Origin of the sequence: Oceaniovalibus guishaninsula JLT2003, assembly GCF_000299575.1 — a bacterium.
Classification (GTDB): domain Bacteria; phylum Pseudomonadota; class Alphaproteobacteria; order Rhodobacterales; family Rhodobacteraceae; genus Palleronia; species Palleronia guishaninsula.
Window position 1 is genome coordinate 1 of record NZ_AMGO01000001.1, and the last position, 109,489, is coordinate 109,489.

Below are 109,489 nucleotides of genomic sequence, written 5' to 3' on the forward strand. Positions count from 1 at the left end.
CCGCGGGACTGCGGCGGGACGGTGCAGCCAGGTCTTCCAAGCGTTCTGACTGCCCCGTGAAAGGGCGTTCGCCATCGAAAGTCCGTTGTCACACGGAAAAGGTTTTCCAATTCCCGCCGGGAATGCAAGCAAAACCGGGGGCCTGCCGGAAATTGCCTGCCGACGCCCCCGCCGCGGCGATCAGGCGGCGGAAGGCCGCTGATCGGGGGCAAGCGCCTCGATCCGCAATTGCTTCAGGGCATCCGCCAGCGGCAGGCTCTCGGTCGCCCTGTCGCCCAGGCGGCGCAACGTGACGCTGCGCTCGTCCACCTCGCGCTGGCCGATCGCCAGAATCACCGGCACCTTGCCGACCGAATGCTCTCGGATCTTGTAGTTGATCTTTTCGTTCCGCGTATCGGCTTCGGCCCGCAGCCCCGCCGCTCGCAGGGCCGCCACCACCTCGGCCACATAGGCATCGGCCCCCGAAACGATGGACGCCACCACGACCTGACGCGGCGCCAGCCAGAACGGCAGCTTGCCTTCGTAATTCTCGATCAGGATGCCGATGAACCGCTCGAAGCTGCCCAGAATCGCGCGGTGCAGCATATAGGGTCGCCGCTTGGACCCGTCCGCCGCGACATAGGTGGCGCCCAGCCGCTCGGGCAGGTTCGGATCGACCTGGAACGTCCCCAATTGCCATTCGCGCCCGATGGCGTCGGTCAGCTTGAAGTCCAGCTTCGGCCCATAGAACGCGCCTTCCCCTAGATCCAGCTCGAACGGATGGCCCGTCGCGGCGATGGCCGATTCGAGCGCGTTCTCGACATAGTCCCAGCTTTCCTCGGTCCCGACACGCTTTTCCGGCCGGGTCGAGAACTTGATGTCGAACCTGTCGAAACCGAGATCGGCATAGACGCTGGCCAGCATGTCGATGAACCGCGCGCATTCGCCTTCGATCTGGTCCTCGGTGCAGAAGATATGCGCGTCGTCCTGGGTAAATCCGCGCACCCGCATGATGCCGTGCAGCGCGCCCGACGGCTCGTACCGATTGCACGATCCGAACTCGGCCATCCGCAGCGGCAGGTCGCGATAGGATTTCAGCCCCTGATTATAGACCTGCACATGGCACGGGCAGTTCATCGGTTTCAGTGCGTTGACGGCCTTTTCGCGCGCGTGCTCCTCGTCAACCTCGACGATGAACATATGCTCCTGATACTTGTCCCAATGGCCCGAGGCTTCCCAGAGGCGGCGATCCACGACCTGCGGGGTGTTCACCTCGACATAGCCGGCGGCGCGCTGCTTGCGGCGCATGTAATCCTGCAACGCGACATAGATGTTCCAGCCGTTCGGATGCCAGAAGACCTGGCCGGGCGCTTCCTCCTGCATGTGGAACAGATCCATCTCGCGGCCCAGCTTGCGATGGTCGCGCCGCGCGGCTTCCTCCAGCATCGTCAGATGCGCGTCCAGCGCCTTGCGGTCCTTGAAGGCCACGCCGTAGATGCGCTGCAACATCGGGCGGCTGCTGTCGCCGCGCCAATAGGCACCGGCCACCGACATCAGCCGGAACGCATCGGCCGGCACCTGTCCGGTATGGGCCAGATGCGGGCCGCGGCACAGATCCTGCCAGTCGCCGTGCCAGTACATCCGCACCGGCTCGTCGCCCGGAATGGCCTGGATCAGCTCGACCTTGAAGGGATTGCCGCGGTCCTCGTAATGGGCGACGGCCCGGTCGCGCAGCCAGATCTCGGTCCGCACGGGGTCGCGCGCGGCGATGATCTCGCGCATGCGCGCCTCGATCAGGCCCAGATCCTCGGGGGTGAACGGTTCGGCCCGGTCGAAATCGTAATACCACCCGTTCTCGATCACCGGGCCGATGGTCGCACGCACGTCGGGCCAGATCTCCTGCACGGCGCGCGCCATGATATGCGCCAGATCGTGCCGGATCAGCTCAAGCGCCGCGTCGTCGTCCTGCATCGTGTTGATCGCGATGGCGCCGTCGTGTTCGATGGGCCATTGCAGATCGACATGCCGCCCGTCCAGCATTGCCGAAATCGCCTTCTTCTCCAGCGATTTGGAAATCGACGCGGCAACGGCTGCGGGGGTGACGCCCGCGTCGTAATCGCGGGCGTTGCCATCGGGAAAAGTCAGGGTGACGCTGGCCATCGGGCGCTCCTCGTCGGTTCGGCGCCTACGGAACGCCCGGTTGCAGGATGCCGCCTAGGTGGCGTCGGGCGCGGGGGGTGTCAAGCGGGATTGCCCCCGCCGCAAGCCCGTTTAGGGTGCGCCGCATGAATTATCTCGACACGCCTTCGGGCCGCCGCATCGCCCATCACCTCAGCCCCGGCCGGGGGCCTTGCATCGTATTTCTGGGCGGCTTCCGATCCGACATGGAAGGCACCAAGGCGGTGCATCTCGACGACTGGGCGCGGGGGCAGGGCCGCGCCTTCCTGCGCCTCGACTATTCGGGGCACGGTCGATCCTCGGGCCGGTTCGAGGATGGCTGCATCGGCGACTGGGCCGACGACGCGACCGAGACCGTCGCGCGGCTGATCGACGGTCCGGTGGTCCTGGTCGGGTCCAGCATGGGCGGCTGGATTTCGATGCTGGTGGCACGGCGCCTGGGCCGGATGGCGGGCTTCGTCGGCATCGCCGCCGCGCCGGACTTCACCGAAGACGGGTTCTGGTCCTCGTTCGACGAAGGCCAGCGCGCCCGCCTGATGCGCGACGGGCAGATCGCCCTGCCGTCCGCCTATGGCGATCCCACCATCGTCACCCGCCGCCTGATCGAGGACGGGCGCCGCCACCTCGTCCTGCGGGATCCGGCCCCCGATATGGGGCGGGTGCGGCTGTTGCAGGGCACCGACGACGCCGACGTGCCCCGCGACACCGCGCTGCGCCTGCTGGACCATCTTCGCGGCGACGTGCGCCTGACGCTGGTCAAGGGCGCCGATCACCGCTTTTCCGATCCCCGCTGCCTGTCCCTGATCGAAGCCGCGTTGCGCGACGTGCTGGCGCCGGACAGTCAAGGCCCGGCGCCCGGTCCGTCCTAGACCGGCGTCGCGTGCCGTGCCCCGGACAGCGGGGTTTCCTTCATGTCCGCCTTCTCGACCGCGGGCGCGTTGACCGTCCGGCGCGGGCCGTCGATGCCCGAATTCTCGTCGATAAAGTTCAGCACCAGCGGGCGAATGTTGTTGCGCCAGCTGCGTCCCGCGAAGATGCCGTAATGCCCCGCGCCCGGCTCCAGATGGCTGGATTTCTTGGCATCGGGCAGGCCGGTCAGCAGGGGCAGGGCGGCAAGACACTGGCCGGGGGCCGATATGTCGTCTTCCTCGCCTTCGACCACAAAGACGGCGACATTCGTGATCGCGCCGATGTCGACGGGCGTGCCGTTGACCGTGAACCGGTTCAGCGCGATGTCGCGCTGCTTGAAGATCCGCTCGACGGTCGAAAGATAGAATTCCGCCGTCATGTCCATGACCGCCAGATATTCGTCATAGAACTTGTTGTGGCGGTCGTTGTCGCGCGCCTCGCCTTTCGCCTCGGCAATGATCTGGTTGGTGAACGCCGACAGATGCTTTTCAGCGTTCATCGAAATGAACGACGTCAGTTGCAGAAGCCCCGGATAGACCATCCGCCCGGCGCCCGCATACTTGAACCCGACCCGCTGGATGACGGATTTCTCAAGCTGGCCCATCGTCACGCGGCGGCCGAAATCGGTCACGTCCGACGGATTGGCGTCGGGGTCGACCGGTCCGCCGATCAGCGTCAGCGTCTTGGGCTGCGCCTTGGGATCCTCGGCCGCCAGATAGGCGGTCGCGGCCAGCGCCAGCGGAACCGGCTGGCAGACCGCGATCACATGCGTGTCCGGTCCCAGATGACGGATGAAATCGGCCAGATACAGGGTATAGTCGTCCACATCGAACTTGCCCTCGCTGACCGGAATGTCGCGGGCATTGTGCCAGTCCGTCACCCACACATCGGCATCCGCCAGCAGCGATTGCACCGTGGATCGCAGCAGCGTCGCGTAATGGCCCGACATCGGCGCCACCAGCAGGATGCGCCGCGTCCGGGCGGGACGGCCCTGCACCTTGAACTGCACCAGATCGCCGAAGGGTTTCTTCAGCACCGGCTCGACCGACACGACGTTGTCGCGCCCGTCGTAGTTCAGCACCGACTGGATGTCCCAGTCGGGCTTGATGACCATCCGGCTGAAGCTGCGCTGGGTCACGTCGCCCCAAGCGCGAATCACCTGAAACATCGGGTTGGGAAAAAGACCTGTCGCCGGATAGGATCCCATGGCTTCGGCCGTCGCGCCAAGCCATTGATTCGTCACGCGAATTGTCTCGGTCAGATCGTAGTTCATCATGTAACGCATCGGGTTCCTTCCACTCGGCGCCGGTTTCCATCCCTGCACGACACCGCTAGACTGTGCCGAAAGCCGGTAATGATACCGTTAATGCTGCTGTGCAGCAAATAGCAGGGGCCTCGGATATGACAACTGACGATTCCGGCAAAGTCACAACTTCCGAAGGCGATGCTGTTCCGGTGACACAGGAACTTGCGCGTAACCTTGCGCGGATGGAAGAACTGTCCGCGCGTCTTGTTGCCGCACTGTCGCAAAAGCGCGCCGTCCCCAAGGCGCTGCAAGGGCCGGGGCAGGAGCTCTACATGAAGGCCGCGACGGCCTGGATGGCCGAGGCGATGAACAATCCCGCCCGCCTGATGGAAAGCCAGATCGCCTATTGGGGCCGCACGCTGACCCACTACATCGAGGCGCAGCAGAAGCTGGCGCGCGGCGACTTCTCGCCCCCCGCGGACAAGGTCGAATCCGACCGCCGCTTCTCCGATCCGCTTTGGGAAACCCATCCCTGGTTCAACTTCGTGCGCCAGCAATACCTGATCAATTCCAGCGCCATCAGCGAGGCGGTGAAGAACCTCGAAGGGCTGGACGGACGCGACCGCAAGCGGGTGGAATACTTCACCCAGCAGATCGTCGACATGATGAGCCCCGCCAACTTCCTGTCCACGAATCCCCAGGCCCTGACCCGCGCGGTCGAGACCGAGGGCAAAAGCCTTGTCGACGGGCTGGAGAACCTCGTCCGCGACATCGAGGCGGGGCGCGGCGAATTGCTGGTCACGCTGTCGGATACATCCGCGTTCGAGCTTGGGCGCAACATCGCGACGACGCCCGGCAAGGTGGTGTTCCGCAACCGCCTGTTCGAGCTGATCCAGTATGCCCCCACGACCGACCAGGTGCATACGATCCCTCTGGTCATCTTCCCCCCCTGGATCAACAAGTTCTACATTCTCGACCTCAAGGAACAGAACAGCCTGATCCGCTGGATCGTCTCGCAGGGGTTCACCCTGTTCGTGGTCAGCTGGAAGAATCCCGATCCCAGCTATGCCGATGTCGGCATCGGCGACTATATCGAGGAAGGGTATCTCGAAGCGCTGCGCGAGGTGCGCGAAATCTGCGGCACCGACAAGGTCAACGCCATCGGCTACTGCATCGCCGGCACCACGCTGGCCCTGACGCTGTCGCTGCTGAGAAAGCGCGGCGACAATCCCGTCAACAGCGCCACCTTCTTCACCGCGCTGACCGACTTTTCCGACCAGGGCGAGGTGGGCGTTTTCCTCGACGACGATTTCATCGACGCGATCGAGGCCGAGGTGGATCGTCACGGCATCCTCGACAGGATGTATATGGCGCGCACCTTCAGCTATCTGCGTTCCAACGACCTGATCTACGGCCCCGCCATCCGCAGCTACATGATGGGCGAAACGCCGCCCGCCTTCGATCTGCTCTACTGGAACGGCGATGGCACCAATCTGCCCGCGCGCATGGCCAAGGAATATCTGCGCTGGCTGTGCCAGCAGGATCGGTTCGCCAAGGACGGCGTCGATCTTCTGGGCGAGCGTCTGACGCTTGCCGATGTCGATGTTCCGCTTTGCGCCGTCGCCTGCGAGACGGACCATATCGCCGGATGGAAGCAAAGCTATCGCGGCATTCAGGCGATGGGCAGCGCTTCCAAGACCTTCATCCTGTCCGAATCGGGCCATATCGCCGGCATCGTCAATCCGCCCAGCAAGAAGAAGTATGGCCACTGGACCAACGGCGACTGGTCCGGCTCGCCCGAGGATTGGCAGGCCGCAGCGACGTTCCACGAAGGATCGTGGTGGGGACGCTGGGGGCAATGGCTGGCCGAGCGGTCGGGCGACAAGATCCCTGCGCGCAAGATCGGCGGCGGCAAGCGCGAACCGCTGGCCGATGCGCCAGGGACATATGTGCGCGAAATTCCGGCCGCGTGACTTCCGCTGGGGAACTTTTTTGCCGATCGCCGTCCGCCGGGGGTTGCAATGCCGCGGTGCAGCATCTAGGTGGCGGTCATGACGAACCGGCGGGCGTTCCCCGCAAATGACTGGAGAGTGACCAATGGCTACGACCGATTACACCAAGCAGATGCAAGACATGATGCAGGCCTTCCCGATGGACATGTCGTCCTTCCAGGACGGCTTCAAGACCTATGCCGCGATGGGCGAAAAGCTGTCGCGCGTCGCCCTCGAGGCCGCCGAGAAGTCGACCGAGATTTCCTCGCGCTGGACGAAGGACACGCTGCACAAGATGGGCGACGTGACCACCGCCCGCGCCGAGCCCAGCGATTATTCCAAGGCCCTGACCGATTTCGCCTCCTCGCAGGCCGAGATGACCGCCGAGACGATGGCCGCCTTCGCCGAAGTCGCGAAGAAGGTGCAGATTGAAACCGTCGAGCTGATGATGGCCGCCGGCAAGAACGCGTCCGAGGACATGAACACCGCCGCCCGCAAGGCGACGAACGACATGTCCGCCGCGACCCGCAAGGCGACCGTCACCGCCAAGTAAGGTTTCTTGCACCGGTATTGCGAAGGGCGGGCCATCGGCTCGCCCTTTCTTTTTGCGCCGCAGCGGACTAGCATCGCACCGATTGCCGCCTCGAAGGAGATGTCCTTGGCCGACCCGTCGCGACCGCTGCTGATCAAGCGCTATGCCAGCCGCCGGCTCTACAACACCGAGACCAGCGATTACGTCACGCTGGAGGACATCGCGCGGTTCATCCGCGCCGGGCGCGACGTCAAGATCGTCGATTTGAAATCCGGCGACGACCTGACGCGGCAATATCTTCTGCAAATCATCGCTGAACACGAATCGCGCGGCGAATCCGTGCTGCCGATGGCGGTGCTGACCGATCTGGTGCGCAGCTACACGACGCAGGCGCAGTCCATCGTTCCGCAATTCTTGGCGATGAGCTTCGACATGCTGCGTGACGGCCAGTCGCGGATCATGGATGCGGCGATGCGGCCGATGACGGCGATGCCCGGCTTCGACGCGATGCAGACACAGCAGCGCGCCTTTCTCAAGGCCGTGACCGGCGGCATCAACCCCGACTGGCCGCCGAAAGCGCCCCAGGACGACACCAAGACCTCGCGCGACGAACTCGACGACATCCGCGCCCAGCTCGCCACGCTTCAGGCCGAACTCGCCAAGCTCGGCAAGTAGGCCCGCCGCGGAACCGCCCGCCGGGGGTGTTCTTTCCCGCCGGGATATGCGACAGGGGCGCGATCCCGCATATCGCCGACCGCGTGCCGCCCCTTTCGGGGGATGCCGCCCGCGTCGCGCCCCCCGTGAAGGCCCGCCATGAAGAAGACCCTTCTCGCCGCTCTCGGCGCGTCCATCGACACACGCGATTCGCGCCGCACGCTCGACGCCGCGCAATGGCGGACCGAGATCCTGTCGGGCCTCACCGTCGCGCTGGCGCTCGTCCCCGAAGCGGTCGCCTTTGCCTTCGTGGCGGGCGTGCATCCGCTGGTCGGTCTTTACGCCGCCTTCATCGTCGGGCTGATCACCGCGCTTTTCGGCGGTCGGCCCGGCATGATCTCGGGCGCGACGGGCGCCCTGGCGGTGGTGATGGTCAGCCTCGTCGCGCGCCACGGGGTCGAATACCTGTTCGCGACCGTCGTGCTGATGGGGCTGATCCAGATCGCCGTCGGCCTGTTGCGCTGGGGCAAGTTCATCCGCCTCGTGCCGCATCCGGTCATGCTGGGTTTCGTCAACGGCCTTGCCATCGTCATCTTCCTCGCGCAGCTCACGCAATTCCGCGTTCCCGGCTCGGCCGAGGTTTCGGGCCACGGCATGTCGGGCGGCGAATGGCTGTCGGGCCCGGTCCTCTGGGCGATGCTGGGGCTGACGGCGCTGACCATGGCGATCATCTGGGCGACGCCGAAACTCACCCGCGCGATCCCCGCGCCGCTGGCGGGCATCGGCATCGTCGCGTTGATCGTCATCGTCTTCGGCATCGACGTGCCGCGCGTCGGCGATCTGGCCTCGATCCAAGGCGGCCTGCCCAGTTTCCACATCCCGATGGTTCCGCTGAACCTGGAAACTCTGACGATCATCGCCCCTTACGCCGTCATCCTGGCCGCCATCGGACTGATCGAATCGCTGCTGACCCTGAACCTGGTGGGCGAGATCACGGGCCAGCGGGGCGGCGCGTCGCAGGAATGTCTGGCGCAGGGCGCCGCCAACACCGTCACCGGCTTTTTCGGCGGCATGGGCGGCTGCGCGATGATCGGCCAGTCGATGATCAACGTGAAGTCCGGTGGCCGCACCCGCATTTCGGGCGTCGCGGCAGCCCTGTTCCTGCTGGCCTTCATCATGGTCGCCGCCCCGCTGATCGAACTGATCCCCCTGGCCGCGCTGGTCGGCGTGATGTTCATGGTGGTGATCGGCACCTTCGCCTGGAACAGCCTCAAGATCCTGCGCAAGGTGCCGATGACCGATGCCGTGGTCATCGTTCTGGTGACGGGCGTAACCGTGGCCTACGATCTGGCCACCGCGGTCGTCGTCGGCGTCATCGTCAGCGCGCTGGCCTATTCTTGGAAGAACGCCACCCGCATCCACGCGCATACGCGGATCGACGATGACGGCGCCAAGGTCTATGCCGTGCAGGGGCCGCTCTTCTTCGGATCCGCCGACGGCTTCGCCGAGCTTTTCACGGTCGAGGACGATCCCGACCGCGTGATCGTGGACTTCGCCGGCAGCCGTGTCGCCGACCAGTCCGCCCTGACCGCGATCGAGGCCGTCGCCGCGCGCTACGAGGCCGCCGGCAAGCGGCTGGAATTGCGGCACCTCTCGCGCGATTGCCACTATCTGCTCAAGCGCGCGGGCCAGTTGATGACCGAAAGCGACGACGATCCGACCTATGCGCTCGCGGTCGATTACGGCGTGCGCACCGGGCAGCTCGGCGCGGGGCACTGATGCGGGCGGGCTATTCGCCCGGCCGTGCCAGGCTGAACAGCTCGGTCACGCGGGCGTAATCGCGATAGCCCAGCCGGGACACGGGCTGGAAGGCGGTCACGTCGAACCGCCCGTCCTTCAGGCAATCGTCCCGCAGGTGGATGCCCGTCACCTCGCCGAAGACGACGAAATTCGCCTCGCCCGGCAATTGGACGATCCGCGTCAGGCGGCATTCCAGATTGGCCGGCGCCGCGGCGACGCGGCTGCACGCCACCGTTTCGCATTCCGCCCGCGCGATTCCGGCCAAATCGAATTCGTCCACCTCCCGCTCCCACGGGCCGGACGTGCGGTTCATCGCGTCGCGCATCGCGTATTCCACGACGTTCACGCAGAAACACGCCGTCTCGCGGATATTGGCCACACTGTCCTTGGTGCCGTCGCGGTCGGGCTTGGCCGATGTGGATGCGAACATCACCTGCGGCGGGACATAGGCCACCGCGTTGAAGAACGAATAGGGCGCCAGGTTCTCCGACCCGTCCGCCCCGCGGGTCGATATCCAGCCGATGGGCCGGGGCGACACGATGGCGTTGAACGGATTGTGCGGCAGCCCGTGGCCGTCCTCGGGGCGGTAGAACATCGAACTCTCCTGGTGGTTTGGCATGCGCTTACCGCCATGCTAGGCGGCTGGCCAGTCATCAGGGGGCGGCGTTGGCGGTTCAGGTCGAAGGGGCAGGGGACTGGCGCGAGGTCGAGGCGCTGTTCGATCTGTGCTTTTCCCCGCTGCGCACGTCGCTGTCCTCCTACCGCCTGCGCGACGGCGTGCCGCCGGTGGCCGATCTCTGCCTCGTCTTCCGCACGGACGGCATGGTGGGCGGCGCGATCCGCTACTGGCCGGTGCGCGTCGGCGGGCGGCGGGCGCTGCTGCTGGGCCCCGTCGCCGTCCATCCCACCCACCAGGGCGAAGGTCTGGGTGCGCTGCTGATCCAGACCAGCCTCGACCGCGCCTGGGCCGCCGGGCATCCGCGCGTCATGCTGGTGGGCGACGCGCCCTATTACCGCCGCTTCGGGTTCGAGCGTCTGGACGGCGTGGTCATGCCGCCGCCCACCAATCCCGACCGGGTTCTGGGCCTGGCGCTTTTGGATGGCGGCTGGACCGGCGTGCGCGGCCATGTGCGGCGCGAACGCATCGCGCGCTGAGGGGGGATTGCGGCCCGTCGCATCGCGCCCCATCTTGGGCGCATGGAACACGCCGCCACCCGACCCGACGACACGCCCCAGAGCGTCGATCTGTCCCCCGAAACCCGCGCCGCTCTGGAAAAGATCGTCGTCCGCTTCCGCGCCGCCGACGGCATCGGCATGCAGGTGCTCAGCCTGATCGGCGGGCAGGCCGAAGATCTGATCGCCAAGCTGCCCGCCCCGGTGCGCGAGCGTCTGGATGCGGCCACGCGGCGGGCGCTGGAAACCGCCTTCGACGCCGCCGCGATGTCGCGCGGCCGCATCGCCGACCGGCCCGACTGGCTGAACGCCGCCTTCGCCACCGCGATGGGCGCCGCCGGCGGATCGGGCGGCCTGCCATCCGCGCTGGCCGAACTGCCCGTCACGACCACGGTGCTGCTGCGCGCGATCCAGGGCATCGCCGCCGATTACCGCTTCGATCCCGCCGATCCGGTGGTGCGCGCGCAATGCCTTCAGGTCTTCGCCGCCTCCGGCCCGCTGGAACGCGACGACGGCACCGACATGGCGTTCCTCTCGGCGCGCGTCACGCTGACCGGCACGACGATGCAGGCGATCATCGGCCGCATCGCCCCGCGCCTTGCGGGCGTGATGGGACAGAAACTGGCGACGCAGATGGTGCCGGTGCTGGGCGCCGTGGCCGGGGCCGCGACGAACTATGCCTTCACCAGCTATTATCAGGAAATGGCCCGCGTCTATTTCGGCCTGCGCGCGCTTGCCCGCGACAGCGGCGTCCCGGTCGAGGATCTGATGCGCGAATTCCGCATTCTTCTGGACCCGCCGCGCCTGATCGTCTGATCAGGCGACCTGTTCCGCGCGCAGCACATTGCCCAGCCAGTCCGTCACCGCGCGGCGCACCGACTGATCGCCGGCCGCGCGCGATGCGTCGATGGCCGCGCGCGCGTCTTCCAGGTTGACCCGCCGCAGCAGCGACTTGACCGGCCCGATGGATGCGGGCCGCATCGACAGCGCCCGGACCCCCATCGCCGCCAGGCACACCGCCTCGACCGGGCGGCCCGCATCCTCGCCGCAGAACGACAGCGGCGTCCCGGCCTCTCGGCACCGCGCGACGATCTGCTCCACGAAGGTCAGGAAGCTGACGTTCAGCGTGTCGTAACGCCGGCGCACGCGCTCGTTCTCGCGGTCAGCGGCGAAGAAGAACTGCTTGAGGTCATTCCCGCCGATCGAGATGAAATCCGCCAGCGCAAAGAACTGCTCGGGCGCGAAGGCCAGGCTGGGCGTCTCCAGCATGGCGCCGATCTCGACCTTCTCGGGCACCTTGTGGCCCAGCCGCCGCTCGCGCTCCACCTCGTCCAGCAGATGCGCGCGCGCCTCGCGGAACTCGTCGAATTGCGCGACGAAGGGAAACATCACCGACAGGGGCCGTCCGGCCGCCGCGCGGATCAGCGCCTGCAACTGCATCCGCATGATGCCAGGCTTGTCCAGCGTCAGCCGGATCGCGCGCCAGCCCAGCGCCGGGTTCGGCTCGTCCACCCGGCGCATATAGGGCAACACCTTGTCCGACCCTATATCGAGCGTTCGGAACACCACCCGCCGCCCGTTCGCGGCATCCATCACCCGCGCGTAAAGGGCGGCCAGATCGCCGCGCTTGGGCACGTTCGGCCGGGCCAGAAACTGCAACTCGGTCCGAAACAGCCCGACCCCCTCGGCGCCCGATCCTTCCAGACTGGGCAGGTCGGCCATCAGCCCCGCATTCATCGTCAGGCTGACCACCGCCCCGCAAAGCGACTGCGCCGGAAGCCCGCGCAGATCGGCATAGCGTTCCTGCGCCTTGGCCTGCATCGCCATCTTGTCGCGGAACGCCGTCGTCACGTTCTCGGACGGGCGCAGATGCACGATGCCCTGATCGCCGTCCACAAGGATGGGATCGCCGTTCAGCGCCTCGGTCGCCAGACCGTCCGCATGGATGACCAGCGGAATCGCCAGCGCCCGTGCCACGATCACCGCATGACTGCCCACCGATCCCTGTTCCAGCACGATCCCGCGCAGCTTGCGGCCGTATTCCAGCAATTCGCCCGGCCCGATATTGCGCGCCACAAGGATCGGACGGTCGGGCATCGCGGCGCCCGTATCGTTGCCCTGACCCGACAGGATCCGCAGCAGCCGGTTGGCCAGATCGTCCAGATCCTGCAACCGCTCGCGCATATAGGCGTCGGGCACCGATTCCATGCGGTTGCGCGCCGACGATTGTTCCTTCTCGACCGCCGCCTCGGCCGACAGCCCGCGGGCGATGTCGGCGCACATCCGCCGGATCCAGCCGCGCGAATGGGCGAACATGCGATAGGTCTCCAGCACCTCGCGCTGGTCCTTCTCGGCGAGCGCGATGCCGGTCATCTGGTCGTCGATGGATCCGCGCAGCGTCTCGATGGCGGCCATCAGGCGCTCGGTCTCGGCCTCGGGGTCGTCGGCGATGGGGTTCGTCACCACGACGCGCGGCTCGTGCAGCCAGACGCGCCCCTCGGCGATGCCCTCCTGCGCGACGGTGCCCTTGAACATCGCCGGGTTCTGGTGACGCGCCGACAGCGCCGCGCCCTCGCCGATGAAGGCGCCCAGCTCGGTCATCTCGGCCAGCACCATCGCCACGACTTCCAGGCCGTAAACCTCGTCGTCGGAATATTGCCGCGCCTCCTTCGACTGCACGACCAGAACGCCCAGCCTTTCGCCAAGCCGCTGGATCGGCACCCCGAGGAAGCTGGAATAGATCTCCTCGCCCGTCTCGGGCATGTAACGGAACCCGCGCGTGGACGGCGCATCGGCGGTGTTGATCGGCCTGTTCTTGCGCGCGACGCGCCCTACCAGTCCCTCGCCCAGACGCAGGCGGGTCTTGTGCACCGCTTCCGGCCGCAGCCCCTCGGTCGCGCAAAGCTCCAGCGTATCGGCATCGCGGAACAGATAGATCGAACACACCTCGGTATGCATCGACGTGGCGATGATCGTGGTGATCCGGTCCAGCCGCGCCTGTCCCGCGCTGCTTTCGGCCAAAGCCTCGCGCAGACGACCCAGCAACTTGCGGCTTTGGCTATCGGCCATGTTCCCGTCCGTTTCCCGGCCATCCCGCGCCGAGCGATCCGTATAGATCACTCCGCCCCGAAAGGGGAGAGTGCATCGTCGTCCCGGTTGAAACAACCGCCATCGACACGCCTGTCCGCACCAGCGGCCCCCCGTCCGGGGGGATTTACGGGTCGGCGGATACCGGCCTATCGTTCGTGCATTGCATGAAGTGATACTCCGGTGAAGGAGGCTTCGGCGGACAGGACGGCAGCGTCGCGACCCACCGCGTCGTCCCGTCCATCTGTCGAAGCCTCCGATTCCGTCCTTTGCCGTTGCGTCAAGTGCGGTTATCATGCGCCACCCGAACCCGGAGGCGGCATGCTTCTGCGCCTGGCGGCCCAGATCGAGACGCTGGACGACGCGCGGTCGATCTTCGACCGCTGCAAGGACGGTCTCGCCGCCATCGGACTGCCCCACGTCACCTACATGACCGTCGGTCCCGACCGCAGCGACCCGGTATTCTTCACCACCATGCCCGCGCTTTACCCCGACGGCCCGTGGGACGATCCGTTTCTCGATTATTGCTGCGCGCGTTACGCGATCACCGATATGGGTGTGGCCTTCGTCGCCGATCATCCCTATCTGCCCGACAGCGCCCGCGACCTCATCGCGCGGGCCGAAGGCATGGGGTTCGTGTCGGGCCTCGGCATCCCCGTCCGTCTGAAGGGATCGCCGCGTTTCGGCGGCTTCATCCTGGGCTGCGGCCTGCCGCGCGCCGAATATCGGGCCGCGTTCGACCCGCTGCGCGACGATCTGCGCAGCTTCTGCCTGCTGGTCCACCGCCGCCTGGACGAGGTGACGCGCCCCGCCGCCACGGACCCGCTGGCCGTCCTCAGCACGCGCGAGCGCGAGGTGATCACCCTGATCGCCCGCGGCATGACCCGCAAGGAATGCGCCAATGCCTGCGGCCTCTCGCCGCTGACCGTCGCGGACTACACCAAAAGCGCCTACCGCAAGCTCAACATCCGCGACCGCGTGGCGGCGGCAAGGCTGGTTCTGGGCGGCTAGGCGCGCACGCTGCGCTCGGCGCCCGGCTTGTCCAGGTCGAACGTGTCGTGCAGCGCTTGGACGGCCAGTTCCATGTATTTGCGGTCGATCAGCACGCTGATCTTGATCTCGGACGTGGTGATGACCTTGATGTTGATGCCCTCGTCGCGCAGCGCGCGGAACATCTGCGCCGCCACCCCCGCATGGGACCGCATCCCGATGCCCACGACGCTGACCTTGGCCGTGTCGGTGTCGGCCAGCAGTTCCGAATAGGCGAAACCGCCCGCCGCCTGCGCGTCCTCGATCGCCTTCTGCGCCCGGCCCACCTGATCGACGGGGCAGGAAAACGTCATGTCCGTGTGCCCCTGCTCGGAGATGTTCTGCACGATCATGTCCACGTTCACGCCCGCTTCGGCCAGGGGGCCGAAGATCGCGGCGGCGATGCCGGGGCGGTCCTCGACCCCCAGCAGGGTCATCTTGGCCTCGTCGCGCGCATAGGCCACGCCCGCCACCACGTTGCTTTCCATGATTTCCTCCTCGCCGCAGACCAGCGTGCCGGCATTCTCGTCGTATTCGTCGAAACTGCTCAGCACCCGCAGCTTGACCTTGTAGCGCATGGCCAGTTCCACCGACCGCGTCTGCAACACCTTGGCGCCCAGCGACGCCAGCTCCAGCATCTCCTCGAAGGCGATGCGGTCCAGTTTGCGGGCGCGGCGCACGATGCGCGGATCGGTGGTATAGACGCCGTCCACGTCGGTATAGATGTCGCAGCGCACCGCACCGAAGGCGGCGGCGAAGGCCACCGCCGTCGTGTCCGATCCGCCGCGCCCCAGCGTGGTGATGCGGCCTTCGGGGCTGACGCCCTGAAACCCCGCCACCACGGCCACCTTCATGCCGTCCGCGAACCGCGCCGCCATGGTCTCGGTCGGAATGCCGGTGATGCGCGCCGCCCCGTGCGACGAATTGGTCTGCACCGGCACCTGCCACCCCTGCCAGGACCGCGCCGGTATTTCCATTTCCTGCAAGGTCAGCGCCATCAGCCCGGCGGTCACGTTCTCGCCCGAACTGACCACGGCGTCGTATTCGCGCGCGTCGAAGAAGGGGCCAGTATCGTTGACCCAGCCGACCAGCTCGTTGGTCTTGCCGGCCATCGCGCTGACGATGACGATCACGTCGTGGCCGTTGGCCACCTCGCGTCCCACACGCTTGGCCGCGCGCCGGATCCGGTCGGGTGTGGCGACGGACGTGCCGCCGAACTTCATCACCAGCAGCGACATCGCGCCCCCAATCTGCATTGCGCGCCCGCTTTAGGGCCGGTGCGGGGCAGGGGCAAGGGCGGCGCATTCCGCGCGCCGCCCGCCGTGGCCTCACTTCATCAGTTGCGCACGCGACGTGTCGATCTCATGCGTCACCTGCTCGACCGTCCGCGTCAGCGCGTCATAGGCTTCCTCGCCGCCCTCGACGTTCTGCTTGAACCAGTCATAGACGGGCGCCGCCGCGTCCTTGAACGCCTGCTTTTCCTCGGCGCTGGGGGTATAGACGTCGCCCCCCGCCTCGGCGAACTCCCGATAGGCGTCGATGGACTTGCGCTTGGGGCTGGCGAAAGTCGCCTGCTGCAACTGATAGAACCCGTCCGACACCACCTGTTGCAGATCCTCGGGCATCGACCGGAACGCCTCGGCGTTCATGAACCACAGCGCGCCCATATAGGAATGGCCGTCCAGCGTGATGTATTTCAGCCCGGCATCGGGAAACTTCATCCCCATGATGTCGGTGATGCCGTTCTGCGTGCCCTCGACCACCCCCGTCTGGAACGAGGTGAAAAGCTCGGGCCACGGGATCGGCGTGGGCGAGGCACCCATCGCCTTGACCAGTTCCTGCGGCAGGTCGGCGACGACGGTGCGGATCTTCAGCCCCTCCAGGTCGGCGGGCGTCTGGATGCGGCGCTCGGTATTGGCGAAGTTGCGCCAGCCGCCGGTATTGCCGATGGTCATCAGCTTGATCTGATCGCCCGACGTTTCGCTCACCATGTCCTGCATGGTGGTGACGAAGGGGCTGCCGTTTTCCAGCACCCCTTCCGCCACGCGGTCGTTGTCCATCAGATAGGGCAGATCCAGCACCTGAATGAACGGAAATATCCCGCTCGCCCCGCCGGACGTGGCGATGAAGATGTCGATGGATCCGTCCGCCACGCCTTGCAGGCATTCCGCCCCGTTGGAACAAAGCTGCGTGCCGATGAACAGCTCGACCGCGATCTGGCCGTTGCTGGCGCGTTCGACATAATCCTTGAAGACGATCAGCCCGTCGTAATCCTCGTCCTGCTCGTTGGAATTGGCGGTCGCGCGCAGCGTGTATTCCTGCGCTGCGGCCGACAGGGCCGTTCCGGCGACAAGTGCGGCGGCAAGCGCCGTTCTGGCGATGGTCAGCATGGTTTTCCCTCCCTTTCTTTCGATGCTGGTCAGTCTGCGAACCCCGTCAGCCGGGGCACGGTCATGGATATGGCGGGAATATAGGTGATGAGGAAGATCATCAGGATCTCGACGGCCAGAAACGGCAGGATCGCGCGGCTGATCGTCTCGACCTTCTCGCCCGACACGGACGACGCGACAAACAGCACCAGCCCCATCGGCGGCGTCGCCAGCCCCACGGTCAGGTTCACTGACATGATGATGGCGAAATGAATGGGATCGACCCCCATGCCGACGAAGACCGGCCCCAGGATCGGCCCCAGAATGATGATCGCCGGCCCCGCATCCAGGAACATGCCCACCGCGAACAGCAGCAGGTTGATCAGGAACAGCAGGATCAGCGGATTGTCCGTCAGCGACAGGATGAAGGCGGCCATCATCTCGGGCGCGTGGGACAGCGACACCACCGTCTTGAACGCCATCGCCGCCCCCACCAGCAGCAGCACCACGGCCGAGGTGATCGCCGCGCGCGACAGCACCTCGGGGATCTCGGACAGTTTCAGCGTCCGCATCACGAACAGGCCGATGAACAGCGCATAGGCCACGGCGACGGCGGCGGCTTCGGTCGGCGTGAAGATACCCAGCAGGATGCCGCCCATGATGATCACCGGCGTCAGCAGCGGAAAGAACGCGCGCAGGCTGGCCCGGCCGCGCTCGCCCCATGTCTGCTTTCGGGTGGCGACCGGAAAATCGTAGCGGTCCGCCATCACCTTGACGACCGCCATCAGCCCCAGCCCCACCAGAACCCCCGGCACGATCCCCGCCAGAAACAGCGCCGCGACCGATTCGCCCATCACGTAGGCATAGATGATCATGATGCCCGAAGGCGGGATGATCGGCCCGATGACGGAGCTGGCCGCCGTGATCGCGGCGGCGAAGCGGCGGGTATAGCCCTGCTTCTCCATCGCCGGGATCAGCATGGATCCCAGCGCCGACGTATCGGCCACCGCCGACCCCGACAGCCCCGCGAACAGCATCGACGACAGCACGTTCACATGCGCCAGCCCGCCGCGGAAATGCCCCATCAGCGCCTGGCTGAACTCCACCAGCCGCAGCGTGATCCCGCCCTTGTTCATCAGCTCGCCCGCCAACATGAAGAACGGGATCGCCATCAGCGGAAAACTGTCCATCCCGTTATAGACGTTGCGGTAAAGCAGCACCAGGTCGCGCTCCTGTCCCGCCAGCCACAACAGGATGCCCGGCGCGAACAGCAGCCCGAAGAACACCGGCAGCCCCGCCAGCAGGAACACCAGAAAGACGGGCAGGAACCAGATCAGCATGTCATTCGGCCATGATCTCGTCGGGCGGGGCTTCCAGCGGCTTGAGGTCGCGCGCCCCGCCCAGGCTCAGCAGCGCGCGCAGGATCAGCTCGATATTGACGATCAGCAACAGCACCATGCCCAGCAGGAACGCCGCCATCATCCAGCTTCGCGGGATGCGGAACCAGCCGTCGGGCAGCGGCAGGTAAAGCGACGCGGTCGCGAACTGCCCGCCGAAGCCCGTCACCTCGGCCCAGCCGATCCGCACCGCGAAGGCCAGCACGACCCCCGCAATGGCCAGCAGCACCAGCGACAGTGCCGCTGCCGCGGCCGGGGGCAGGGCGCGCGGCAGCATGTCGATGGCCACGAACCCGCCGCGCCGATAGGCCACCGGCGCCATCAGCCCGGTCATCCACAGCATCATGAAGCGCGCCGCCTCGTCGGGCCAGGGCAGGGCGCTGTTGAGCACATAGCGCGCGAAGACCTGCACCAGCGTCACCGCCACCATCAGCGCGACGGCGACGATGGCGACCCACCGCCCCACGGGCAGCACGGCGTCGTTGAACGCCTGGAATGGCACAAGCAGGGCCCGCAGGATACCCATCCGCCGCTCCTCCCCCCCCGTGGCCCATGCCTCGCGCCGTCAATCCGCGCTTTGGAATATCCCATAGCGTCCGGCCGAGAATATCAATGGCGGCCCGTCGCGATAGTCCGCATTCAGCACCCGCCCCACGACGATGGCATGATCGCCCGCATCGTGCACCGCCTGCGTCGCGCAGTGAAACCGCGCCAGCGTGCCCTCGATCAGCGGGGTGCCGTCATCGGCCAGCCGCCAGTTCAGCCCGTCGAAGGCCTGCCCCTCGCGGACGAATCGCTGCGACAGCGCGCGCTGCTCGGCACCCATGACGTGAATGGCGAAATGGGCGGCCTCGACGAAGGGATCGTAGCGGCTCGACATCTTTGCGGGACACCACAGCACCAGCGGCGGGTCCAGCGACACGGATGCGAAACTGTTGGCGGTGATGCCCAGCGGTCCGCCCGGCACGGCACAGGTCACGACCGTGACGCCGGTGGCGAAGCGGCCCAGCGCGTCGCGCAGCGACCGCCCCGGATCGTCCGTCTCGGGGTAGCGCGATGGGCCGACGATATGGACGCTCATGCCACTTCGTGACCCAGCGCCAGCGTATAAAGGCGAAACCAGGTCTGCCGGTCCATCGTCACGCGCGCGGCTTGCCCGATGCGCGCGATCCGCTCGGGGCTGTTGGTGCCCATCACCGGCACGATGCCCGCCGGATGCGCCAGCAGCCAGGCCACCGCGACCGCCGCCCGGTCGGTGCCCTGTTCCTCGGCCACCGCGTCCAGCGCCGCCTGCAATGGCCCCGCATCCGTCATCAGCGCGCCGCCGCCCAGGGGCGACCACGCCATCGGGCGCAACCCGCGTTCCTGCACCGCCGCCAGATCGCCGTTCGTGAACGGATCGAGGCAGGCAAGGCTCAACTCGATTTGGTTCGTGACAAGCGGCGTTTCCATCGCGCCCTGCAACAGCGCGAAATCCCAGGGCCGGAAGTTCGACACGCCCACCGCGCGCACCTTGCCAGACCGCACCGCATCGTCCAGCGCGCCGCCGGTCTCGGCCCGGTCCATCATCGGATCGGGCCGGTGGATCAGCAGCAGGTCGATCGTGTCGATCCCCATCGCGCGCAGCGACGCGTCGATGCTGGCCTCGATATGGGCGCGCGACGTGTCGTAATGCTTCACCGTCACGGCCGAATGGCGGCCCATCGGCGCCACGATCCCGCATTTGGTGACGATCTCGACCCGGTCGCGCAGGGCAGGGGTCAGCGCCGCGCCCAGCAATTCCTCGGCCCTGTAGCCGCCATAGATGTCGGCCTGGTCCAGCGTGGTGATGCCCTGATCCAGACACGCCTCGATCTTGGCGCGGACATGGCCGGGCGACGTGTCGGCATCGTCGCCCAGCCGCCACATCCCGTAAACGATGCGGCTGACCGATATGTCGCCCAGCTGAATGCGCTCCATCAACGTCTCTCTCCGTTGCCCAGCGGCGTCGCGGGCATGTCCGCAGGCACCCTGCCATAGACCTGCGGCAGGGAACAGGTCTTCAACTGCGGCAATATGCGTTGCCCGATCGACCGGCATTCGTCCAGATGCGGATAGCCCGAGAAGATGAAGGCGCGGATGCCCATGCGGCGATACGCCTCGATTTCGGACAGGACCTGATCGGTGCTGCCCACCAGTGCCGCCCCGCATCCCGACCGCGCCCGCCCGATACCCGTCCACAGATGCCGCTCGACATAGCCGAAGCGGTCGGCCAGCTCGCGCGCCCGCGCCTGATGGCTGACGCCCAGGCTGGTCGCATCGTGCGCCCGGCCGCGGATCAGCGCGCCGTATTCGTCGTCCAGCGCGCTGACCAGATGCTCGGCATAGTCCCGCGCCTCGGCTTCGGTGTCGCGCACGATCACATGCACGCGCAGCCCGTAATCCAGCGTCCGCCCGTGACGCGCCGCCGCGGCATGCGCGTCCTTCATGCGCCGGGCGATCTGCTCTTTCGGTTCGGGCCACATCAGATAGACGTCGCAATGCTGCCCGCACAGATCCAGCGCGTCGGGACTGTAGCCGCCGAAATAGAGCAGCGGGCCGCCCCTTTGATAGGGCTTGGCGGGGTCCGTCGCGACGCCGTGAAAGCTGTAGATCTCCCCGTCGAAGTCGATGCTGTCCCGCGTCCAGGCTTGCTTGAGGATCTCGACCACCTCGCGCGACCGTCGATAGCGATAGGCGCTGTCGGCCGTCTCGCCCGGAAAGTCCGACGAGATGACGTTCAGCGTCAGCCGCCCCTTCAGCATGTGGTCCAGCGTCGCCACCGTCCGCGCCAGCATCACCGGCTGCATCTCGCCGCAGCGGATCGCGGCGAGGAAGGTCATCCGCTCGGTCAACGGCGCGCAGCCCGCGACGAAGCTCAGCGTGTCCTGTCCGACCTGATACGAGGACGGGCACAGGATGTTGCCGAAGCCCTGCCGCTCGGCCTCCAGCGCGATGGCGCTGCAATGCGCCCAGGACGATCGCAGCGCGCCGTCCGGCACCCCCAGCAGCGCGTAATCGTCCGAACACAGGGCCGCGAACCACGCGATTTCGGCCGCGTCCAGATCCTGCGACGTGACGGGAACGACGGTCATGCGGCCTCCTACGGAACTCTTACGCGAATATGACTTGCCTAACATCGCGGCTTCGGTGCATCAATCCTGCATCATTTCAGCGTGTGGTTCCTTGTCCGATATTTCCCCGCCCCCCGTCTGGCGTCAGATCGCCGATCTTGTCGTGCGTCAGATCGCCTCCGGCGAACTGCGCGAAGGCGACCGGCTGCCGCCCGAACGCCGCATGGCGCAGGACCACGACATCGCCGTCGGCACCCTGCGCCGCGCCTTGGCCGACCTTACCGATCGCGGCCTGATCGAACGGCGGCAGGGGTCTGGAAACTACGTGCGCCACGCCCGGCAAATCGGCGGAATGTATGAGTTTTTTCGGCTGGAACTGGTGCAGGGCGGCGGTCGCCCCGATGCCGAGATCCTGGATGTCGCGCGCCTGGCCAAGCCCCATGACGCCCCCGCGTTCGGCCCCGCCCCCGACGCCTACTGCATCCGCCGGCTGCGCCTTCTGGACGGCATCCGGGTCGCGGCCGAGGAAATCTGGCTCGACGCCACGCATGCGCTTGATCCGGCGTCGATCCAGCCCTCGCTCTACCAGACCTACCGCCGCCAACTCGGCCTCCGCATCATCCGAACAGAGGACCGCATCGGCATCGACACCATGCCGCAATGGTCTGATATTGCTATGAAATCGGCAACCTGCTGCCATGTCGCGCGCGTCTCCTGGGGGCAGGACGGACAGCCCGTCGAATATTCCCGCACCTGGTTCGACGCCGACCTCGCGCGCTACGTCTCGCGCATCGGCTGAGGGGCCCATGCCGCAACTCGTGACCTACGGCATCATCGGCTGCGGCATGATGGGGCAGGAACATCTGCGCAATATCGCGCTTCTCCCCGACGCCCGCGTCGGTGCCATCTTCGAACCGGACCCCACCATGCGCGCCGCCGCCCAGGCCATCGCTCCGAACGCCCTGATGGTCGGCGGGATCGGGGAATTGCTGGCCGTCCCCGCCCTGGATTGCGTGCTGATCGCCTCGCCGAACGACCTGCATGTGCAGCAGATTCAAGAGGTTGCGGCGCGACGTGCATTGCCGTTGATGGTCGAGAAGCCGGTATTCACCGACCCGAAGGATGCCGCCCGCGTCCGCTCGCTGGCCTATCCCGCGCCGCTTTGGGTGGCAATGGAATACCGCTATATGCCGCCGATCCGCGCGCTGATCGACAGCGTCGACGCGGCGACGGGCGGCCCCTTGATGCTGACCATCCGCGAACACCGCTTTCCGTTCCTGCCGAAGGTCGGCGATTGGAACCGCTTCTCTGCACGCTCGGGCGGCACGTTGGTGGAAAAGTGCTGTCATTTCTTCGACTTGATGCGCCTTCTTCTACGGGCCGAGCCGGTCCGCGTGATGGCGTCGGCGGGACAGGCGGTCAACCACAAGGACGAACGGATCGACGGCCGCGTGCCCGATGTCTGGGACCACGGCTATGTCATCGTCGATTTCGACACCGGCGCCCGCGCCATGCTGGAACTGTGCATGTTCGCGGAAGGCAGCCGTTATCAAGAGGATATCAGCGTCATCGGTCCCCGCGGCCGGATCGAGGCGTTCGTTCCCGGCCCGACCCGCTTCTGGCCCGGTCATCTTGGCGCGCCCCCGGTGCCCCGCGTCGTCGTCAGCCCCCGCGCACCCAAAGGGCCGCAGGATGTCGCCGTTCTGGTCGATCCAGTCCTGCTGGATGCCGGAGATCACAACGGATCCACCTACTATCAGCACGAACGCTTCGTCAGGGTCGTCCGCGGCGAAGGCAGGATCGAGGTCGGTCTGCTCGACGGCATCCGCGCGGTCGAGATGGGACAGGCCGCGCAGCGTTCCGCCGAAACGGGTCAGGCTGTCACGTTGTGACAAGAAGGCGCCGCAACCCTCTGAAATGATAGATGTCCGCGACCTGCGGCTGTTCCGCGAGGGCAAGATCGGGGCAGCGGTCGAACAGCACCCGCAAGGCGATCTGCATCTCCATCCGCGCCAGCGGGGCGCCCACGCAGAAATGCGGCCCCGCGCCGAAGGCCAGATGCGGCGCAGGCGCGTGACGCGCCCACCGACCCGGATCGAACCTGTCGGGATCTTCATAGACCGAAGGATCCCGGTTCGTCGCCCCCAGCAGCAGACCCACCCGGTCGCCGCGCGCGAAATCGTGCCCCATGAACGTCAGCGGCTCGTAGACCCAGCGCGTGAACAGGTGCAGCGGCGGATCAAAGCGCAGCGCCTCCTCGACCGTCGCGGCGGGATCGTCGGGCCGCATCCGCGTGCCCAGCAAGACGTTCACGGCATTGCCCAAGGCGTGCACCGTCGCTTCGTGCCCGGCATTCAGCAGCAGGATGGCGGTGGCGATCATCTCGGGCTCGGACAGGCGGTCGCCATCGGCATGGGCGGCGATCAGGTGCGACAGCAGATCGTCGCCCGGATCGCGTCGCCGCCGGTCGATATGATCGCGCAGGAAGTCCGAAAAATCTGCCGCAGCCCCGGCCGCCGCCACCTCGTCCGCCAGCGTCCGGCCCGCGCGATACATGCCCGTCATCGCCCCCGACCAGCGCAGCAGATCGGGGGCCGTAGCCTCGGGCACGCCCAGAAGACGCGCGATGACGATGACGGGAACATGCCGCGCGTAGCGATCCAGCAGGTCGAACGGGCCCGCCGGAAAGCCGTCGATCAGGGTGTGGCTGAGCGCCTCGATCTCGGGTGCCAGGGCGGCGATCCCGCGCGACGTGAAGGCCCGCAGGACCAGGCCGCGCAGCCGCGTATGGCGCGGGCGTTCCAGTTCCAGCATGGAATGATCCTCGACCGCATAGAAGGGTGCCAGATGTTGGGGCGGGGTCTGGCGCAACTCCTCCGGCGTTTCGCGGCCCAGCCGAGTGTCGCGGATCAGCGCGCCGACGGCCGCGTGGCTGGTGGCCACGGTCAGGTCGTAATCCTGCCACCGGACCAGATCGCCCATCGCGCGGATGCGGTGATAGAATGGATAGGGATCGGCGACAAAGGCCGGATCCTGGGGATTTTGGGTGACCATCTGCATCCTTTCGGCATGCCGCGCCCCACGCACCTTGGCAAGTCCGGTCGGTTCCGCGTCCTTCCGGCGAAAAGCCTTGGATTGCGCCGCGCGAACGGTCATCCTGCGAACCGGTCATGCCCCGAACGGGCAGACAAGCCATTACAACCGGGAGAACGAAATGAGATATCTTGCCACAACCGCGATCGTCATGACGCTTGCGGCCGGTGCTGCGACGGCGCAATCGGGCACGACGGGGTGCGACGACGGCGAAACGGTCATCAAGTTCAGCCACGTCACCAACAGCGACAAGCATCCCAAAGGGATCGCCGCGTCCTTGTTGCAGGAGCGCGTCAACGCCGAGATGGACGGCAGGGCCTGCATGGAGGTCTATCCGAACTCGACGCTTTACGACGACGATCAGGTGTTGCAGGCGATGTTGCAGGGCGACGTGCAGATGGCCGCCCCGTCGCTGTCGAAGTTCGAGACGTTCACCAAGCAGTTCCAAATCTTCGATCTGCCCTTCATGTTCGTGAACATCGACGCCGTGGACCAGTTCCAGGCCGGCGAGACGGGCCAGGCGATGAAGGATTCGATGGAGCGTCGTGGGCTGAAAGGTCTGGCCTATTGGCACAACGGGCTGAAGCAGATGTCGGCGAACAAGCCGCTGGTGACGCCCGAGGACGCGGCGGGTCTGAAGTTCCGCGTGCAGCCCAGCGACGTGATCGTGGCGCAGTTCGAGCAACTGGACGCCTCGCCGCAGCCGATGGCCTTCTCCGAGGTTTACGGCGCCCTGCAAACCGGCGTCGTTGACGGACAGGAGAACACCTGGTCCAACATCTATGGTCAGAAGTTCTTCGAAGTTCAGGACGGCGCGACCGAGACGAACCACGGTGTTCTCGATTATCTGGTCGTGACGGCGTCGGACTGGTGGGACGGACTCGACCCCGAGATGCGCGAGCAGCTCGACACCATCGTTCAGGAGGTGTCGAGCGAACGTAATGCCGCCGTCACCGAGGTGGACAACGAGGCCCGTCAGGCGATCCTCGATGCGGGGGGCACGATTCGCGAATTGACGCCCGAGCAGCGGCAGGCCTGGGTCGATGCGATGAAGCCCGTCTGGGAACAGTTCGAGGAAGGCGTCGGCGCCGACAACATCGCGGCCGCGCAGGCCATCAACGAATCGATGTAGGCCATACACGGGCGGTCCGGGTCTGTCCGGTCCGCCCGTCGGCCTAATCCGGTCGCTGGGACCATCAGGGGAGGGACGACGATGAGTGCGCATCGTCACGAGGCGACATCGGGCTTCGGCCATATCGTCACCGAAATCGAGGAAACCGCTATCGCGTTGCTGCTGGGACTGATGACGCTGGTCACGTTCGTCAACGTGGTGCTGCGCTATGGCTTCAACCACTCGCTGATCTGGGGGCTGGAGCTTGTGCTGATCCTGTTCGCCTGGCTTGTGATCTTCGGGGTCAGCTATGCGTTCAAGGTCACGGCGAATCTGGGGGTCGATGCCGTGACCGGGCTGCTGAAGCCCCGCGCGCGACGGGTCTGCGCGCTTTTGTCGGCGCTGGTGTGTCTGGCCTACGGCGTGCTGCTGCTGAAGGGCGCGTGGGATTTCTGGGCGCCGTTCGCGGGGCTGGACCGCACGGCCGGGCGCTGGTTTCCGCTGGGCTTCGAGGAGACGCGCAGCAATTCGTTCTATGTCACCGACCGCATCCCGATCCCGTTCGGCGCCGACTGGCTGAGCCGGACCTTCAATTCCTACATGGACGGCAACACCTTGGTCGTGGAAGCCTATGACAAGCTGCCCCGCTTCATCCCCTATCTGATCCTGCCGTTCGGTTGCGCGCTGATCCTTTTGCGGATGGCGCAGGCCACCTGGCGTATCGCACGCGGGCGGCAGGAAAGCCTGATCGTCAGCCACGAGGTCGAGGATGCGGTCAACGAAGCCTCGATCACGCTGAAGGACGCCTGACATGGAAGTCGCCCTTCTTTTCGTGATGATCATCGGCCTGCTGTTGCTGGGCGTACCCATCGCGGTGTCGCTCGGCTTCAGCTCGATGATGTTTTTGCTGTGGTTCTCGGACACGTCGCTGGCGGCCGTCTCCAAGCAGTTCTACGACGCGATGGCCGCGCATTATACGCTGTTGGCGATCCCGTTCTTCGTGCTGGCCTCGTCCTTCATGTCGACGGGCGGCGTGGCGCGGCGGATCATCCGGTTCTCTATCGCATTGGTCGGCCATCTTCCGGGCGGGCTGGCCATCGCGGGCGTCGTCGCGTGCATGATGTTCGCGGCCCTTTCGGGATCGTCGCCCGCGACTGTCGTGGCCATCGGCACCATCGTCATCGCCGGGATGCGGCAGGTCGGCTATTCCAAGGAATTCGCCGCCGGCGTCATCTGCAACGCGGGAACCCTGGGCATCCTGATTCCGCCCAGCATCGTCATGGTCGTCTATGCCAGCGCCACGGATGTCAGCGTCGGGCGGATGTTCCTGGCGGGCGTCATTCCCGGCCTTCTGGCGGGATTCATGCTGATGGGCACCATCTATGTCATCGCGCGGGTCAGAAACCTGCCCAAGGGTGAGTGGCAGGGCTGGGGCGAGGTCTGGGCCGCGGGCCGCGACGCGGGATGGGGCCTGTTCCTGATCGTCATCATCCTGGGCGGCATCTATGGCGGGATCTTCACCCCGACCGAGGCAGCCGCCGTCGCCGCCGTCTATGCGTTCCTGATCGCCTGCTTCATCTACCGCGACATGGGGCCGCTGGCGGCGCGGGGGCATCCGGCATCGTCGGACTATCTGGAACCCGGCAAGCGCAGCCTGTCGGCGGCAGCGGCCCCTGCGGCGCAGGCGACGCTGCTGCAAAAGCCCTGGGCGCTGTTGACGGCCTTCGTGCATCGGGATACGCGCGATACGCTGCTGGAGGCGGGCAAGCTGACCATCGTACTGATGTTCATCATCGCCAATGCGCTGATCCTCAAGCACGTTCTGACGGACGAGCAAATCCCGCAGCAAATCGCGGCGGCGATGCTGGATGCCGGGTTCGGTCCGGTGATGTTCCTGATCATCGTGAACGTCATCCTGCTGATCGGCGGTCAGTTCATGGAACCGTCCGGCCTGATCGTGATCGTGGCGCCGCTGGTCTTTCCGATCGCCGTGCAACTGGGGATCGACCCGATCCATCTGGGGATCATCATGGTCGTCAACATGGAGATCGGCATGATCACGCCGCCCGTCGGCCTGAACCTGTTCGTGACCAGCGGTGTGGCCAACATGCCGATGATGGCGGTCGTTCGGGCGGCGCTGCCGTTCCTGGGCGTGTTGTTCGTCTTCCTGATCCTGATCACCTATGTGCCGGTCATCAGCACCTGGCTTCCCACCACGTTCATGGGGCCCGAGATCATCGTGCGCTGAGACGGCGGAGCGGGGGTTTCACACCTTCGCACCCCCGTGGGGTATTTGCCGGAAAGATGAAGGGGCGATCAGTCCCCGCGCGTGAACCGCGTCAGCATGGCGCTGAAGTCCCGGCCCTTGCCGTCCTCCCGTTCGACAAACGCTTCGTAAAGGTCGCGCGCGGCGCGGCCGAGCGGCGTGTCGGCGCCCGAAGCGTCGGCGGCCTGCTGGGCGAGGCGCAGATCCTTGAGCATCAGATCGGCCGCGAAGCCGGGGCGGTAGTCGTTGTCGGCCGGCGTCTTCGGCCCGATACCGGGCGCGGGGCAATAGGTGGTCAGACTCCACGATTGCCCGGAGGAGGTCGAGGCGACATCGTAGAGCGCCTGGCGGTCCAGGCCCAAACGGTCGGCCAGAGCGAAGGCTTCGCAGGTCGCGATCATGGTGATGCCGAGGATCATGTTGTTGCAGATCTTGGCGGCCTGACCGCTGCCCGAAGGTCCGCAATGCACGGCTTTCGCCCCCATCACGTCGAAAAGCGGTTTGGCGGTCGCGAAGGCATCCTCGGGTCCGCCGACCATGAAGGTCAGCGTCCCGGCAGCGGCGCCGCCGGTGCCCCCCGAGACAGGCGCGTCGAGAACGGCGATGCCCCGATCCGCGCCCATTTCGGCAACGGCGCGGGCGCTTTCGACATCGACGGTCGAGCAATCGAGCAGGACGCTGCCGCGCCGCATTGCCGGCAAGACGGCCGAGGCGACATCGCGCAGGATCGCGCCGTTCGGCAGCATGGTGATGGCGACATCGGCCTCTTTGACGGCTGCGGTCGCATCCTGTGCGGCGGTCACGCCATCGGGCGTCGGCGCGGCGGGATCGAAGCCCTGCACGTCATGTCCGGCCGCAGCGAGGTTCGCCGCCATCGGGCCGCCCATGTTTCCCAAGCCTATGAAGGCAATCTTCATTCCGTCTTCTCCAGTGTCCAGCCTTGCGCATTTAGCGGCGCAGTCATCGCGGCGACCTCGGCATCGGGCACGTCCGCGGGCCCCGAATGCCGCCAGCGCGGTCTGCGGTCCTTGTCGATGACCTGCGCGCGTATGCCTTCCATCAACTCGCCGTCCGACAAGGCGCGATGGGTGAAGCGGTATTCCAGTTCCAGCGCCGCCTCGATGTCGTCGGCCGCCCGCGCCTTGCGGATCGTCACCAGCGCGCAGGCCGCCGACAGGGGCGAGACGCAACGCAACGCCGACAGCGTCTCGTTCGCAAAGTCGCTGCCGTCGCGCTCCAGCGCGCCTGCGATTTCGGCCAGCGTTTCGTGCCGGAAGATCGGGTCGATGGCGTCCTGCCGGCGTGCCAGAGCGCTGTCGCCCGGATCTGTGGCGGCGCTTTCGATGGCGGCCCAGTCGGCTCCGCGTTCGAGCCGCGCGATCAGGTCGGGCCAGGCGGCTTCCGGCAGGTAATAGTCGGCAAATCCCGCATGGATGGCGTCGGCGGGGTTCATCCGGTGGCCCGTTGTGCCGAGATATTCGCCCAGATGCCCCGGCGCGCGCGCCAGAAGCAAAGAACCGCCCACATCCGGGATCAGACCGATGCCGCATTCCGGCATGGCGATCCGGCTCGTCTCGCCGACGATGCGATGCGAGGCATGGCAGCCGACGCCGACGCCGCCGCCCATGGTGAAGCCGTGCAGGAAACTGGCGATCGGCTTGGGATAGGTGGCGATCCGGGCGTTCATCCGGTATTCGTCGCGCCAGAAGCCGCGCGGCCCGTCATGGTCGCGCGCAAGCCCCGCCTGATAGATCATCGCGATGTCGCCGCCGGCGCAGAAGGCCCGGCCGGGCGCCGCATCGACGATCACCATGCCGATATCGTCTTCGTCGGCCCATGCGTCCAGCGCCCGCGCGATCTCGGAGCACATCGCGGGCGTCAGCGCGTTCAGGGCGGCGGGACGGTTCAGGGTGATGCGGCCTGCGGCGCCCGCGCGGCGTATGACGATTTCGGTCATCGGGCCAGCATCGCCCGCGCGGTGATCAGGCGCATGATCTCGTTCGTGCCTTCCAGTATCTGGTGCACCCGCAGGTCACGCACCAGTTTCTCGATCCCGTAATCGGCCAGATAGCCGTATCCGCCGTGCAGTTGCAGGCATTGATCGACGATCCGGCTACCGGCTTCGGTGACGAACTTCTTGGCCATGGCGCAGTGCTTCGTCGCGGACGGATCGCCGCGATCCAGCAGCCAGGCCGCTTGCCGCAGGAAGACCCGTGCGGCCTGCAACTCAATCTCCATGTCGGCAACGCGGAATTGCAGCGCCTGGTGTTGCGCGATGGGTTTCCCGAAGGTCGTTCGTTCAGCCATATAGGCCAAAGTCGCATCCAGCGCCGACTGCGCGGCGCCCAAGCTGCACGCCGCGATGTTCAGCCGTCCGCCATCCAGCCCGGCCATCGCATAGGCAAAGCCGCGGCCTTCCTCGCCCAGCAGATTGGCGGCGGGAACCCGGCAATCGTCGAGCTGCACCTGCCGCGTGGGCTGCGACCGCCAGCCCATCTTCTCCTCGAGCCCGCCGAAGCTGAGCCCCGGCGACCCATCCTCGACCACGATGGCCGAGACGCCGCGCGGGCCTTCGTCGCCCGTCCGGCACATGACGACATAGGCGTCCGAATAGCCCGCGCCCGAAATGAACGCCTTGATCCCCGTCAACGCATAGCCGTCATTCGTGCGTTCCGCCTTGGTTCGCAGGGCCGCGGCGTCCGATCCGCTGCCGGGTTCGGTCAGGCAATAGCCGAGAAACGTCTCGGCCGTCAGGGCGGGGGTCAGATAGCGCGTCTTCAGATCGTCGCTGCCGTAACGGTCCAGCATCGCGGCGCACATGTTGTGAATGGACAGAAAGGCCGCGACGGAAGGACAGGCCATCGACAGCGCCTCGAAGACCAGCGTCGCGTCCAACCGGGTCAGGCCGACGCCGCCCGATTCCTCGCTGACGTAAAGTCCGGCGAACCCCAGCTCGGCCGCCTTGGGCCACAGATCGCGCGGGATGGTGCCCTGTTTTTCCCAATCGCGCGCATGGGGTGCGATGTGATCCTGCCCGAAGGCGCGGGCCATGTCGAAGATCGCCGTCTGCTCCTCGCTCAGCGCGAAATCCATTGCCGCCTCCTTGTCGTTGCGGCGATCATCGGACCGCGCTGCGGCGTTTGCAAGCAGATGGGCGATCAGAGGGCGGCGCGGATCATATCCTCGACCCGCGCCAGCAGCACGTCGTTGTCGAACCGCGATACCGCCGTGTCCCGTGCGGCGCGGGCCATGGCGGCCGTGTCCGCCGTCAGGCTGCGGCGGATCAGATCGGTCATGGCGGGCAGGTCGTGTTCGTCGCAAAGCCACCCGTTGACGCCATGTTCTACCGCTTCGGGGATGCCGGCATGGCGGGTGGAGATGACGACACATCCCGATGCCAGCGCCTCCTGGATGGATGTGGGCAATCCTTCGGTATTGCCGCCCTTGCCGACGACCGAATGCTGCACGAAGACCTGCGTTTCGGCCAAGGCGTCGCGCACGACGTCATGGGGCTGCGCGCCGTCGAAACGCACGCGGTCGGCGATGCCCAGTTCGGCCGCCAGGGCGCGTGTCGGTTCCAGTTCGGGCCCGTCGCCGATGAACCGCAGCGTCGCCATCGTGCCGCGCGTGGCGTCCGCGAACGCGCGCAGGCTGGTCTTCGGCGCCTTCTTCTGAACCATGCGACCCACGGCGAGATAGCTGCCAGGCGTCTTGTCCCCCGGCACGAAACGCCGGACATCCACCCCCGAAGGCACGACATGGGCGTTGGGATGGGCGATGCCATGCGCTGCCAGGTTGTCGAGCAAAAATCGGCTGACCGCGAACATGCCGGCCAGCCTTGGCATCATCCGCCGATAGCTTTCCGCGCGGGTCGGCTGGTTCAGCGAATGGCTGGCATCCGATCCGCGCCAATAGGTAAAACAGGGGATCCCCGCCTCGGCCGCGACACCCACCATGACCTGCGCCTCGGTGCCGAACTCGGCCAGGATCGCATCGACCTGCTGTTCCCGAAGGAAGGTCAGGAAACCGCGCCTTGCCGCACCGTGCGGCATGCGCGACGTGCGATGCACGCTGCGCGACCACGCCTTGACGAAAGGCCGCGCCAGCGCGTCCAGCGGGCCGCCGTGCCCTTGGCTTCGCACGAACACCGCCTTGTCATAAGGATCGGGTCCGGCGAAGCGATTGGCATAGACGCAGGTATTGCCGCCGAACATGTGCCGGATGTGGCGGTTCACGAAGGTCTGGCCGGGCTTGTGGTATGTCTCGACCGCGATGCAGATGCGGGGGGTCATATCCGTTCTTGCGCCGCCCAGACCGGACTCATTCCATCGCCTTGAAGTTGAACTCGCCGCCTTCCTTGATGCCGCTGGGCCAGCGCGAGGTGACGGTCTTGGTGCGCGTGTAGAAGCGGAAGGCGTCCGGCCCGTGCTGGTTCAGGTCGCCGAACCCCGATTTCTTCCAGCCGCCGAAGGTGTGATAGGCCAGCGGCACCGGGATCGGCACGTTAATGCCGATCATCCCGACATTGACGCGGGCGGCGAAATCGCGGGCGGCATCGCCGTCGCGGGTGAAGATCGCGGTGCCGTTGCCGTATTCGTGGTCCATCGCCAGCTTGAGCGCCTCGTCGTAGCTGCCCGCGCGGACAGTCGAGAGGACGGGCCCGAATATTTCCTTGCGGTAGATCTCCATGTCGGGCGTCACGTCGTCGAACAGATGCGGGCCGACCCAGAACCCCTGATCGTAGCCTTGCGGCGCCTTCATGTCGCGGCCGTCCACGACCAGTTTCGCGCCGGCGTCGATGCCAGACTGGACCAGACGCATGATGTTTTCGCGCGCGGCGGCCGTGACCACCGGGCCGTAATCCGAGCTTTCGTCGTTCCAGGGTCCGACGCGCAGGCGTTCGACCCGTGGCACAAGCGCCTCGATCAGGCGGTCGGCGGTTTCCTTCCCGACGGGCACGGCGACCGAGATCGCCATGCACCGTTCGCCCGCGGCCCCGTAACCGGCGCCGACCAGCGCGTCGGCGGCCTGGTCGATATCGGCGTCGGGCATGACGATCATGTGGTTCTTTGCGCCGCCGAAGCACTGCACCCGCTTGCCGTTGGAACAGCCGCGCCCGTAGATATACTGCGCGATCGGGGTCGAGCCGACGAAGCCGATGGCCTGGATCGTCTCGTTGTCGAGAATCGCATCCACCGCTTCCTTGTCGCCGTTGACGACCTGAAGCACGCCGTCGGGCAGTCCCGCCTCTTGCGCCAGTTCGGCCAGCATCAGCGGCACCGAGGGGTCGCGCTCGGACGGCTTGAGGATGAAGGCGTTGCCGCAGGCCAAGGCCGGTCCCATCTTCCACAGCGGAATCATCGCGGGAAAGTTGAAGGGCGTGATGCCCGCGGCGACACCCAGCGGCTGACGCATCGAATACATGTCGATGCCCGGTCCCGCGCCGTCGGTGAAATCCCCCTTCAGAAGTTGCGGGGCGCCGATGCAGAACTCGATGACCTCAAGCCCGCGCTGAACGTCGCCCTTGGCGTCCGGGAACGTCTTGCCGTGTTCCTTCGACAGCGCCTCGGCCAGCTTGTCCATGTCGCGGTTCAGCAGGCGGACGAATTCCATCATCACCCGCGCGCGACGCTGGGGATTGGTGGCCGCCCATGCGGGCTGGGCCGCGGCGGCCGATGCCACGGCCGCGTCCAGTTCGGCCTTGCTGGCCAGCGGGACGCGGGCCTGCACCTCGCCAGTGGCGGGGTTGAACACGTCGGCGAAACGCCCCGATTTGCCCTGCACATGCTTGCCGTCGATCCAGTGGGTCAGGTCCGCCATCGCATCCTCCAGAATGGTCCGCCCTTGGGTTAGCCCTATTCTCCGCTCCCCGCAAACAGGATGCGCCGCTTGACTGGCCGGGGTCGGCGCGCCACCCTCGACCCCACGTCAGGAGGGCCAGCCATGCAGATGCATCAGATACTCAAAGACAAGGGCGGCGACATCGTCACCGTCGCACCGGGTTCCAAGGTTTCGGAGGCGGCCAGGCTGCTGTCCGAAAAGCGGATCGGGGCCGTCATCGTCGCGGACGGCGACAAGCCGGCCGGCATCCTGTCCGAACGCGACATCGTGCGCGAACTGGGGCGGCGGGGGACGTCCTGCCTCGACGACCCAGTGGACGCGTTGATGACCCGCGATCCGGTCGCCTGCACGCCCCAGGATCGAACCGACGCCGTATTGGAGCGGATGACCGAAGGGCGGTTCCGGCACATGCCGGTGATTGAGGACGGCCGGATGGTCGGCCTGATCTCGATCGGGGACGTGGTGAAGGCCCGGCTGGCGCAGCTTGCCATGGAGAGGGACGCGTTGGAAGGCATGGTCATGGGGCATTGAGCGCCGCGGTTTCGGCAAACCGTCTTGCAAAATGGGACGCGATAGCGTTGCCTGCCCCCTGAACGGGACGGGAGGACAGGATGCGGACGGGACTATATCCAGGCACGTTCGATCCTGTGACGCTGGGCCATATCGACATATTCCGCCGCGCCGTGAAGCTGGTGGATCGTCTGGTGATCGGCATCGCCATCAATCGCGACAAGCATCCTCTTTTCACGCTCGAGGAACGTGTTGCGCTGGTCGAACATCAGGCCGCCGCCCTGACGGCCGATGGGGCCGAAATCGTCGTGCATCCTTTCGACAACCTGCTGATCGACTGCGCCCGCGACGTAGGCGCCAGCGTTATCGTGCGCGGCCTGCGGGCGGTGTCCGATTTCGAATACGAATACCAGATGGTCGGCATGAACCGCGTCCTTGACGACGGCATCGAGACGGTGTTCCTGATGGCCGACGGGCGCTATCAGGCCATCGCGTCCAAGCTGGTCAAGGAAATCGCCCGGCTGGGCGGCGATATCGACAGGTTCGTGCCGCCGAACGTGGCCAAGGCGTTGCGCGAAAAATTCGACTGACATCCGGCAGCGGTTTGCAGGGGAACGGCGCGGGCGGCGCGCCGTTGAACGGGCATTGCGTGTAATCCACGAGGACCGGATGCCCGACGAGAAGATGAAGATTGCGCTTGCCGGAATCGGCGAGATCGCGCGCCAGCAGCATATTCCCGCGCTTCGAAACAGTTCCGACTGGCAGCTTGCCGCCGCCATCAGCCGCAACGCGACCGTCGATGGCGCGTCCAATCACAAGGACATCGACGCGTTCCTGAACGACAGGGGCGACATCGAGGCGATTTCGCTGGCCCTGCCGCCCGGTCCGCGTTTCGACTATGCGGTGAAGGCGATCGAGGCCGGGCTTCATGTGATGATCGAGAAGCCGCCCGCCGTCACGCTGGCGCAGTGTCATCTGCTGCGCGATCTGGCGGACAGAACGGACGCCACATTCTTCGTGTCGTGGCATTCGCGCATGGGCAGGGCCATCGACGAGGCGCGTCGCCGGCTGAAGGGCGCACGGCTTGACCGATTGCGCATCGACTGGCGCGAGGACGTCAACCAGTTCCATCCTGGACAGGATTGGATCTTCGAGGCGGGCAATCTTGGGGTCTTCGATCCCGGCATCAACGCGATGAGCATTCTGACCGCCATCCTGGACCGGCCGGCCTTCGTGTCGTCTTCGGACCTGTATTTCCCGAAAGGACGCGAGGCGCCCATCGCCGCCGACCTGCGCTTCGACAACGGCACCGGCGCCGAGATGACCGCGAAATTCGACTGGCGCCATGACGGCGAAGCGCGTTGGGACATTGAGTTCGAGACGGATCGCGGCAATTTCCGGCTGGTTTGCAGCGGGTCCTATATCGAAGCGGACGGCCAGCGGATCGGCGACGGAATGACGGACGAATATCCGCTGCTCTACGCGCTATTTGCCGATCTGGTACGGCAGGGCCGCAGCGAGACAGATTTCAGTCCGATGATCCAGGTCGCCGACGCCTTTCTTCTGGGACGCCGGCACGAAGTGGCGGCGTTCGACTGGCGCAAGGACTGACGGCGCACTTGTCTGCACGCGGTCGCGTCGCTAGAGGGCGGGCGGGGGCGATTAGCTCAGTTGGTAGAGCGTCTCGTTTACACCGAGAATGTCGGCGGTTCGAGCCCGTCATCGCCCACCAAGCCCCGTCTGCCGGTCGGGTGTCACCCCCTCGAAAAGCGGCGTTTCCGCCCGATCCGCGCTTGACGGCACGTCTAGCCACCCCTAGAAGCCCAACACGTTCCGGGTCAGCCCGGTCCGGGCAATGGGCGGTTGTAGCTCAGTTGGTTAGAGTACCGGCCTGTCACGCCGGGGGTCGCGGGTTCGAGCCCCGTCAACCGCGCCACCATTGCCCCGGCCGAAACCGACCTGCGGATGCGATGCGCGGTTGTAGCTCAGTTGGTTAGAGTACCGGCCTGTCACGCCGGGGGTCGCGGGTTCGAGCCCCGTCAACCGCGCCATTCCAGCCTTTTCGCTTCGTTCCACAGCCCGTCCATTTCAGTCAGGTCGCTGTCCTGCGGGGTGCGGCCACGACCGTTCAGCGCAGCCTCCACATGGGCGAAGCGGCGTACGAACTTGGCGTTCGCGCGACGCAGCGCATCCTCGGCATCGACGCCGAGATGACGCGCCAGATTGACCGTCGCGAACAGCAGATCGCCCAACTCCTCGGCGATCCTGTCGGTTTCGCCGGCATCGCGCGCCTCGGCGAGTTCGCGCGCTTCCTCGACCACCTTTTCCAGAACCTGCGCCGCGTCGGGCCAGTCGAAGCCGACGCGCGCTGCCCGCTTTTGCAGCTTCTCGGCCCGCATCAGCGCGGGCAGGCCCTTGGCCACGCCATCCAGCACGCCGCCTGCGCCGCGCTCCTTCGCCTTGGTCGCTTCCCAGTCCCGTATCTGCTGCCTGGCGGTCTTCTCGCGGCTTTCGTCGCCGAAGACATGCGGGTGGCGCTTAATCATCTTGTCCGTCACCGTCGCGATCACATCGTCCAGCGTGAATTGTCCCGCTTCCGCGGCCATCTGCGCATGATAGACCGACTGGAACAGCAGATCGCCCAGTTCCGCCTTCAGATCGTCCATCGCATCGCGGTCGATGGCGTCGGCGACCTCGTAAGCCTCCTCAATCGTGTAGGGCGCGATGGTGGCGAAGGTCTGTTCCAGATCCCACGGGCACCCCCGGTCAGGATCGCGCAGGCGGGCCATCACGGCGCGCAGCCGGTCCAGGCCGTCGGGCATGTCAAGGATGGGATCGGGCATTGCGGGTCATCCGGTTCTGGGGCAGTGCTGCACCGTCCTCCATCGCCAGCCCGGTGTCCAGAATGCCCGTCCTGAACCGCATCGCCGCTTTCGCGGACGACATGACCGAATGGCGCCGGTGGATGCACCGGCATCCCGAATTGGGTTTCGACTGTCACCGGACGGCCGCCTTCGTGGCGGACAAGCTGCGTGCCTTCGGGGTGGACGAATTGCACGAGGGGATCGCCACGACGGGGGTTGTCGGCATCATCGAAGGAAGCCGGCCAGGCCCGACCATCGGTCTGCGGGCGGACATGGACGCGCTGCCGATGCCCGAACAGACGGGCGCCGCCCATGCCAGCGAGGTGCCCGGCGCGATGCATGCCTGCGGGCATGACGGACACACCGCGATGCTGCTGGGCGCCGCGCGCTATCTGGCCGAGACGCGCAATTTCGCCGGTCGCGTCGCCCTGATCTTCCAGCCGGCCGAAGAAGCGGGCGGCGGCGGGCGCGTCATGGTCGAGGAAGGCATCATGGACCGCTTCGCCATCGCCGAGGTTTATGCCCTGCACAATGCCCCCGACCTGCCCGAAGGGCATTTCGCCACGACGCCCGGCCCGATCATGGCCGCGGTGGACGAGTTCGCCATCACCGTTCGCGGCGTCGGCGGCCATGCGGCGTGGCCGCACGAATGCCGCGACCCGGTGCCGGTCGCCGTCCGGCTGGCGCACGCCTTCGACACCATCGTGTCGCGCGACGCCGACCCCATCGACCGGCTGGTGGTTTCGGTAACGCAGATCCATGCCGGAACGGCCTTTAACGTCATCCCCGACAGCGCGTTCGTGGGCGGCACGGTGCGGACGTTCACAACCGCGATGCGCGGTCTTGCCGAAAGGCGCATCGCCCAGATCTGCACAGGACTGGCGCAGGCATTCGGCGTGACAGTCGATCTGGAGTATCGGCGTGACTATCCGGCGACGGTCAACCACGCGCGCGAAGCGATGCTTGCCGCCGACATCGCCGCGTCCGTTGTGGGCGAGGATCGCGTCATCCGCGACACCCGTCCCAGCATGGGGGCCGAGGATTTCGCCTATATGCTTGAGGCGCGTCCGGGCGCCTATCTGAACCTGGGTCAGGGCGGGGGGCCGATGTGCCACCACCCGGCCTACGATTTCAACGATGCGATCGCCCCTGTCGGTGCGTCGTTCTTCGCCCGCATGGTCGAGATGCGTCAGCCGGCCTGAAAAGGCTTTCGGAAAGGTCGGGAACGGACATGGCTTTGGGCAGGATCGTGATTTCTACGGTGGCGGGAATTATCCTGCTGACGGGCGGCGTGGCCCTCTGGGCGCGGTCCGTTCCGGTGCCGGCGGCGACCTATCATGCAAAGCGCGACCTTGCCGGTCCGGGCGACTATCCCTCCGCCGGCGGGCTGGCCGTGATGCGCGATGTGGCCGATCCCAAGGCGGCGATGGGCGACCTCGACGCGCGCATCAGGGCGACGCGCCGCACCGTTCCGCTGGCCGGATCGGTGGCGGAGGGCCATGCCAGCTATGTCACCCGCAGCCGCATCTTCGGCTTTCCCGACGTGACCAACATGTGGGTGGAGGACGGGCGGCTGGCGCTTTCGGGGCATCTGGTCGTCGGCAAGTCCGACATGGGCGTCAACGCCGACCGGCTGCGCGGCTGGCTGGGCGAGCGGCCTTGACCGCGCCCGGCGGATTGGACAAGAGCGCAGGATGGTTCCCGTCGACAGATTGATGCAGATCGCCGCCCGTTTGGAGTATCTTGAAGCCGCGATGGCCAGGGGCGGCGGCGATCTGGCGGCGCAGGGCAGGGAATATTCCGAACTTCGCCCCATCGTTGCCGAAATCGAACGCTATCGTGGCCTTGGCGACCAGATCGCGCAGGCCGAAGCGTTGCTGTCCGATCCCGAGATGCGCGCGCTGGCCGAGGACGAGCTGACGCAATTGCGCACATTGCTGGCCGAGGCCGAAGAGACGCTGCGCCTGGCCTTGCTGCCCAAGGACGCGGCGGATGCACGTCCCGCGATCCTAGAGATCCGGCCGGGAACGGGCGGCGAGGAAGCGGCCCTTTTCGCCGCCGATCTGATGCGGATGTACATGCGCTTTGCCGATGCGCAGGGCTGGCGCTTCGACGTGATCGAGCAGCAGACGACCGAATTGGGCGGCCTCAAGGAACTGGTGGCCAATGTGCGTGGCGATGGGGTGTTCGCGCGGTTGAAATACGAATCGGGCGTTCACCGGGTTCAGCGGGTGCCCAGCACCGAATCGGGCGGTCGCATTCACACGTCGGCGGCGACCGTCGCCGTGCTGCCCGAGGCAGAGGATGTGGATGTGCAGATCGATCCCGCGGATATCCGCATCGACACGATGCGCGCCAGCGGGGCGGGCGGCCAGCATGTCAACACGACCGATTCGGCCGTCAGGATCACGCATGTGCCGTCCGGTATCGTGGTGACGAGCAGCGAGAAATCCCAGCACCGCAACCGCGAGATCGCTATGCAAGTGCTGCGGGCACGGCTTTTCGACATGGAACGCAGCCGGGTCGAGGGCGAGCGCAGCGCCGCCCGCAAGGGGCAGGTCGGCAGCGGCGACCGTTCCGAACGCATCCGCACCTATAACTTTCCTCAGGGACGGCTGACGGACCACCGGATCAATCTGACGCTCTACAAGCTCGATCAGGTCATGCAGGGCGATCTGGGCGAGGTGATCGACGCGCTGGTCGCCGACGACCGCGCCGCGCGACTGGCCGAGATGGACGCTTGAAGGCCGAGACGGCGTTTCGCGCCGGGACCGCGACGCTCAGGGCGGCCGGCATCGACGACCCGCTGCGCGACGCGCGGCGTCTGCTGGACTGGGCCATGCAGGGCCGGGCCGAAACGCTGGACAAGGCGCAGGCGGATCGTTTCGAGGCGGCGATCCGCGAGCGTGTTTCGGGACGGCCGGTTGCACGCATCGTCGGACGCCGCGCTTTCTGGAAGGACGTGTTCATCGTGACCGACGCGGTCCTCGATCCGCGCCCCGAAACCGAGACGCTGGTCGAACTGGCGCTGGCGGCTCCCTTCGACCGCGTTCTCGATCTGGGTACGGGATCGGGTTGCATCCTGCTATCGCTGCTGCGCGACCGGGCCGGGGCGACCGGCATCGGCACCGATATTTCCGAGGATGCCCTGAACGTCGCGCAAAGCAACGCCGCCGCGCTGGGGGTGAAAGACCGGGCCGAATTCCGCAAGGCGGACTGGTTCCGAGGCGTCGAAGGCCGGTTCGACCTGATCGTGTCGAACCCGCCCTACATCGCCGCATCGGAAATGGCGGATTTGGCGCCGGAGGTGCAGCACCACGATCCGCGCACCGCCCTGACAGACGGGGCTGACGGGCTGTCGGCCTATCGCGCCATCGCGCACGGCGCGCTTGCGCATCTGATGCCGGCCGGCCGGATTCTGGTCGAGATCGGCGCGGGGCAAGGTGCGTCCGTGACCGACATCTTCACGTCCGCGGGATGGACCGACGTGACCTTGCACCCCGATCTGGACGGTCGCGACCGGGTTGTGATGGCGCTAGCAACCTGAATTGATGCGTTTTCGGACGAGGGCCATCGTTTTGGGGGTTGTCAATCACCCGCTGCCGTGGTCTGAAAAACCTACAGAGCGCGGGGCGCGACGTGCGCTTCCCTCCTGAACAGCCTGAACATAGCCGATGGTCCCGACAGGTGCGCTGTGTACGCCTTTCGCGAAAACCGGGACCGGGCAGATGCCGCAACTAGGCCGGAAAACATACTCCTATGAGATCTTCGAAGTCACGCTCGCGGTCCAAGTCCAACCGCAACCGTCCGTCGGGCAACATCGTCAATCGGGTGTTCGACAGTTCCGGCCCCGAGGGGAAGGTTCGCGGCACCCCGCAGCAGATCATCGACAAATACAATCAACTGACCCGCGACGCCCAGCTTTCGGGTGATCGCGTCGCGGCCGAAAATTTCGCCCAGCATGCCGAGCATTACACGCGCATGCTGGCCGAAGCGCAGCGCGAACAGGACGCCCGGCAGGCTCAGAACCAGAACCAGAACCAGGGCGGCGGGCAGGGCCAGCATCAGGGGCAGGGACAGGGCGACCGTCCATCCGGGCAGGATCATAGCGACCAGCAGGACGACGACCGGCGCCTGCGCAACGACGACCGCGACCGCGACGCCGATCCGTCCGCATCCAACGACAGGGACGACCGGCCGGCCGCTGCCGAACACCGGGGCGGCGACGGCGCCGAAACATCGCCCGATGGCGGACGCAAGCCGCGGCGTCGGCGTGCCCCGCGCGACGAGACGCCCGCCGGCGAAGTCATCGACACCCGCAGCGGCGACGATGGCGGCGAAACGAACCTTGTCGAGACGCCCGAATCCCGGCCAGCCCGGCCGCGCCGGTCCCGCAAGCCGCGCGCGTCGCAGGACGGCGATGCCGGCGGCGAGGTCGCGGAAACCGAAGCGGATCGCGCCGCCGAATAGCCTCAGTCGTCCGCCACTTCGCGGGCGAGGGCGCAGAATTCGGCGATCGACAATTCCTCGGCGCGGCGGGTCGGCGCGATCCCGGCCCGGTCCAGCCTGGCCTCGATGTCCGGACGCAGGCCCCGCAGGGCGGCCCGCAGCATCTTGCGCCGCTGGTTGAAGGCCATCGCCGTCACCTGTTGAAGGACCGCCGGATCGGCAGGAAACCGGGGTTCGGTCGCGGCCAGATGCACGACTGCCGAATGCACCTTGGGTTGCGGGGTGAACGCTTCGGGCGGCAGATCCATCGCAATGCGCGGATCGCTGCGCCACTGGGCCAGAACGGCAAGTCGTCCGTAAGCCTTGCCGCCGGGACGGGCCACGATTCGCTGCGCGACCTCGCGCTGGAACATCAGCGTCAGCGATTGCCAGAAGGGCGGCCAGTCGGGCGGGGTGAGCCAGCGGACCAGCAGCTCGGTCCCGACATTGTAGGGCAGGTTCGAAACGATGCGGACGGGCGGTTCGAGATGCGCGGCGGGATCGACACTCAACGCATCGCCATGCAGCACCGTCAGCCGCCCCGGATAGGCGTCCGCGATCTGCGCCAGCGCGGGCAGGCAGCGCGCGTCCTTCTCGACCGCGACGACATGACGGGCGCCTTCAGCCAGCAATCCGCGGGTCAGCCCGCCCGGTCCCGGTCCGATTTCCAGCACGTCGCAGGCCGAAAGATCGCCCGCCTGGCGCGCGATCTTGGCGGTCAGATTGAGGTCCAGCAAGAAGTTCTGGCCCATCGACTTCTTCGCGACCAGCCCGTGATCAGCAATCACCGTTCGAAGCGGCGGCAGGTCGTCGATGGCGCTCATGCGGCGCGGGCGCGGGCCATCGCCATCGCCATCCGCATCGCCGCCAGCGTCGATGTCGGATCCGCCAACCCGCGCCCTGCGATGTCGAAGGCGGTGCCGTGATCGGGCGAGGTGCGGACGAACGGCAGCCCCAGCGTCACGTTGACGCCGCCGGCAAAGTCGATGGTCTTGATCGGGATGAGTGCCTGATCGTGATACATGCAAAGGGCTGCATCGTATCCGGCCCTGGCCCCCGCATGAAACATTGTGTCCGCCGACATCGGGCCGCGCAGGTCCATGCCTTCGGCCCGCAGGGTATCCAGCACCGGTGCTATCAGATCGCGTTCCTCGAACCCCATCGCGCCGCCTTCGCCGGCATGGGGGTTCAGCCCGGCAACGGCGATGACCGGCGCGGCGATCCCGAAATCCCGGATCAGGGCGGCATGAGTCACGCGCAGTGTCGCCGTCAGCCCCGCAGCAGTCAACATGTCGGGCACGTCCGCCAGCGGAACATGGATCGTCGCGGGCACGACACGCAGCGCGTCGCAGGCCAGCATCATCACCACGTCATCGACGCCCGCCAGATGGGCAAGGTATTCGGTATGACCGGGCCAGGCAAAGCCGGCCCCGTCCTTCAGCGCCTTCTTGTGGATGGGCAGGGTGCAGATCGCCCCGGCCCGCCCGTCGCGCGCCAGTCCGACCGCGCGGGCGATCACGTCGATGACGCCCTGGGCGTTTTCGGGACGGGGCGCGGCGGGCAAGGCGGGGCCGTCGAAATCGTGCGTCAGCACCGGCAATCCGTGGCGCAGCGCCGCGTCTGTTTCGGACGGGTCGTTGATGCGGCTGACGGCGCTGCCGGGCGGCAGGTGACGCGGATCGCCGATCCAGAAGAAGGGAAACGACCCTTCGAGCGCATGCCAGACCTTCATGGCAAGTTCCGGGCCGATGCCCGCGGGTTCGCCGCAGGTCAGCGCAAGCGGCCCGATGCTCATTCGCGCACGATATGCGCGTTCGCCCGCAATTCGGCCAGATAGTTACGCGCCAGGTCTGCCGCTCGGGCGTCGACCAGGCGGCTACGCAGACGGTCGCGGTCGATTTCGGTCGCCGGATCCGCATAGCTGCGGTCGCACAGCATCAGGAACAGCAGCGTCTGTCCGTTCGCCCGCGTCAGCGCCAGCGAGACTTCGTCTTCGTCCAGCTTGGCAAGTTCCAGGGCGATATCGTTCGGCACCTGCGACGGCGTCACCTTTTCGCGGCGAAGGCGATCGGGCTGGCCGCGGGCGACGGTATAGAGGTCGCCACAGGTATCGACCCGCGCGCGCAACGCCGCCGCTTCGGCCAAGGCCTCGGGCGAACGCCCGCCGGGAATGGCGTAGGTGGCGTAGTCAATCTGCGTCACCGCGCCCGAAGCCGGCACTTCGTCGATGCCGCGCACTAGGAAGAAGGCCAACGCATTGGGCAGCGGTAGCGGCCCGACGACCTGGCCCGGACTGGCCTCTGTCACCAGCGCGCGGAGGGCCGGCGGCAGGTTGGTCAGGGGGATCGGGTCGATCCGTCCGCCCCTTTCCCGCGACGGCGAGGCCGAGACCTGACGGGCGGCCGCGGCGAACGCGTCCTCCCCCGAAAGGGCCAGAACCTGCGGCGCGATCTCTTCGGTCCGCGCTGCGTTTTCGGGCGTGTTGGCCGGCAGGATGATCTCGCTCAGCGATGCGGCGAGGCTGGCGCGCGGTATCTGGCGGGCCGCGCGGTCCACCTCGGCCTCGGGGACCGACACGCGCCCGGCGAATTGGGCGCGCACGGCCTTGCGCCAGGCGATGCCGGCGGCGACGAAATCGCGGAACGTCTGCACATCGACACCGTCCCCGGCCAGGGCGGCGACGAAAGCGTCCGTGTCCAGATCGGCGCGGCCGGCGAATTCGGCCATGCCGTCCACAATTTCTCCTTCCGTGACGGCAATGCCCAGCCTTTTCGCCTCGGTCAGTTGCAGCCGTTCGTCGATCAGCGCGTCGAGGGCCTGCTGTCGCAGATCGCCCGGCGTGCGGAAGACACCCAGCATCCGCGCGCGCTGATCGACCTCATAGCCGGTGATGACCCGGTCGTTCACGGTGGCGACGGGGCTGAACGGCGATTGCGCGGCGGTGGGGCCTGCCGCGCACAGCATGGCCAGCAGAAGGGCGGTAGCGGTCTTCATTGCGTTCTTCCGTCTCATCCGTTGCAGGTGCGCCGATAGGATCGGTCGGCGGCGTTTCCGCCTACGCCCGCGAGGTTCAGTTCAAGGCCGAAGGCTGTCGTCGGCTCGACGTTATCCGACGAGGTGAAGCGCCGCGAGACCGAAAAGTCCACCGAGAGACACTCGGTCCGGTATTCCAGGCCGATCCCGGCCCGCGCCGCCCGGTCGGCATCGACATCGTAGCGGGTGTCGAGACGGCCGGTCCAGTGACGCGATATCCGATGCACCGCGTCGAGGGCGACTTCCTGCACATCGTCGGGCCGGTTCTCCAAGGCCGCGTCCTCGAGCCACAGATAGGCCGCCGAGATCGCTGTTCTCGTGTCCCGATAGGCCACCCGTGCCTCGGTCTTGGTGACGTTGAAGCGGTCGTCGAACAGTGACCTGCCGCTGACATGCAGCCGCTCGCCGATGCCCAGCCGGAACCCCGCCAGCCAGTCCGACCGCGTGTCGTCCAGACCGGTGCCCTGCGCGAAACCCGTCCGGTCGTCGTCGCCGCGCGGCGGGCCGTCGCTGTCATCGCTGCGCAGGATGCGGCCGAAGGTGGCGCCCACGGTCGCGCCCTGCGGCCCGACGCGTGTATAGGCAAGGCCGATCGCCATGCGGGCATCCTGCTCGATCCGGTCGGCGCCCGGAAAACGCGACAGCGACAGAAGATTGCCCTCGTCGAACTCGACCAGAACGCTGTCTTCGTTCGGGACCGGATCGCCGCTCGTATGCGACCAGGCCAATTGCGCAACGGGTTCGAGCAGATGGCGCACCCCGTCCTGCCCCGCCCGCTGCAAGGGCCAACGCAGCGTGACCTGCGCGCTTGGCGTGACGCGGCCGGGATTGGCGGAAAACCGGCTGTCGTCGCGCACGTGGTAGGTGGCGGCGGAAAGGCCGACTTCGGCGCGCCCGAGGATACCGGAAGCGAAAACCGCGCTGTCGCTGAAGCTGGCCGCGACGCCGAGGCGATCCACGTCGCGCCCCGGCCCGTCCAACGCGCTTTCCCGCCGCAGCACGGCCGCATCGAACCCCAATGTCAAATCCCCGCCCCCAAGGTCGAGACGGCGTTCGAAACGCGCCGTGCCATAGGTCTTGGGAAGCTGATCCTCGATCGGGATCTCCGATTCGCGCAGCGTGCGGAAATCCGAAATCGTGAGGATCATCAGTTCGTCCCGCCGGACGCGCCCGATCTCGGCATCGGTTTCCAGCCGGTCGCGTTCCGAATAGCCGTAGTCGAGCAGATACGCCTCGTCCGAAACCGACTGGATGTCGAAGTCGAGCTGGAAGCCACGCGGCAGAATGAAGTTTCCGGTGCCCAGAAGGTAATGGCGCGTCTTATCCGGGCGAAGATCGTCGCGGCTGGCGGCACCTTCGAAGGCGATCTGGCCCCGGCGGAAGACATGGCGATATTCGGCCTGAAGCGTGGTCGTCGATCCCGAAAGATAGGGCGTCAGCCGCAGATCCGCATGGTCGCCCAGCGTGATGAAATAGGGCAGCTTCAGCCCCGTTCCCAGCAACGATGTGGTGCGCAGGCGGGGGATCAGCAGGCCGGTGGTCCGCTCCAGCGTCGGATCGGGCAGGCGCAGACGCGGGAACCATGCGACAGGAACGCCCATCAGCCGAAAGCTGGCATCGGTGAAATAGAGCTGCCGCTCGACCCGGTCATGCACGACCTTGGCGGCCCGAATTTCCCACGTCGGCACCGGCCGCGCGGCACAGACCTCGCACGACGAAGCGACGGTGTTGGACAATTGCGTGTATCTGTCGCCGGCGCGGGCGATCTGGGTGGCGGCAAGCTGCAACTGGCGGTCGAGGACCAGCCGCGCCGATGTCAGGATGCCGATTTCTAGGTGGCGGTCCAGATCCGCCTGTTCGGCCAGTACGATGCGGTCCGGTCCGTCGCTCAGGACGATGGGGCCTTCGATCAGCAGACGGTCGGCCTCGCGGTCATAGACGATCCTGCGGGCGGTCAGCCGGGTGGCGCCATACAGCACCTCGACATTGCCTTCGGCGATCAGACGGGCATCCGCCTCGACCCGGACCGTATCCGCGACAAGCGATGCGGGGCTCTGGGGCCGCTCCTGCGCCCGGACGGCCAGCGACAGCGCGCCGACAAGGGCGAGGGCGATCAGCAACGCGCGCATCAGCCATCCTCCCAGTGCAATAGCAGCCCCAGCGGCAGCAACAGCGCCGCGACGGGCGGTCCCCATGCGGCCAGCGCGACGGGAAGCTGCCCATTCTCGCCCAATATCTGCGCGAAGTTTCGGACGAAGAACAGGCCGAACCCCATGCCGAGCGCCAGAAGCACCATCATGCCCGTCCGTCCCGCGCGAGCGGGACGCATGGTGAAGCCCGCCCCGACCAGCACCATCGCCGCCAGCAGCAGCGGCAGCGCCAGTTCCATCTGCAACCAGACCTGGTGGCGAAGGGCCGAAAAGCCCGCGCGGTCCAGTCTTTCGATGAAGGCGGGCAAGTCCCAGATCGGCACCTCGGCCGGGTCCGAGAAACCGTCCAGGATTTCTTCGGGCGTCAGGGTCGAGGGCAGGGCTAGAGCGGCGTGTCTTTGCGCGTCGCGTTCGGGATTGGCGCTGTCGAAGCGCCATTCCTTCGCATCCTCGACCTGCCAGTTGCCGCGTTGCAGATGGGCCGCCGCGGCCTCGATCCGAAAGCTGGGAACGCCCGCCGCGGAAAACCCCAGGAACGAGACGTTGTAAAGCGATGTGCCGTCGCCGCTGGCCCGCGCCGCGCGGATCACCGTCTGGCCGCCCGCATCGCCCTGCCGCAGCCAGACACCTTCGCGCGCCAGCGACAGCGCGCTTCCCCCCCGCCCGGTCAGCCGGTCGGACGCCGCGTCATAGGCGCGCGAGGTGGCCGCAACGATGGGATTGAGGACCGCGACCGATACGGCGCCGACGACAAGCGCCACCGCCACGGGTGCGAGCAGGCTGCGCAACGCCGACCGTCCGGCGGCGCGGGTGACGACAAGCTCGGACGTGCGGGCCAACGACAGGAACTGCGTCAGTGCGGCCAGAATGACGATCAGCGGCAGGATGGTATAGAAGGTCTGCGGAACGCTCAGCAGCGTCAGCCCCAGCACGCCGCGAAACGACACGCCTTCACCCTCGTACCGGCGGATCTGGTCCACGAAATCCAGCGCCACAAGGATGCCGAGAAAGATCGCGGCGACGGTCAGGAACGCCTTGGCGAAGCGTCGTGCGAAGTAGAGATGCAGGATCACGCCGGTGCCCCGCGCCGCCAGGGTCCATGCCGGAGCAGCCAGCCGGGATGCGCGGCGATCCAGGCCAGCACCAGCGTTGCGACAAGTCCGCCGGCGATAGGACCATAGATCAGCGACCAATGCGCCGCGCCGTTCAGGATCGCATCGGTGGCGATATTGCCGGTAAGGTTCAGCGCGATCAGGCTGGCGACGCCCAGGACGATCTGCCGCCACGCGCCGAAGCGCGAAAAGCGGCCCTGCAACATGCAGGCAAATCCCAGCAGCGGCGCGACCAGTGCCAGCAGTCCCTGCGAGACGCGTTCATGCGCCGAAAATACCAGCGCCGGGACCGAGCTGCGCGTCTCGTCCACCAGGGCGGGATCGGGGTTCAGCAGTTCCGCCGTCGCCACCTCGCGGATACGGCGGCGGCCGGCCGTGGGCATCTTCATCAGGCTACCGATGTCGAAAGCGAATTCGTCGAACCGCGTCACCGTCAGGCGGTCGTCGGCCTGTTGCAGCGTCTGGACCTGTCCGTCGAACATCGCCAAAACCGGGCCGCTTTCGGATTTCAACAGCAGCGCGGACCGCGCCGTATAGGTGATCTGCTGCCGATCGGACCGCGCATCGGATAGGAAGACCCCCTGCAATTCGCCCCGGTCGGTGATCCGCGCGATATAGAAGGTCACGTCGTCCGCCGGATGCAGGAACGCGCCCTCGACCAGCAGGCTGGCGGTCACGTCGCGCGACAGGTCCGCCGTCCGGTCGGCCAGCATCCGCAGCGACAGCGGCACCAGCACCAACGTCAGAACCAGCGTTCCCGCAGCACAAAGCAGACCGAATAGCGCGACCGGACGCAGAAGGATCCAGGGGGACAGGCCGCTCGATTGCGCGACGACCAATTCGCTTTCGCCGGCCATGCGGTTGGCCACATAGACGGCTGCCGCAAAGGCCGCGATGGGCGCGACCAGGCGGATGACGTTGGGCAGGCTCAGCGCCGTGAACTCGAAGAACACCGTCGCCGAATGACCGTCCGCGATAAGCTGGTCGAACAGAACCACGGCACGGTTGATCCAGTAGACCAGCACGAGGACCAGCGCGAAGAACCCGAATATCCGCATCTGCTGCGACAGCAGATAGCGGTCGAACCTGCCCATCATGTCACTTCGTTCCCCGCGCTGCGCCGACCCTAGCCGATAGGCCGCACGGGGAAAACTGTCTTCTGGCCACGGCGCGCGGCATTGGCTAGGGTCCGCCGCGCCGCCGACACCCGAGCAGGAGATGCCCATGACCGCCCCCGCGCCCCTATCCTTCGCCGCCACCGACCTCGACGCCCTGGCCGGGCTTGAAGGTCATGTCGCCGTCATCGTGGACCGCGAGGGCAAGCTCGACCCGGCCGGGCGGCGCGTGAACCGGCTGACGCGCGGTGCGGTCGAGCGGGTCGTCGCGGATGCGGCGTTTGCAAAGATGAAGGCAGGCGACGTCAGGGAACTGGCCTATCCGTCCGGCATGGCAGCCGACGCCGTGCAGATCGTGCGTCTGGATGCGAAGGCGACGGCCGGCGACGCGCGCAAGGCGGGTGCCTCCATCGCCCGCGCCGCCGGGTCGAAGCCCGTCACGATTCTAGCCGGCAAGGCCCGGCATGCGGCGGACCTGGCCCTTGGCGCGCTGCTGCGCGGCTATGACTACCGCGACCAGAAGACCGCGCAGGCAGACGACGCGAAGGCGGACCGCCGCATTACCGTCATGGCTGCCGACCCCGATGCGCTGTCGGCTGCTGCGGCCGACCATGCGGCCCTGGCGGAGGGCGTGTTCTTCACCCGTGATCTGGTCAACGCGCCCGCGAACGTGCTGACCACCACTGCATTTGCCCGCCGCCTGTCCGAGCTGGAAGAGCTTGGGCTGGATGTCGAGGTGCTGGAGGAGGACGATCTGGCCGAGTTGGGGATGCGCACGCTGCTGGCCGTGGGGCAGGGCAGCGCCAGCCCCTCGAAGGTCGTGGTCATGCGCTGGGACGGGGGCGGCGACGCGGCCCCGCTGGCGCTGGTCGGCAAGGGCGTGGTCTTCGACACCGGCGGCATCTCCATCAAGCCCGCCGCCGGGATGGAGGAGATGACGATGGACATGGGCGGCGCGGGCACGGTGGCTGGCGTGATGAAGACGCTGGCGCTGCGCAAGGCCGCCGCCAACGTCGTCGGTCTGGTCGGCATCGTCGAGAACATGCCCGGCCCCAACGCGACCCGTCCGGGCGATGTCGTCGTTTCGATGAAGGGCGATACGGTCGAGATCATCAACACCGACGCCGAGGGCCGGCTCGTCCTTTGCGACGTCATGTGGTATGCGCAGGAACGGTTCAAGCCGGCCGCGATGATCGACCTCGCGACGTTGACAGGCGCCATCGTCATCGCGCTGGGCCACGAGAATGCCGGCGTTTTCAGCAACGACGACGCACTCTGCGACGCATTCCTGTCCGCCGCGCGGGCCGAGGACGAAGGCGCGTGGCGCATGCCCTTGGGTGAAGCCTATGCCGATCAGTTGAAGTCGCGCATCGCGGACGTGAAGAACGTGGGCGGCCGGCCCGCGGGCAGCGTGACCGCGGCCGAGTTCCTTCACCGCTTCGTGAAGGACGGCACCCCCTGGATGCATCTCGACATCGCGGGGGTGGCCAGCACGTCGTCCGACAGCCGCTATGCCCCCAAGGGCGCCAGCGGCTGGGGGGTGCGCGCGCTCGACCGTCTGGTGAGGGACCGGTTCGAGGGCTGATGGGCGCGGCCTATTTCTATCATCTGACGCGCCGTCCGCTGGAAGCGGTCCTTCCGCAGCTTCTGGACCGGGCGCTGGCGGCGGGCTGGCGGATCGCCGTGCGGGGTGCCAATGCCCGGCGTCTCGCGCTGCTGGACGATGCGCTCTGGCGCGAACCGGCAGACGGCTTTCTGCCGCACGGGTTGCAGGGCGGTCCGCACGACGACCGGCAGCCGATCCTGCTGACGAACGATCCCGGCCCCCACCCGGATCGCCAGTGCCTGATCTGCATCGAGGGCGCGCCGTTCACGCCCGAGGAGGTCGCCGGCGCCGAGCGCGTCTGCGTCATCTTCGACGGCGGCGATGCGGATGCCCTGCGCAAGGCCCGGTTGCAATGGTCCGACCTGGTTCGCGCGGGCGGATCGGCAACCTATTGGAGCGAGGAAAGCGGCAAGTGGGAGAAGAAGAGCGAACGGTAGCGGGCCGATAGCCTGCCACCCGAAGGTCAGCGCGTCAGGATCAACCGGTCGTCCGCGATCTCGATCCGGCCGAAATGCTGAAGATAGCTCATCCCCAGAAGGGACGTGTCCATTTCGCCGCCATTAACCGATGCCGGCACGCTCCTGTCGGTCAGCGGCCCCAGCGACACGCTGTCCAGAAACACCCGCGCCATGGGAACGGTGCCGTTGGCCGTCTGGGCGCGGCCGATCCAGGCCAGTTCGCCCGTGTCGATGCCCACGCGCCGCGCATCGCGCTGGCTGAGCACCAGGTCGGACGCGCCGGTATCGACGATGAACGGAACCGCCACGCCGTCCACGTCCAGCGTCATCCGGTAATGGCCGTCATAACCGCGCGGAACGCTGATGGATCCGTCCACGGCCACGCTTTGACGAGGCAGCACGTCGTCGCGTATGTCGGTCCACAATCCCGCCACCGCGACCGCACCCACGAAGATCAAGCCCCAGATCGCCGCCTGCTGCGCGACCCGGCCCAGATCGGCGCGGGCCGAGACGAAGAAATATCCGCCGATGACGGATCCCAGCAGAACCAGGTAGATGATCGAGGCGATGCTGTCTGCGGCCATGACCGACAGATAGGTGTGCGGGCAGCGCGCTGCAATCGCCGCAAGGTCTAGGGCAGCGCGGCCCCGATCCCGAACCCCGCCAGCCCGTCCAGGACGAACTGCACCGACAGCGCGGCCAGAAGCATCCCCAGAAGCCGCGTCACCACGACGATGCCGGTATCGCCGAGCGCCCGTTCGATCGGATCGGCGACGCGAAACAACACATAGCAGCCGCCGACGATCACCAGCATCACCGCCAGCACGGCCGCCAGCGCCGTGAGATGGCCGGCGGTCTGGTCGGTCAGAAGGATCATCGTCGCGATGGCGCCCGGACCGGCGATCAGCGGGATCGCCAGCGGAAAGACCGACGGATCGTCGGTCGGCCCGTCGGCCCGCCCCCTGCGCCGCTGGCTGCGCCGTTCGAACAGCATGTCGAGCGCCGTCAGGAACAGCAAGATGCCCCCGGCGATGCGGAAGGCGGGCATCGAGATGCCGATGAAGGTCAGCACCTGTTCGCCGAGGATCCCGAACGTCACGAGAATGATCGCCCCTGTCAGACAGGCGCGAAGCGCGATGCCCGCACGATGGCGGGGATCCATCCCCTTCGTCAAGGCGACGAACACCGGGGTCAGACCGATGGGATCGATCACGACGAACAGCGTCACGAACGCGGTCAGGAAAAACTCGACCGGCATCAGAAGCGATATCCGGTCATGCCTGCGCCTGTTCCAGCTTTTCCAGCGCATTCATCCAGAGGGTCTCCGCCCGGTCGAGGCCATCCATCACTTCGGCGTATTTCTTTTGCCAGACTTCCGCCTCGCCGATGCGCTGCGGCTCGTAGATGGCCGGGTCGGCCAGCTTCTGCGCCAGCTTGTCGCGCATCTGCGACAGCTTCTTCACCCGTTCCTCGGATTTGCGCGCCTCGCCCTTGAGTAGCAGCAGGTCGTCGCGGCCCACCTTCTTCGGGGCGGGCGTCGCCTTCTCGGGCTTCTTGGGCGCGTCGGATTGCAGCAGCATCGCGCGATAGGCGTCCAGATCGTCCTCGAACGGGGCGACGCGGCCGTCCTTCACCAGCCATAGCCGGTCGGCCACGAGGCTTAGCAGGTGCATGTCGTGGCTGACCAGGATCACCGCGCCCGAATAGGCGGTCAGCGCCGTCACCAGCGCCTCGCGGCTTTCCATGTCGAGGTGATTGGTCGGCTCGTCCAGGATCAGCATGTGTGGCGCGTCGATGGTTGCCAGCAGCAGCGACAGCCGCGCCTTCTGCCCGCCCGACAGCCTGCCGACCAGCGTCTCGGCCTGCGCGGCGCCCAGACCGAAGCCCGCAAGGCGCGCGCGGGCGCGGCCAGGCGCCTCGTCGGGGCGCACCCGGCGCAGGTGGTCTATCGGCGTCTCGTCAATATGCAGTTCGTCCACCTGATGCTGGGCGAAATAGCCAACGCGCAGTTTCGACGATTTCGTCAGCCGCCCGCCCATCGGATCGAGCTTGCCGGCCAGCAGCTTCGACAGGGTCGATTTGCCCTCGCCGTTGCGCCCCAGAAGCGCGATCCGGTCGTCCTGGTCGATGCGCAGCGTCATCTTGCCCAGAACGACACGGTCGCCATAACCGACGCTGGCCGATTCGAGGTTGACGATGGGCGGCGACAGTTCTTCGGGCTCGGGAAAGGTGAAGGCGCGCAGGGCGGCTTCCTGCGGCGAGGTGATGGTTTCCAGCCGCTCGATCATCTTGATGCGGCTTTGCGCCTGCTTGGCCTTGCTGGCCTTGGCGCGGAACCGGTCGACGAAACTTTGCAAATGGGCACGGCGCGCTTCGACCTTGCGCGATTCGGCCTGCTGCACGGCCAGCCGCGCCGCGCGGGTTCGCGCGAACGTGTCGTAATTGCCCGAATAAAGCGTCAGCTTGCGATCCTCCAGATGCAAGATCGCGTTGACGGACCGGTTCAGCAAGCCGCGGTCGTGGCTGATGATGATGACCGTGTGCGGATAGCGCGCCAGATAGGATTCCAGCCACAACGCCCCTTCGAGGTCGAGGTAGTTCGTCGGCTCGTCCAACAGCAGGATGTCGGGCTGCGCGAACAGCACCCCTGCCAGCGCGACCCGCATCCGCCAGCCGCCCGAAAAGGCGCTGCACGGCATCGCAATTTCGTCTTGATTGAAGCCAAGACCGCGCAGGATCGACGTGGCGCGACCCTCGGCCGACCAGGCGTCGATATCGGCCAGCCGGGTCTGGATCTCGGCGATCCGATGGGGATCGGTCGCGGTTTCGGCCTCGGCCATCAGGGATGCGCGCTCGCGGTCGGCTTGCAGCACGGTGTCCAGAAGCGATGTCTGCGACGACGGCACTTCCTGCGCGACGCCGCCGATGCGGGCGCGCTGCGGGATTTCGATCGTGCCGCCCTCGAGCGCCAGTTCGCCGCGGATCAGGCGGAACAGGGTCGTCTTGCCGGTGCCGTTGCGCCCTACGACCCCGACCTTGTGGCCTTCGGGAATGGCCGCGGACGCGCCCTCGAACAACGGACGGCCTTCGACGGCATAGGTGATGTTGGCGATGGTCAGCATCGCGCGCACCTGCCAGCCCAGCCCCGCCGCGTCAATATCGCGCCGCCCCCCGCGCCGCCCGTCTTTCGATGACCGTATGGTCACGAACGTCCCGTGAATGGGGAAGAACCCGCCGGACGGGATGGGCGGGATCGCGGTTCTGTGCCGCTGATGCGCTGACGCTTTCGGATCGGAATCTTGCGTGTTAAGGGCGCGCTGCCGCGGGCACCTGCCCGCATCTTCTGATCGGAAAGTTCGAAATGGCCACCCAACGCACGCTATCGCTTATCAAGCCCGACGCCACGCGCCGCAACCTGACCGGCAAGATCAACGCCAAGTTCGAGGATGCAGGCCTGCGCATCGTCGCGCAGAAGCGTCTGCATCTGACCAAGGCGCAGGCAGGCGAATTCTACAAGGTTCACGCCGAACGGCCCTTCTATGACGAGTTGACGACGTTCATGGCGTCGGGCCCGATCGTCGCGCAGGTGCTGGAAGGCGAGGACGCGATCGCGAAGAACCGCGAAGTGATGGGCGCGACCAACCCCGCCGATGCCGAAGCCGGCACGATCCGGGCCGAGTTCGCCGAATCCGTCGGTGAGAATTCGGTTCACGGGTCGGACGCCCCCGAGACCGCGAAAGAGGAAATCGCCTATTTCTTCGCTGGGCTGGAACTGGTCGGCTGAGGCGACGGGTGACCGCCGCCCAGTGACGGGTGGTGCGACGACAGACGGCCTTCGCCCTCGGGGGTGGAGGCTGCGGCATCGGCAGACCGGGCATGCCGGGCGAAATGGTCCCGCAGAAGCCGCACGTTCCGCCTGTTCGACTTGAAGCCGACATCGAAAAGATCCCCGACAAAGGGGATTGTGCCGATGATGGTATCCAGCGCCACGTTCACACCCTGCCGCACCAGAATGTGCCGGGGCGCGCCCATCCGATGACTTTCCAAGACGATCCACGCGCCCGGTGCCAGTGCCGCTGCGTCCCCGATGACGGGGATCAGCCCGATGATTCCGTCCCAGCCGACGCGTATGCCGACGACCGGCACCCTGAACGCATAATCCATCCGGTTGGCGACTTTTTCCAGCCGTGCCAGTCGGCGGTCACGGTCGTCGGGGTCATGGCTTTTCATAACAACGAAAGCATGCGGTCGAACCCAGGGTTCCGTGCCGCTTCCGTGACCTTGGCGAAAGTTGTGGCGCGGTGCATGTCCCGCAGCTAGGCTGACCGGCAGATGTCGAAAGCCGGGGAGGGGCGATCGCCATGGAAATGACCGGCGCCCGCCGCATCGACGTTCCGCGCCAGCAGGTCTGGAACGCGCTTCTGGACCCCGAGACGTTGCGCGCCTGCATTCCCGGCTGCACCGGCCTGACGGGCGATGCCGCCGAGGGGTTCGAGGCGGTGGTCGTGCAGAAGGTCGGTCCCGTCAAGGCGACGTTCCGGGGGCAGGTGACGCTGACCGACGCCGACGCCCCGCAATCCCTGACGCTGACCGGCGAGGGCAAGGGCGGCGTTGCGGGCTTCGCCAAGGGCACCGCATGGGTGCGCCTGACATCCCAGGGCGACGCGACCGATCTGGAATACGAAGTCGAGGCAAAGGTGGGCGGCAAGCTGGCGCAGCTCGGCAGCCGGGTCATCGACGGTTTCGCGCGAAAGATGGCGGACGATTTCTTCGCCCGCCTTCAGGATCGGCTGTCCGCCCCTGCCGGTGCGGCCGCGGATCGGGCCGACCCGCGGGAACCGGTCGGGGATTGAGCAGAAGGACAGGACGAATGGACGTTTCGATGACGGTGAACGGTCGCCCGGCCTCGGGGAAGGTCGAGGGGCGGACGCTGCTGGTGCACTTCCTGCGCGACGACCTGCATCTGACGGGCACCCATGTGGGTTGCGACACGTCGCAATGCGGCGCCTGCGTGGTGCATATGGACGGCCGGCCGGTCAAGGCCTGCTCGGTCCTGGCGGTCGAGGCCGAGGGCGCGGAAATCCTTACGATCGAGGGGATGGCGAACCCGGACGGGTCTCTGTCGGTGATCCAGCAGGCGTTTCAAGACCATCACGGCCTGCAATGCGGGTTCTGCACGCCCGGTATGGTGATGTCGGCCGCCGCGCTGCTGAAGGACGACCCGCATCCCGACGAGCGGACGATCCGCGACTATCTGGACGGCAATATCTGCCGCTGCACCGGCTATCACAACATCGTCAAGGCGATCCTTGCCGCTAGCGAAAACGCATCCATCGCGGCGCAATGACCATCACGGAGGACTGACATGCCCAAGGACGGCGGTATCGGCGACAGCCCCAAACGGCGCGAGGATGTCCGGTTTCTGACCGGAACCGGGCGCTATTCCGACGACATCAACATCTACAACCAGGTTTACGCGTATTTCGTTCGGTCCGATGTCGCGCATGGCCGGATCGCCGGGATCGACGCCGAAGCGGCCGCCGCCATGCCCGGCGTGCTGCGTATATTTACGGCGCGTGACTTCGAAGGGGTGGGCGGCATTCCCTGCGGCTGGCAGATCACGTCGCGCGACGGCAGCGTCATGAACGAACCGAAACACCCCGTCCTGGCCGATGGCAAGGTGCGGCATGTGGGCGATCCGATCGCCGTGGTCGTGGCCGAAACGCTGGCCCAGGCCCGCGACGCCGCCGAGGCCGTGGTAATCGACATCGAGGATCTGCCGGCGATCATGGACATGAGGGCCGCGCTGACCCCCGACGCCCCGCTGGTGCACGAGGATATGGGCACGAACCTTTGCTATGACTGGGGTTTCGTCGAGGATAACCGTCAGGCCGTGGACGACGCCATCGCGCACGCTCATCACGTCACCACGCTGGAATTGCGCAACAATCGCCTTGTCGCCAACCCGATGGAACCGCGCGTCGCGCTGGCCGAATGGAACGCGGCGGCGGACGAATACACGCTTTACACGACCAGCCAGAACCCGCACGTCATCCGCCTGCTGATGGGCGCCTTCGTGCTTGGCATCCCCGAGCACAAGCTGCGCGTCGTGGCCCCGGATGTGGGTGGCGGGTTCGGATCGAAGATCTTCCATTATGCCGAGGAAGCGTTCTGCACCTTCGCGGCCAAAGCCCTGCGCCGCCCGGTGAAATGGGTGTCGTCCCGGTCCGAGGCGTTCATGTCGGACGCGCATGGCCGCGATCATGTCACGAAGATCGAGCTTGCGCTGGACGAAAACGGCAAATTCCTGGCGCTGCGAACGGAAACCCTTGCCAATATGGGCGCTTACCTGTCCACTTTCGCGCCCAGCATCCCGACATGGCTGCACGGCACGCTGATGGCGGGTAATTATACGACACCGCTGATCTATGTGAACGTGAAGGCGGTCTTCACCAACACCGTGCCGGTCGATGCCTATCGCGGCGCCGGCCGCCCCGAGGCGACGTATCAACTGGAACGCGTGGTGGACAAGGCCGCCCGCGAGATGGGGATCGACCCGGTCGACTTGCGGCGCCGCAATTTCATAACCGAGTTTCCCTATGCCACGCCGGTCGCCGTCGAATACGATACCGGCGATTACCACGCCACGATGGACAAGCTGCTGGCGCTGTCCGACCATGCGGGATTCGAGGCTCGCGCCGAGGAATCCCGACGGCGGGGGATGTTGCGCGGGTTCGGCATTGCCCATTACATCGAAGCCTGCGGCATCGCGCCGTCGAACCTTGTCGGGCAGCTCGGGGCGCGGGCCGGTCTTTACGAAAGCGCCACGGTGCGGGTGAACGCCACAGGCTCGATTTCCGTCATGACCGGCAGCCATAGTCACGGACAGGGACACGAGACCACGTTCGCGCAGGTGGTCGGCGACATGATCGGCATCGACCCCGCCCAGGTAGACATCATCCACGGGGATACGGCTCGCACGCCGATGGGCATGGGCACCTATGGCAGCCGGTCCATCGCCGTGGGCGGCAGCGCCATGGTGCGCGCCACCGAAAAGATCATCGCCAAGGCCAAGAAGATCGCCGCCCATCTGATGGAGGCGAGCGAGCACGACATCGAACTGAAGGACGGCCGCTTCACCATCGCCGGCACAGACAGGTCGGTCGCCTGGGGCGACGTTACGCTGGCCGCCTACGTTCCCCACAATTATCCGCTGGAGGAGATCGAGCCGGGGCTGGAGGAGACGGCGTTCTATGACCCCGCGAACTTCACCTATCCCAGTGGGGCTTACGGGTGCGAGGTCGAAGTCGATCCGCAGACCGGCAAGGTGACGGTCCTGTCCTTCACCGCGGCGGACGATTTCGGCAATGTCATCAATCCGATGATCGTCGAAGGGCAGGTTCACGGCGGTCTGGCCCAGGGCTTCGGTCAGGCGATGATGGAAAACTGCGCCTACGACGCGGACGGCCAGTTGATCAGCGCGTCCTACATGGACTACGCCATGCCGCGCGCCGCCGATCTGCCGATGTTCACGGTGGATTCGACCTGCGCCACGCCCTGCACGCACAATCCGCTGGGCGTGAAGGGCTGCGGTGAGGCGGGCGCCATCGGATCGCCCCCGGCCTTTGTCAACGCGGTGATCGACGCCCTGCAACGGGGCGGCCACGATGTGACGCATATCGACATGCCGCTGACGCCCGACAGGGTCTGGGAAGCCATGCAGGAACGGGGGGTGCGCGATGCATGATTTCGACTTCGTCAGGCCGCAGACGGTTTCCGACGCCGTCAGGGCGCTGGCCACGCCCGATGCGCAGGCGCTGTCGGGCGGCCAGACCCTTCTGCCGGCGATGAAGGTGCGGCTGGCCGCGCCTGCCGTGCTGGTCAGCCTGATGCATATTCCCGACATGGTATTCGTGCGCGCCGATGGCGATGTGCTGCGCGTCGGCGGCGCCACCACCCATGCGCAGGTCGCGCGCGAAGCCGCCGGGGCCTACCCTGCACTGGCTAGCCTTGCCGCACGGATCGGCGATCCGGCGGTGCGCAGCCGTGGAACCATCGGCGGGTCGCTGGCGAACAACGATCCGTCGGCCTGCTATCCCGCCGGTGTGCTGGCGTCGAACGCCACCATCGTCACCGACCGACGCGAGATCGGGGCCGACGATTTCTTTCAGGGTATGTTCACCACGGCCCTGGAAGAAGGCGAGATCGTCGTCGAGGTTCGGTTCCCCATCCCCGATGCGGCCAGATACGAGAAATTCATCCAGCCCGCATCGCGCTTTCCGCTGACGGCCGCGTTCGTGGCACGGCACAGCGGCGGCGCGCGCGTCGCGATCACCGGCGCGTCCGAATCGGGCGTATTCCGCTGGCACGAGGCCGAGGTTGCGCTGACAAGCGACTTTGCCGTGCAGGCGCTGGACGGGTTGGCGGTGGATGCGGACGGGATGATCGCCGACCTGCACGGGTCGTCCGCGTATCGGGCGCATCTGGCCGGTGTCATGACCCGGCGGGCCGTGGCGGCGATCGTCTGAGTCCGCCATCGTCCGCCGATGGCGCGGGTCCGGGTCCGCGCCCTTCCGCCGGTCGGCCCGGGCCGCGCGGAACCGGGCGGATCGCCGCGCGCCCCAAGCCGCCAAATCGGCCGGTGATGGCCCGTTTTCGTGTCACCCAGACCTGCTGGTCGACGCGCTGCGCCGGGTAAGGTCAGGTCGCGTCACGGCCCGGACGTTCCGGGTCCGAAGACAGAGGGAACGACCATATGACACGCATGACCGCCTTTCTTGCCGGCGTTGGCCTTGCCGTCTCCGCCACCGCGCTGAGCGCGCAGGGCATGATGGACACGGACGGCGACGGCCAGGTAACTTTCGGCGAGGCATCCGCCGCGATGCCCGACCTGACCGAGGAGAACTTCGTCGCCATCGACACCGATGGCGACGGCGTGCTGAGCGCCGACGAAGTGTCCGCGGCGCAGCAGCAGGGCTTGCTGCCGGCCGAGTGACGATTTGGGGGCGGCGCGGCCGACGCGCCGCCCTATCCTTCCAGCCGGGCGACCGCCGCGCGGATGCGTTCGCGGTCCGCTTCGGTCAACGCCCGGCTTCGCATTGCGGCGGCCCGCGCGCGCAAGGCATTCACCCGCGACAGAAGCGATGCAGGCTCGTTGGGCGACAAACGCGGCGGCCTGGCGGTGCTGTCGAGGATCTCGGTCAGGGGGATGAGACGCGGATAGGCCGAACGCTCGGTCGCCGCCGTCGGCGGCAGGTCGAGTTCTGGGAACGGCGTGCAGCCCAGGACCAGCGGCACGAGCAGGATGAAGGACAGGCGGGGCATCACGTCGCTCGCGTCAGGGCCGGCAGTCGCAGCATAGTCCGCGTGCCTATCCCCCCGCAATGCGGCTTTCGCCAAGGCACCGGCGCGGCTAGAAGGCGCCATGTCGACCGACCCGCCCCGCTTGCCGCTCGACCAGGAATTCTGGTCCGATCCCGACCGTCCGCTTGCCCGACTCGGCGCCTCGCAGGGGCGGCGGATCGTCGGCGCGGCGATGACGGGGCTTCTGGGCGCGCTGCTGATCTATGCCGCCGTCACCAACCCCAACGCAGCGATTTTACGCGCGGCCTTCGTGACGGGCGGGCTTCTGTCCTTCTTGGCGGGCTGGAAGATGTGGACCGCGACGGCGGGGGCGATCGTGCTGACGGGCCGCGGCCTTTTCGATCAGGACGGCCGGGTCCTGGCGCCGCTGGGGGCGATCGCCTCGGTCGATCGCGGCGTTTTCGCCTTCAAGCCGTCCAACGGCTTCATCCTGCGCCTGCGGAAACGCCAAGGGGCGAATGCCTGGGCGCCGGGCCTCTGGTGGCGGGTCGGGCGGTTGGTCGGCGTCGGCGGCATCACCACTGCGACCGAAGCCCGGTTCATGGTCGAGATACTGACCGAACTTCTGGCGCGTCGTGACGCCTGCGGCTGAAACCGGCGCGACAGACGGTTGCCAGAATGCACGCGTCGGAGGATGGTGATTCATGTCCAAGGAGGATTTTTCGTGAAGCACGAACCGAGTTTCCGCGACAGCGTCGATCTGATGTTCAACCGCGCCGTGGCGCTGATGGATCTCAGCCCCGGTCTGGAGGAGAAGATCCGCGTCTGCAACGCGACCTATACCGTGCGGTTCGGCGTGCGGCTGCGCGGGGCGATCCACACGTTCACCGGCTATCGGTCGGTCCATTCGGAACATCTGGAACCCGTGAAGGGGGGCATCCGCTATTCGCTGGGCGTGCATCAGGACGAGGTCGAGGCGCTGGCCGCGCTGATGACCTACAAATGCGCGCTGGTCGAGGCGCCGTTCGGCGGATCCAAGGGCGGGCTTTGCGTCGATCCGCGCGCCTGGGAGGAACACGAGCTGGAGATGATCACCCGGCGCTTCACCTTCGAGTTGGTCAAGCGCGACCTGATCCATCCCAGCCAGAACGTCCCCGCCCCGGACATGGGCACGGGCGAGCGCGAGATGGCGTGGATCGCCGACCAGTACAAGCGGATGCACACGACCGACATCAACGGCGCCGCCTGCGTTACCGGCAAGCCCATCAACGCTGGCGGTATCCACGGCCGCACCGAGGCGACGGGCCGGGGTGTGCAATATGCCCTGCGCGAATTCTTCCGCCATCCCGACGATGTCGCCAAGGCCAGGATGTCGGGCGGCCTCGAAGGCAAGACCGCCGTGGTTCAGGGGCTGGGCAATGTGGGCTATCACGCCGCGAAGTTCCTGACTGAGGAAGACGGGCTGAAGGTGATCGCGGTGATCGAGCGGGACGGGGCGATCCACGATCCCCACGGCATCGACATCGACAAGCTGCGCCACTGGATCGACGGGCATGGCGGGGTGGCGGGCTATCCCGACGGCGAATACGTCGAGAACGGCGCGACCCTGCTGGAAACCGAGTGCGACATCCTGATCCCCGCCGCGCTGGAAGGGACGATCAACATCAACAACGCCGCCCGCATCAAGGCGCCGCTGATCATCGAAGCCGCTAACGGCCCGGTCACGGCCGGGGCGAACGACATCCTGCTCGACAAGGGCTGCGTCATCATTCCCGACATGTATGCCAATGCGGGCGGCGTTACGGTCAGTTACTTCGAATGGGTCAAGAACCTCAGCCATATCCGGTTCGGGCGGATGCAGCGGCGTCAGGAGGAAGCGCGTCACGAGCTGATCGTCAACGAACTGGAACGGCTGTCGCGCGACCGCGATCTGGGATGGACGCTGAGCCCCGGCTTCAAGCAGAAGTATCTGCGTGGCGCGGACGAACTGGAACTGGTCCGGTCGGGGCTGGATGACACGATGCGCGCGGCCTACCAGTCGATGCGCGAAGTCTGGCACGGTCACGAAGGCGCCAAGGATCTGCGCACGGCGGCCTATCTCGTCGCGATCCGGCGTGTGGCCGCCAGTTATCGCGCCAAGGGGCTTTGATCCGCCGGTCTCGGGATTGGCGGGTTGCGTCCGTCGGGCGGCCGACGCCATAGTCGCGCATCGAGGGACGGAATGTGGAGAGGGCCGATGGCCAAGACCAAACCGATGCTTCTGGCCGCGGCTGCCGCGACCGTGCTGCTGGCGGGCTGCGCCGACCGGGGCACGGATCTGCGCGTGAATGCCGAAGGGGCCGCGCGGGCCGCCGTGACGCCGCCCGACCTTGAAGCGGTGGCGCAGGCGATGAACGCCCGCGCCGGCAGTCGTCTGGGCGACGACCTGACGCTGACTGGCGCGCGGGCCGAGGGCAACCAGTTGGTCATGGATCTGCGGCATGACGATGCCGAATCGGCCTTCACCCCCGCCGCGCGGGACGCCTTCACCTTCACGCTGGAACGTGACGTGCCCATGCAGATGTGCGCCGCCCCCGCAACCCGCCGGTTCGTCGAGGAAGAAGGCGGCGTGCGCATCAGCGTGGTGACGAGCGACGGCGCGCCGCTCGCGTCCCGCACGATCACGACCTGCGCCTGACGCGGGCGCGCTGACGTCGCGCGGCCTCTCGACTCCAGGGGATGGCGGGCCGATACTGTCGGCATGAGCCTGCCCCCGACATTCCTGGACGAATTGCGCGACCGGGTCTCCCTGTCGGCCGTTGTCGGACGCAAGGTGATCTGGGATGCGCGCAAGTCCAATCAGGGGCGCGGCGACATGTGGGCGCCGTGTCCGTTCCATCAGGAGAAGACCGCCAGCTTCCACGTCGATGACCGCAAGGGGTTCTATTACTGCTTCGGCTGTCACCAGAAGGGCAGCGTCTTCGACTTCGTGATGGCGACCGAAAACCTGGGCTTCATGGAAGCGGTCGCAAGGCTGGCCGCCGAAGCGGGGATGACCATGCCCCAGCGCGATCCCCGCGCGGCCGAGCGCGAGGACAAGGCGTCCCGTCTGATCGACGTGACCGAGGCGGCGGCCCGGTGGTTCCGCCTGCAACTGGCCAGCGCCGCCGGACGTCCCGCGCGCGACTATCTGGCGCGGCGCGGGCTGGACAAGGCGGCGCAGGCGCGCTGGGGCCTTGGCCTGGCACCCGACGGCTGGCGCGGGCTTTGCGATCATCTGACGGGGCAGGGCATCGACGACCGCCTGCTTCTGGAAGCGGGGCTGGCGCGCAAGTCGCAGAACGGCGGCGCGCCCTATGACGTCTTTCGCAACCGTCTGATCTTTCCGATCCGCGACGGGCGCGACCGCACCATTGCGTTCGGGGGCCGCGCGCTCGACCCGGCCGACAACGCGAAATACCTGAACTCGCCGCAGACGCCGATCTTCGACAAGGGCCGGACGCTTTACAATGTCGGACCCGCACGGGCGGCGGCGGGGCGCGAAGGGCCGCTGATCGTCGCCGAAGGATACATGGACGTCATCGCGTTGAGCGAGGCCGGTTTTCCCGCCACGGTGGCCCCCTTGGGCACCGCGATCACGCCCGACCATCTGGCGATGCTCTGGCGCATCCACCCCGAGCCTGTGCTGGCCCTTGATGGGGATCGTGCCGGCCGTCAGGCCGCGTTGCGAACCATCGACCTGGCGTTGCCTTTGATCGAGGCGGGCCGGTCGCTGCGGATTTGCCTGCTGCCGGGGGGGCAGGACCCCGACGACCTGCTGAAATCGGCCGGTCGAGACGCGATGCGCGAGGTTCTGGCCGGCGCCGAGCCGCCCGTCGCGCTGATCTGGCGCCGCGAGACGGAGGGCCGAGTCTTCGACAGCCCCGAACGCCGCGCTGCGCTGGAGCGGCGGCTGAACGACATCGTCGGCCGCATCCGCGACGGGTCGATCCGCAGGCACTACCAGACCGCGTTGCGCGAGTTGAGCTGGCAGCACTTCAACCCGCGCCGGACGAAAGCCTCGCAGCGGGCCGCACCGCCGCCGCCCATCGTGGCGAGGCAGAGCGGGGCCGGCGCCTTGCCCGACACGACCCTGCGCGAATCCGTGGTTCTGGCGCTTCTGCTGCGGTATCCGGCACTTTGCATCCGCTTCGCGGCCGAGATGGAGCGGATGGAATTTCTCGACGCAGCTCATGCCCGCATCGCCGCCGCGATCCGCCGCCTGGCCCCCGATTGCGATTCCGCAATGCTGGCCGACCGAGTCGCCCATGAACTAGGCGACGATTCCCTTGAAAAGATGCTGTCCCTTCGCCATCTGGGCGTTGTACCCGCGTTGAAGGGCAACGACCCGGATCTGGCGGCCGAATGTCTGGCGGACGAGATCGGCAAGCTGATAGCGGGCAGGGGATTGTTGCGGGAAATCGACGAGGCGATGGAGGATTTCGACGCGCTGGCCGACGAGGCGCTGACCTGGCGTCTGCGTCAGGCGGTCGATGCGATGGAGCGCAGCCGGCGCGGACAGGTCGAGGACCGGACGGAGTTCGACGTCGCCCCGAACGGCGTCCGCATCAGCCGGGACGAGCGCAGTGCGTTCGACGGTCTGCTGGACCGGATCGGCGCCGCGCGGTCTTCGGTGCGGGATCGACGCACCTGACGGCCTATCTGGTAACCGGGCGGGTGGCGGGACGATTCGAAACCTGTCCGAATCACCCGTGCCGCGCTATGTGATTCGAACCGTAACCGCGATTCGCCCCGTGGAAGTGTAAGGAGCGCCGAATGGCCGCGAAGGACAACGACGACCGCAAGACCGACGACCACGACGGCGAAGTCATGCTGGACATGAGCCAGGCTGCGGTCAAGAAGATGATCGCCGACGCGCGCGAGCGGGGTTATATCACCTACGACCAGCTCAATCAGGTCCTGCCGCCCGAGCAGGTCAGTTCCGAGCAGATCGAGGATGTGATGTCGATGCTGTCCGAGATGGGCATCAACATCATCGAGGACGAGGACGCCGAGGAGGAGGAGCGCAAGGGCTCGACCGAAGTGGCCACGACCTCCAATTCGCGCGAAGTCGCGGTTTCGACTACCGAAAGCGAGAAGCTGGACCGGACCGACGACCCGGTGCGCATGTATCTGCGCGAGATGGGGTCGGTCGAACTGCTGAGCCGCGAGGGCGAGATCGCCATCGCCAAGCGGATCGAGGCGGGCCGCAACACGATGATCGCGGGTCTGTGCGAAAGCCCGCTGACCTTTCAGGCGATCACCATCTGGCGCGACGAATTGCTGTCCGAGGACATCCTGCTGCGCGATGTGATCGACCTCGAGACGACCTTCGGCCGCCAGATGGGCGAGGAGGGCGAGGAAGACGCGAGTGCCGTCGTGACCGGCATCGACGGTGCCCCCGCCAAGGCCGAGGGGCAGCAGACGGTCGATGCCGATGGCAATCCCATACGTCAGGACGACGACGACGACGACGACGATCAGGCCAACATGAGCCTCGCGGCAATGGAAGCCGCGCTGAAGCCGCGTGTGCTGGAAATGCTCGACGTGATCGCGACAGACTATGCGCAGCTGGCTGAAATGCAGGATCTGCGCATGTCGGCCACCTTGAACGAGGACGGATCGTTCTCGGGCGAGGCCGAGTCGCGTTATCAGACGCTGCGATCCGAAATCGTGCTGCTGGTGAACGAACTGCACCTGCACAACAACCGGATCGAAGCGCTGATCGACCAGCTTTACGGGATCAACCGAAAGATCATGGCGATCGATTCCAGTCTGGTGAAGCTGGCCGATCAGGCGCGCATCAACCGGCGCGAATTCGTCGAGGCCTATCGCGGCTACGAGCTCGATCCGACATGGCTCGACCGTATGGCCCAGCAATCGGGCCGCGGCTGGCAGGCCTTCATCGAACGGTCCTCGGACAAGATCGAGGAATTGCGCGGCGACATGGCGCAGGTCGGTCAGTATGTCGGTGTCGACATTTCCGAGTTCCGCCGCATCGTCCAGCAGGTCCAGAAGGGCGAAAAGGAAGCGCGTCAGGCCAAGAAGGAAATGGTCGAGGCGAACCTGCGGCTGGTCATCTCGATCGCCAAGAAATACACCAACCGAGGCCTGCAATTCCTCGATCTTATTCAGGAAGGCAATATCGGTCTGATGAAGGCCGTGGACAAGTTCGAGTATCGCCGCGGCTACAAGTTCTCGACCTACGCGACATGGTGGATCCGGCAGGCCATCACGCGGTCCATCGCCGATCAGGCGCGCACGATCCGCATTCCGGTGCACATGATCGAAACGATCAACAAGCTGGTCCGCACCGGCCGGCAGATGCTGCACGAAATCGGCCGCGAACCGACGCCCGAGGAGTTGGCCGAGAAGCTGCAAATGCCGCTGGAAAAGGTCCGCAAGGTGATGAAGATCGCCAAGGAGCCGATCAGCCTGGAAACCCCCATCGGCGACGAGGAGGACAGCCAGCTTGGCGACTTCATCGAGGACAAGAACGCGGTCCTGCCGCTGGACAGCGCGATCCAGGAAAACCTGAAAGAGACGACGACGCGCGTTCTGGCATCGCTGACCCCGCGCGAGGAACGAGTCCTGCGGATGCGGTTCGGCATCGGCATGAACACCGACCATACGCTCGAGGAGGTGGGCCAGCAATTCAGTGTGACCCGCGAACGGATCCGCCAAATCGAGGCCAAGGCGTTGCGCAAGCTGAAGCATCCCAGCCGCAGCAGGAAGCTGCGCAGCTTCCTCGATCAGTAAAATGCGCCGGACCATACGTTTCTCAGGTTGACGGCAATGGGGTAAATGGCGAACATTCGGTAACTTCTTGGATGCAGCCATGCCCCTCTTATCGCCCGATATCGTGACCTTCGCCGTGATCGCGCTGGCTTTGCTGGCGCTGCTGCTCGGCGTCATGTGGCTAAGGGCGAATGCCGCGTCGGTCCGGCTGCGCACTGAACGCGACGGGCTTGCGCGGGATCACCACAGGGAACGCGATGCCGCGGCCCAGGCCCGCGCCCGCCTCGAAGGGGCGGAAGCCGATTGCAAGGCTGCCGATGCGGCGCGAACGGACGCGCTGCAACAGGTGTCGCGCCTTACGGAACGCATCGCGTCGCTGGAACCGGCCGTGCAGGTGATGGAGCGGGAGCGCGATACTGCCCGGTCCGAACGGGACGGCCTGCGAGACAGGCATTCCGCGCTTGAAGTGCGGCACAAGGCGCTGGAAGTGGACGCGGACGGACGCCTCGCCTCGGCCCGACGCGAGGTTGAAACGTTGACGGCCCTGCGGGAAACGATGGCCCGGCAATTCTCGGATCTTGCCGGTCAGGTTCTCAAGCAGACCGGCGCGGAACTGTCGCAGAGTCATCAGTCGAAACTTGCCGAGCTGCTGACGCCGTTCCGCGAACATGTCGGCCGGTTCGAGACGGAATTGCGCAAGGTGCATGGCGAAGCCGACAAGGAACGCGCCCGGCTGGGCGAGCAGATCCGCCATCTGACGCAACGGTCCGAAGCCATTTCCACCGAAGCCGTCAACCTGACCCGCGCGTTGAAAGGCGACAAGCAGCGGCAGGGGGCATGGGGCGAGCTGATCCTCGAGCGTATTCTCGAGGAAAGCGGGTTGGAACGCGGTACGCATTATCTGGTGCAGGAACATCGCCGCGACGAGGAGGGCGTCGCCTGGCGTCCCGACGTCGTCGTCAGGATGCCGGGCGATAAGAACCTGGTCATCGATTCCAAGGTGTCGCTGGTCAGTTACGAGGCCGCGATCGCCGCCGAAACCGAAGCCGAGCGCGAACGTCACATGAAGGCACACATCGCGGCGGTGCGGCGGCATGTCGATCTGTTGTCGGCCAAGGGATACCAGACACTCGACAGCGGCAGCGTCGATTACGTGCTGATGTTCATGCCCATCGAAGGGGCTTTCGCGGAAGCGTGGCGGCAGGAGGGCGATCTGGCGTCCTATGCCATTTCACGGAGGGTGGGGATCGCGACGCCGACGACACTGATGGTGACGCTGCGCACGGTCGATCACGTTTGGACGGTCGATCGGCGCGAACATAACGCCGAAGCCATCGCCGACCGTGCTGGCAAGCTTTACGACAAGCTGGTGTCGTTCGTCCAAAGCATGGAATCGGTGGGCAAGTCGCTCGATTCCGCCAAGGCGCAATACGACAAGGCGCTGGGACAGTTGACGCGCGGATCGGGTAACGCAATCGGACAGGTCGAAAAGCTCAAGGCGATGGGCGCGCGAACCTCCAAGACGATGACCGTCGCGCACGATACCGACGATGCGGAAGACGCGCCGCGCGGGAAACTTCAGGCACTCTGACGATCAGGTGCGGTTGGCCTGGTTCGGATCCGATGTCGTGCCGGGGCCATCCTTGGGATCGTTCGTGTCATAGGGCCGCGGCTTTACGCGAACGGGCGTCGCTGGCTGTTCGGGCTGACCTGTCAGGTTGGCCTGGTTGGGGTCCGATGTCGAACCGGGCCCGGTTTTCGGGTCATTCGTGACCCTCGCCGTTTCCTGCCGCTTCTCGGGGTCTGTGTCGGCCATGTTCGACTCCTTCATCCTGAGGACACGGGAAGGGAACGGCGTGCGCGAGGCCGGAGTTCCTATTGGCCAGTAGAAGGGAAAGCCATGTTCGCAACCAGGGTCGCCGCGACGGTCAGTCTGCTGCTTGCGGCCTCGCCAAGTGCGGCTTTCACCGCGCAGAACGGGTTGATCGTGACCGAGCGCCAGCCCGGTTTTCATGTCGCCTGGAACGGCAATGCCGGCGCGCCGGCCTTCTGGTGCGCGGCAGGCGATTACGTCATTGGCAGCCTCGGCCTGCCGACCGATACCCAGATCTATCGGGTTTCACCCCCTGTCCGCCGGTCGGGCGAGGGGATAGATTTCGGCTTCGACCCTGCGGCGGCGATGCCGACCGGATTACTGCGCCTTTTCGGGGGCCGGGGGCTGAGTGCCGCCTATGCGCGCCAGTTCTGCGACACCCCCGCCGGACGATAGAATGCATACGGAGTTCCGTGTAGGCACGTCAGGTCCAGGCTTCTATCCGTTGACCGCGATGGCAGCGGACTGGTTGCCGCCTGACGCTGACGGCATCTTGACGCTTTTCGTTCGTCACACGTCCTGTTCCCTGCTCGTCCAGGAGAACGCGGATTCCGATGTTCAGGCCGACCTGTGCGACTGGCTGGCGCGCCTGGCGCCGCGAGCGGATGCCAAGGGGATGGGGTGGATCCGGCACCGCGCGGAAGGGCCCGACGATATGCCGGCGCATCTGCGCGCTGCACTCCTTCCGGTCAGCCTGTCCATTCCGGTCAGGGCAGGCCGAATGGTCCTAGGCTCCTGGCAGGGCGTCTTTCTGGTCGAGCATCGCGATGCCCCGCACGATCGCAGGGTCGCCGCGCATCTGTCCTGAGCGGCCGCCGCCCCGAGATATGGTGCCGACGAAGAATGCTGTTCAACATCTCGTCCGGTCGGTCTAGTTTACCGCAGGAACAATCGTCGGGAATGGCATCATGCGCTGTCCGTTTTGCGGAAACGTCGACACCCAGGTCAAGGATTCCCGTCCCGCCGAGGATCACGTGGCGATCCGTCGTCGCAGGCTCTGCCCAGCCTGCGGGGGACGGTTCACGACCTACGAACGGGTGCAGTTGCGCGATCTGGTCGTCATCAAGTCGAACGGCCGCCGCGAGGATTTCGACCGCGACAAGCTGGAACGCTCGATCCGCATCGCGCTGCAAAAACGGCCTGTCGATCCCGAACGGATGGATCAGATGATCAGCGGCATCGTCCGGCGGCTGGAAAGCCTGGGCGACACCGATGTCCCGTCCAAGACCATCGGCGAGATCGTGATGGAAAGTCTGGCCCGGATCGACACCGTGGCCTATGTGCGGTTCGCCAGCGTTTACAAGAACTTTCAGGCCGCCGACGATTTCGACCGCTTCGTCAGCGAATTGCGGCCCCCCACCTCCGGCACTTGACGGCGGAGGATGCCCGCCACATGGCCCATGCGCTGACGCTGGGCCGGCGCGGACAGGGGGCGGTCTGGCCCAATCCGGCCGTCGGATGCGTCATCGTCGCGCAAGGCCGGGTCGTCGGGCGCGGTTGGACCCAGCCGGGCGGGCGGCCCCATGCCGAACGGGTGGCGCTGGACCAGGCGGGCCCTGCCGCAAGCTGGGCTACGGCCTATGTCACGCTGGAACCTTGCGCGCATCACGGCCATACGCCACCTTGCGCCGACGCACTTGCCGCGGCGGGCGTCACGCGGGTGGTGACGGCGATGGGCGATCCCGACGCGCGGGTGGCGGGCCGGGGTCATGCGCGGCTGCGGCAGGCCGGGGTGGAAGTCGTCGAAGGGGTGTGCGAAGCGGTCGCGCGCCGCGATCACGCGGGGTTCCTGCGGCGGCTGGCCGAAGGGCGTCCTTTGGTCACGCTGAAGCTGGCCGCTTCGTTCGATGGCCGGATCGCGACCGCCAGTGGCGCGTCGCGCTGGATCACCGGCCCGGATGCGCGGCGCGCGGTGCATGCGATGCGTCTGACCCATGACGCGATCATGGTCGGGGGTGGCACCGTCCGGGCCGACGATCCCGTCCTGACGGTTCGCGGCATGGGCCAGGCGCCGCGTCTTAGGGTGGTTCTATCGCAGCGGCTCGATCTGCCGACAGAGGGCCGGTTTGCGGCATCGGTCGCGGATGCGCCCTTGTGGCTGCTGCATGGGCCGGACGCCCCGAACGATCGCAAGGCCCGCTGGACCGAGGCGGGCGCGCGCTGCGTCGAGGTGCCGCTTGCGGATGGCATCTTGGACGTCAAGGCAGCGCTCGAGCATCTCGGTCAGGCCGGGTTGACCCGTGTTTTCTGCGAAGGCGGCGGCGTGCTGGCCGCGTCCCTGCTGCGGGCCAGGCTGGTCGACCGATTGCTGGGGTTTACTGCCGGTCTTGCCTTGGGGTCCGATGGAACGCCCGCAATCGGCCCGCTTGGGCTCGATACGCTGGCGGGCGCCCCGCGCTTTGCGCTGCATGCCGCCCGGTCGATCGGGGGCGACGTGCTGCATGAATGGGATCGGCTGGACGACGGCAACCTTACGGATCGCTTGCGCCGCTAGGGCCATGGCGCGATACACGACCGGTCAGAGCGAGAGGTTGCCATGTTCACCGGACTGATCAGCGATATCGGCGAGGTTCTGGAAGTCGGGCGCAAGGGCGATCTGCGGGCGCGGATCGGCTGCAACTACGACGTCGCCACCATCCAGCGCGGCGCGTCGATCGCCTGCGATGGCGTCTGCCTGACCGCCATTGCCACAGGGACCGATCCGCGCCCCTGGTTCGACGTCGAGATCAGCGCCGAGACGGTGGCGCGCACCAATATCGGACAGACCGGCTGGGTCCCCGGCACCCGGCTGAACCTTGAACGATCCTTGCGTGTGGGCGACGAGCTGGGCGGCCATATCGTGTCGGGCCATGTCGATGGCACCGCCGAGGTGATCGAGCGGGAGGAGGTGGACGGCAGCACCCGCTTCACCGTCGCACCCCCTGTCGCGCTGGCGCGTTTCATCGCGGAAAAGGGGTCCGTCGCCCTGAACGGCACGTCGCTGACGGTGAACGCGGTTCGCGACGATCCCGACGGGCCCAGCTTCGACGTGAACCTCATACCGCACAGCAAGGCCGTGACGACATGGGGCACGGTCGCCGTGGGCGATCTGCTGAATATCGAGGTCGATACGATGGCGCGCTACGTCGCACGGCTTGCACAGACATTGTGACGCGGTGCCCCCTCCGCAGTCGCGGGGTTGGTTCTGGTCTTTGCGCGGCGGGCGCGCTATCTGCGGCGCCGAACCGACAGGACCAGCCATGACCGACCAAGACCACTTCGCCGACGCCATTTCCTCGGTCGAGGAAATCATCGAAGATGCGCGTAACGGCCGGATGTTCATCCTCGTCGATCACGAGGACCGCGAGAACGAGGGCGATCTGGTCATCCCCGCGCAGATGGCCACGCCCGAGAAAATCAACTTCATGGCGACATACGGGCGCGGTCTGATCTGTCTGGCGCTTCCGGGCAGCCGGATCGACGCGCTTGGCCTGCCGCTGATGGCGTCGCAAAATTCCAGCCGTCATGAAACCGCCTTCACCGTCAGCATCGAGGCGCGCGAGGGCGTCAGCACCGGCATCAGCGCCCATGACCGCGCGCGGACCGTGGCCGTGGCCATCGACAGCGCCGCCACCGCCGCCGACATCGCGACGCCGGGGCATGTCTTTCCGCTGCGGGCGCGGGACGGCGGCGTGCTGGTCCGCGCGGGCCATACCGAGGCGGCGGTGGACATCGCGCGCCTTGCCGGCCTGAACCCTTCGGGCGTGATCTGCGAGATCATGAACGACGACGGGTCGATGAGCAGGCTGCCCGACCTCGTTTCCTTCGCGCAGCGCCATAACCTGAAGATCGGGACGATCAGCGACCTGATCGCCTATCGCCGCCGGCACGACAATCTGGTTCGGATGCGCGGCGAACAGAAGATCGTGTCGGAATTCGGCGGCGAGTGGACAATGCGTCTTTATACCGACGAAACCCAGGGCGCCGAGCATATCGTCCTCATTCGGGGTGACATTTCCGGCCCCGAACCGGTGCTGGTGCGGATGCATGCGATGGACCCATTGCTGGACGTAGTCGGCACGGGCGGCGGCGGAAGGGCCCGCGAATTCGGCGACGCGATGAAACTGATCGCGGCCGAGGGGCGCGGCGTTCTGGTGCTGCTGCGCGACCTGACTATGAAGCTGGCCGCCCATGACGAGGTTTCGCCCCAGACGCTGCGCCAATACGGGCTGGGCGCGCAAATCCTCAGTTCCCTGGGGCTGCACCGGCTGGTCCTTCTGACCAACTCGCCCCGGCCCCGGATCGTGGGTCTCGATGCCTACGGGCTGGAAATCGCGGATACCCGCAGGATATCGGAGATCGACTGATGGCCGGACAGGCGCATTACACCCCCCCGCTTCCCGATCTCGACGGTCCGGTGAAGGTGCTGATCGTCGTCGCCCCTTATTACCGCGACATCGCCGATGATCTGGTCGCCGGCGCGCAGCGGGCGCTGAAGGATGCGGGCGCGGAATGGGAACTGGCCGAGGTGCCGGGCGCGCTGGAAGTGCCGACCGCCATCCGCATCGCGCAGCGCACCGGCGATTTCGATGCCTTCGTGGCCCTCGGCTGCGTCATTCGGGGCGAAACGACGCATTACGACACGGTCTGCAACGACAGCAGCCGTGCGCTGACGCTGATGGGTCTGGACGGCGTCTGCATCGGCAACGGCATCCTGACGGTCGAAAACCACGCCCAGGCGGCCGTTCGCGCAGGCGAGCAGGACAAGGGCGGCGGGGCGGCGCTGGCGGCGCTGCACCTTGTCGCGCTGACGCGCCGTTGGAACAGATCCGGCAAGGGGCTGGGCTTTCGGGCCGGCGGGGCAGGGGCATGACCGCCGACCGGCCAGCCACGCGCAAGCCCGACAAGCGGCAGATGCGGTCGGCGGCGCGCCTTTACGCGGTGCAGGCGTTGTTTCAGATGGAACATTCGGACCTCGGGATCGACCGCGTGCGGGCCGAGTTCGAGGATCACCGCTTCGGCGCCGTCTATGACGAAGGCGAGATGGCCGAGGGCGATGTCGATCTGTTCCGCATGCTGCTGGAGGATGCGGTCAATCATCAGGCGCGGATCGACCAGATGACCGACCGCGCGCTGGTCGCGAAATGGCCGATCCACCGCATCGACCCGACCCTGCGCGCGTTGTTCCGGGCGGCGGGGGCCGAACTTGTCGAAGGCCGGACGCCGCCGCGCGTCGTCATCGTCGAATATGTGGACGTCGCCAAGGCCTTCTTTCCCGACGGGCGCGAACCGAAATTCGTGAACGCGGTTCTCGATCATATGGCGCGGGAAGCCCAACCGGGCGCGTTCGCCTGATCGTCCGCCCCGATTGGCAACAGCCCCGGTCTGCCCTATCTTGCCGGGTATGCATCACGCAGGAGTAGGGACATGCCCCAGATCGCGCGCTTCTATGTCAGGAACACCGCCATCGGCTTTCTCTGGGCCGCGATCTTCACCGGGCTGCTGTTCTACTTCAATATCGGCAACCTCTGGCACCTCGTCACCCATTCCGACATCGGCGTTCTGGCGACGTTCCTGATGGTCTTTTTCAACGGCATCGTCTTTAGCGGCGTGCAAAACGGTCTGGCGATCTTCGCGATGGCCGAAAAGGACGATGACGACGACAGGGGTCTGCCGGACTATACGGCTGATCCATTGCCGGTTGCCGTCGGCCGTCGCTGACGGCCCTTCGCCAGGCTGATGCGGGAAGGTAGGCGGGACCACCACTATCGTCGGGATAGCTAATTCCCGAGGACCTGATTTAACAGGTGGGAGCCAGGTGAACGAACCACGGTCCGATCAGAGCCAGCCCCCTCGGAAGTGCTTAAGGCCACCGGAATTCGATCCCGGCACGGGAAGGGCAGTACCCGCCTGCCCCTGAATTAGGGTGCGCGGGCCTGCGCGGCAAGGGGTCGCTGACCACGCGCAGGGCTTGATTTTCGTTTCCGTTCCGTTCACCAGACGGACATGCCGAACGACATGGACCTTTCGCATTTCCGGCCGGGCCAGTTGCTGGCGCGCGGCGTGTGCCGTCATCTGGCCGCCCTGGGCTTCGCCACGGTCGAGGAGCTTGTTCCGCGGTCGGGGCTGCGGGTGGATGTGATGGCGCTTGGCCCGAAGGACGAGATCTGGATCGTTGAGTGCAAGTCCAGCCGCGCTGACTTCATGGGCGACGCGAAATGGCAGGGCTATCTGGAATGGTGCGACCGCTATTTCTGGGCGGTGGATACGGATTTTCCGGCCGATCTTCTGCCCGAGGGCACGGGGCTGATCGTCGGCGATGCCTATGATGCCGAGGTTCTTCGCATGCCCGATCCCACGCGGCTGGCGGGTGCGCGGCGCAGGGTGATGATGCGCAAGTTCGCCGTTCATGCGGCGCGGCGGTTGCAGGCACTGCGCGATCCGGGCGTCCGGCTGGCCGGACAGTAGGCGTCAGCGCCCCTTGCGGCCCTTGGGCGCCGACAGGGTGCGCGCCACGGCGGCGGCGGCGCGGATTTCCTCGGCGATCTCCTCGGCTTCCTCGGGGTCGAAATCCAGGGGCAGGTCGATACCGTCGCCTTCCACATAAATCCGCACGTTCCCCTTATCCGTCGGCCCGATTTGCAGGTTCGCGCTTGTGTCGCTGGTGTCGTTGATACCCATGAGGTTCTCCGCATCTTCGGGTGTCGCCTAGCGCGCGTCCGCGCGGCTGGCAAGCGGTCGATGCGGACTTGCAATCGGCGGCATCGCTTTGTATCAGACAGCCCGAGTGCCGCCGTAGCTCAGTTGGTTAGAGCGCCTGATTGTGGATCAGGAGGTCCCCCGTTCGAGCCGGGGCGGTGGTACCATCGCTAGTTTTCCGTCTGGATCGTCACGCGCTGCACGATCCGGCCGCCATCGGGCGGATAAATCAGGATCTCGTCGCTTTCCGTGACGACCGCGATCCAGCCCGTTCCCATCGTGACGGCCATCGCCTTCTCGCCCTTGGGCAAGGTCAGGCTGGCGGGCAGGGACGGGGCGTTGTCGGGAAACCGCGTGACGAACAGTCCGATCAGGACCACAAGCCCGATCATCATCGTTGCGGTCAGGCCCGTGACCAGCCATTTCAGCAGCACCAACCCGCGATCCGGTGAGGATATATCGACCATGCCGCCTGTCCTACTGCGCGTCGTCATCGCGGACAACCCGCCCGCGCGACTGGACAAGGCGCTGGCCCGCGACGTGCCGCCCGATGCGCATCTCAGCCGGTCCCGGCTCGCCCGATTGATCGCCGACGGTTGCGTCAGCCGGAACGGCGCCGTTCTGACGCAGGGGACGGCCAGCGTCGCGGCGGGCGACGCCATCGACATCGCCCTCGCTCCGCCGCGCGCCACCCATATCGCGCCCGAGGCACTTCCGCTTCGCATCGTGCACGAAGATGCGGACCTGCTGGTCATCGACAAGCCGGCGGGCATGGTCGTGCATCCTGCGCCCGGCTCGGCCTCGGGCACCCTGGTCAATGCGCTGCTGCACCATCTGGGCACGGACCTGTCGGGTGTGGGCGGCGTGGGGCGACCGGGGATCGTCCATCGCATCGACAAGGATACCAGCGGCCTGCTGGTCGTGGCCAAGACCGACCGTGCCCATCACGGACTGTCAGCGCAATTCGCCGCCCACGATGTCGAGCGGGAATATGCCGCGATTTGCCATGGCGTCCCCGATCCCGGCGATCCGCGTCTGCGCGGCCTAGACGGTGTGACCGTCGAACCGGGTGCCGTAATGCGGATCGCGACGATGCTGGGACGCCATCCAGCCGACCGCCAGCGGCAGGCGGTGGTGAAATCCGGCCGGCATGCGATCACCCGCTTTCGCGTCGAACGCCCCCTGCGCGGGGCCGCCGCGCTGTTGCGCTGCTGGCTGGAAACGGGGCGCACGCACCAGATCCGGGTCCATCTGGCCTATGCCGGCCATTCGCTGCTGGGCGATCCCGTCTATGGCCGTCGCCGCGCGCTGTCGTCAAGGACGGCAGGGGAACGGGCGGCAGAGGCGGCCGGGCTTTTCCCGCGTCAGGCCCTCCACGCCGCGACACTGGGCTTCGTACACCCCGCGACCGGCGGCAGGATATCGTTCGCCAGCCCGCTTCCTTCCGACATGACCGCCCTTCTTGCCGCATTCGATGGCGAGACGGACGACACATCGCCGTGACCGGCACATGTCATGCTGGAACACCCAGTCACGACAAGCCATTCCTTTCTCTGAAGGCACTGATGCCAGCCGCTCGGGTTGAACTGAACCGTTCGGTTTACTATCTTGTAAGGGCAGGACTGTAGTGGTCCGTCGAAAGGGAGCGACAATGGCAAGTTACGCAAATCTGCCGGCCCCGTCCCCCGAACAGGGGCTGAACCGTTACCTTCAGGAAATCCGCAAGTTTCCGATGCTGGAGCCTGAAGAAGAATACATGCTGGCCAAGCGCTGGGTCGAGGATCACGATACCGAAGCGGCGCACAAGATGGTCACGTCGCATCTGCGCCTGGCGGCCAAGATCGCCATGGGCTATCGTGGCTATGGCTTGCCGCAGGCCGAAGTCATATCCGAGGCGAATGTCGGGCTGATGCAGGCGGTCAAGAAGTTCGATCCCGAAAAGGGCTTCCGTCTGGCCACCTATGCGATGTGGTGGATCCGTGCCTCGATCCAGGAATATGTCCTGCGGTCGTGGAGCATGGTAAAACTCGGCACCACCTCGGCTCAGAAGAAGCTGTTCTTCAACCTTCGGAAGGCGAAGAACCGCATTGGCGCCTTGGAAGAAGGCGATCTGCGACCCGAGAATGTCCAGCGCATCGCCAACGATCTCGGCGTGACCGAGGCCGAGGTCGTCAGCATGAACCGCCGGCTGTCGGGCGGCGACGCGTCGCTGAACGCCACGATCAGCAGCGACGGCGAGGGTGCGGCGCAATGGCAGGACTGGCTGGAGGACGAGGACGCCGACCAGGCGACCGATTATGCCGAACGGGACGAGCTCGAGACCCGGCGCGCACTTCTGGCCGACGCGATGGACGTGCTGAACGACCGCGAGAAGGACATCCTTATGCAGCGCCGCCTTCAGGATCAGCCCGTCACGCTGGAGGAGTTGTCGGGGCAGTATTCCGTCAGTCGCGAACGTATCCGCCAGATCGAAGTGCGTGCCTTCGAGAAGCTGCAAAAGCGCATGACCGAACTGGCCGGCCAGAAGGGTCTTCTGGCGAACGCCTGACGGCTGCGCTAACCTGACGGCCGGCCCGGTCGGCCGTCAGGGGGCATCATGCGGTGGGGTATTCTCGGGGCTTCCAAGTTTGCCCTGAACCATATGGCGCCGGCGATTCACGGCGCGCGCGGGTCGACCCTGGCCGCAATCGCCTCGCGCGATCCGGCCAAGGCCGCTACTTTTGTGGAACTCGTGCCCGATGTGACGATTCACGACGGCTATGACGCGCTTCTGGACGATCCGCACATCGACGCCGTCTATATACCGCTACCCAATCATCTGCATGTCGAATGGTCGCTGAAGGCCCTTCACGCAGGCAAGCATTTGCTTTGCGAAAAGCCGATGGCCATGCATGCGGCCGAGTTCGACGCCCTCATCCGTGCGCGAGACAAGACCGGTCGTCTTGCGGCCGAGGCGTTCATGATCGTCCATCATCCGCAATGGACGACTATCCGCGACCTGTTGGCGGCCGGAACGATAGGGCCGCTCGTCCATGTCGATGCGGTGTTCACCTACGACAACGGCAACGATCCGCAGAATATCCGTAATCTCGTCGGGATGGGCGGTGGCGGTTTGCGCGATATCGGCGTTTACACGTTCGGTTCCGTGCGGTTCGCCACAGGGCAGGAACCGCTTGGGCTGACCGCCCGGCTGCGGATGGAAAAAGACTTCGACACCTTCGCCGAAGTCAACGCGGACTTTCCCGGCTTCACATATCATGCCATCGTCTCGACCCGCATGCGCAAGCGCCAGCAGGTCGTCTTTCACGGGCGCACGGGCATCCTGACGCTGACGACACCGTTCAATGCAGGTGTCTACGATCAGGCGGAGTTGCGGATCGAAACGGACGAGAACGAAGTCACGATCCGTCGCTGGCCCGGCGTCAACCAGTATGTCCTTCAGGTCGAGGCCTTCACGCATGCCGCGTCGACTGGCAGCACCTACGTTCCCTCGCTGGAATTCAGCAAGGGAACGCAGGCCATGATCGACGCGGCGCTGGCACAGGGCGGCTGATCAGCCCTCCATCGCTTCCAGTTCGTCGATCATGCCTTCGATCACCGTCAACCCCTTGTTCCAGAAGGCCGGGTCGCTGGCATCCAGACCGAACGGCGCAAGCAGGTCCTTGTGGTGCTTCGACCCGCCGGCGCGCAGCATCTCGAAATACTTCTCCTGGAAGTTCGGCGTGCCATCCTCATAGGCGGCATAGAGCGCGTTCACCAGCCCGTCGCCGAACGCATAGGCATAGACGTAGAAGGGCGAATGCACGAAATGGGGCACGTAGGTCCAGAAAACCTCGTATCCGTCCATGAAATCGAAGGCGGGGCCGAGTGATTCGGCCTGAACGGACATCCAAAGCGCGTTGATGGCGTCAGGCGTCAGCTCCCCATTGCGACGGGCGTCGTGCAGCTTGCATTCGAAATCGTAGAACGCGATCTGCCGCACCACGGTGTTGATCATATCCTCGACCTTGCCCGCCAGCAGAACCTTGCGCTGGCCCGCGTTGGTCGTGGATGCCAGCAGCTTGCGAAACGTCAGCATCTCGCCGAAGACGCTGGCGGTTTCCGCCAGCGTCAGCGGGGTCGAGGCCAGCAATTCGCCCTGGTCGGCCGCCAGGCGCTGGTGAACCCCGTGGCCCAGCTCATGCGCCAGCGTCATCACGTCCCGCGGTTTTCCAAGATAGTTCAACATGATATAGGGATGAACATCGGTAACGGCGGGATGGGCGAAGGCACCGGGCGCCTTGCCGGGCTTGACGCCGGCGTCGATCCACCCCCGGTTGAAGAACGGCTCGGCCAGCTTCGCCAGTTCGGGCGAAAAGTCATCGTAGGCGTCCAACACCGTCTTTCGGGCATCGTCCCAGCCGATCGTGCGGGTCTCTTCCATTGGCAGGGGGGCGTTGCGGTCCCAGACCTGCATGCGGTCCAGCCCGAGCCAATTGCGTTTCAGTTCGTAATACCGGTGCGACAGACGCGGATAGGCGGCGACCACGGCGTTGCGCAGCGCCTCGACCACTTCGGGTTCGACGTGGTTCGACAGATGGCGGCCGGTCTGCGGCGTGGGCATCTTGCGCCAGCGATCCTCGATCTCCTTCTCTTTGGTCAGCGTGTTGTGAATGCGGGCGAAGGTCTTGACGTTGTTGCCGAAAACGCCCGCAAGTTCGCGCGCGGCCGCTTCGCGAACGGTGCGGTCCTGCTCGGTCAGCAGGTTCAGCGTCGACTCGATCCCCATGACCTCGCCATCGACCTCGAATTCCAGCCCGGCGATTGTTTCGTCGAAAAGCTTATTCCAGGCAGACGCGCCGACGACAGACTGATCGTGGAGGAAGCGCTCAAGCTCGTCGCTCAACTGATGGGGACGCATGGCGCGCAAGCGGTCGAAGACGGGCTTGTAACGGGCAAGATCGCCGTTCGCGGCAAACAGGCCATCGAGCCGGTCATCGGGTATCCTGTTGACTTCCAACGCGAAGAAGACCAGCGGGGCGGTAAATTGAGTGATCTTGTCCTGGCAGTCGGACAGGAAGGCGGCCCGGTCTGCATCGGTCGTCTGCTGGTAATACCGCAGTCCGGCATAGGACATGATCCGCCCGGCGATCCGGTCGATCCGTTCGTAGCGATGGACGCAATCCAGCATCCCCGCCGCGTCGAGATGGGCGAGCTTCCCCTCGTAATCCTCAGAAAACGAGGCACATTCCGCTTCGACTTGGTCGAGGTCGCCGGCGATTTCGGGCGCGTCGGGGGCGGTGTAGAGGTCGGACAGATCCCAGACCGGCAACGCGCCAAGGTTCTTGCCGCCGGCGGTCGCGTTGGCGTCGTGGACGGGGCGGGGCAGATCGGGCATCGGGGTTCCTTCCTCGGTCAATGCTGCGCAGATAAGCCGGCGGGACGGAAACGCCAAGGGCGGCCCGCGCATCAACCATAGGCGGCGAGCATTTCCTTCAAATCAGTCAATGTGTTGGCCTCGGTCATGGGCTTGTCGTGGCGCCATCGGGACATGCGCGGAAAGCGCAGCGCCACGCCGGATTTATGGCGGGGGCTGGCCTGGATCCCTTCGAAGGCGATCTCGAACACATGGTGCGGCGTGACCTGACGGACCGGCCCGAACCTGTTCACGGTGTTCTTGCGGACCCAGGCCGTGATCTGTTGAAACTCCTTGTCCGTCAACCCACTATAGGCCTTCGTGAAGGGAACCAGACCGTCGCCGTCGCGGACGGCGAAGGTGAAATCGGTGAACAGGTTCGCGCGGCGGCCGGCGCCCTGCTGGGCATAGATCATCACCGCGTCGATGGTCAGCGGATCGACCTTCCATTTCCACCAATCGCCCTTGCGCCGCCCGTCGCGGTATGGGCTATTTTTCCGTTTCAGCATAACACCTTCGGCGGCGAAGCTGCGGCTGTCGGCGCGCAGGGCGGCAAGGTCGTTCCATGTCGCGAAGTCCAGAAGCGGCGAGATACGCAGCGGCATCGCGCGGGGAACGGAACCTGCCAGTGATTCCAGCAGGTTGCGGCGGTCGGTGAAGGGACGCTGGCGGATGTCCTGCCCCTGCCATTCCAGCAGGTCATAGGCGTAAAGGATCACCGGCGCTTCCGTCAGCAGCTTCTTCGGCACGGTCCTGCGGCCGATGCGGCTTTGCAAGACATTGAATGATAAAGGATATTCGTCGCGCCATGCCAGAACCTCGCCGTCCAGGACGGTGCCGGGGGGGATGTGATCGGCCAGCGCGGCCAGTTCGGGGAAACGGTCGGTGATCAGTTCCTCGCCGCGGGACCAGAGGTGCCAATCGCCGCCGCGCAGGATCAACTGGCCGCGGATGCCGTCCCATTTGCGTTCGGCGGCCCAGTCGGCAGGCGGATCGTCGAGTGAGGAAGGGTCGCCATCCAGTTGATAGGCAAGGTAAAAAGGATAGGGCCGCGACAGGTCGGCGGCGGGATCGGGGCGCAGGACCAGCGTGTCGAAGCTGGTCGTGTCGGGGGTCCAGTCGCCCATCAGGCGATGGGCAAGGTCGGATTCCTCGATGCCGGTGGCGCGGGAAAGGGCGCGGGTCATCAGCTTGCGGCTGACGCCCATTCGGAAGCCGCCGGTGATCAACTTGTTGAAAACAAACCGCTCGGTCGTTTCCAGACGGTCCCAGGCGTCGAGGATGCGCGCCTTGCGGACAGGTTCCTCGACACGGGCGAGGTTGCGGATCTCGTCGATCCAGTGGTTTAGGGGCAGGTCCGAAACATGGGCGGGATCGGGCAGGACGAGGGCGATCGTTTCGGCCAGATCGCCGACGATGGGATAGGATTCCTCGAACAACCACAAGGGGATAGAAGCCCGCTCGGCCGCCCATTCGCGCAGGCGGGTGGTGGTCACGGTGCGTTTCGGACGCCGCCCTGACAGCAGCGCGATGGTCCATAGACGGTCGGAATCGGGCGCCTGGCCGAAATAATCGGCCAGCGCATCGACCTTGGCGTTGACGCGCGTCGTCTGGTCCAGACGGGTAAAAAGGGCGGCGAAGCGTTTCATGCGATACGTACAAATTGTACAGGTCGCGGGCAAAAACGTACAAGTCGCGTCATGCCGCGTCCTCGTCTTCCAGTCGGTCGTCGCCATAGTCGGTTTCGACGATCCCCGCATCGTATCCCTGACCTTCCAGCCAGCGGCGAAAGATGGCGGTATAGCCGTGGGTGACGAAGACACGCTCGGCCCCGGTTTGGCGAATCGCGTCGTTCAGGCCCGTCCAGTCGGCATGGTCGCTGAGGACGAAACCCCGGTCGGCGGATCGGCGGCGGCGGACGCCGCGCAGGGTCATCCAGCCGCTGGCCAGCCCGGTCGAGGCGGGACCGAAGCGGCGCGCCCAGGGGGTGCCCAGAGCGGAAGGCGTGGCGAGGACCAGCGCGCCGGAGTATGACTTGAGGTCGGTTTCGGGGGTGACGCGGATGGTGTCGGGAAGCGGCAGCCCCTGGGCGCGCAGAACCTCGTTCGTCGCTTCGACCGCGCCGTGGGTCAGGATGGGACCGATGCCGGCGTCGATGGCCGACAGGATGCGCTGCGCCTTGCCCAGGGCATAGGCGCCCAGGATGGACGCGCGTCCGGCCTCGCGATTGGCGCGCCACCAGGCGTCGATCTCGGCGGCGACCTCGGGCTGGGGGCGCCATTTGAACACCGGCAGGCCAAAGGTGCATTCGGTGATGAAGGCGTGGCAGCGCACGGGTTCCCAGGGTTCGGACAGGCCGTCATCCTCGGTCTTGTAGTCGCCCGAGACGACCCACACCTCGCCCCCCCGTTCGACGCGGATCTGGGCGGAGCCGGGAACGTGGCCCGCGGGATGGAAGCTGACGGTGGCGTCGCCGATGCGCCGGGTTTCGCCGTAGCGGACCGTGCCGAGGGCGATGTCGCCCAGCCGGTGCCGCATGACCGGGGCGGCGGCCTCGGTAGCCAGATAACGGCCCATGCCGCCGCGCGCGTGATCGGAGTGGCCGTGGGTGATCAGCGCGCGGTCGACGGGGCGCCACGGGTCGATATAGAAGTCACCGGCCGCGCAATAGATGCCGCGTTCGGTGAAGCTGAGCAGCGGATCGGCCATGCCCTTGGTCTAGGGCGGCAAGCGCGATTGCCAAGGTGTGCTGCCTGGCCGTCAGGCGATGGCGCGGTCGGGGACGGCGCGGGCCAGCGCAACGATGCGGTCGATGATGCCCGGATCGGACGGCAGGCCGGCCATCGCGTCATGCGCCATCGCGATCAGGTCCGATTCGGCCGGCCCGGCATCGGAATAGCCCATCGCCCAGCCGGGCAGGGCGGGCGAGGGCGCGTGGCGGCGTTCCATCACCACGATATGCCCATGGCGCGGATCGGTATTCAGATCGGACAACAGCGCGTCGAGCTGTTCCGGTTCGCCCTCGAGCAATTGCAGGCAGGTGCCGCCGCCGACCACCAGCAGCCCGGTGATGCCGAGTTCGGGGTTGTTGCGGCGCGCGCAGCGCAGGATGTCGGGCAGATCCGGTGTGAAGTCGCCGGTGGATGAGGTCGAGGCGTAGACAATCTGGTCGATCATGGCGGGGTTCCGTCAGCGTAAGAGCACCGCCATCCTGCGCCCCGAGGATTTACATTTCGCTAATGCGCGCCGGTCGATTCCAGATGGGCGCGGATCGCGTCGAAGACGGCGTCGCGGATAGGCGGACATTCCATCATCGGTTCGTGGCGGGATCGGGGATGCTCGATCAGCCGTCCGCCCGGCCAATGCGCCATGCGCTGCCGAATCGGGTCCGGATCGACGATCATGTCTTGGCCGCCGAGGAAGGTCAGGCAGGGCAAGCGCGGCGACGGCAGCATGGCCAGACGCCGACCGTCGCGCAGCGCCTCGTTCAGCCAGCGCAGGGACGGGCCGCCCAAAGCCAGTTCGGGATGCCGTTCGACCTGCGCCGTCATCCAGGCGAACCGGTCGGGATCGTGGGTCAGCATGTTCGCGGCGAAGCGGTCGGCGTCGGGATAGGGCGCGCCGGACGTGCCGGGCGCATAATGGTGATCGAGCCGCAGATGCCGCGCGGCCCAACTGAGCGACCAGGCGAAGGGGCGGATCCCGGCGGCCAGACGGATGCCCCACATCGGCGCCGAGAAGGTCGCGCTGTCCACCGGCAGCCCGCCGTCGAGCGCGCGCAGGCCGATGGCGCCGCCCATCGAATGCGCCAGCAGGTGCCAGGGCCGGGGCAGGCCCAGCCGCCGCGCCGCCCCCAGCATCGCCGCCACGTCGATCTGGTAATCGGTGAATTGCAGCACATGGCCGCCCAGCGGATCGTCGAGGATGCGGTCGGACAGGCCCTGGCCGCGCCAGTCGATCGCCATGACCGCCCAGCCGTCGCGGCCCAGCGTTTCGGCAACCGGCCCGTATTTTTCCGCGTATTCGGTGCGGCCGGGAAACAGCAGGACGGTGCCGCGCGCATCGTCGGGGCGCCAGTGCGTGACGCGCAGGCGCAGGCCGTCGGCGGTGCGCAGCCAGTGCGCCGCGCCGCCCGGCGGACCGTCGGCCACATCGGCGTGGAACGGCGCCGGGTCGGGAAGGGTCATGGCGTGCAGGATCAGCCGAGCGCCGATGCCAGCTTCATCGCCTGGCCCATGTCGCCGTCCACCTTCAGCCGCCCGGTCATGAAGGCGGTGGTCGGGTCGAGCGCGCCGTCGAGGATTTTTTTGAACGTGTCGGCGTCGGCGGTCATCGTCACGTCGGTGGCGTCGTCGCCGGCGCGCGCGCCCTGCGGATCCATGACGATGCTTCCCTCGTCCTCGATGACGAACTTGGCGGAACCGTCGAATCCGCCGTCCAGCTTGGCGTTGAGTTCGGTGACGGCCTGGTCGATTACTGCGCTCATGTCGGTCTTCCCTCGATCGTGACTGGTTTCGCCGCTGCATTGCCCTTTGTGGGGGGTGCAAACGACACGATAGGGTCTAAACTCGGCAAATGTATGGAGGGTGCCATGATGCGGCGCAATTCTGTCGTGGCGGCAATCGCGGCGGCGATGTTGGCGGGGTCGGCCGGGGCGCAGGACGTGCCGCTGGACGATCTGTTCGACGCGCTGCGCGCCGCCGATGCCGAGACCGCGCCGCGGATCGTGGACAAGATCGGCGCGGAATGGTCGAAATCGGGATCGCCGGCGATGGATCTGCTGCTGCAACGCGGGCGCGACGCGCTGGACGAGGGCGACGCCGCGCAGGCCATCGGCCATCTGACGGCGCTGATCGACCATGCGCAGGATTTCGCCGAAGCCTATAACGCGCGGGCGACGGCGTTCTTCGCGCTGGGGCAATACGGTCCGGCGATGGAGGACGTGCGCATCGTCCTGGCGCTGAACCCGCGGCATTTCGGGGCGCTGTCGGGGCTGGCGATCATGTTGGACGAGACGGGGCGCAAGGAGGGCGCGCTGGCGGCCTGGCGCGCGGTGGTGGCGATCTATCCCGCCAGCCCGCAGGCCGACGACGCCATCGCCCGGCTGGAGCTGGAAACCGGCGGCCGCACGCTGTGACGGGCGCGCGGCCTTGCGCCCACGGGCGCGGGCGACCATGTTCGGGGCCAAGGCAAGGGTCCGGGCGCGGGCCGGAAGGCGGGAATGGCATCTTCGACGCAGGCCGGCGCTTTCCAGGCCGGGCGGATCACCGCGGTTCTGGGGCCGACGAATACCGGCAAGACGCATTACGCGATCGAGCGGATGCTGGGCTATCGAACGGGCGTCATCGGCCTGCCGCTGCGGCTGCTGGCGCGCGAGGTCTATGACCGGATCGTCGCCGCCCGCGGCCCCTCGGTCGTGGCGCTGGTGACGGGCGAGGAACGGATCGTTCCCGAACGCACGCAATACTGGGTCTGCACGGTCGAGGCGATGCCCGAGGGGATGGGCGCCGATTTCCTGGCGGTGGACGAGATCCAGCTTTGCGCCGATCCCGAACGGGGGCATGTCTTTACCGACCGGCTGCTGCGCAGCCGCGGCACCCATGAGACGTTGTTTCTGGGCGCCGAGACGATGCGCGGGGCCATCGCGGCGCTGGTGCCGCAGGCGCAGTTCCTGCGGCGCGAGCGTTTCTCGACGCTGATGTATACGGGCAGCCGCAAGATCAGCCGGATGCGCCCGCGCAGCGCCATCGTCGGGTTTTCGGTGGAAAACGTTTATGCCATCGCCGAGCTGATCCGCCGCCAGAAGGGCGGGGCGGCGGTGGTGATGGGCGCGCTGTCCCCCCGCACGCGCAACGCGCAGGTGGACATGTATCAGAACGGCGACGTGGATTTCCTGGTCGCCACCGACGCAATCGGCATGGGGCTGAACCTGGACATCGACCATGTGGCGTTTTCGGGCACGACCAAGTTCGACGGGCGGCGGATGCGGCCGCTGATGCCCAACGAGCTGGCGCAGATCGCCGGGCGGGCGGGGCGCTATATGCAGGACGGCACGTTCGGCGTGACGGGCGAGGCGGCGCCGCTGGACGAGGACGTGGTCGAGGCGATCACCGAGCATCGCTTCGCGCCGCTGAAGGTTCTGCAATGGCGCAACGCGGCGCTGCAATTCGGAACCCCCGAGGCGCTTATCGCGTCGCTGGAGGCGCGCAGCGACGACGAGCGGCTGGCGCGGGCGCGCGAATCGGACGATCTGGCGGCGCTGAAGACGCTGGCGGCCTTGCCCGCGATCCGCGATGCCTGTCGCCAGGCGCCCGCGACGCGGCTTTTGTGGGACGTGTGCCGCATCCCCGATTTCCGTGGTATCAGCGCGGGCGAACATGCGGGCATGCTGGAGCGGATCTTCGGGTTCCTGAACGAATGGGGCCGGGTGCCCGACGACTGGCTGGCGCGGCAGGTCAAGCGGATCGACCGAACCGACGGCGACATCGACGCGTTGTCCAAGCGGCTGGCCTATATCCGCACCTGGACCTACGTGGCGCAGCGCAAGGGCTGGGTGGACGACGAAAGCCATTGGCGGGGGGCGACCCGTGCCGTAGAAGACCGGCTGTCGGATGCGCTGCACCAGGCGCTGACGCAGCGATTCGTGGACCGGCGCACCAGCGTGCTGCTGCGGCGGCTCAAGCAGAAGGAGAGCCTTGTGGCGGATGTGAACGACAAGGGCGAGGTGTCGGTCGAGGGGCAGTTGCTGGGACGGCTGGAAGGCTTCCGCTTCCGCGCCGACCCGAACGCCACGGGCGACGAGGCCAAGACGCTGCGGCAGGCCAGCGTCGCGTCGCTGGCGCCGCAATTCCATCTGCGTTCGGACCGGTTCTATAACGCGCCCGACACCGAGATCGACGTGACCGAACAGGGCGGCCTGATGTGGGGCACCGATGCGGTGGGACGGCTGACCAGGGGCGACGATCCGCTGAAGCCCGGCATCGTCGCCTTTGTCGATGACGAGGCGGGCGGGGAGGTGGCCGAGAAGGTGCGCCGCCGGTTGCAGCATTTCGTGGACCGCCGCATCGCCGCCCTGTTCGAGCCGCTGCTGACCCTGCGCGGCGACGAGGCGCTGACCGGACTGGCGCGCGGCTTTGCGTTCAGCATGGTCGAGCATTTCGGCATCCTGCCGCGCGACGCCGTGGCGCAGGAGGTCAAGGATCTGGATCAGGACGCGCGCGCCGCGTTGCGCAAGCACGGCCTGCGGTTCGGGCAATACACGATCTTCCTGCCCGCATTGCTGAAGCCCGCGCCGACGCGGCTGCGGATGGTGCTGTGGGGGCTGTCGCGGGGGCTGGACACGCTGCCCGAAGCGCCGCCGCCCGGTTTGGTGACGATCCCCGTCGATGCGGACGCGCCCGAGGGCACCTATGCGATGGCCGGATACCGCGCCGTCGGCACGCGGGCCATCCGCATCGACATGCTGGAACGGCTGGCCGACATGATCCGGGCGGAAAACAGCCGCGGCGGGTTCGAGGCGAAGGCCGACATGCTGTCGATCACCGGCATGACGCTGGACCAGTTCGCGGGCCTGATGGAAGGTCTGGGATACCGCGCCGAGAAGGGCGAGCGGCCCAAGGCGAAGCCCGTCAAGGCGAGCGATGCGAAGGCCACCGACATTCCCGACCCCGGACCGGGGCCGGGCCCCGCCGAGCCGCCCGCGCCGCCGGGACCGCCGGGCGATACCCCCGGCGAGGCGCCCGACGAAGGCCCCAGCCCCCCGCCGGGCGGCCCCGATATCGGACCCGAGATCGACCCGCCGGTGGGGCCAGATACGGGGCCGGACGTGCCGCCGCCCGCCGATACGCCGGTATTGTCGGTGCCCGAGGCCGATCCGGTCGCGGCGGTGACGGATGCCGATGTGGCGGCGGCAACGGATGCGGAGCCTGTCGAGGCGGCGGTCGCGGTCAAGGACGGTGACGGGTCCGTGGCGGCCGCGACGGATGCCAATGCGGCACCGGCCGCGGTCGAGACGTTCTATACCTTTACCTGGGCGCCGCCCCGCCGCAATCGCGGGCCGCGCCCGGATGCCGACGGACGGGGCGACAGCCAGCGCGGCCCGCGCGGCGACAAGCCGCAGCGCAAGGGCAAGCGGCCGCCCAAGGCCGAGGACAAGCCGCAGCAGGCCGCCAGCCATTCCGCGCAGCCGCCCCGCCGCGAGAAGGCCATCGACCCCGACAACCCCTTCGCCGCCGCCCTGATGGGGCTGAAGGGCGGATCCTGAGCGACGCGGCCGATCCCGCCGGGGCGATCCGGCTGGACAAGTGGCTGTGGTTCGCGCGGTTCTTCAAGACGCGCAGCCTGTCGGCACGGCTGGTCGCCGAGGGCGGCGTGCGGATCAACGGGACGCGCGTCACCAAGCCCTCGGCTTCCGTGCGGGCGGGGGATGCGCTGACCTTCGCGCAGGGCGACCGGGTTCGCGTGGTGCGGATCGTCGCCATCGGCGCGCGGCGCGGCCCCGCCCCCGAGGCGCAGGCGCTTTACGACGACCTGGCCCCGCCCGAGGGCGATGCGCCGGTGCGGCGGGCGGGCGCGCGGCCGACCAAGAAGGACCGCCGCGACATGGTGGCGGACCGACGGCGCCACGCGGCCGACGATGGCGGGGGGCAGGCGCTTGAATGATCCGGGGCGAGGGTCTAGGTCGGGCGCGATCGCCCGAAGGACCAAGGCAGGACCGCCCCATGACCTATGTCGTCACCGACAATTGCATCGCGTGCAAATATACCGACTGCGTCGAGGTTTGCCCCGTGGATTGCTTCTATGAGGGCGAGAACATGCTGGTGATCCATCCCGACGAATGCATTGACTGCGGCGTTTGCGAACCCGAATGCCCCGCCGATGCGATCCGGCCCGATACCGAGCCGAAGATGGAGGAATGGGTCGAGTTCAACCGCAAGTATTCCGAAGCCTGGCCGGTGATCGTGACGAAGAAGGATCCGCTGCCGGGTGCCGAGGAGATGGACGGACAGCCCGGCAAGATGGATCTGTTCAGCGCCGCTGCGGGCGAGGGCGGCTGACGCCGCGCCGCAGGATGTGAACGGGCGTTTTCTGCGCCGCGGCAGAGACATCTTCCGCGCGGCGTCGATTCGTGCTATAGGATAGGCAAGACCCGATGACGGACGGCCCGCAAGGGCCGTTTCGCATGAGAAGGGTGCAGGCGGCGGAAACCCCCGTTGCGCCGCAGGTTCTGTCGCCCGCCAGCCGGGCTAGAGAAGGAAAGCCGATCCGATGAGCAAGACCAGGAAACCAGACTTCCGCCCCAACGAATTCGTCGTCTATCCCGCCCACGGCGTCGGGCAGATCGTCAACATCGAGAAGCAGGAAATCGCCGGGATCGAGCTGGAGCTGTTCGTCATCTCGTTCGAGAAGGACAAGATGATGCTGCGGGTGCCGACCCACAAGGCGACCGAGGTGGGAATGCGCGCGCTGTCCTCGCCCGATGTGGTGACGAAGGCAATGACGACGCTGAAGGGCAAGGCCAAGGTCAAGAAAGCGATGTGGTCGCGCCGGGCGCAGGAATACGAACAAAAGATCAATTCGGGCGACCTGATCGCCATCGCCGAGGTGGTGCGCGACCTGCACCGCGCCGACGATCAGCGCGAGCAGAGCTATTCCGAGCGCCAGCTTTACGAGGCCGCGCTGGAACGGCTGACGCGCGAGATCGCCGCGGTGGGCGACGGCGACGAGACGACGGCGCAAAAGCAGATCGACGCGGTTCTGGTGAACCGGCAGGCCGCCGCCTGAACTACGGCACACGGTGCATCATGCAGACCCCGGCAGCGCAGGCCGGGGTCTTTTCGTGCCGAGGGGGGCCTTGGCATGACGCCGGCGCATGGCGGGCATACCGTGCAATTCCGTGAAGGACAGCCTATATCGGTTTGGAAAGAAAACGCTTTCCAAGCCAAAAGGTTAACGACAATGGCACGCAAGACTTCGCAGAACGAGACCGCCGACACCGATGCCGCATCGTGGTTCGCGTCCTTCACGACGGCCCTGAAAGGCCCCCGGCCCGACGCCGACAAGGATACGGCCTATGCGGGCAACTATATCGGCTGACGCTGCCTGGCAGCGTTGCGGGTGAAACGCCTGCCGGGTCGAACCGGCGGGCGTTTCGCGTTTCAGGGGGCGGCCAGCGCCAGCAGCACGGCCATCTCGGCGCATTGCTGCGTGGCGCCGAGGACATCGCCGGTCTGGCCGCCGATCTTGGCGCGGGCGACCGCCCCGACCGCCAGCGCGGCCAGCGCGGCGGCCAGCGTCGCGGGGATGGCGGCCCCTCCGGTCAGCAGCAGCGCGGCGGCCAGCGCGACGAGGACGGCCAGAAGCGCGGTCGTCGCGCCGGGGCGGCGGACGCTGACCGACAGGCCGTCGGTTCGCGCATGGGGCAGCAGGCGGGCCACGGGCGGCATGGCCGCGCGAGACAGCAGGGCGGCGGCGAGGACCGATGCGATACCCGCCCCGGCCCCGATCAGCGCGGCGAGGCAGGCCCAGCGCAGCAGCAGCGACAGGATCAGCGCGATCAGGCCATAGGTGCCGACGCGGCTGTCGCGCATGATGGCCAGCCGCCGGTCGCGCGTGAAGCCGCCCCAGAATCCATCGGCGCAATCGGCAAGCCCGTCTTCGTGAAGCGCGCCCGTCGTGATTACGGATGCGGCCAGCGCCAGCGCGGCGCCAATGCCGGGTGCCAGGCCCGCAGCCCCGGCCAGCAGGATCGCCCCGCCCGCCGCCAGCCCCGGCACCAGCCCCGCCAGCGGCCAGGCCCAGGCGGCGTCGGCGCCGCGCGCGTGATCGGCGCGCAGCGGCAGCCGCGTCAGCAGGGCGATGGCCACGGCCACATCGCCAGGTCCGGGTCTGGACGTCATGCCCGGCGGGGTAGAGAGAGGGCGCCGGAATGACAACGGAGCGATGACGATGGGTGACAGATTTTCAGGGATGGACGACATCCGGGCGGCGCTGGCTGATTTGCCCGGACCCGATGCCGGGGCCATCGCGGACGCGACGGCGCGGCAGGCGCAACTGACCAAGCCCGCCGGATCGCTGGGCCGGCTGGAGACGCTGGCGATCTGGTATGCGGGCTGGCGGGGCGATGCGCGCCCGCAGGTGACGCGGCCGCAGATCGCGGTCTTCGCCGCGAATCACGGCGTCGCGGCGCGCAGCGTGTCGGCCTATCCGGCCGAGGTGACGGTGCAGATGGTCGCCAATTTCCAAGCGGGCGGGGCCGCGATCAACCGGCTGGCGGAAACCTACGGCGCGCGCATCGACGTGGTGGCGCTGGATCTGGATCGGCCGACCGCCGATTTCACCGAAAGCGCCGCCATGACCGAGGCCGAGTTCGCGGCGGCGATGGCGTCGGGCTGGGCGGCGGTCGATCCGCAGGCCGGGCTGCTGGTGGCGGGCGAGATGGGCATCGGCAACACGACGGCGGCGGCGGCGGTCGCGGCCGGATTGTTCGGCGGGCAGGCCGCGGACTGGGTCGGGCGGGGCACGGGCGTCGCGGGGCCGGCGCTGGCGGGCAAGATCGCCACGGTCGAGGCGGGGCTGGCGCGGCACCGCGACGCGCTGGGCGACCCGCTGGAGGTGCTGCGCCGGCTTGGCGGGCGCGAGCTGGCGGCGATGGCGGGCGCGATCCTGGCGGCGCGGCACCGGCGCATCCCGGTGTTGCTGGACGGATTCATCTGCACCGCCGCCGCCGCCGTGCTGGAAGCGGCGCGGCCGGGCGCGCTGGACCATGCCGAGGCGGGGCATCTGTCGGCCGAAGGCGGCCATGCCGCGCTGCTGGAGCGGATCGGCAAGACGCCCTTGCTGTCGCTGGGCCTGCGGCTGGGCGAGGGGACGGGCGCGGTGCTGGCGCTGGGCGTGCTGCAAGGCGCGGTGGCGTGTCATTCGGGCATGGCGACCTTCGCCGAAGCGGGGGTGTCGGGCGCCTAGCGCCCGGTCGCGATCATCGGTTCGGCGCGCCGCACCTCGTCTTCTTCGGCCTCGTCGTCGTCATCGTCGTCGCGGCCGTTGCGCAATTCGTCGTATTTGGCGACCAGCGCCGTTTCGAGGTCGCGGTTGAGTTCGCGGGCGCGTTCCATATACGCCTCGTTATCGGCCAGGGGCACGCCGGGGCGCCAGTGTTCGGCCAGTTCGCGCAGGCCGGAGCGGTCGAGCTTGAAGAACGCGCGCTCCATCTCGGCGGCCTCGTATTCGCTGAGGCCGACATTTTCCAGCACGTAGCGACCCGCCCGCAGCGAGCTGTCGAAGAGTTCGCGCACGATGTCGTCGGCGCCCGCGCGGTAAAGTTCGTAGACATGGATGCGGTCATGCGCGCGGGCGATGATGTGCAGGTCGGGCCGGGCGCGGCGGGCATATTCGACCAGCTTGGTCACGTCGGCGGGATTGTCCATCGCCACGACCAGCACCTTGGCCTTGTCGAGCCCCGCCGCGCGCAGAAGCTCGGGCCGGGTCGGATCGCCGAAAAAGCCGTGGAAGCCGAATTTGCGCATCAACTGCACGGTGTCGAGGTCGTGGTCGATGATGATGGTGTTGAAGCCCGCCAGCCGCAGCATCCGGTTGACCACCTGACCGAAGCGGCCGATCCCCGCGATGATGATGGGCGCGGTCTGTTCGATGGCGTCGTGTTCGGGGTCGTCCTTGCGTTCGCCGTCGCGGGTGGCGCGGTTGATCGCCTCCCAGACGATGAAGAAAAGCGGCGTCAGCAGCATCGACAGGGCGACGATCAGCAGCAGCAGTTCGGCCATCTGCGGCGTCAGCACGCCGGTCTGCAACGAGAAGGACACCAGAACGAAGCCGAATTCGCCCGCCTGCGCCAGCCCCAGCGTGAACAGCCATCTGTCGCGCCGCCCCAGCCGGGTGATGCGCGCCAGAACGTAGAGGACGAGGCCCTTCAGCACCATCAGCCCCAGCGTGATGCCGAGAATCGAGAAGGGCGCGGCGAAGAACGTCCCGAAGGAAATGCCCGCGCCCACGGTGATGAAGAACAGGCCCAGCAGCAGGCCCTTGAACGGTTCGATGTCGGATTCGAGTTCGTGGCGGAATTCGCTGTTGGCAAGAACCACGCCGGCGAGGAAGGTGCCGAGCGCCGGCGAAAGGCCCACCAGCGTCATCAGCCAGGCGATGCCGATGACGATCAGCAGCGCCAGCGCGGTGTAAAGCTCGCGCAGGCGCGCGCGGTGGATGAAGCGGAAGACCGGGCGCATCCCGTAGGAACCGATCAACACGATGGCGGCGACGGCGGCGATGGTCAGCAGCGTGACGCCCCAGCCGGGAAGGGCGCGCACGATGCCCTGCACGGTTTCGGCATGGGCGGCGGGCAGCGTTTCGGGCGCGTGGCCGCCTGCCACCGTCGCGGGCGCCGAGAAGGCCAGCAGCGGCAGCAGCGCCAGCATCGGGATCACCGCGATGTCCTGTGTCAGCAGCACCGAAAAGGACGACCGCCCGCCCGCGGTTTCCATCAGCCGCTTTTCGCTGAGGGTCTGAAGCACGATGGCCGTCGAGGACAGCGAGAAGATCATGCCGACGGCAACGGCCGTGGACGGCGCGAGGCCCAGCGCGAAGCCGCCCGCGCCGACCAGCGCGCCCGTCACCAGCACTTGCGCGCCGCCGAGGCCCAGCAGCTTCATCCGCATCTTCCAAAGGACGTGCGGTTCCAGTTCCAGCCCGATCAGGAACAGCATCATCACGACGCCGAATTCGGCGAAATGCTGAAGGTCGGCGGTTTCCGACCCCACGAGCCCCAGGACGGGACCGATGAGGATACCCGCGGCCAGATAGCCCAGCACCGAGCCCAGCCCGAGCCGCGCGGCCAGCGGCACCGCGATGACCGCCGCGCCGAGATAGATCAGCGCCTGAAAGAGAAACGCGTCCATCTAGCAGTCGTCCGGCAGGGGCTGCGTGCGCATCAGCCGGACGGCATCGACAGGACGATGGAGCGGCCGGATTTTACGTATTGAAGCTGACCGTCCGAAATCGCGGCGACGCGGCCGCCGTCGATACGGTCGCCGACCTTGACCTTTTCGAACCGGCCCGATGGCAGGCGCACCAGCGCGCGGCGGTTGGCCTTGCTGCCATAGACGCCGATCAGGTTGAGCTGGCGCAGCTTGATCGCGTTGGGCGTCGTCGCGGCCTTGGACACGGAAGCCGAGGACGGAACGCGGGGGGCGACCGTCGCGGCGGCGACGCGGGCGGGTTCGGGTGCGGCCCGTTGCGGCGCAGGCGGCTGGGGCCGGTCGCGCGGCGCGGGGGCGTTGGCGACGGCGAAGGTCTGCTGCGCCTGCGGCACGCGCGCGAGTTCGCCCAGGATCATCGCCGAGGCTTCGGCGGCGGCGGCGGCGGCGTCCTGCGCGCGGCGGGCGAGGGCCGGATCCTCGGCATCGGCCAGTTCCTCGTCGTCGGGGGCGCCGGGCACGCCGACGGTCGCGGCTAGATCCGCCGGGCGCGCGCGGGGGGCGGACGCGGTCAGCAGCGCGCCGCCTTCCGAGGCGACGGCGTCGGGAAGGGTGTCGTCGGGCGGCTGGGCTTCGGCCGCGATGGCGGCGTCCGTTTCGACCTCCGCGTCGGCAGGGGCCGGATCGCCGGGACGGGGCAGGGGGCGGATGTCGGGGATGGCGGCGGTTTCAATAGGCGCGGCCACGGGCGCGGGGGCGCCCCGGTCGGGGATCGCGGGCGGCAGGGGCGAGGGGCGGCCTTCGGTGACGGTGACGCCTTGTCGCGGCGCATCGGTCGGCGCGGCGGCAGGCGCCGGAAGCGGCGGGACGGCAGGCCGGCTGTCGGCGGGAACGGACTGCGGCCTTTGCGCATCGGGCAGGTCGATGGCGGGGTCGAGCGCCGCGACTTGCAGATCGCCGAGGCGGCCGGATTCGGGGGCCGCGAGCGCGGCCGGAGGACGGAAGGTGCCGGCCGGTGCCGCCGGGCCGCCCTGCGGGGCGTCGCCGCGGCGAGCTCGGGTTGCGGCGCGGCGGTCCGGTCGGCGGCACCGCCCGGACCGGAGGGCACGGTCGCCTGAGCCGCCGGTTCGGGGCCTGTCAGCGCGGTGCTGTCGGTGCGTTGAGGGGCCAGCAGGTTGAAGGCCGCCCAGATCCCAAGGGCCAGCGCCAGCGCGATCAGCACGCCGACGACGACCGGCATCAGCGGCAAACCGCGCCGGGGCTGCTGGCTGCGCCGTGCGCCGAAAACCGTCATTGCATCCGCTTCGGACCGGGGCGGGTGACGGCGGGCCGCGCCGGGGGCGAGGGCCGCGGCGGCATCGGGGTCTGACGCGGCAGGCGACGCGGCGGGTTCGGGTGCGGGCCTGTCGGCAGAGGGCGTCGGGGCCTTTGGGGCCGGGGGGCCTGGCGGGGCCTTTGGGGCCGGGGGCGGGCGACCGGGGCGCGGCGGGACGGTCGGCCGCGAGCGATGCGTTGGCACCCGCGATTGCGGCCCCGGCGATGGCGCCGGTCGCGGCGGCGATCCCGCGCGCGGCCGCGGTGACGGCGGCGGGGGGTTCGGGCGATTTGGCCGGCGCGGCGGGAGGCTTGGCAGCAGGGGGCTTGGCAGCGAGGGGCTGGGCCGGCCTGGCCGGTGATTGGGCGGTGTCAGGCTTGGGCGCGCCCGCGGGAAGCGGACCCGCGCCGCCATCGGGCAGCAGGGCGATACGCGATGCGATCTCGCTCAGCCGGGTGTCCGACGCACGGGGCGCGGGCGGCTGCGGGTTGGGCGCGCGGCGCGATGCGAAGGCGGGGGCGGGTTCGGCCGGTTTCGCATCGGCCTTCGGCGGCGCGGCGGGGGGCGAGGCCGTTTTGGTCGGCCCGACCGGCCCGACCGGCTTGACGGAATCGGCGGGCTCGACGGGCGGTGGCGGCGGGCCTACGACTTCGGCGTTCGGCGGTTCGCCGTCCGGCTTTGCCGCGTCCAATTCCGGCGCGGCTTCGGGCGGATCGTCGGGCAGGTCGATGATGCGGGTGACGGGGGCGGCCGGTTCGGGCGGCGGGGCGGTTGCGGCGTCCGTGGCATGGGCAGTCGGGCCGAAATCGGGGCGGCCGTCGAACCCCTCGCCGCCCTCGCGGGCGGTGAAGGCCGTCGGTGCGAAGCCGTGCGAGACGGCGAACGCCTCGGCCTCGGCCAGCGTTTCGCGCGCGACGGCGGCAACGGCCACCCGCGCACCTTCTTTCGCCTGCCAGCGGAACACCAGATCGTCCAGCGTATAGGGCGTCAGCCCTTCGAGACCCGCGCGCACGGCCTTGTCGCGCGCGTCGTCGTCCGCGCCTTCGGCGTCGAAGGCGGTATAGAGGATCTCGGATTGCGGCAGCACGATGCGGGTGGTCAGCGGACCGCCGGCCAGCCCTTCGGCCTCGCGGCGCAGATCCTCGACGCGGGTGTCGAAATGCGCGTCGTCGAGCGGCACGGCGCCGATTTCGGTCGTCTTCCCGTCCTGATCGAGGTCGAGCCGGACGCCTTCATGCGAGAGATCGAGGAAGAATGTCTGCGTCATGTCGGTTCTCTACCATGCGTCGCAAGATTGCCGACACCCCTCGGCGCCGCGCCCCGGTCTAGAGCAGCTTTTCGCCGAGAAAACCAGTGGCCCCGGCGGCACTGGCGAAGCCGCGGACGCCCCATTATGGTGTGCCGCGGCACGATTGGGCAAGAGGGGACGGCGATGCGCGGCAGGGTTTCGCAAGCGATGGCGATGGCGGCGGCGGTCTGCGCGGCTGCCTTGTGGGGCGCGGGCATGGCGGCGGCGCAGGACGCCCCGGCCGGCCCGACCGGAGAAATCCGCGCGGTGGGCGAGGGCAGCGTGCTGTCGGTGCCCGACATGGCGCTGGTGCGGCTGGGGGTCGAGGCGCGCGCCGACGATCCGGGCGCGGCGATGCAGGCGATGTCGGAAGCGACGCGCCCGGTGATGGATGCGTTGAAGAAAGCGGGCATCGCCGAGCGCGACATGCGGACCGGGCAATTGTCGCTGCGGCCCGACTATGCCGATGGGCCGATGGACGGCCGCGACGAGGGCCCGCGCATCGTCGGCCATGTCGCCAGCACGACTATCGAGGTCCGCGTGCGCGACCTGTCGGCGCTGGGCGGACTGCTGGACCAGGCGGTGTCGGTCGGGGCCACGCGATTCGACGGGCTGGACTTCATGCTGTCCGATCCGTCCGGCGCGCGCGACGCGGCACTGGCGGGCGCGGTGGCCGATGCGGTGCGCAAGGCGCGGCTGATGGCCGACGCGGCGGGCGTCGGACTGGGCCGGACGCTGGAAATCGTCGAGGAAGGCGGCGGCGGGATGCCGCGGGAGACGATGGCGATGGACGCCATGCGCGCCGCCGAAGGCGTGCCCATCGCAGCGGGCGAAACCGAGACGACGGCGCGGGTGGGCGTCACCTTCGGCATCGTGCAGCCCTGACGCGGGCGGACCCCTGCCCGGATCGGGCAGGGGCAGAGGCGGCGATCAGGCGGTCGCCTTGGCCAGCGCCTGATCGAGATCGGCGATCAGGTCGTCCGCATCCTCGATCCCGATCGAGACGCGCACCACTTCGGGCGCGGCCCCGGCGGCGACGAGCTGGTTCGCCTCGAGCTGGCGGTGGGTGGTGCTGGCCGAGTGGATGATGAGGCTGCGCGTATCGCCCAGATTGGCGACATGGCTGAAGATCTCGACCGCGTCGATCAGCCGGACGCAGGCATCGTAACCGCCCTTGACGGCGAAGGTGAAGAGCCCGCCCGCGCCCCTGGGACAGATCCTTGCCACGCGGTCGTGATATTTCGACGATTCGAGCCCCGCATAGGTGACGTAATCGACGCGCGGATCGGCTTCGAGCCATTTCGCCACCTTCACCGCGTTCCGCACATGGCGCTCCATCCGCAGGCTCAGCGTCTCGATCCCGCAAAGGGTGTAGTGCGCGGCCTGCGGGTTCATCGTCATGCCCAGATCGCGCAGGCCGATGGCGATGCCGTGGAAGGTGAAGGCCATCGGGCCGAACGTCTCGGCGAACTTGAGGCCGTGATAGGCGGGTTCGGGATCGCTGAGCGACGGGAACTTGCCCGACGCGGCCCAGTCGAACGTGCCGCTGTCCACGACGCAGCCGCCCATGACGGTGCCGTTGCCGGTCAGATACTTGGTGGTCGAATGCACCACCAGCGTCGCGCCGTGTTCGAACGGGCGGCAGAGATAGGGGGTGGCGGTGGTGTTGTCGACGATCAGCGGCAGGCCCACGTCGCGGGCGATCTGCGACACGGCGTCCAGATCGGTGATGTAGCCGCCGGGATTGGCGATTGATTCGCAGAAGATCGCGCGCGTGTCGTCGTCCACCGCGGCGCGGATCGCGTCCAGATCGTCGAAATCGACGAATTTCGCCGACCAGCCGAAGCGACGGATCGTCTGCGTCATCTGCGTGACCGTGCCGCCGTAAAGGCGGGTCGAGACGACGACGTTGCGCCCCGGCGCCATCAGCGGGAACAGCGCCATGATCTGCGCCGCGTGCCCCGACGAGCAGCAGACGGCACCCACCCCGCCTTCCAGCGTGGCGATGCGTTCCTGAAGCACGGCGACGGTGGGATTGGTCAGCCGCGAATAGATGAAGCCCACTTCCTGAAGATTGAAGAGCGCCGCCGCATGGTCCGCATCGCGAAAGACGTAGGCCGTGGTCTGGTAGATCGGCGTACTGCGCGCGCCGGTGGCCGGGTCGGGCCGGGCGCCCGCGTGGATTTGCAGGGTGTCGAAGCCGTGCGTCTTGTCGGGCATGTGCGCTCTCCTTGGCGGGTATCGCGAAGGGGTGTAAGGCAGGTTCGGCAACCGCACAACGAAAGGCGCGTCATGCCCGGCCCCTTCCATCTTGCCATCCACGTCACCGATCTGGACGAGGCGCGCGCCTTTTATGGCGGCGTTCTGGGCTGCGCCGAGGGGCGCAGCACCGACACCTGGGTCGATTTCGACTTTTTCGGCCACCAGATCAGCCTGCATCGCGGCCAGCCCTTCGCCACGACGGATACCGGCAGGGTCGGCGATCACAACGTGCCGATGCCGCATTTCGGACTGGTGCTGCCGCTGGAGGATTGGCGCGCGCTGGCCGCGCGGCTGGAGGATGCGGGCACGCAATGGGTCATCGCGCCCTCGGTCCGGTTCGAGGGGCAGCCCGGCGAGCAATGGACGATGTTCTTCCGCGACCCCTGCGGCAACCCCATCGAGGTGAAGGGTTTCGCGGATATGGGGCGGGTCTTCGCCGCATGAGGCGGGCGGTGCGGCGTGTCGTCCTGCTGGCGCTGGCGGGCTTTCTCGCGCTGGCGGGATGGGTGGGGGTGCTTCAGGCGACCGGCAACTATCACGCGGTGATCGCCGGGACGCTGTACCGGTCGGCGCAGGTGACGCCCGAAAGCCTGACGCGGTATGTGGCCGAGGACGGCATCGCCAGTGTCCTGAACCTGCGCGGCGCGCTTCCGGGCACCGGATGGTATGACGACGAACTGGCGGCGTCAGACCGGCTGGGTCTGGTCCATGCCGATTACAAGATGTCCGCCAGCCACGGGATCGGCCAGCAGGAAGCGACCGATCTGCTGGCGATCTTCGCGACGTTGCCCCGCCCGATCCTGGTGCATTGCAAGTCTGGCGCGGACCGCACGGGGCTGGCCGCGGCGCTGTATCTGGCGCGGATCGCGCAAGCCGGAGAGGCGGCGGCGGAACGGGCGCTGTCGCTGCGCTATGGGCACTTCGCCGCGCCGTTCCTGTCGCGGGCCTGGCCGATGGACCGGAGTTTCGAGGCGATGGAGCCGTGGCTGGGATATCACGACAGCTAGGTGCCCGCGTTCGTGCCGTCGGTGTCGTGGCCGCGCGGCAGTTGCGCGCGGGCGAAGTCGGCATGCCCGCCGCCTTCGGGCTTGGGTATGACGCTGAACGATCCGTCGCTTTCCAGGATGACCGCCGCCACATCGTCGGGATCGGGTGCCGAACTGCCGCGAATGACGGTCCTCAGCTCGTCCTCGGTCACGCGCTCGCGCCGCAGGGCGCCATGCAGGATCCGCCCCTCGCGCATCAGCAACGTGGGTTCGGACCGCACCAGCCGCCGCACCCTGTCGCTGCGCACCGACGACCAGGCGACGATGTATTGCAGGCCGATAAGGGTGACGAAACCGATCATCCCCTCGGCCAGCGCCACCGATTCCGACAGCAGGATCGAGGCCAGCGTCGATCCCAGCGCGACCGTTACCACCAGATCGAAGGCGTTGAGCTTGGCCAGCGTGCGCTTGCCCGAGACGCGCAGGATGACGATCAGCCCGATATAGGCCAGCGTGCCGACGATCACCGTCCGCACGATCCCCTGCCAATCCTGAAAGAACATCTCGGTCCACATGCGGGGTGAACACGGGCTGGGGCGGTTTTGTTCGGAAGTTGGGGGAAAGAAGTGGTGGGCGACCCTGGAATCGAACCAGGCGTGCGTCTCCGCGAGGGAGTTACAGTCCCCTGCCACACCTTGCGGCCTGTCGCCCACTTGCCCGTCCGAGTGGGACGCGCGGCGTGTCGAATAGACGGCGCGCCGGGGGGCGTCAACCGCTTATGTCGCCCGATTGCGGCTTGAAGCGGCGCGCCGGGCCGGGCAGATGCGGGGGCAGGGGGATGCGATGAAAAAGCCGAAATGGGTGGTCGAGAAGGAACAGGCGCGACGGCAGGGGGCGCAGGCGACGCATTGGCTGTTCGGGCTGCATGCCGTGCGCGACGCGCTGGGCAATCCTGCGCGCGAGCGGTTGCGCCTTGTCGTCACGCAGAACGCCGCCGACAGGCTGGCCGAGGCCATCGTCGCCAGCGGCATGACCCCCGAGATCGCCGATCCGCGGCGCTTTCCCGTGCCGCTCGACCCTGGATCGGTGCATCAGGGCGCGGCCTTGGAGGTGCGGGCGCTGGATTGGGGCCGTCTGGCCGATCGCTGCCTTGCCGGCGATGACGGAATGCCGCTGGTCGTGGCGCTGGACCGCGTGACCGATCCGCACAACGTGGGCGCTGTGCTGCGGTCGGCGGAGGTGTTCGGCGCCCGCGCGGTCGTGGCCCCCATGCGCCATTCCGCGCCCGAGACCGGCGCGTTGGCCAAGACCGCATCGGGCGCGCTGGAACGCCAGCCCTATCTGCGGGTCGGCAACCTGGGCGATGCGCTGGGAACGCTGCGCGACATGGGATACACGCTGCTGGGGCTGGACGGCGAGGCGGCGGAAACGCTGGAAGGGGCGTTGCAGCGCACCGGCCGCCGGCCCCTGGCGCTGGTGCTGGGCGCCGAGGGGCCGGGCCTGCGCGAGCGCAGCAAGGCCAGCTGCGATGCGCTGGTGCGGATCGACGCGGCGGGCGCGTTCGGATCGCTGAACGTATCCAACGCGGCGGCCGTGGCGCTTTACGCAGCGCGGCGGCATCTGGACCGGGGCGCGGACGGCGCGTGAGCGCGCCCCGTCCTCACGCATCGTCACCCCCGCACACAAGCGCGTCACGGGGGATGGGATGCGGACGCGGCGCGGTGCATGGTCGCCCCGATCCTCACCCCGACCTTGATAGACGAGACCGATGACCAGCCGACGATCCGCCCTTGCGACGATGCTGTGCCTGCCGGTGCTGTGCCTGGGCGCGCCTTTGGCCGCCGACGGGGCCAAGCGGGTCTTCGCGCCGGGGGGCTATGCGCTGGGCGGTGTCGATCCGGTGGGGTATTTCGTCGATGGCCGCGCGCGCATGGGCAGCGAGAAATGGAAGCTGCATTGGGCCGGCGCGCTGTGGCTTTTCGCGGACGCGGCCAGCATGGGGACATTCGAATCGAACCCGAGGCGTTTCGCCCCGCGTTACGGCGGGCACTGCGCCTATGCGATGGCGCATGGCGACGTGCGGCCCGTCGATCCCGCCGCCTGGGCGATCCGCGACGGCCATCTTTATCTGACGCGCACCCCCGAGACGCTGGCGATGTGGCAGCGCGACCCCGACCGGTACATGGCGATGGCCGATGCGGTCTGGTCGCGGATGTGGCGCTAGATCTGACGCTGCGTCACAACTGGCGGTAGTGTGATGGTTATTGCAAGATCGTTGCGCGGCTGTAGATGACCCAGGCCGTTCCGGCAGGGCTGACGAGGTTCGAATGACATTTCTTTCTGCTGCCCTGAAGGGGACCGCCCTTGCCGTGCTGCTGATGCCGGGCATGGTCGATGCCGCGACGATCCGGCCCGAGGGATCGGCCGCGTCGCCGGCCGGGCGGATGGCCGATAGCGGCGCGAAGCCTTTCGATCCGCCCTACGGCTTTCCCAGATCCGGCCGGTTCCGTCCCGATCTCGCGTTGTTCGATTTTCCGCAGCGCGCCTATCCCTATGGCACGGCGCATCGGTCGCAGATCACGACGGGGCGGTGGCGCGACAGACAGGCGACGCGGCCCGATCCGCTGGTTCCCGTCGATCCGGTGGATCCGATCCGTCCCGATCCCCGCCCGCCGGTCGATCCGGTCGGCCCGCGCCCCGATCCCAAACCCGATACGGGCGTGCTGCCCGACACGGATAGCGGCGTCCGCCCCGATCCGCTGGATCCTCTCGATCCGCTGGCCCCGATCACGCCCGATCCCCGCCCGCCGGTCGATCCGGTCGACCCGGTCGATCCGGGGCCCGGCCCGCTGGATCCGCTTCCCGTGCCGATCCCCGTTCCCGTGCCGGGATCGCTGCCGTTGCTGGCCGCGGCCTTGGGCCTGGCGGGGCTGTTGCGGTTCCGGCGGCGCTAGGGCACCCTTCCGGCCACGGACGGATGCAGGCGGATGGGGCGGGGAATGGTCGATGACGACACGGTCCGGCAGGTCTTGCGCGAGTGTCGCACGGTCGTCTGTCTGGGCGCGTCGCTCAACCCCGCGCGGCCGTCGCATTACGTTTCGGGGTTTCTGATCGCGCGCGGCTATGACGTGTGGCCGGTCAATCCCGTTCACGAGGGGCGCATCTGGCACGGCCGCCCCGTGCTTCCCGATCTCGCCAGCGTGCCGGTGCCGGTCGATATGGTGGATGTGTTCCGCCGATCCGAACACGTGCCGGACATCGTCGAGGATGCGCTGGCGCATCTGCCGGGGCTGAAGGCGATCTGGCTGCAACTGGGCATCCGCCATGACGCCGCCGCGAACCGCGCGCGCCAGGCGGGGCTGATCGTGGTGCAGGATCGCTGCCCCAAGATCGAATGGCCGCGCCTGATGGCGGGCTAGCGCGCCGCCTTTTCGTCCAGGCCGCCGGTTCCGGCCCGCGCCGCCAGCACCTTTTCGACATCGCCAAGCGTCAGGTCGCGGGCCGCCAGCATGACCAGCAGGTGATAAAGCACGTCCGCCGCTTCGTTCGCCAGGGCGTCGCGGTCGCCGCGCACCGCTTCGACGATGGCCTCGACCGCTTCCTCGCCGAATTTGCGCGCGCAGGTTTCGGGGCCGCGGGACAGAAGCCGCGCTGTCCAGGACGTGCCGGGATCGGCGTCGCGTCGCGCGGCGACGGTCGCGGCCAGGTCGTGCAGGCTCATGCCATCCTCATCGGGATACCGGCGGCGGCCATGTGGGCCTTCGCCTGGGCTATGGTGAAATCGCCGAAATGGAAGATCGACGCGGCCAGAACCGCGCTGGCATGGCCGTCGCGCACGCCTTCGACCAGATGATCCAGCGTGCCGACGCCGCCGCTGGCGATCACCGGCACGGACACCGCATCGGCGATGGCGCGGGTCAGCGGGATGTTGAAGCCCGCGCGCGTGCCGTCGCGGTCCATCGAGGTCAGCAGGATCTCGCCCGCGCCCTTGTCGGCGACGGTGCGCGCGAAGTCCACGGCGTCGAGGCCCGTCGCGCGGCGGCCGCCATGGGTGAACACCTCCCACCGGCCGGGGGCGACGGTCTTGGCGTCGATGGCCACGACGATGCATTGCGATCCGAAGCGGTCCGCGGCCTCGGCCACCACGTTGGGATCGGCGACGGCGGCGGAATTGAACGACACCTTGTCGGCCCCCGCCAGCAGCAGCGCGCGCACGTCGTGATGGCTGCGCACCCCGCCGCCCACGGTCAGCGGCATGAAGCAATGTTCGGCCGTGCGCGTGGCCAGGTCGTACATCGTGCCACGGTTTTCGTGGGTGGCGTGAATGTCGAGAAAGCACAATTCGTCCGCGCCGGCGGCGTCGTAGGCGCGGGCGGCCTCGACCGGATCGCCGGCATCGCGCAGATCGACGAAGTTGACGCCCTTGACCACCCGGCCGTCGGCCACGTCGAGACAGGGAATGATGCGGGTCTTCAGCATGCCGCCTTCTAGCGCGGCGCCGGCCCGTTCGGAACCCCGCATGTCACGCGCCGTTGGCCCTTGGAACAAAGGAGTATCCATGATGCTGAGACAGCTTGCCCTGGCCGTGGCGGTCGCGTTCGCCGCGCTTCCCGCCGCAGCGGACGACGATATCGAGGACCGCGTGGCGAACGGCACGGTGGCGCAGGCGATGGACCGTCTGGAAAAGGCCGTGACCGATGCCGGGGCGACCGTCTTCGCGCGGATCGACCATGCCGGCAACGCGTCGAAGGCGGGGCTCGAGATGCCGGCCAGCGAGCTGCTGATCTTCGGCAACCCCAAGCTGGGCACGCCGCTGATGCTGACCGATCCGCGTGCGGGCCTGTTCCTGCCGCAGAAGATCCTGATCTACAGCGACGAGAATGGCGAGACGCGGGTGATCTACCGCGAGGTGGACGAGATTTTCGACGATCTGGACATCGACGACGACCACGAGGCGATCCGCAAGATGAAGGACGCGATGGCGCAGTTCGCCGCGGCGGCGGCCGGCTAGGCCCGCAGCAGATCAAGGGCGGCGCGCAGGTCGATGGCCCCGTCATAAAGCGCGCGGCCCGAGATCGCACCGGCGATCACACCGGTATCGCGCAGGGCGGTCAGGTCGTCCATGCGCGCGACGCCGCCGCTGGCGATGACCGGGATCGACACGGCGCGCGCCAGATCCTCGGTCGCGGCGACGTTCGGGCCGCCCATCGCGCCGTCGCGGTCGATGTCGGTATAGATCAGGGCGGCGACGCCCGCATCCTCGAACCGCCGTGCCAGATCGACGGCCGCGAGATCCGTCTGCTCGGCCCAGCCGCGCGTGGCGACGCGGCCGTCGCGCGCGTCCAGCCCGACCGCGACCCGGCCCGGAAAGCGGCCGGCGGCGGCGCGGACGAAACCCGGATCCTCGACCGCCGCCGTGCCCAGGATGATCCGCGCCAGCCCCTTGTCCAGCCACGCCTCGGCGGTGGCCATGTCGCGGATGCCGCCGCCAAGCTGCACCGGCACGTCCACCGCCGCCAGGATCGCCTCGACCGCGCCGGCATTGACGGGGCGCCCGGCGAAGGCCCCGTTGAGATCCACCAGATGCAGCCATTCGCATCCCGCCGCGGCGAAGGCGCGGGCCTGCGCCGCCGGATCGTCGCCGAAGACCGTCGCCTCGTCCATGCGGCCGCGCAGCAGGCGCACGCACTGGCCGTCCTTGAGGTCGATGGCGGGGTAAAGGATCATCCGGGCTCTCCTGTCGTTGGCGAGGCGGCTATGGCACGGGGCGCGACGCGGGCCAAGGCCGGACGCCATGTCAGGCTTGCGCGCCCGCCTTGCAAGCGGGCAGGATCGCTGGGCCGGATGAGGAGGGCGACGGATGCGAAGCGGTTGGATGGCGGCAATGGCGGTGGCGGCGGGTCTGGTTTTCGCGCAGGGCGCGCGCGCCGATCCGGTCGAGGGGACGTGGCAGACGCAGGTCGATGACGGTGCCTTCGCGCATGTCGCGATGGCGCCCTGCGGGCCGGCGCTTTGCGGAACGATCACCCGCACCTTCAACGCGCAAGGCGAATACCGGTCGCCCAATGTCGGCAAGGTGATCGTGCGCGACATGATGCCGAAGGGCCAGGGCCATTACGAAGGGCGCGTCTGGCGGCCCAGCAACGACAAGGTCTATGTCGGCAAGATGGATCTGGACGGCGAATGGCTGAAGATGCGCGGCTGCGTGGCGGGCGGGCTGATCTGTTCGTCGCAGACCTGGGCACGGGTGCGCTGACGGAACGATCCCGCAGGCACGGCGCTTGGACCTTCGTCAATCAGCCGCAGGAGAGGCCCATGCCCATCGTCACCACGAATGACGGCACCGAACTTTACGTCAAGGATTGGGGGCAGGGCCGGCCTGTCGTTCTGGTTCATGGCTGGCCGCTGAACGCCGATAGCTGGGAACATCAGGCGCTGCATCTGGCGACGAACGGTTGCCGGGTGATCGCCTATGACCGGCGCGGCTTCGGGCGGTCGGGCCAACCCTGGACGGGATACGATTACGACACGCTGGCCGACGATCTGGCCTGCGTGATCGACGCGCTTGGCCTGCGCGACGCGACGCTGGCCGGATTTTCGATGGGCGGCGGCGAGGTCGCGCGATACATGTCCCGGCATGACGGGCGGGGCGTGGCGAAGGCGGCGCTGATCTCCTCCGTGGTGCCCTTCATGCTGAAGACCGGCGACAATCCCGACGGCGTGGATGGCGACGTGTTCGACGGCATGAAGGACGGGCTGCGCAAGGACCGGCCGCAATTCATCCGCGATTTCCTGGAAGGCTTCTACGGAAACGGGACCGAGGCGGGGGGCGTCAGCGACGGCGTGCTGCACTGGGCCTGGGCGATGGCGATGCAGGCCAGCCCGAAGGCCACGATCGACTGCGTCGATGCGTTCGGGCGCACGGATTTCCGTCCCGACCTGGCGGCGTTCGACCTGCCGGTGCTGGTGGTGCACGGCACCGGCGACGAAACCGTGCCCATCGACCCCAGCGGGCGGGCGGCGGCACGGTCGATCGCCGACGGGACGCTGAAGGAATACGAGGGCGCGCCCCACGGCCTGACCGCGACCCATGCCGACAGGCTGTCGCGCGATCTGCTGGAATTCGTGCAGGGCTGAACCCTTTCTTCAGACTTCGGGGTGCAGGATGGCGGCATGGTCCGCATCCTGCCCCTTCTTGTCCTGCTCGTCGCCGCCTGTTCGCGCGACGATCCGCCGCCGGTGCTGCCGGTGCCGTTGATCGTGAAGACCTATCTCAACTCGCCCGTACCGAACGCCGCGACCGACAGGGCGGCGGCGGCGCGGTGCCAGGGCGGCCGGGTCTATCGGCGCATGGTGCTGCGCGATGGTTGGGGCTACAGCCATCTTTACCATTGCCGGCCGGCGCGGCGATGATCAGGGGCGCCAGTGCAGGAAATTGGCGATCAGGCGCAGCCCGGCGGACTGGCTTTTTTCCGGATGAAACTGCGTGCCGACGCGGTTGGCGATGCCGACGACGGCCGTGACCGGGCCGCCGTAATCGCAATGCGCCAGACGCTGCGCGGGATCGGCGACTTCCATGTGATAGGAATGGACGAAATAGGCGTGATCGCCGGTGGCAAGGCCCGCCAGAACCGGATGCGGATCGTCGAGGATCAGGTCGTTCCAGCCCATATGCGGAACCTTCAGTGCGGGATTGGCGGGCACGATGCGGTTCACGGTGCCGTCGATCCAGCCGAAGCCGGGGGTTTCGCGGTATTCCGTCCCTGTCCGCGCCATAAGCTGCATGCCGACGCAGATGCCCAGAAACGGGCGGCCCCGATCCTCGACCGTTTCGACCAGCGCCTGGTAGAGTGCCGCGCGGTCGCGCACCAGACCTTCGCGGCAGGACGGAAAGGCGCCGTCGCCGGGCAGCACCACGCGGTCGGCGCGGGCGACATCCTCGGGGTTGGCGCTGACCAGAACGGTGCCGCCGTCCGTTTCGCGCGCCATGCGCTGAAACGCCTTGGCGGCGGAATGCAGGTTGCCGCTGTCGTAATCCACCAGAACCGTCAGCATGGCGCGCCCGTCACAACGCGCCCTTGGTCGAAGGCAGGGCGTCGCTGCGCGGATCGGGTTCGACCGCCTGACGCAGGGCGCGGGCCAGCGCCTTGAACGCGGCCTCGGCGATGTGGTGGCTGTTGACGCCGCGCAGCAGGTCGACATGCAGCGTCATGCCGGCATGGGTGCTGAACGCCTGGAAGAACTCGCGCACCAGTTCCGTGTCGAACGTGCCGATCTTCGGCGCCGTCATCGCGACGTTCCACACCATGAATGGCCGCCCCGACAGATCCAGCGCGACGGTGACGAGGGTGTCGTCCATCGGCAACGCGCACTGGCCATAGCGGCGGATGCCGCGTTTGTCGCCCAGCGCCTTCGCCAGCGCCTGACCCAGCGCGATGCCGCAATCCTCGACCGAATGGTGGTCGTCGATATGCCGGTCGCCCGTGCACGTCACCGTCATGTCGATCAGCGAATGACGCGCAAGCTGGTCGAGCATGTGGTCGAAAAAGCCGATTCCGGTCGCCATGTCGTAGCGCCCGGTGCCGTCGAGGCCGACCGTCACGGCGATGTCCGTCTCGGCCGTCT

Annotated in this window: 114 protein-coding genes and 5 tRNA genes (1 of these 119 cut by a window edge); 70 read left to right on the forward strand and 49 right to left on the reverse strand. The window is 67.2% G+C overall.

The features are described from left to right. Nucleotides 1–180 precede the first annotated feature (180 nt). Nucleotides 181–2,139, reverse strand: coding sequence for a threonine--tRNA ligase (thrS, locus tag OCGS_RS00005; RefSeq protein WP_007425154.1), 1,959 nt, complete (start codon nucleotides 2,137–2,139; stop codon nucleotides 181–183). A gap of 125 nt (nucleotides 2,140–2,264) precedes the next feature. Here thrS and OCGS_RS00010 point away from each other — a divergent pair, with 125 nt between their 5' ends. Further along, nucleotides 2,265–3,026 carry an alpha/beta hydrolase gene (locus tag OCGS_RS00010; RefSeq protein WP_007425155.1) on the forward strand — a complete coding sequence of 254 codons (762 nt, stop codon included), beginning with the start codon at nucleotides 2,265–2,267 and terminating at the stop codon, nucleotides 3,024–3,026. Here the strand turns inward: OCGS_RS00010 and phaZ are convergent. Continuing rightward, complete coding sequence (gene phaZ, locus OCGS_RS00015; RefSeq protein WP_007425156.1) at nucleotides 3,023–4,351, reverse strand: polyhydroxyalkanoate depolymerase; 1,329 nt, start codon at nucleotides 4,349–4,351, stop codon at nucleotides 3,023–3,025. The two genes, OCGS_RS00010 and phaZ, sit on opposite strands and share 4 nt — an antisense overlap. A 116-nt stretch (nucleotides 4,352–4,467) precedes the next feature. Here phaZ and phaC point away from each other — a divergent pair, with 116 nt between their 5' ends. The 4 genes from phaC to OCGS_RS00035 all read left to right on the forward strand — a co-directional run bounded on the left by phaC (nucleotide 4,468) and on the right by OCGS_RS00035 (nucleotide 9,268). Beyond that, nucleotides 4,468–6,285: a class I poly(R)-hydroxyalkanoic acid synthase gene (phaC, locus tag OCGS_RS00020; RefSeq protein WP_007425157.1), complete on the forward strand. Its 1,818-nt coding sequence runs from the start codon at nucleotides 4,468–4,470 to the stop codon at nucleotides 6,283–6,285. Between the two features lie 124 nt (nucleotides 6,286–6,409). Beyond that, nucleotides 6,410–6,856 carry a hypothetical protein gene (locus OCGS_RS00025; protein WP_007425158.1) on the forward strand — a complete coding sequence of 149 codons (447 nt, stop codon included), beginning with the start codon at nucleotides 6,410–6,412 and terminating at the stop codon, nucleotides 6,854–6,856. Nucleotides 6,857–6,961: 105 nt separating this feature from the next. Then, nucleotides 6,962–7,510, forward strand: a complete 549-nt coding sequence (phaR, locus tag OCGS_RS00030; RefSeq protein WP_007425159.1) for a polyhydroxyalkanoate synthesis repressor PhaR — start codon at nucleotides 6,962–6,964, stop codon at nucleotides 7,508–7,510. 138 nt (nucleotides 7,511–7,648) lie between these two features. Further along, nucleotides 7,649–9,268 carry a SulP family inorganic anion transporter gene (locus tag OCGS_RS00035; RefSeq protein WP_007425160.1) on the forward strand — a complete coding sequence of 540 codons (1,620 nt, stop codon included), beginning with the start codon at nucleotides 7,649–7,651 and terminating at the stop codon, nucleotides 9,266–9,268. A 10-nt stretch (nucleotides 9,269–9,278) separates the two neighbouring features. On the opposite strand, the gene OCGS_RS00040 is transcribed toward OCGS_RS00035, so the two are convergent. Beyond that, the gene (locus tag OCGS_RS00040; protein WP_007425161.1) at nucleotides 9,279–9,884 is read right to left on the reverse strand and encodes a flavin reductase family protein; all 606 of its coding nucleotides are present in this window, start codon (nucleotides 9,882–9,884) and stop codon (nucleotides 9,279–9,281) included. Nucleotides 9,885–9,955: 71 nt separating this feature from the next. On the opposite strand from OCGS_RS00040, the gene OCGS_RS00045 reads away from it, so the two are divergent. Further along, entirely contained in the window at nucleotides 9,956–10,444 is a 489-nt protein-coding gene (locus OCGS_RS00045; protein ID WP_007425162.1) for a GNAT family N-acetyltransferase, read from the forward strand. Nucleotides 10,445–10,486: 42 nt separating this feature from the next. Further along, nucleotides 10,487–11,278: an EcsC family protein gene (locus OCGS_RS00050; RefSeq protein WP_007425163.1), complete on the forward strand. Its 792-nt coding sequence runs from the start codon at nucleotides 10,487–10,489 to the stop codon at nucleotides 11,276–11,278. On the opposite strand, the gene ptsP is transcribed toward OCGS_RS00050, so the two are convergent. Continuing rightward, on the reverse strand, nucleotides 11,279–13,531 hold the full coding sequence (ptsP, locus tag OCGS_RS00055) for a phosphoenolpyruvate--protein phosphotransferase (RefSeq protein ID WP_007425164.1): 2,253 nt from the start codon (nucleotides 13,529–13,531) through the stop codon (nucleotides 11,279–11,281). 339 nt (nucleotides 13,532–13,870) lie between these two features. On the opposite strand from ptsP, the gene OCGS_RS00060 reads away from it, so the two are divergent. After that, nucleotides 13,871–14,560, forward strand: a complete 690-nt coding sequence (locus OCGS_RS00060) for a helix-turn-helix transcriptional regulator (protein WP_007425166.1) — start codon at nucleotides 13,871–13,873, stop codon at nucleotides 14,558–14,560. Here OCGS_RS00060 and OCGS_RS00065 read toward each other — a convergent pair. From OCGS_RS00065 to OCGS_RS00095, 7 genes are all read right to left on the reverse strand, one after another. Then, the gene (locus OCGS_RS00065) at nucleotides 14,557–15,816 is read right to left on the reverse strand and encodes an aspartate kinase (RefSeq protein WP_040610196.1); all 1,260 of its coding nucleotides are present in this window, start codon (nucleotides 15,814–15,816) and stop codon (nucleotides 14,557–14,559) included. The two genes, OCGS_RS00060 and OCGS_RS00065, sit on opposite strands and share 4 nt — an antisense overlap. Before the next feature lie 90 nt (nucleotides 15,817–15,906). After that, nucleotides 15,907–16,968 (reverse strand): TRAP transporter substrate-binding protein, encoded by a 1,062-nt coding sequence (locus OCGS_RS00070; protein WP_007425168.1) that lies wholly within the window; start codon nucleotides 16,966–16,968, stop codon nucleotides 15,907–15,909. A gap of 29 nt (nucleotides 16,969–16,997) precedes the next feature. Continuing rightward, nucleotides 16,998–18,287 carry a TRAP transporter large permease gene (locus OCGS_RS00075; protein WP_007425169.1) on the reverse strand — a complete coding sequence of 430 codons (1,290 nt, stop codon included), beginning with the start codon at nucleotides 18,285–18,287 and terminating at the stop codon, nucleotides 16,998–17,000. A gap of 1 nt (nucleotide 18,288) precedes the next feature. Next, the gene (locus OCGS_RS00080) at nucleotides 18,289–18,870 is read right to left on the reverse strand and encodes a TRAP transporter small permease (RefSeq protein WP_007425170.1); all 582 of its coding nucleotides are present in this window, start codon (nucleotides 18,868–18,870) and stop codon (nucleotides 18,289–18,291) included. A 39-nt stretch (nucleotides 18,871–18,909) separates the two neighbouring features. After that, a complete protein-coding gene (locus OCGS_RS00085; RefSeq protein ID WP_007425171.1) occupies nucleotides 18,910–19,425 on the reverse strand; it encodes a flavin reductase family protein in 516 nt (171 codons plus the stop codon). Next, nucleotides 19,422–20,303, reverse strand: a complete 882-nt coding sequence (locus OCGS_RS00090; protein ID WP_007425172.1) for an aldo/keto reductase — start codon at nucleotides 20,301–20,303, stop codon at nucleotides 19,422–19,424. Before OCGS_RS00090 ends, OCGS_RS00085 begins: the two co-directional genes overlap by 4 nt. After that, nucleotides 20,303–21,457 (reverse strand): LLM class flavin-dependent oxidoreductase, encoded by a 1,155-nt coding sequence (locus OCGS_RS00095; RefSeq protein ID WP_007425173.1) that lies wholly within the window; start codon nucleotides 21,455–21,457, stop codon nucleotides 20,303–20,305. The genes OCGS_RS00090 and OCGS_RS00095 overlap by 1 nt, the downstream gene beginning before the upstream one ends. A gap of 91 nt (nucleotides 21,458–21,548) precedes the next feature. Between OCGS_RS00095 and OCGS_RS00100 the strand changes: the two genes are divergently transcribed. Further along, nucleotides 21,549–22,235, forward strand: a complete 687-nt coding sequence (locus OCGS_RS00100) for a GntR family transcriptional regulator (RefSeq protein WP_007425174.1) — start codon at nucleotides 21,549–21,551, stop codon at nucleotides 22,233–22,235. Between the two features lie 7 nt (nucleotides 22,236–22,242). Then, a complete protein-coding gene (locus OCGS_RS00105; RefSeq protein ID WP_007425175.1) occupies nucleotides 22,243–23,328 on the forward strand; it encodes a Gfo/Idh/MocA family protein in 1,086 nt (361 codons plus the stop codon). On the opposite strand, the gene OCGS_RS00110 is transcribed toward OCGS_RS00105, so the two are convergent. Continuing rightward, nucleotides 23,318–24,496 (reverse strand): cytochrome P450, encoded by a 1,179-nt coding sequence (locus tag OCGS_RS00110; protein WP_040610198.1) that lies wholly within the window; start codon nucleotides 24,494–24,496, stop codon nucleotides 23,318–23,320. The genes OCGS_RS00105 and OCGS_RS00110 overlap by 11 nt on opposite strands. A 154-nt stretch (nucleotides 24,497–24,650) precedes the next feature. Between OCGS_RS00110 and OCGS_RS00115 the strand changes: the two genes are divergently transcribed. The 3 genes from OCGS_RS00115 to OCGS_RS00125 all read left to right on the forward strand — a co-directional run bounded on the left by OCGS_RS00115 (nucleotide 24,651) and on the right by OCGS_RS00125 (nucleotide 27,888). Continuing rightward, on the forward strand, nucleotides 24,651–25,661 hold the full coding sequence (locus OCGS_RS00115) for a TRAP transporter substrate-binding protein (RefSeq protein ID WP_040610161.1): 1,011 nt from the start codon (nucleotides 24,651–24,653) through the stop codon (nucleotides 25,659–25,661). 81 nt (nucleotides 25,662–25,742) lie between these two features. Next, nucleotides 25,743–26,450, forward strand: coding sequence for a TRAP transporter small permease (locus OCGS_RS00120; RefSeq protein WP_007425178.1), 708 nt, complete (start codon nucleotides 25,743–25,745; stop codon nucleotides 26,448–26,450). A gap of 1 nt (nucleotide 26,451) precedes the next feature. Beyond that, nucleotides 26,452–27,888: a TRAP transporter large permease gene (locus OCGS_RS00125; RefSeq protein ID WP_007425179.1), complete on the forward strand. Its 1,437-nt coding sequence runs from the start codon at nucleotides 26,452–26,454 to the stop codon at nucleotides 27,886–27,888. A 68-nt stretch (nucleotides 27,889–27,956) separates the two neighbouring features. Here the strand turns inward: OCGS_RS00125 and mmsB are convergent, their stop codons facing one another. The 5 genes from mmsB to OCGS_RS00150 form a co-directional block, all read right to left on the reverse strand. Next, nucleotides 27,957–28,823, reverse strand: a complete 867-nt coding sequence (gene mmsB, locus OCGS_RS00130; protein ID WP_040610163.1) for a 3-hydroxyisobutyrate dehydrogenase — start codon at nucleotides 28,821–28,823, stop codon at nucleotides 27,957–27,959. Beyond that, nucleotides 28,820–29,863 (reverse strand): enoyl-CoA hydratase/isomerase family protein, encoded by a 1,044-nt coding sequence (locus OCGS_RS00135; protein WP_007425181.1) that lies wholly within the window; start codon nucleotides 29,861–29,863, stop codon nucleotides 28,820–28,822. Before OCGS_RS00135 ends, mmsB begins: the two co-directional genes overlap by 4 nt. Continuing rightward, nucleotides 29,860–30,999 (reverse strand): acyl-CoA dehydrogenase family protein, encoded by a 1,140-nt coding sequence (locus tag OCGS_RS00140; protein WP_007425182.1) that lies wholly within the window; start codon nucleotides 30,997–30,999, stop codon nucleotides 29,860–29,862. Before OCGS_RS00140 ends, OCGS_RS00135 begins: the two co-directional genes overlap by 4 nt. Nucleotides 31,000–31,064: 65 nt before the next feature. Continuing rightward, nucleotides 31,065–32,198 carry a glycosyltransferase gene (locus OCGS_RS00145; protein WP_007425183.1) on the reverse strand — a complete coding sequence of 378 codons (1,134 nt, stop codon included), beginning with the start codon at nucleotides 32,196–32,198 and terminating at the stop codon, nucleotides 31,065–31,067. Nucleotides 32,199–32,226: 28 nt separating this feature from the next. Next, nucleotides 32,227–33,726 carry a CoA-acylating methylmalonate-semialdehyde dehydrogenase gene (locus tag OCGS_RS00150; RefSeq protein WP_007425184.1) on the reverse strand — a complete coding sequence of 500 codons (1,500 nt, stop codon included), beginning with the start codon at nucleotides 33,724–33,726 and terminating at the stop codon, nucleotides 32,227–32,229. A 123-nt stretch (nucleotides 33,727–33,849) separates the two neighbouring features. On the opposite strand from OCGS_RS00150, the gene OCGS_RS00155 reads away from it, so the two are divergent. The 6 genes from OCGS_RS00155 to OCGS_RS00180 all read left to right on the forward strand — a co-directional run bounded on the left by OCGS_RS00155 (nucleotide 33,850) and on the right by OCGS_RS00180 (nucleotide 36,308). Further along, a complete protein-coding gene (locus OCGS_RS00155) occupies nucleotides 33,850–34,278 on the forward strand; it encodes a CBS domain-containing protein (protein ID WP_007425185.1) in 429 nt (142 codons plus the stop codon). Between the two features lie 80 nt (nucleotides 34,279–34,358). Then, complete coding sequence (gene coaD, locus OCGS_RS00160) at nucleotides 34,359–34,847, forward strand: pantetheine-phosphate adenylyltransferase (protein ID WP_007425186.1); 489 nt, start codon at nucleotides 34,359–34,361, stop codon at nucleotides 34,845–34,847. Nucleotides 34,848–34,926: 79 nt separating this feature from the next. Further along, the gene (locus OCGS_RS00165) at nucleotides 34,927–35,868 is read left to right on the forward strand and encodes a Gfo/Idh/MocA family protein (RefSeq protein WP_007425187.1); all 942 of its coding nucleotides are present in this window, start codon (nucleotides 34,927–34,929) and stop codon (nucleotides 35,866–35,868) included. A gap of 45 nt (nucleotides 35,869–35,913) precedes the next feature. Beyond that, nucleotides 35,914–35,989: transfer RNA gene (locus OCGS_RS00170), tRNA-Val, on the forward strand. A gap of 127 nt (nucleotides 35,990–36,116) precedes the next feature. Beyond that, nucleotides 36,117–36,193: transfer RNA gene (locus tag OCGS_RS00175), tRNA-Asp, on the forward strand. Between the two features lie 38 nt (nucleotides 36,194–36,231). Beyond that, a tRNA-Asp gene (locus OCGS_RS00180) sits at nucleotides 36,232–36,308 on the forward strand. On the opposite strand, the gene mazG is transcribed toward OCGS_RS00180, so the two are convergent. Beyond that, on the reverse strand, nucleotides 36,297–37,100 hold the full coding sequence (gene mazG, locus OCGS_RS14645; RefSeq protein WP_007425188.1) for a nucleoside triphosphate pyrophosphohydrolase: 804 nt from the start codon (nucleotides 37,098–37,100) through the stop codon (nucleotides 36,297–36,299). The two genes, OCGS_RS00180 and mazG, sit on opposite strands and share 12 nt — an antisense overlap. A 62-nt stretch (nucleotides 37,101–37,162) precedes the next feature. Between mazG and OCGS_RS00190 the strand changes: the two genes are divergently transcribed. From OCGS_RS00190 to OCGS_RS00210, 5 genes are all read left to right on the forward strand, one after another. Further along, a complete protein-coding gene (locus OCGS_RS00190; RefSeq protein WP_007425189.1) occupies nucleotides 37,163–38,323 on the forward strand; it encodes a M20 aminoacylase family protein in 1,161 nt (386 codons plus the stop codon). Nucleotides 38,324–38,352: 29 nt separating this feature from the next. Next, nucleotides 38,353–38,784: a DUF1499 domain-containing protein gene (locus OCGS_RS00195; RefSeq protein ID WP_052026084.1), complete on the forward strand. Its 432-nt coding sequence runs from the start codon at nucleotides 38,353–38,355 to the stop codon at nucleotides 38,782–38,784. 31 nt (nucleotides 38,785–38,815) lie between these two features. Next, nucleotides 38,816–39,865, forward strand: coding sequence for a peptide chain release factor 1 (gene prfA, locus OCGS_RS00200; protein ID WP_007425191.1), 1,050 nt, complete (start codon nucleotides 38,816–38,818; stop codon nucleotides 39,863–39,865). Then, nucleotides 39,862–40,668 carry a peptide chain release factor N(5)-glutamine methyltransferase gene (gene prmC, locus OCGS_RS00205; RefSeq protein ID WP_007425192.1) on the forward strand — a complete coding sequence of 269 codons (807 nt, stop codon included), beginning with the start codon at nucleotides 39,862–39,864 and terminating at the stop codon, nucleotides 40,666–40,668. The genes prfA and prmC overlap by 4 nt, the downstream gene beginning before the upstream one ends. A 212-nt stretch (nucleotides 40,669–40,880) precedes the next feature. Next, nucleotides 40,881–41,591 carry a DUF4167 domain-containing protein gene (locus tag OCGS_RS00210; RefSeq protein ID WP_007425193.1) on the forward strand — a complete coding sequence of 237 codons (711 nt, stop codon included), beginning with the start codon at nucleotides 40,881–40,883 and terminating at the stop codon, nucleotides 41,589–41,591. Between the two features lie 2 nt (nucleotides 41,592–41,593). Here the strand turns inward: OCGS_RS00210 and rsmA are convergent, their stop codons facing one another. From rsmA to lptF, 6 genes are read right to left on the reverse strand one after another with little or no spacing between them, the layout of a single operon-like run. Next, complete coding sequence (rsmA, locus tag OCGS_RS00215) at nucleotides 41,594–42,433, reverse strand: 16S rRNA (adenine(1518)-N(6)/adenine(1519)-N(6))-dimethyltransferase RsmA (RefSeq protein WP_007425194.1); 840 nt, start codon at nucleotides 42,431–42,433, stop codon at nucleotides 41,594–41,596. Next, the gene (gene pdxA, locus OCGS_RS00220; RefSeq protein WP_007425195.1) at nucleotides 42,430–43,404 is read right to left on the reverse strand and encodes a 4-hydroxythreonine-4-phosphate dehydrogenase PdxA; all 975 of its coding nucleotides are present in this window, start codon (nucleotides 43,402–43,404) and stop codon (nucleotides 42,430–42,432) included. The genes rsmA and pdxA overlap by 4 nt, the downstream gene beginning before the upstream one ends. After that, nucleotides 43,401–44,603, reverse strand: coding sequence for a SurA N-terminal domain-containing protein (locus tag OCGS_RS00225; protein WP_007425196.1), 1,203 nt, complete (start codon nucleotides 44,601–44,603; stop codon nucleotides 43,401–43,403). Before OCGS_RS00225 ends, pdxA begins: the two co-directional genes overlap by 4 nt. Nucleotides 44,604–44,617: 14 nt before the next feature. Continuing rightward, nucleotides 44,618–46,771: an LPS-assembly protein LptD gene (locus OCGS_RS00230; RefSeq protein ID WP_007425197.1), complete on the reverse strand. Its 2,154-nt coding sequence runs from the start codon at nucleotides 46,769–46,771 to the stop codon at nucleotides 44,618–44,620. Then, nucleotides 46,771–47,865 (reverse strand): LPS export ABC transporter permease LptG, encoded by a 1,095-nt coding sequence (gene lptG, locus OCGS_RS00235; protein WP_007425198.1) that lies wholly within the window; start codon nucleotides 47,863–47,865, stop codon nucleotides 46,771–46,773. The genes OCGS_RS00230 and lptG overlap by 1 nt, the downstream gene beginning before the upstream one ends. Next, a complete protein-coding gene (gene lptF, locus OCGS_RS00240) occupies nucleotides 47,862–49,001 on the reverse strand; it encodes an LPS export ABC transporter permease LptF (protein ID WP_238538192.1) in 1,140 nt (379 codons plus the stop codon). The genes lptG and lptF overlap by 4 nt, the downstream gene beginning before the upstream one ends. Nucleotides 49,002–49,128: 127 nt before the next feature. On the opposite strand from lptF, the gene OCGS_RS00245 reads away from it, so the two are divergent. After that, nucleotides 49,129–50,604 (forward strand): leucyl aminopeptidase, encoded by a 1,476-nt coding sequence (locus OCGS_RS00245; RefSeq protein WP_007425200.1) that lies wholly within the window; start codon nucleotides 49,129–49,131, stop codon nucleotides 50,602–50,604. Continuing rightward, on the forward strand, nucleotides 50,604–51,062 hold the full coding sequence (locus tag OCGS_RS00250) for a DNA polymerase III subunit chi (protein ID WP_007425201.1): 459 nt from the start codon (nucleotides 50,604–50,606) through the stop codon (nucleotides 51,060–51,062). The genes OCGS_RS00245 and OCGS_RS00250 overlap by 1 nt, the downstream gene beginning before the upstream one ends. 26 nt (nucleotides 51,063–51,088) lie before the next feature. On the opposite strand, the gene OCGS_RS00255 is transcribed toward OCGS_RS00250, so the two are convergent. From OCGS_RS00255 to OCGS_RS00265, 3 genes are read right to left on the reverse strand one after another with little or no spacing between them, the layout of a single operon-like run. Beyond that, a complete protein-coding gene (locus OCGS_RS00255; protein ID WP_007425202.1) occupies nucleotides 51,089–51,667 on the reverse strand; it encodes a retropepsin-like aspartic protease family protein in 579 nt (192 codons plus the stop codon). Nucleotides 51,668–51,714: 47 nt separating this feature from the next. After that, entirely contained in the window at nucleotides 51,715–52,341 is a 627-nt protein-coding gene (locus tag OCGS_RS00260) for a MarC family protein (protein WP_007425203.1), read from the reverse strand. 16 nt (nucleotides 52,342–52,357) lie between these two features. Next, the gene (locus OCGS_RS00265) at nucleotides 52,358–54,205 is read right to left on the reverse strand and encodes an ABC-F family ATP-binding cassette domain-containing protein (RefSeq protein ID WP_040610204.1); all 1,848 of its coding nucleotides are present in this window, start codon (nucleotides 54,203–54,205) and stop codon (nucleotides 52,358–52,360) included. Between the two features lie 239 nt (nucleotides 54,206–54,444). Between OCGS_RS00265 and ndk the strand changes: the two genes are divergently transcribed. Next, nucleotides 54,445–54,867, forward strand: coding sequence for a nucleoside-diphosphate kinase (gene ndk / locus OCGS_RS00270; RefSeq protein WP_007425205.1), 423 nt, complete (start codon nucleotides 54,445–54,447; stop codon nucleotides 54,865–54,867). Here the strand turns inward: ndk and OCGS_RS00275 are convergent. Next, nucleotides 54,834–55,313 (reverse strand): DUF4112 domain-containing protein, encoded by a 480-nt coding sequence (locus OCGS_RS00275; protein WP_007425206.1) that lies wholly within the window; start codon nucleotides 55,311–55,313, stop codon nucleotides 54,834–54,836. The genes ndk and OCGS_RS00275 overlap by 34 nt on opposite strands. 131 nt (nucleotides 55,314–55,444) lie before the next feature. Between OCGS_RS00275 and OCGS_RS00280 the strand changes: the two genes are divergently transcribed. From OCGS_RS00280 to OCGS_RS00300, 5 genes are all read left to right on the forward strand, one after another. Continuing rightward, the gene (locus OCGS_RS00280) at nucleotides 55,445–55,936 is read left to right on the forward strand and encodes an SRPBCC family protein (RefSeq protein WP_007425207.1); all 492 of its coding nucleotides are present in this window, start codon (nucleotides 55,445–55,447) and stop codon (nucleotides 55,934–55,936) included. A gap of 17 nt (nucleotides 55,937–55,953) precedes the next feature. Then, a complete protein-coding gene (locus OCGS_RS00285) occupies nucleotides 55,954–56,430 on the forward strand; it encodes a (2Fe-2S)-binding protein (RefSeq protein ID WP_007425208.1) in 477 nt (158 codons plus the stop codon). Nucleotides 56,431–56,448: 18 nt separating this feature from the next. Further along, complete coding sequence (locus OCGS_RS00290) at nucleotides 56,449–58,830, forward strand: xanthine dehydrogenase family protein molybdopterin-binding subunit (RefSeq protein WP_007425209.1); 2,382 nt, start codon at nucleotides 56,449–56,451, stop codon at nucleotides 58,828–58,830. Continuing rightward, complete coding sequence (locus OCGS_RS00295; protein WP_007425210.1) at nucleotides 58,823–59,611, forward strand: FAD binding domain-containing protein; 789 nt, start codon at nucleotides 58,823–58,825, stop codon at nucleotides 59,609–59,611. The genes OCGS_RS00290 and OCGS_RS00295 overlap by 8 nt, the downstream gene beginning before the upstream one ends. Before the next feature lie 227 nt (nucleotides 59,612–59,838). Further along, nucleotides 59,839–60,078 carry an EF-hand domain-containing protein gene (locus OCGS_RS00300; protein WP_007425211.1) on the forward strand — a complete coding sequence of 80 codons (240 nt, stop codon included), beginning with the start codon at nucleotides 59,839–59,841 and terminating at the stop codon, nucleotides 60,076–60,078. 32 nt (nucleotides 60,079–60,110) lie between these two features. Here OCGS_RS00300 and OCGS_RS00305 read toward each other — a convergent pair whose 3' ends face one another. Then, entirely contained in the window at nucleotides 60,111–60,407 is a 297-nt protein-coding gene (locus tag OCGS_RS00305) for a hypothetical protein (protein ID WP_007425212.1), read from the reverse strand. Between the two features lie 100 nt (nucleotides 60,408–60,507). Between OCGS_RS00305 and OCGS_RS00310 the strand changes: the two genes are divergently transcribed. The 6 genes from OCGS_RS00310 (at nucleotide 60,508) to OCGS_RS00335 (ending at nucleotide 68,733) form a co-directional block, all read left to right on the forward strand. Next, on the forward strand, nucleotides 60,508–61,038 hold the full coding sequence (locus OCGS_RS00310; protein ID WP_007425213.1) for a hypothetical protein: 531 nt from the start codon (nucleotides 60,508–60,510) through the stop codon (nucleotides 61,036–61,038). Nucleotides 61,039–61,080: 42 nt separating this feature from the next. After that, nucleotides 61,081–62,535 (forward strand): Glu/Leu/Phe/Val family dehydrogenase, encoded by a 1,455-nt coding sequence (locus OCGS_RS00315; protein ID WP_040610169.1) that lies wholly within the window; start codon nucleotides 61,081–61,083, stop codon nucleotides 62,533–62,535. Nucleotides 62,536–62,622: 87 nt separating this feature from the next. Beyond that, on the forward strand, nucleotides 62,623–63,063 hold the full coding sequence (locus OCGS_RS00320; RefSeq protein WP_007425215.1) for a hypothetical protein: 441 nt from the start codon (nucleotides 62,623–62,625) through the stop codon (nucleotides 63,061–63,063). Between the two features lie 63 nt (nucleotides 63,064–63,126). Next, entirely contained in the window at nucleotides 63,127–65,058 is a 1,932-nt protein-coding gene (gene dnaG / locus OCGS_RS00325) for a DNA primase (RefSeq protein WP_007425216.1), read from the forward strand. A 122-nt stretch (nucleotides 65,059–65,180) separates the two neighbouring features. Continuing rightward, entirely contained in the window at nucleotides 65,181–67,163 is a 1,983-nt protein-coding gene (rpoD, locus tag OCGS_RS00330) for an RNA polymerase sigma factor RpoD (RefSeq protein ID WP_007425217.1), read from the forward strand. A gap of 79 nt (nucleotides 67,164–67,242) precedes the next feature. Continuing rightward, entirely contained in the window at nucleotides 67,243–68,733 is a 1,491-nt protein-coding gene (locus OCGS_RS00335; protein WP_007425218.1) for a DNA recombination protein RmuC, read from the forward strand. Between the two features lie 3 nt (nucleotides 68,734–68,736). On the opposite strand, the gene OCGS_RS00340 is transcribed toward OCGS_RS00335, so the two are convergent. Beyond that, nucleotides 68,737–68,958, reverse strand: a complete 222-nt coding sequence (locus tag OCGS_RS00340; protein ID WP_007425219.1) for a hypothetical protein — start codon at nucleotides 68,956–68,958, stop codon at nucleotides 68,737–68,739. Nucleotides 68,959–69,042: 84 nt separating this feature from the next. Between OCGS_RS00340 and OCGS_RS00345 the strand changes: the two genes are divergently transcribed. From OCGS_RS00345 to OCGS_RS00390, 10 genes are all read left to right on the forward strand, one after another. Further along, nucleotides 69,043–69,411: a hypothetical protein gene (locus tag OCGS_RS00345; protein ID WP_007425220.1), complete on the forward strand. Its 369-nt coding sequence runs from the start codon at nucleotides 69,043–69,045 to the stop codon at nucleotides 69,409–69,411. A 1-nt stretch (nucleotide 69,412) separates the two neighbouring features. Next, entirely contained in the window at nucleotides 69,413–69,823 is a 411-nt protein-coding gene (locus tag OCGS_RS00350) for a secondary thiamine-phosphate synthase enzyme YjbQ (protein ID WP_040610174.1), read from the forward strand. A gap of 100 nt (nucleotides 69,824–69,923) precedes the next feature. Next, on the forward strand, nucleotides 69,924–70,388 hold the full coding sequence (gene nrdR, locus OCGS_RS00355) for a transcriptional regulator NrdR (RefSeq protein ID WP_007425222.1): 465 nt from the start codon (nucleotides 69,924–69,926) through the stop codon (nucleotides 70,386–70,388). Next, the gene (gene ribD, locus OCGS_RS00360) at nucleotides 70,385–71,509 is read left to right on the forward strand and encodes a bifunctional diaminohydroxyphosphoribosylaminopyrimidine deaminase/5-amino-6-(5-phosphoribosylamino)uracil reductase RibD (protein ID WP_338009665.1); all 1,125 of its coding nucleotides are present in this window, start codon (nucleotides 70,385–70,387) and stop codon (nucleotides 71,507–71,509) included. The genes nrdR and ribD overlap by 4 nt, the downstream gene beginning before the upstream one ends. A gap of 42 nt (nucleotides 71,510–71,551) precedes the next feature. Further along, on the forward strand, nucleotides 71,552–72,166 hold the full coding sequence (locus tag OCGS_RS00365; protein ID WP_007425224.1) for a riboflavin synthase: 615 nt from the start codon (nucleotides 71,552–71,554) through the stop codon (nucleotides 72,164–72,166). 88 nt (nucleotides 72,167–72,254) lie between these two features. Further along, nucleotides 72,255–73,361, forward strand: a complete 1,107-nt coding sequence (gene ribB, locus OCGS_RS00370; protein WP_007425225.1) for a 3,4-dihydroxy-2-butanone-4-phosphate synthase — start codon at nucleotides 72,255–72,257, stop codon at nucleotides 73,359–73,361. Further along, nucleotides 73,361–73,867 (forward strand): 6,7-dimethyl-8-ribityllumazine synthase, encoded by a 507-nt coding sequence (locus OCGS_RS00375; protein WP_007425226.1) that lies wholly within the window; start codon nucleotides 73,361–73,363, stop codon nucleotides 73,865–73,867. The genes ribB and OCGS_RS00375 overlap by 1 nt, the downstream gene beginning before the upstream one ends. Next, nucleotides 73,864–74,349, forward strand: a complete 486-nt coding sequence (gene nusB, locus OCGS_RS00380) for a transcription antitermination factor NusB (protein WP_007425227.1) — start codon at nucleotides 73,864–73,866, stop codon at nucleotides 74,347–74,349. Before OCGS_RS00375 ends, nusB begins: the two co-directional genes overlap by 4 nt. 72 nt (nucleotides 74,350–74,421) lie before the next feature. Beyond that, nucleotides 74,422–74,715: a hypothetical protein gene (locus tag OCGS_RS00385; RefSeq protein WP_007425228.1), complete on the forward strand. Its 294-nt coding sequence runs from the start codon at nucleotides 74,422–74,424 to the stop codon at nucleotides 74,713–74,715. A 285-nt stretch (nucleotides 74,716–75,000) separates the two neighbouring features. Further along, nucleotides 75,001–75,462, forward strand: coding sequence for an MmcB family DNA repair protein (locus OCGS_RS00390; RefSeq protein ID WP_007425229.1), 462 nt, complete (start codon nucleotides 75,001–75,003; stop codon nucleotides 75,460–75,462). Nucleotides 75,463–75,465: 3 nt separating this feature from the next. Here OCGS_RS00390 and OCGS_RS00395 read toward each other — a convergent pair whose 3' ends face one another. Beyond that, a complete protein-coding gene (locus OCGS_RS00395; protein ID WP_007425230.1) occupies nucleotides 75,466–75,675 on the reverse strand; it encodes a DUF6324 family protein in 210 nt (69 codons plus the stop codon). Between the two features lie 108 nt (nucleotides 75,676–75,783). Between OCGS_RS00395 and OCGS_RS00400 the strand changes: the two genes are divergently transcribed. Beyond that, nucleotides 75,784–75,860, forward strand: a tRNA-His gene (locus OCGS_RS00400). Nucleotides 75,861–75,863: 3 nt separating this feature from the next. On the opposite strand, the gene OCGS_RS00405 is transcribed toward OCGS_RS00400, so the two are convergent. Then, nucleotides 75,864–76,160 carry a DUF6476 family protein gene (locus OCGS_RS00405; protein WP_007425231.1) on the reverse strand — a complete coding sequence of 99 codons (297 nt, stop codon included), beginning with the start codon at nucleotides 76,158–76,160 and terminating at the stop codon, nucleotides 75,864–75,866. Between OCGS_RS00405 and OCGS_RS00410 the strand changes: the two genes are divergently transcribed. The 3 genes from OCGS_RS00410 to OCGS_RS00420 all read left to right on the forward strand — a co-directional run bounded on the left by OCGS_RS00410 (nucleotide 76,159) and on the right by OCGS_RS00420 (nucleotide 79,246). Then, on the forward strand, nucleotides 76,159–77,196 hold the full coding sequence (locus tag OCGS_RS00410; RefSeq protein ID WP_007425232.1) for an RluA family pseudouridine synthase: 1,038 nt from the start codon (nucleotides 76,159–76,161) through the stop codon (nucleotides 77,194–77,196). The two genes, OCGS_RS00405 and OCGS_RS00410, sit on opposite strands and share 2 nt — an antisense overlap. A gap of 148 nt (nucleotides 77,197–77,344) precedes the next feature. Next, nucleotides 77,345–78,241, forward strand: coding sequence for an RNA polymerase sigma factor RpoH (gene rpoH, locus OCGS_RS00415; protein ID WP_007425233.1), 897 nt, complete (start codon nucleotides 77,345–77,347; stop codon nucleotides 78,239–78,241). A gap of 48 nt (nucleotides 78,242–78,289) precedes the next feature. Further along, entirely contained in the window at nucleotides 78,290–79,246 is a 957-nt protein-coding gene (locus tag OCGS_RS00420) for a Gfo/Idh/MocA family protein (RefSeq protein ID WP_040610176.1), read from the forward strand. On the opposite strand, the gene OCGS_RS00425 is transcribed toward OCGS_RS00420, so the two are convergent. From OCGS_RS00425 to OCGS_RS00450, 6 genes are all read right to left on the reverse strand, one after another. Then, nucleotides 79,247–81,070, reverse strand: coding sequence for a M3 family oligoendopeptidase (locus OCGS_RS00425; RefSeq protein ID WP_007425235.1), 1,824 nt, complete (start codon nucleotides 81,068–81,070; stop codon nucleotides 79,247–79,249). It lies immediately after the preceding gene. Nucleotides 81,071–81,141: 71 nt separating this feature from the next. After that, nucleotides 81,142–82,737: an ATP-dependent DNA ligase gene (locus tag OCGS_RS00430; RefSeq protein ID WP_007425236.1), complete on the reverse strand. Its 1,596-nt coding sequence runs from the start codon at nucleotides 82,735–82,737 to the stop codon at nucleotides 81,142–81,144. A 49-nt stretch (nucleotides 82,738–82,786) separates the two neighbouring features. Further along, nucleotides 82,787–83,797, reverse strand: coding sequence for a ligase-associated DNA damage response exonuclease (locus tag OCGS_RS00435; RefSeq protein ID WP_007425237.1), 1,011 nt, complete (start codon nucleotides 83,795–83,797; stop codon nucleotides 82,787–82,789). A gap of 51 nt (nucleotides 83,798–83,848) precedes the next feature. Further along, on the reverse strand, nucleotides 83,849–84,265 hold the full coding sequence (locus OCGS_RS00440) for a BLUF domain-containing protein (protein ID WP_007425238.1): 417 nt from the start codon (nucleotides 84,263–84,265) through the stop codon (nucleotides 83,849–83,851). Between the two features lie 59 nt (nucleotides 84,266–84,324). After that, complete coding sequence (locus OCGS_RS00445) at nucleotides 84,325–85,275, reverse strand: alpha/beta fold hydrolase (protein WP_007425239.1); 951 nt, start codon at nucleotides 85,273–85,275, stop codon at nucleotides 84,325–84,327. Between the two features lie 11 nt (nucleotides 85,276–85,286). Then, nucleotides 85,287–85,574, reverse strand: a complete 288-nt coding sequence (locus OCGS_RS00450; protein ID WP_007425240.1) for an SCP2 sterol-binding domain-containing protein — start codon at nucleotides 85,572–85,574, stop codon at nucleotides 85,287–85,289. Nucleotides 85,575–85,682: 108 nt separating this feature from the next. Here OCGS_RS00450 and OCGS_RS00455 point away from each other — a divergent pair, with 108 nt between their 5' ends. The 6 genes from OCGS_RS00455 (at nucleotide 85,683) to OCGS_RS14900 (ending at nucleotide 91,183) form a co-directional block, all read left to right on the forward strand. Further along, the gene (locus OCGS_RS00455) at nucleotides 85,683–86,225 is read left to right on the forward strand and encodes a tetratricopeptide repeat protein (protein WP_238538193.1); all 543 of its coding nucleotides are present in this window, start codon (nucleotides 85,683–85,685) and stop codon (nucleotides 86,223–86,225) included. Between the two features lie 84 nt (nucleotides 86,226–86,309). After that, a complete protein-coding gene (locus OCGS_RS00460) occupies nucleotides 86,310–89,351 on the forward strand; it encodes a helicase-related protein (RefSeq protein WP_007425242.1) in 3,042 nt (1,013 codons plus the stop codon). Nucleotides 89,352–89,383: 32 nt separating this feature from the next. Beyond that, a complete protein-coding gene (locus OCGS_RS00465) occupies nucleotides 89,384–89,749 on the forward strand; it encodes an RNA-binding S4 domain-containing protein (RefSeq protein ID WP_420798908.1) in 366 nt (121 codons plus the stop codon). 59 nt (nucleotides 89,750–89,808) lie between these two features. Beyond that, complete coding sequence (gene fdxA, locus OCGS_RS00470) at nucleotides 89,809–90,144, forward strand: ferredoxin FdxA (RefSeq protein ID WP_007425244.1); 336 nt, start codon at nucleotides 89,809–89,811, stop codon at nucleotides 90,142–90,144. A gap of 211 nt (nucleotides 90,145–90,355) precedes the next feature. Beyond that, the gene (locus OCGS_RS00475; protein WP_007425245.1) at nucleotides 90,356–90,871 is read left to right on the forward strand and encodes a CarD family transcriptional regulator; all 516 of its coding nucleotides are present in this window, start codon (nucleotides 90,356–90,358) and stop codon (nucleotides 90,869–90,871) included. A 174-nt stretch (nucleotides 90,872–91,045) separates the two neighbouring features. Next, a complete protein-coding gene (locus OCGS_RS14900; RefSeq protein ID WP_007425246.1) occupies nucleotides 91,046–91,183 on the forward strand; it encodes a hypothetical protein in 138 nt (45 codons plus the stop codon). A gap of 62 nt (nucleotides 91,184–91,245) precedes the next feature. On the opposite strand, the gene cobS is transcribed toward OCGS_RS14900, so the two are convergent. Then, the gene (cobS, locus tag OCGS_RS00480; protein ID WP_040610181.1) at nucleotides 91,246–91,986 is read right to left on the reverse strand and encodes an adenosylcobinamide-GDP ribazoletransferase; all 741 of its coding nucleotides are present in this window, start codon (nucleotides 91,984–91,986) and stop codon (nucleotides 91,246–91,248) included. A 49-nt stretch (nucleotides 91,987–92,035) separates the two neighbouring features. On the opposite strand from cobS, the gene cobT reads away from it, so the two are divergent. After that, the gene (cobT, locus tag OCGS_RS00485; RefSeq protein WP_040610213.1) at nucleotides 92,036–93,052 is read left to right on the forward strand and encodes a nicotinate-nucleotide--dimethylbenzimidazole phosphoribosyltransferase; all 1,017 of its coding nucleotides are present in this window, start codon (nucleotides 92,036–92,038) and stop codon (nucleotides 93,050–93,052) included. Here the strand turns inward: cobT and OCGS_RS00490 are convergent. Further along, nucleotides 93,049–94,995, reverse strand: coding sequence for a monovalent cation:proton antiporter-2 (CPA2) family protein (locus OCGS_RS00490; protein WP_007425249.1), 1,947 nt, complete (start codon nucleotides 94,993–94,995; stop codon nucleotides 93,049–93,051). The genes cobT and OCGS_RS00490 overlap by 4 nt on opposite strands. A gap of 32 nt (nucleotides 94,996–95,027) precedes the next feature. Beyond that, complete coding sequence (locus OCGS_RS15170) at nucleotides 95,028–97,595, reverse strand: hypothetical protein (RefSeq protein WP_007425250.1); 2,568 nt, start codon at nucleotides 97,593–97,595, stop codon at nucleotides 95,028–95,030. Between the two features lie 165 nt (nucleotides 97,596–97,760). On the opposite strand from OCGS_RS15170, the gene OCGS_RS15175 reads away from it, so the two are divergent. Further along, complete coding sequence (locus tag OCGS_RS15175; protein WP_007425251.1) at nucleotides 97,761–98,501, forward strand: SIMPL domain-containing protein; 741 nt, start codon at nucleotides 97,761–97,763, stop codon at nucleotides 98,499–98,501. A 45-nt stretch (nucleotides 98,502–98,546) separates the two neighbouring features. Here the strand turns inward: OCGS_RS15175 and OCGS_RS00505 are convergent, their stop codons facing one another. After that, nucleotides 98,547–99,836 (reverse strand): O-acetylhomoserine aminocarboxypropyltransferase/cysteine synthase family protein, encoded by a 1,290-nt coding sequence (locus tag OCGS_RS00505; protein WP_007425252.1) that lies wholly within the window; start codon nucleotides 99,834–99,836, stop codon nucleotides 98,547–98,549. Nucleotides 99,837–99,908: 72 nt separating this feature from the next. Here OCGS_RS00505 and OCGS_RS00510 point away from each other — a divergent pair, with 72 nt between their 5' ends. Further along, nucleotides 99,909–100,322, forward strand: a complete 414-nt coding sequence (locus tag OCGS_RS00510; RefSeq protein ID WP_007425253.1) for a VOC family protein — start codon at nucleotides 99,909–99,911, stop codon at nucleotides 100,320–100,322. Nucleotides 100,323–100,330: 8 nt separating this feature from the next. After that, nucleotides 100,331–100,885 (forward strand): tyrosine-protein phosphatase, encoded by a 555-nt coding sequence (locus tag OCGS_RS00515; RefSeq protein WP_007425254.1) that lies wholly within the window; start codon nucleotides 100,331–100,333, stop codon nucleotides 100,883–100,885. Here the strand turns inward: OCGS_RS00515 and OCGS_RS00520 are convergent. Next, a complete protein-coding gene (locus OCGS_RS00520; protein WP_007425255.1) occupies nucleotides 100,882–101,439 on the reverse strand; it encodes a DUF421 domain-containing protein in 558 nt (185 codons plus the stop codon). The genes OCGS_RS00515 and OCGS_RS00520 overlap by 4 nt on opposite strands. Before the next feature lie 52 nt (nucleotides 101,440–101,491). Then, nucleotides 101,492–101,575 (reverse strand) — tRNA-Tyr (locus OCGS_RS14905). Between the two features lie 132 nt (nucleotides 101,576–101,707). On the opposite strand from OCGS_RS14905, the gene rlmB reads away from it, so the two are divergent. The 4 genes from rlmB (at nucleotide 101,708) to OCGS_RS00540 (ending at nucleotide 104,283) form a co-directional block, all read left to right on the forward strand. Then, nucleotides 101,708–102,511: a 23S rRNA (guanosine(2251)-2'-O)-methyltransferase RlmB gene (gene rlmB / locus OCGS_RS00525; RefSeq protein WP_040610220.1), complete on the forward strand. Its 804-nt coding sequence runs from the start codon at nucleotides 101,708–101,710 to the stop codon at nucleotides 102,509–102,511. 121 nt (nucleotides 102,512–102,632) lie between these two features. Continuing rightward, complete coding sequence (locus OCGS_RS00530; RefSeq protein WP_007425257.1) at nucleotides 102,633–103,088, forward strand: YHS domain-containing (seleno)protein; 456 nt, start codon at nucleotides 102,633–102,635, stop codon at nucleotides 103,086–103,088. A gap of 103 nt (nucleotides 103,089–103,191) precedes the next feature. Then, nucleotides 103,192–103,818 carry a PEP-CTERM sorting domain-containing protein gene (locus OCGS_RS00535; RefSeq protein WP_040610183.1) on the forward strand — a complete coding sequence of 209 codons (627 nt, stop codon included), beginning with the start codon at nucleotides 103,192–103,194 and terminating at the stop codon, nucleotides 103,816–103,818. A gap of 45 nt (nucleotides 103,819–103,863) precedes the next feature. Continuing rightward, on the forward strand, nucleotides 103,864–104,283 hold the full coding sequence (locus OCGS_RS00540; protein WP_202948653.1) for a CoA-binding protein: 420 nt from the start codon (nucleotides 103,864–103,866) through the stop codon (nucleotides 104,281–104,283). Here OCGS_RS00540 and OCGS_RS00545 read toward each other — a convergent pair. Then, on the reverse strand, nucleotides 104,280–104,585 hold the full coding sequence (locus OCGS_RS00545; RefSeq protein ID WP_007425260.1) for a phosphoribosyl-ATP diphosphatase: 306 nt from the start codon (nucleotides 104,583–104,585) through the stop codon (nucleotides 104,280–104,282). The two genes, OCGS_RS00540 and OCGS_RS00545, sit on opposite strands and share 4 nt — an antisense overlap. Continuing rightward, nucleotides 104,582–105,343, reverse strand: a complete 762-nt coding sequence (gene hisF / locus OCGS_RS00550; protein ID WP_007425261.1) for an imidazole glycerol phosphate synthase subunit HisF — start codon at nucleotides 105,341–105,343, stop codon at nucleotides 104,582–104,584. Before hisF ends, OCGS_RS00545 begins: the two co-directional genes overlap by 4 nt. A 79-nt stretch (nucleotides 105,344–105,422) precedes the next feature. Here hisF and OCGS_RS00555 point away from each other — a divergent pair, with 79 nt between their 5' ends. Further along, entirely contained in the window at nucleotides 105,423–105,875 is a 453-nt protein-coding gene (locus OCGS_RS00555) for a DUF302 domain-containing protein (protein ID WP_007425262.1), read from the forward strand. Here OCGS_RS00555 and hisA read toward each other — a convergent pair. Next, nucleotides 105,872–106,591: a 1-(5-phosphoribosyl)-5-[(5-phosphoribosylamino)methylideneamino]imidazole-4-carboxamide isomerase gene (hisA, locus tag OCGS_RS00560; RefSeq protein WP_007425263.1), complete on the reverse strand. Its 720-nt coding sequence runs from the start codon at nucleotides 106,589–106,591 to the stop codon at nucleotides 105,872–105,874. The genes OCGS_RS00555 and hisA overlap by 4 nt on opposite strands. Before the next feature lie 133 nt (nucleotides 106,592–106,724). On the opposite strand from hisA, the gene OCGS_RS00565 reads away from it, so the two are divergent. Genes OCGS_RS00565 through OCGS_RS00575 form a run of 3 tightly spaced genes read left to right on the forward strand, consistent with a single transcriptional unit; the run spans nucleotide 106,725 to nucleotide 108,277 of the window. Then, the gene (locus tag OCGS_RS00565) at nucleotides 106,725–107,120 is read left to right on the forward strand and encodes a DUF2147 domain-containing protein (RefSeq protein ID WP_040610185.1); all 396 of its coding nucleotides are present in this window, start codon (nucleotides 106,725–106,727) and stop codon (nucleotides 107,118–107,120) included. A gap of 59 nt (nucleotides 107,121–107,179) precedes the next feature. Then, nucleotides 107,180–108,001, forward strand: coding sequence for an alpha/beta fold hydrolase (locus OCGS_RS00570; protein WP_007425265.1), 822 nt, complete (start codon nucleotides 107,180–107,182; stop codon nucleotides 107,999–108,001). Between the two features lie 36 nt (nucleotides 108,002–108,037). Then, a complete protein-coding gene (locus OCGS_RS00575) occupies nucleotides 108,038–108,277 on the forward strand; it encodes a hypothetical protein (protein ID WP_007425266.1) in 240 nt (79 codons plus the stop codon). Here OCGS_RS00575 and hisH read toward each other — a convergent pair whose 3' ends face one another. Next, nucleotides 108,278–108,919, reverse strand: a complete 642-nt coding sequence (gene hisH, locus OCGS_RS00580) for an imidazole glycerol phosphate synthase subunit HisH (RefSeq protein WP_007425267.1) — start codon at nucleotides 108,917–108,919, stop codon at nucleotides 108,278–108,280. It abuts the gene before it with no gap. 10 nt (nucleotides 108,920–108,929) lie between these two features. Further along, nucleotides 108,930–109,489, reverse strand: partial view of an imidazoleglycerol-phosphate dehydratase HisB gene (gene hisB, locus OCGS_RS00585; RefSeq protein ID WP_007425268.1) — the 3' portion only. Its footprint extends 25 nt past the window's final position; 560 of the gene's 585 nt are visible here — the last part of the coding sequence; its start codon lies beyond the right edge, outside the window; the stop codon is at nucleotides 108,930–108,932.

Coding starts and splice junctions, on each gene's coding strand:
- OCGS_RS00265 (WP_040610204.1), bottom strand. CDS start 54,205: ATGCTGACCATCGCCAACATCACCTATGCCGTCGAAGGCCGTCCGTTG.
- pdxA (WP_007425195.1), bottom strand. CDS start 43,404: ATGAGCATCGGGCCGCTTGCGCTGACCTGCGGCGAACCCGCGGGCATC.
- OCGS_RS00225 (WP_007425196.1), bottom strand. CDS start 44,603: ATGAAGACCGCTACCGCCCTTCTGCTGGCCATGCTGTGCGCGGCAGGC.
- OCGS_RS00510 (WP_007425253.1), top strand. CDS start 99,909: ATGCCCGGCCCCTTCCATCTTGCCATCCACGTCACCGATCTGGACGAG.
- OCGS_RS00210 (WP_007425193.1), top strand. CDS start 40,881: ATGAGATCTTCGAAGTCACGCTCGCGGTCCAAGTCCAACCGCAACCGT.
- OCGS_RS00440 (WP_007425238.1), bottom strand. CDS start 84,265: ATGATCGACCAGATTGTCTACGCCTCGACCTCATCCACCGGCGACTTC.
- OCGS_RS00575 (WP_007425266.1), top strand. CDS start 108,038: ATGGTCCGCATCCTGCCCCTTCTTGTCCTGCTCGTCGCCGCCTGTTCG.
- OCGS_RS00080 (WP_007425170.1), bottom strand. CDS start 18,870: ATGGGTATCCTGCGGGCCCTGCTTGTGCCATTCCAGGCGTTCAACGAC.
- rpoH (WP_007425233.1), top strand. CDS start 77,345: ATGGCAAGTTACGCAAATCTGCCGGCCCCGTCCCCCGAACAGGGGCTG.
- OCGS_RS00155 (WP_007425185.1), top strand. CDS start 33,850: ATGCAGATGCATCAGATACTCAAAGACAAGGGCGGCGACATCGTCACC.
- rpoD (WP_007425217.1), top strand. CDS start 65,181: ATGGCCGCGAAGGACAACGACGACCGCAAGACCGACGACCACGACGGC.
- hisH (WP_007425267.1), bottom strand. CDS start 108,919: ATGCTGACGGTTCTGGTGGATTACGACAGCGGCAACCTGCATTCCGCC.
- hisA (WP_007425263.1), bottom strand. CDS start 106,591: ATGATCCTTTACCCCGCCATCGACCTCAAGGACGGCCAGTGCGTGCGC.
- fdxA (WP_007425244.1), top strand. CDS start 89,809: ATGACCTATGTCGTCACCGACAATTGCATCGCGTGCAAATATACCGAC.
- OCGS_RS00375 (WP_007425226.1), top strand. CDS start 73,361: ATGGCCGGACAGGCGCATTACACCCCCCCGCTTCCCGATCTCGACGGT.
- OCGS_RS00310 (WP_007425213.1), top strand. CDS start 60,508: ATGTCGACCGACCCGCCCCGCTTGCCGCTCGACCAGGAATTCTGGTCC.
- OCGS_RS00115 (WP_040610161.1), top strand. CDS start 24,651: ATGAGATATCTTGCCACAACCGCGATCGTCATGACGCTTGCGGCCGGT.
- OCGS_RS00010 (WP_007425155.1), top strand. CDS start 2,265: ATGAATTATCTCGACACGCCTTCGGGCCGCCGCATCGCCCATCACCTC.
- phaZ (WP_007425156.1), bottom strand. CDS start 4,351: ATGCGTTACATGATGAACTACGATCTGACCGAGACAATTCGCGTGACG.
- OCGS_RS00555 (WP_007425262.1), top strand. CDS start 105,423: ATGATGCTGAGACAGCTTGCCCTGGCCGTGGCGGTCGCGTTCGCCGCG.
- OCGS_RS00085 (WP_007425171.1), bottom strand. CDS start 19,425: ATGAGCGTCCATATCGTCGGCCCATCGCGCTACCCCGAGACGGACGAT.
- OCGS_RS00095 (WP_007425173.1), bottom strand. CDS start 21,457: ATGACCGTCGTTCCCGTCACGTCGCAGGATCTGGACGCGGCCGAAATC.
- hisF (WP_007425261.1), bottom strand. CDS start 105,343: ATGCTGAAGACCCGCATCATTCCCTGTCTCGACGTGGCCGACGGCCGG.
- OCGS_RS00390 (WP_007425229.1), top strand. CDS start 75,001: ATGCCGAACGACATGGACCTTTCGCATTTCCGGCCGGGCCAGTTGCTG.
- OCGS_RS00475 (WP_007425245.1), top strand. CDS start 90,356: ATGAGCAAGACCAGGAAACCAGACTTCCGCCCCAACGAATTCGTCGTC.
- OCGS_RS00245 (WP_007425200.1), top strand. CDS start 49,129: ATGACCGCCCCCGCGCCCCTATCCTTCGCCGCCACCGACCTCGACGCC.
- mazG (WP_007425188.1), bottom strand. CDS start 37,100: ATGCCCGATCCCATCCTTGACATGCCCGACGGCCTGGACCGGCTGCGC.
- OCGS_RS00140 (WP_007425182.1), bottom strand. CDS start 30,999: ATGGATTTCGCGCTGAGCGAGGAGCAGACGGCGATCTTCGACATGGCC.
- OCGS_RS00530 (WP_007425257.1), top strand. CDS start 102,633: ATGACCAGCCGACGATCCGCCCTTGCGACGATGCTGTGCCTGCCGGTG.
- OCGS_RS00405 (WP_007425231.1), bottom strand. CDS start 76,160: ATGGTCGATATATCCTCACCGGATCGCGGGTTGGTGCTGCTGAAATGG.
- OCGS_RS00430 (WP_007425236.1), bottom strand. CDS start 82,737: ATGAAACGCTTCGCCGCCCTTTTTACCCGTCTGGACCAGACGACGCGC.
- OCGS_RS00255 (WP_007425202.1), bottom strand. CDS start 51,667: ATGGCCGCAGACAGCATCGCCTCGATCATCTACCTGGTTCTGCTGGGA.
- nusB (WP_007425227.1), top strand. CDS start 73,864: ATGACCGCCGACCGGCCAGCCACGCGCAAGCCCGACAAGCGGCAGATG.
- OCGS_RS00315 (WP_040610169.1), top strand. CDS start 61,081: ATGGTGATTCATGTCCAAGGAGGATTTTTCGTGAAGCACGAACCGAGT.
- OCGS_RS00420 (WP_040610176.1), top strand. CDS start 78,290: ATGCGGTGGGGTATTCTCGGGGCTTCCAAGTTTGCCCTGAACCATATG.
- OCGS_RS00120 (WP_007425178.1), top strand. CDS start 25,743: ATGAGTGCGCATCGTCACGAGGCGACATCGGGCTTCGGCCATATCGTC.
- OCGS_RS00535 (WP_040610183.1), top strand. CDS start 103,192: ATGACATTTCTTTCTGCTGCCCTGAAGGGGACCGCCCTTGCCGTGCTG.
- OCGS_RS00125 (WP_007425179.1), top strand. CDS start 26,452: ATGGAAGTCGCCCTTCTTTTCGTGATGATCATCGGCCTGCTGTTGCTG.
- OCGS_RS15175 (WP_007425251.1), top strand. CDS start 97,761: ATGCGCGGCAGGGTTTCGCAAGCGATGGCGATGGCGGCGGCGGTCTGC.
- OCGS_RS14900 (WP_007425246.1), top strand. CDS start 91,046: ATGGCACGCAAGACTTCGCAGAACGAGACCGCCGACACCGATGCCGCA.
- OCGS_RS00450 (WP_007425240.1), bottom strand. CDS start 85,574: ATGAGCGCAGTAATCGACCAGGCCGTCACCGAACTCAACGCCAAGCTG.
- OCGS_RS00090 (WP_007425172.1), bottom strand. CDS start 20,303: ATGGAGCGCATTCAGCTGGGCGACATATCGGTCAGCCGCATCGTTTAC.
- thrS (WP_007425154.1), bottom strand. CDS start 2,139: ATGGCCAGCGTCACCCTGACTTTTCCCGATGGCAACGCCCGCGATTAC.
- OCGS_RS00395 (WP_007425230.1), bottom strand. CDS start 75,675: ATGGGTATCAACGACACCAGCGACACAAGCGCGAACCTGCAAATCGGG.
- rlmB (WP_040610220.1), top strand. CDS start 101,708: ATGAAAAAGCCGAAATGGGTGGTCGAGAAGGAACAGGCGCGACGGCAG.
- OCGS_RS00105 (WP_007425175.1), top strand. CDS start 22,243: ATGCCGCAACTCGTGACCTACGGCATCATCGGCTGCGGCATGATGGGG.
- cobT (WP_040610213.1), top strand. CDS start 92,036: ATGGGTGACAGATTTTCAGGGATGGACGACATCCGGGCGGCGCTGGCT.
- OCGS_RS00490 (WP_007425249.1), bottom strand. CDS start 94,995: ATGGACGCGTTTCTCTTTCAGGCGCTGATCTATCTCGGCGCGGCGGTC.
- OCGS_RS00365 (WP_007425224.1), top strand. CDS start 71,552: ATGTTCACCGGACTGATCAGCGATATCGGCGAGGTTCTGGAAGTCGGG.
- OCGS_RS00520 (WP_007425255.1), bottom strand. CDS start 101,439: ATGTGGACCGAGATGTTCTTTCAGGATTGGCAGGGGATCGTGCGGACG.
- coaD (WP_007425186.1), top strand. CDS start 34,359: ATGCGGACGGGACTATATCCAGGCACGTTCGATCCTGTGACGCTGGGC.
- OCGS_RS00070 (WP_007425168.1), bottom strand. CDS start 16,968: ATGCTGACCATCGCCAGAACGGCGCTTGCCGCCGCACTTGTCGCCGGA.
- OCGS_RS15170 (WP_007425250.1), bottom strand. CDS start 97,595: ATGACGCAGACATTCTTCCTCGATCTCTCGCATGAAGGCGTCCGGCTC.
- OCGS_RS00345 (WP_007425220.1), top strand. CDS start 69,043: ATGTTCGCAACCAGGGTCGCCGCGACGGTCAGTCTGCTGCTTGCGGCC.
- rsmA (WP_007425194.1), bottom strand. CDS start 42,433: ATGAGCGCCATCGACGACCTGCCGCCGCTTCGAACGGTGATTGCTGAT.
- OCGS_RS00075 (WP_007425169.1), bottom strand. CDS start 18,287: ATGCTGATCTGGTTCCTGCCCGTCTTTCTGGTGTTCCTGCTGGCGGGG.
- OCGS_RS00050 (WP_007425163.1), top strand. CDS start 10,487: ATGGAACACGCCGCCACCCGACCCGACGACACGCCCCAGAGCGTCGAT.
- OCGS_RS00025 (WP_007425158.1), top strand. CDS start 6,410: ATGGCTACGACCGATTACACCAAGCAGATGCAAGACATGATGCAGGCC.
- OCGS_RS00350 (WP_040610174.1), top strand. CDS start 69,413: ATGCATACGGAGTTCCGTGTAGGCACGTCAGGTCCAGGCTTCTATCCG.
- OCGS_RS00435 (WP_007425237.1), bottom strand. CDS start 83,797: ATGGCCGATCCGCTGCTCAGCTTCACCGAACGCGGCATCTATTGCGCG.
- OCGS_RS00545 (WP_007425260.1), bottom strand. CDS start 104,585: ATGAGCCTGCACGACCTGGCCGCGACCGTCGCCGCGCGACGCGACGCC.
- OCGS_RS00460 (WP_007425242.1), top strand. CDS start 86,310: ATGGCATCTTCGACGCAGGCCGGCGCTTTCCAGGCCGGGCGGATCACC.
- OCGS_RS00305 (WP_007425212.1), bottom strand. CDS start 60,407: ATGCCCCGCCTGTCCTTCATCCTGCTCGTGCCGCTGGTCCTGGGCTGC.
- OCGS_RS00425 (WP_007425235.1), bottom strand. CDS start 81,070: ATGCCCGATCTGCCCCGCCCCGTCCACGACGCCAACGCGACCGCCGGC.
- OCGS_RS00230 (WP_007425197.1), bottom strand. CDS start 46,771: ATGCGCGCGTTGCTGATCGCCCTCGCCCTTGTCGGCGCGCTGTCGCTG.
- OCGS_RS00165 (WP_007425187.1), top strand. CDS start 34,927: ATGCCCGACGAGAAGATGAAGATTGCGCTTGCCGGAATCGGCGAGATC.
- OCGS_RS00135 (WP_007425181.1), bottom strand. CDS start 29,863: ATGACCGAAATCGTCATACGCCGCGCGGGCGCCGCAGGCCGCATCACC.
- lptF (WP_238538192.1), bottom strand. CDS start 49,001: ATGATGGGCAGGTTCGACCGCTATCTGCTGTCGCAGCAGATGCGGATA.
- OCGS_RS00320 (WP_007425215.1), top strand. CDS start 62,623: ATGGCCAAGACCAAACCGATGCTTCTGGCCGCGGCTGCCGCGACCGTG.
- OCGS_RS00040 (WP_007425161.1), bottom strand. CDS start 9,884: ATGTTCTACCGCCCCGAGGACGGCCACGGGCTGCCGCACAATCCGTTC.
- OCGS_RS00340 (WP_007425219.1), bottom strand. CDS start 68,958: ATGGCCGACACAGACCCCGAGAAGCGGCAGGAAACGGCGAGGGTCACG.
- OCGS_RS00280 (WP_007425207.1), top strand. CDS start 55,445: ATGGAAATGACCGGCGCCCGCCGCATCGACGTTCCGCGCCAGCAGGTC.
- OCGS_RS00150 (WP_007425184.1), bottom strand. CDS start 33,726: ATGGCGGACCTGACCCACTGGATCGACGGCAAGCATGTGCAGGGCAAA.
- OCGS_RS00145 (WP_007425183.1), bottom strand. CDS start 32,198: ATGACCCCCCGCATCTGCATCGCGGTCGAGACATACCACAAGCCCGGC.
- OCGS_RS00250 (WP_007425201.1), top strand. CDS start 50,604: ATGGGCGCGGCCTATTTCTATCATCTGACGCGCCGTCCGCTGGAAGCG.
- dnaG (WP_007425216.1), top strand. CDS start 63,127: ATGAGCCTGCCCCCGACATTCCTGGACGAATTGCGCGACCGGGTCTCC.
- OCGS_RS00455 (WP_238538193.1), top strand. CDS start 85,683: ATGCGGCGCAATTCTGTCGTGGCGGCAATCGCGGCGGCGATGTTGGCG.
- OCGS_RS00540 (WP_202948653.1), top strand. CDS start 103,864: ATGGTCGATGACGACACGGTCCGGCAGGTCTTGCGCGAGTGTCGCACG.
- phaC (WP_007425157.1), top strand. CDS start 4,468: ATGACAACTGACGATTCCGGCAAAGTCACAACTTCCGAAGGCGATGCT.
- OCGS_RS00385 (WP_007425228.1), top strand. CDS start 74,422: ATGCCCCAGATCGCGCGCTTCTATGTCAGGAACACCGCCATCGGCTTT.
- OCGS_RS00060 (WP_007425166.1), top strand. CDS start 13,871: ATGCTTCTGCGCCTGGCGGCCCAGATCGAGACGCTGGACGACGCGCGG.
- ptsP (WP_007425164.1), bottom strand. CDS start 13,531: ATGGCCGATAGCCAAAGCCGCAAGTTGCTGGGTCGTCTGCGCGAGGCT.
- mmsB (WP_040610163.1), bottom strand. CDS start 28,823: ATGAAGATTGCCTTCATAGGCTTGGGAAACATGGGCGGCCCGATGGCG.
- OCGS_RS00190 (WP_007425189.1), top strand. CDS start 37,163: ATGCCCGTCCTGAACCGCATCGCCGCTTTCGCGGACGACATGACCGAA.
- OCGS_RS00295 (WP_007425210.1), top strand. CDS start 58,823: ATGCATGATTTCGACTTCGTCAGGCCGCAGACGGTTTCCGACGCCGTC.
- OCGS_RS00290 (WP_007425209.1), top strand. CDS start 56,449: ATGCCCAAGGACGGCGGTATCGGCGACAGCCCCAAACGGCGCGAGGAT.
- OCGS_RS00260 (WP_007425203.1), bottom strand. CDS start 52,341: ATGCCGGTCGAGTTTTTCCTGACCGCGTTCGTGACGCTGTTCGTCGTG.
- OCGS_RS00300 (WP_007425211.1), top strand. CDS start 59,839: ATGACACGCATGACCGCCTTTCTTGCCGGCGTTGGCCTTGCCGTCTCC.
- ndk (WP_007425205.1), top strand. CDS start 54,445: ATGGCCACCCAACGCACGCTATCGCTTATCAAGCCCGACGCCACGCGC.
- OCGS_RS00195 (WP_052026084.1), top strand. CDS start 38,353: ATGGCTTTGGGCAGGATCGTGATTTCTACGGTGGCGGGAATTATCCTG.
- OCGS_RS00285 (WP_007425208.1), top strand. CDS start 55,954: ATGGACGTTTCGATGACGGTGAACGGTCGCCCGGCCTCGGGGAAGGTC.
- OCGS_RS00570 (WP_007425265.1), top strand. CDS start 107,180: ATGCCCATCGTCACCACGAATGACGGCACCGAACTTTACGTCAAGGAT.
- OCGS_RS00335 (WP_007425218.1), top strand. CDS start 67,243: ATGCCCCTCTTATCGCCCGATATCGTGACCTTCGCCGTGATCGCGCTG.
- prfA (WP_007425191.1), top strand. CDS start 38,816: ATGGTTCCCGTCGACAGATTGATGCAGATCGCCGCCCGTTTGGAGTAT.
- OCGS_RS00065 (WP_040610196.1), bottom strand. CDS start 15,816: ATGTCGCTGCTGGTGATGAAGTTCGGCGGCACGTCCGTCGCCACACCC.
- OCGS_RS00110 (WP_040610198.1), bottom strand. CDS start 24,496: ATGCAGATGGTCACCCAAAATCCCCAGGATCCGGCCTTTGTCGCCGAT.
- OCGS_RS00445 (WP_007425239.1), bottom strand. CDS start 85,275: ATGACCCTTCCCGACCCGGCGCCGTTCCACGCCGATGTGGCCGACGGT.
- cobS (WP_040610181.1), bottom strand. CDS start 91,986: ATGACGTCCAGACCCGGACCTGGCGATGTGGCCGTGGCCATCGCCCTG.
- nrdR (WP_007425222.1), top strand. CDS start 69,924: ATGCGCTGTCCGTTTTGCGGAAACGTCGACACCCAGGTCAAGGATTCC.
- OCGS_RS00505 (WP_007425252.1), bottom strand. CDS start 99,836: ATGCCCGACAAGACGCACGGCTTCGACACCCTGCAAATCCACGCGGGC.
- OCGS_RS00410 (WP_007425232.1), top strand. CDS start 76,159: ATGCCGCCTGTCCTACTGCGCGTCGTCATCGCGGACAACCCGCCCGCG.
- OCGS_RS00275 (WP_007425206.1), bottom strand. CDS start 55,313: ATGAAAAGCCATGACCCCGACGACCGTGACCGCCGACTGGCACGGCTG.
- ribB (WP_007425225.1), top strand. CDS start 72,255: ATGACCGACCAAGACCACTTCGCCGACGCCATTTCCTCGGTCGAGGAA.
- OCGS_RS00035 (WP_007425160.1), top strand. CDS start 7,649: ATGAAGAAGACCCTTCTCGCCGCTCTCGGCGCGTCCATCGACACACGC.
- OCGS_RS00565 (WP_040610185.1), top strand. CDS start 106,725: ATGCGAAGCGGTTGGATGGCGGCAATGGCGGTGGCGGCGGGTCTGGTT.